At 67.8% G+C, this 115,343-nt stretch carries 93 protein-coding genes and 4 pseudogenes (1 of these 97 running past the window's edge); 45 read left to right on the top strand and 52 right to left on the bottom strand.

What is annotated here, in order from left to right; genetic code table 11:
• Positions 1-98: 98 nt before the first annotated feature.
• The 5 genes from ACIBTM_RS35140 to ACIBTM_RS35120 form a co-directional block, all read right to left on the bottom strand.
• Positions 99-671 (bottom strand): hypothetical protein, encoded by a 573-nt coding sequence (locus tag ACIBTM_RS35140; protein ID WP_395881450.1) that lies wholly within the window; start codon positions 669-671, stop codon positions 99-101.
• A 721-nt stretch (positions 672-1,392) separates the two neighbouring features.
• Positions 1,393-2,163, bottom strand: coding sequence for a hypothetical protein (locus ACIBTM_RS35135; protein ID WP_395881449.1), 771 nt, complete (start codon positions 2,161-2,163; stop codon positions 1,393-1,395).
• A 255-nt stretch (positions 2,164-2,418) separates the two neighbouring features.
• Positions 2,419-3,585, bottom strand: coding sequence for a tyrosine-type recombinase/integrase (locus ACIBTM_RS35130; protein ID WP_395881448.1), 1,167 nt, complete (start codon positions 3,583-3,585; stop codon positions 2,419-2,421).
• Positions 3,586-3,999: 414 nt separating this feature from the next.
• Positions 4,000-5,367, bottom strand: coding sequence for a sensor histidine kinase (locus tag ACIBTM_RS35125; protein WP_395881447.1), 1,368 nt, complete (start codon positions 5,365-5,367; stop codon positions 4,000-4,002).
• Positions 5,364-6,035: a response regulator transcription factor gene (locus tag ACIBTM_RS35120; RefSeq protein WP_395881446.1), complete on the bottom strand. Its 672-nt coding sequence runs from the start codon at positions 6,033-6,035 to the stop codon at positions 5,364-5,366. The genes ACIBTM_RS35125 and ACIBTM_RS35120 overlap by 4 nt, the downstream gene beginning before the upstream one ends.
• A 101-nt stretch (positions 6,036-6,136) precedes the next feature.
• Between ACIBTM_RS35120 and ACIBTM_RS35115 the strand changes: the two genes are divergently transcribed.
• The 4 genes from ACIBTM_RS35115 (at position 6,137) to ACIBTM_RS35100 (ending at position 10,547) form a co-directional block, all read left to right on the top strand.
• Positions 6,137-6,865: an ABC transporter ATP-binding protein gene (locus ACIBTM_RS35115; RefSeq protein ID WP_395881605.1), complete on the top strand. Its 729-nt coding sequence runs from the start codon at positions 6,137-6,139 to the stop codon at positions 6,863-6,865.
• Complete coding sequence (locus ACIBTM_RS35110) at positions 6,865-9,321, top strand: ABC transporter permease (RefSeq protein WP_395881445.1); 2,457 nt, start codon at positions 6,865-6,867, stop codon at positions 9,319-9,321. Before ACIBTM_RS35115 ends, ACIBTM_RS35110 begins: the two co-directional genes overlap by 1 nt.
• A gap of 125 nt (positions 9,322-9,446) precedes the next feature.
• The gene (locus tag ACIBTM_RS35105; protein WP_395881444.1) at positions 9,447-10,160 is read left to right on the top strand and encodes a hypothetical protein; all 714 of its coding nucleotides are present in this window, start codon (positions 9,447-9,449) and stop codon (positions 10,158-10,160) included.
• A gap of 3 nt (positions 10,161-10,163) precedes the next feature.
• A complete protein-coding gene (locus ACIBTM_RS35100) occupies positions 10,164-10,547 on the top strand; it encodes a GntR family transcriptional regulator (RefSeq protein WP_395881443.1) in 384 nt (127 codons plus the stop codon).
• A gap of 137 nt (positions 10,548-10,684) precedes the next feature.
• Here ACIBTM_RS35100 and ACIBTM_RS35095 read toward each other — a convergent pair whose 3' ends face one another.
• Together ACIBTM_RS35095 and ACIBTM_RS35090 are read right to left on the bottom strand one after the other, a co-directional pair.
• Complete coding sequence (locus tag ACIBTM_RS35095; protein WP_395881442.1) at positions 10,685-11,002, bottom strand: hypothetical protein; 318 nt, start codon at positions 11,000-11,002, stop codon at positions 10,685-10,687.
• A 1,796-nt stretch (positions 11,003-12,798) separates the two neighbouring features.
• Positions 12,799-13,413, bottom strand: a complete 615-nt coding sequence (locus ACIBTM_RS35090) for a TetR/AcrR family transcriptional regulator (RefSeq protein WP_395881441.1) — start codon at positions 13,411-13,413, stop codon at positions 12,799-12,801.
• 123 nt (positions 13,414-13,536) lie between these two features.
• Here ACIBTM_RS35090 and ACIBTM_RS35085 point away from each other — a divergent pair, with 123 nt between their 5' ends.
• Positions 13,537-14,583, top strand: a complete 1,047-nt coding sequence (locus ACIBTM_RS35085; protein ID WP_395881440.1) for an alpha/beta hydrolase — start codon at positions 13,537-13,539, stop codon at positions 14,581-14,583.
• Positions 14,580-14,723 (top strand): annotated as a pseudogene (locus ACIBTM_RS35080) (NADP-dependent oxidoreductase); the annotation flags it as partial. The gene ACIBTM_RS35085 and the pseudogene ACIBTM_RS35080, both read left to right, overlap by 4 nt.
• Positions 14,724-14,855: 132 nt before the next feature.
• Here ACIBTM_RS35080 and ACIBTM_RS35075 read toward each other — a convergent pair.
• Complete coding sequence (locus tag ACIBTM_RS35075) at positions 14,856-15,482, bottom strand: TetR/AcrR family transcriptional regulator (protein WP_395881439.1); 627 nt, start codon at positions 15,480-15,482, stop codon at positions 14,856-14,858.
• Between the two features lie 117 nt (positions 15,483-15,599).
• Between ACIBTM_RS35075 and ACIBTM_RS35070 the strand changes: the two genes are divergently transcribed.
• The 4 genes from ACIBTM_RS35070 to ACIBTM_RS35055 are packed head-to-tail and all read left to right on the top strand — an operon-like array spanning position 15,600 to position 21,062.
• On the top strand, positions 15,600-16,733 hold the full coding sequence (locus ACIBTM_RS35070) for a VOC family protein (RefSeq protein ID WP_395881438.1): 1,134 nt from the start codon (positions 15,600-15,602) through the stop codon (positions 16,731-16,733).
• A complete protein-coding gene (locus ACIBTM_RS35065) occupies positions 16,730-17,665 on the top strand; it encodes a fumarylacetoacetate hydrolase family protein (protein WP_395881437.1) in 936 nt (311 codons plus the stop codon). Before ACIBTM_RS35070 ends, ACIBTM_RS35065 begins: the two co-directional genes overlap by 4 nt.
• Entirely contained in the window at positions 17,662-19,551 is a 1,890-nt protein-coding gene (locus tag ACIBTM_RS35060) for an acyl-CoA synthetase (RefSeq protein ID WP_395881436.1), read from the top strand. The genes ACIBTM_RS35065 and ACIBTM_RS35060 overlap by 4 nt, the downstream gene beginning before the upstream one ends.
• Entirely contained in the window at positions 19,548-21,062 is a 1,515-nt protein-coding gene (locus tag ACIBTM_RS35055; protein WP_395881435.1) for a bifunctional 3-(3-hydroxy-phenyl)propionate/3-hydroxycinnamic acid hydroxylase, read from the top strand. The genes ACIBTM_RS35060 and ACIBTM_RS35055 overlap by 4 nt, the downstream gene beginning before the upstream one ends.
• Here ACIBTM_RS35055 and ACIBTM_RS35050 read toward each other — a convergent pair.
• Both ACIBTM_RS35050 and ACIBTM_RS35045 read right to left on the bottom strand, forming a co-directional pair.
• On the bottom strand, positions 21,038-21,379 hold the full coding sequence (locus ACIBTM_RS35050; RefSeq protein ID WP_395881434.1) for a DUF2188 domain-containing protein: 342 nt from the start codon (positions 21,377-21,379) through the stop codon (positions 21,038-21,040). The two genes, ACIBTM_RS35055 and ACIBTM_RS35050, sit on opposite strands and share 25 nt — an antisense overlap.
• A 66-nt stretch (positions 21,380-21,445) precedes the next feature.
• Positions 21,446-21,547 (bottom strand): annotated as a pseudogene (locus ACIBTM_RS35045) (ATP-dependent DNA ligase); the annotation flags it as partial.
• Positions 21,548-22,506: 959 nt separating this feature from the next.
• Here ACIBTM_RS35045 and ACIBTM_RS35040 point away from each other — a divergent pair.
• Positions 22,507-22,860, top strand: coding sequence for a pentapeptide repeat-containing protein (locus ACIBTM_RS35040; RefSeq protein WP_395881604.1), 354 nt, complete (start codon positions 22,507-22,509; stop codon positions 22,858-22,860).
• A 627-nt stretch (positions 22,861-23,487) separates the two neighbouring features.
• Here ACIBTM_RS35040 and ACIBTM_RS35035 read toward each other — a convergent pair.
• The 5 genes from ACIBTM_RS35035 to ACIBTM_RS35015 form a co-directional block, all read right to left on the bottom strand.
• Positions 23,488-24,786, bottom strand: coding sequence for a hypothetical protein (locus ACIBTM_RS35035; RefSeq protein WP_395881433.1), 1,299 nt, complete (start codon positions 24,784-24,786; stop codon positions 23,488-23,490).
• 39 nt (positions 24,787-24,825) lie between these two features.
• Complete coding sequence (locus ACIBTM_RS35030) at positions 24,826-25,128, bottom strand: hypothetical protein (RefSeq protein ID WP_395881432.1); 303 nt, start codon at positions 25,126-25,128, stop codon at positions 24,826-24,828.
• A 68-nt stretch (positions 25,129-25,196) separates the two neighbouring features.
• A complete protein-coding gene (locus tag ACIBTM_RS35025) occupies positions 25,197-25,778 on the bottom strand; it encodes a helix-turn-helix domain-containing protein (protein ID WP_395881431.1) in 582 nt (193 codons plus the stop codon).
• A gap of 571 nt (positions 25,779-26,349) precedes the next feature.
• The gene (locus ACIBTM_RS35020) at positions 26,350-26,667 is read right to left on the bottom strand and encodes a contact-dependent growth inhibition system immunity protein (RefSeq protein WP_395881430.1); all 318 of its coding nucleotides are present in this window, start codon (positions 26,665-26,667) and stop codon (positions 26,350-26,352) included.
• Positions 26,654-26,977, bottom strand: a complete 324-nt coding sequence (locus ACIBTM_RS35015; protein ID WP_395881602.1) for an RNase A-like domain-containing protein — start codon at positions 26,975-26,977, stop codon at positions 26,654-26,656. Before ACIBTM_RS35015 ends, ACIBTM_RS35020 begins: the two co-directional genes overlap by 14 nt.
• A gap of 335 nt (positions 26,978-27,312) precedes the next feature.
• Here ACIBTM_RS35015 and ACIBTM_RS35010 point away from each other — a divergent pair, with 335 nt between their 5' ends.
• The 7 genes and pseudogenes from ACIBTM_RS35010 to ACIBTM_RS34980 all read left to right on the top strand — a co-directional run bounded on the left by ACIBTM_RS35010 (position 27,313) and on the right by ACIBTM_RS34980 (position 32,615).
• Complete coding sequence (locus ACIBTM_RS35010; RefSeq protein WP_395881429.1) at positions 27,313-28,053, top strand: hypothetical protein; 741 nt, start codon at positions 27,313-27,315, stop codon at positions 28,051-28,053.
• Positions 28,054-28,302: 249 nt separating this feature from the next.
• Positions 28,303-28,743, top strand: coding sequence for a hypothetical protein (locus tag ACIBTM_RS35005; RefSeq protein WP_395881428.1), 441 nt, complete (start codon positions 28,303-28,305; stop codon positions 28,741-28,743).
• A pseudogene (locus ACIBTM_RS35000) lies at positions 28,740-29,363 on the top strand (LLM class flavin-dependent oxidoreductase); the annotation flags it as partial. The gene ACIBTM_RS35005 and the pseudogene ACIBTM_RS35000, both read left to right, overlap by 4 nt.
• 76 nt (positions 29,364-29,439) lie before the next feature.
• Positions 29,440-29,781, top strand: a complete 342-nt coding sequence (locus ACIBTM_RS34995; RefSeq protein ID WP_395881613.1) for a hypothetical protein — start codon at positions 29,440-29,442, stop codon at positions 29,779-29,781.
• Entirely contained in the window at positions 29,778-30,947 is a 1,170-nt protein-coding gene (locus ACIBTM_RS34990; protein ID WP_395881601.1) for an LLM class flavin-dependent oxidoreductase, read from the top strand. The genes ACIBTM_RS34995 and ACIBTM_RS34990 overlap by 4 nt, the downstream gene beginning before the upstream one ends.
• Positions 30,948-30,959: 12 nt before the next feature.
• Positions 30,960-31,667 (top strand): class II aldolase/adducin family protein, encoded by a 708-nt coding sequence (locus ACIBTM_RS34985; RefSeq protein ID WP_395881427.1) that lies wholly within the window; start codon positions 30,960-30,962, stop codon positions 31,665-31,667.
• A 12-nt stretch (positions 31,668-31,679) separates the two neighbouring features.
• Complete coding sequence (locus ACIBTM_RS34980; protein WP_395881426.1) at positions 31,680-32,615, top strand: ABC transporter substrate-binding protein; 936 nt, start codon at positions 31,680-31,682, stop codon at positions 32,613-32,615.
• 1,024 nt (positions 32,616-33,639) lie between these two features.
• Here ACIBTM_RS34980 and ACIBTM_RS34975 read toward each other — a convergent pair.
• On the bottom strand, positions 33,640-34,485 hold the full coding sequence (locus tag ACIBTM_RS34975; protein WP_395881425.1) for a methyltransferase domain-containing protein: 846 nt from the start codon (positions 34,483-34,485) through the stop codon (positions 33,640-33,642).
• A gap of 342 nt (positions 34,486-34,827) precedes the next feature.
• Between ACIBTM_RS34975 and ACIBTM_RS34970 the strand changes: the two genes are divergently transcribed.
• The 10 genes from ACIBTM_RS34970 to ACIBTM_RS34925 all read left to right on the top strand — a co-directional run bounded on the left by ACIBTM_RS34970 (position 34,828) and on the right by ACIBTM_RS34925 (position 44,669).
• Positions 34,828-35,967 (top strand): hypothetical protein, encoded by a 1,140-nt coding sequence (locus ACIBTM_RS34970; protein WP_395881424.1) that lies wholly within the window; start codon positions 34,828-34,830, stop codon positions 35,965-35,967.
• A 45-nt stretch (positions 35,968-36,012) separates the two neighbouring features.
• Complete coding sequence (locus tag ACIBTM_RS34965) at positions 36,013-36,903, top strand: dimethylarginine dimethylaminohydrolase family protein (protein ID WP_395881423.1); 891 nt, start codon at positions 36,013-36,015, stop codon at positions 36,901-36,903.
• The gene (locus tag ACIBTM_RS34960; RefSeq protein WP_395881422.1) at positions 36,900-38,054 is read left to right on the top strand and encodes a type III PLP-dependent enzyme; all 1,155 of its coding nucleotides are present in this window, start codon (positions 36,900-36,902) and stop codon (positions 38,052-38,054) included. The genes ACIBTM_RS34965 and ACIBTM_RS34960 overlap by 4 nt, the downstream gene beginning before the upstream one ends.
• A complete protein-coding gene (locus ACIBTM_RS34955; RefSeq protein ID WP_395881421.1) occupies positions 38,051-39,517 on the top strand; it encodes a saccharopine dehydrogenase C-terminal domain-containing protein in 1,467 nt (488 codons plus the stop codon). Before ACIBTM_RS34960 ends, ACIBTM_RS34955 begins: the two co-directional genes overlap by 4 nt.
• A 107-nt stretch (positions 39,518-39,624) precedes the next feature.
• Positions 39,625-40,131, top strand: a complete 507-nt coding sequence (locus ACIBTM_RS34950) for a MarR family winged helix-turn-helix transcriptional regulator (protein WP_395881420.1) — start codon at positions 39,625-39,627, stop codon at positions 40,129-40,131.
• A gap of 30 nt (positions 40,132-40,161) precedes the next feature.
• Positions 40,162-40,746 carry a GNAT family N-acetyltransferase gene (locus tag ACIBTM_RS34945; protein WP_395881419.1) on the top strand — a complete coding sequence of 195 codons (585 nt, stop codon included), beginning with the start codon at positions 40,162-40,164 and terminating at the stop codon, positions 40,744-40,746.
• A gap of 42 nt (positions 40,747-40,788) precedes the next feature.
• Positions 40,789-41,751 (top strand): arginase family protein, encoded by a 963-nt coding sequence (locus ACIBTM_RS34940; protein WP_395881418.1) that lies wholly within the window; start codon positions 40,789-40,791, stop codon positions 41,749-41,751.
• Entirely contained in the window at positions 41,748-42,296 is a 549-nt protein-coding gene (locus ACIBTM_RS34935) for a MarR family winged helix-turn-helix transcriptional regulator (RefSeq protein WP_395881417.1), read from the top strand. Before ACIBTM_RS34940 ends, ACIBTM_RS34935 begins: the two co-directional genes overlap by 4 nt.
• Positions 42,259-43,857 carry an MFS transporter gene (locus tag ACIBTM_RS34930; protein WP_395881416.1) on the top strand — a complete coding sequence of 533 codons (1,599 nt, stop codon included), beginning with the start codon at positions 42,259-42,261 and terminating at the stop codon, positions 43,855-43,857. The genes ACIBTM_RS34935 and ACIBTM_RS34930 overlap by 38 nt, the downstream gene beginning before the upstream one ends.
• Positions 43,858-44,150: 293 nt before the next feature.
• Complete coding sequence (locus ACIBTM_RS34925; RefSeq protein ID WP_395881415.1) at positions 44,151-44,669, top strand: hypothetical protein; 519 nt, start codon at positions 44,151-44,153, stop codon at positions 44,667-44,669.
• 47 nt (positions 44,670-44,716) lie between these two features.
• Here the strand turns inward: ACIBTM_RS34925 and ACIBTM_RS34920 are convergent, their stop codons facing one another.
• From ACIBTM_RS34920 to ACIBTM_RS34900, 5 genes are all read right to left on the bottom strand, one after another.
• Complete coding sequence (locus tag ACIBTM_RS34920) at positions 44,717-45,853, bottom strand: PucR family transcriptional regulator (protein WP_395881414.1); 1,137 nt, start codon at positions 45,851-45,853, stop codon at positions 44,717-44,719.
• The gene (locus tag ACIBTM_RS34915) at positions 45,850-46,875 is read right to left on the bottom strand and encodes a helix-turn-helix domain-containing protein (RefSeq protein WP_395881413.1); all 1,026 of its coding nucleotides are present in this window, start codon (positions 46,873-46,875) and stop codon (positions 45,850-45,852) included. Before ACIBTM_RS34915 ends, ACIBTM_RS34920 begins: the two co-directional genes overlap by 4 nt.
• A 529-nt stretch (positions 46,876-47,404) precedes the next feature.
• A complete protein-coding gene (locus tag ACIBTM_RS34910) occupies positions 47,405-48,232 on the bottom strand; it encodes an APH(3'') family aminoglycoside O-phosphotransferase (protein ID WP_395881600.1) in 828 nt (275 codons plus the stop codon).
• Between the two features lie 342 nt (positions 48,233-48,574).
• Complete coding sequence (locus ACIBTM_RS34905) at positions 48,575-48,817, bottom strand: DMT family transporter (protein ID WP_395881412.1); 243 nt, start codon at positions 48,815-48,817, stop codon at positions 48,575-48,577.
• A 97-nt stretch (positions 48,818-48,914) separates the two neighbouring features.
• Positions 48,915-49,061: a hypothetical protein gene (locus ACIBTM_RS34900; protein WP_395881411.1), complete on the bottom strand. Its 147-nt coding sequence runs from the start codon at positions 49,059-49,061 to the stop codon at positions 48,915-48,917.
• Positions 49,062-49,231: 170 nt separating this feature from the next.
• Here ACIBTM_RS34900 and ACIBTM_RS34895 point away from each other — a divergent pair, with 170 nt between their 5' ends.
• Positions 49,232-49,564 (top strand): hypothetical protein, encoded by a 333-nt coding sequence (locus ACIBTM_RS34895; protein WP_395881410.1) that lies wholly within the window; start codon positions 49,232-49,234, stop codon positions 49,562-49,564.
• Positions 49,565-49,688: 124 nt separating this feature from the next.
• On the opposite strand, the gene ACIBTM_RS34890 is transcribed toward ACIBTM_RS34895, so the two are convergent.
• Positions 49,689-49,859, bottom strand: coding sequence for a hypothetical protein (locus ACIBTM_RS34890; RefSeq protein WP_395881409.1), 171 nt, complete (start codon positions 49,857-49,859; stop codon positions 49,689-49,691).
• 903 nt (positions 49,860-50,762) lie between these two features.
• Here ACIBTM_RS34890 and ACIBTM_RS34885 point away from each other — a divergent pair.
• Positions 50,763-51,521, top strand: a complete 759-nt coding sequence (locus ACIBTM_RS34885; protein ID WP_395881408.1) for a hypothetical protein — start codon at positions 50,763-50,765, stop codon at positions 51,519-51,521.
• A gap of 1,003 nt (positions 51,522-52,524) precedes the next feature.
• A complete protein-coding gene (locus ACIBTM_RS34880) occupies positions 52,525-53,007 on the top strand; it encodes a hypothetical protein (RefSeq protein ID WP_395881407.1) in 483 nt (160 codons plus the stop codon).
• A gap of 875 nt (positions 53,008-53,882) precedes the next feature.
• Here ACIBTM_RS34880 and ACIBTM_RS34875 read toward each other — a convergent pair.
• The 4 genes from ACIBTM_RS34875 to sigJ form a co-directional block, all read right to left on the bottom strand.
• Positions 53,883-54,539, bottom strand: a complete 657-nt coding sequence (locus ACIBTM_RS34875) for a twin-arginine translocation signal domain-containing protein (RefSeq protein ID WP_395881406.1) — start codon at positions 54,537-54,539, stop codon at positions 53,883-53,885.
• 483 nt (positions 54,540-55,022) lie between these two features.
• Positions 55,023-55,481, bottom strand: coding sequence for a cupin domain-containing protein (locus ACIBTM_RS34870; protein ID WP_395881405.1), 459 nt, complete (start codon positions 55,479-55,481; stop codon positions 55,023-55,025).
• 13 nt (positions 55,482-55,494) lie between these two features.
• Positions 55,495-56,415 (bottom strand): NADP-dependent oxidoreductase, encoded by a 921-nt coding sequence (locus tag ACIBTM_RS34865; protein WP_395881404.1) that lies wholly within the window; start codon positions 56,413-56,415, stop codon positions 55,495-55,497.
• 30 nt (positions 56,416-56,445) lie between these two features.
• On the bottom strand, positions 56,446-57,357 hold the full coding sequence (gene sigJ / locus ACIBTM_RS34860; protein WP_395881403.1) for an RNA polymerase sigma factor SigJ: 912 nt from the start codon (positions 57,355-57,357) through the stop codon (positions 56,446-56,448).
• 1,080 nt (positions 57,358-58,437) lie between these two features.
• Here sigJ and ACIBTM_RS34855 point away from each other — a divergent pair.
• Entirely contained in the window at positions 58,438-58,827 is a 390-nt protein-coding gene (locus tag ACIBTM_RS34855) for a hypothetical protein (protein ID WP_395881402.1), read from the top strand.
• Between the two features lie 407 nt (positions 58,828-59,234).
• Here the strand turns inward: ACIBTM_RS34855 and ACIBTM_RS34850 are convergent, their stop codons facing one another.
• The 3 genes from ACIBTM_RS34850 to ACIBTM_RS34840 form a co-directional block, all read right to left on the bottom strand.
• Positions 59,235-60,503 carry a vanadium-dependent haloperoxidase gene (locus ACIBTM_RS34850; protein WP_395881401.1) on the bottom strand — a complete coding sequence of 423 codons (1,269 nt, stop codon included), beginning with the start codon at positions 60,501-60,503 and terminating at the stop codon, positions 59,235-59,237.
• Between the two features lie 666 nt (positions 60,504-61,169).
• Positions 61,170-61,364 carry a HEAT repeat domain-containing protein gene (locus tag ACIBTM_RS34845; protein ID WP_395881400.1) on the bottom strand — a complete coding sequence of 65 codons (195 nt, stop codon included), beginning with the start codon at positions 61,362-61,364 and terminating at the stop codon, positions 61,170-61,172.
• Positions 61,365-61,691: 327 nt separating this feature from the next.
• The gene (locus ACIBTM_RS34840; protein WP_395881399.1) at positions 61,692-62,864 is read right to left on the bottom strand and encodes a hypothetical protein; all 1,173 of its coding nucleotides are present in this window, start codon (positions 62,862-62,864) and stop codon (positions 61,692-61,694) included.
• A gap of 632 nt (positions 62,865-63,496) precedes the next feature.
• On the opposite strand from ACIBTM_RS34840, the gene ACIBTM_RS34835 reads away from it, so the two are divergent.
• From ACIBTM_RS34835 to ACIBTM_RS34820, 4 genes are read left to right on the top strand one after another with little or no spacing between them, the layout of a single operon-like run.
• A complete protein-coding gene (locus ACIBTM_RS34835; RefSeq protein WP_395881398.1) occupies positions 63,497-72,676 on the top strand; it encodes a neuraminidase-like domain-containing protein in 9,180 nt (3,059 codons plus the stop codon).
• Between the two features lies 1 nt (position 72,677).
• Positions 72,678-73,907, top strand: coding sequence for a Kelch repeat-containing protein (locus ACIBTM_RS34830; protein WP_395881397.1), 1,230 nt, complete (start codon positions 72,678-72,680; stop codon positions 73,905-73,907).
• A complete protein-coding gene (locus ACIBTM_RS34825; RefSeq protein ID WP_395881396.1) occupies positions 73,904-75,028 on the top strand; it encodes a Kelch repeat-containing protein in 1,125 nt (374 codons plus the stop codon). The genes ACIBTM_RS34830 and ACIBTM_RS34825 overlap by 4 nt, the downstream gene beginning before the upstream one ends.
• Entirely contained in the window at positions 75,025-76,146 is a 1,122-nt protein-coding gene (locus tag ACIBTM_RS34820; protein WP_395881395.1) for a Kelch repeat-containing protein, read from the top strand. The genes ACIBTM_RS34825 and ACIBTM_RS34820 overlap by 4 nt, the downstream gene beginning before the upstream one ends.
• A 147-nt stretch (positions 76,147-76,293) precedes the next feature.
• Here the strand turns inward: ACIBTM_RS34820 and ACIBTM_RS34815 are convergent, their stop codons facing one another.
• Positions 76,294-83,136 carry a SpvB/TcaC N-terminal domain-containing protein gene (locus ACIBTM_RS34815; protein WP_395881394.1) on the bottom strand — a complete coding sequence of 2,281 codons (6,843 nt, stop codon included), beginning with the start codon at positions 83,134-83,136 and terminating at the stop codon, positions 76,294-76,296.
• Positions 83,137-83,759: 623 nt separating this feature from the next.
• Here ACIBTM_RS34815 and ACIBTM_RS34810 point away from each other — a divergent pair.
• A complete protein-coding gene (locus ACIBTM_RS34810) occupies positions 83,760-84,980 on the top strand; it encodes an MFS transporter (RefSeq protein ID WP_395881393.1) in 1,221 nt (406 codons plus the stop codon).
• Here ACIBTM_RS34810 and ACIBTM_RS34805 read toward each other — a convergent pair.
• Together ACIBTM_RS34805 and ACIBTM_RS34800 are read right to left on the bottom strand one after the other, a co-directional pair.
• Positions 84,959-85,258, bottom strand: coding sequence for a hypothetical protein (locus ACIBTM_RS34805; protein ID WP_395881392.1), 300 nt, complete (start codon positions 85,256-85,258; stop codon positions 84,959-84,961). The two genes, ACIBTM_RS34810 and ACIBTM_RS34805, sit on opposite strands and share 22 nt — an antisense overlap.
• A 312-nt stretch (positions 85,259-85,570) precedes the next feature.
• Positions 85,571-86,170: a TetR/AcrR family transcriptional regulator gene (locus ACIBTM_RS34800; RefSeq protein WP_395881391.1), complete on the bottom strand. Its 600-nt coding sequence runs from the start codon at positions 86,168-86,170 to the stop codon at positions 85,571-85,573.
• Between the two features lie 97 nt (positions 86,171-86,267).
• On the opposite strand from ACIBTM_RS34800, the gene ACIBTM_RS34795 reads away from it, so the two are divergent.
• Positions 86,268-87,758 carry a carboxylesterase/lipase family protein gene (locus ACIBTM_RS34795; protein ID WP_395881390.1) on the top strand — a complete coding sequence of 497 codons (1,491 nt, stop codon included), beginning with the start codon at positions 86,268-86,270 and terminating at the stop codon, positions 87,756-87,758.
• A gap of 176 nt (positions 87,759-87,934) precedes the next feature.
• Here the strand turns inward: ACIBTM_RS34795 and ACIBTM_RS34790 are convergent, their stop codons facing one another.
• From ACIBTM_RS34790 to ACIBTM_RS34780, 3 genes are all read right to left on the bottom strand, one after another.
• Positions 87,935-88,774: an alpha/beta fold hydrolase gene (locus ACIBTM_RS34790; protein WP_395881389.1), complete on the bottom strand. Its 840-nt coding sequence runs from the start codon at positions 88,772-88,774 to the stop codon at positions 87,935-87,937.
• 105 nt (positions 88,775-88,879) lie between these two features.
• Complete coding sequence (locus ACIBTM_RS34785) at positions 88,880-90,277, bottom strand: acyl-CoA synthetase (RefSeq protein ID WP_395881388.1); 1,398 nt, start codon at positions 90,275-90,277, stop codon at positions 88,880-88,882.
• A gap of 28 nt (positions 90,278-90,305) precedes the next feature.
• A complete protein-coding gene (locus tag ACIBTM_RS34780; RefSeq protein WP_395881387.1) occupies positions 90,306-91,571 on the bottom strand; it encodes an SLC13 family permease in 1,266 nt (421 codons plus the stop codon).
• Positions 91,572-91,686: 115 nt separating this feature from the next.
• Between ACIBTM_RS34780 and ACIBTM_RS34775 the strand changes: the two genes are divergently transcribed.
• Positions 91,687-92,436: an IclR family transcriptional regulator gene (locus tag ACIBTM_RS34775; protein ID WP_395881385.1), complete on the top strand. Its 750-nt coding sequence runs from the start codon at positions 91,687-91,689 to the stop codon at positions 92,434-92,436.
• 86 nt (positions 92,437-92,522) lie between these two features.
• Here ACIBTM_RS34775 and ACIBTM_RS34770 read toward each other — a convergent pair whose 3' ends face one another.
• The 3 genes from ACIBTM_RS34770 to ACIBTM_RS34760 form a co-directional block, all read right to left on the bottom strand.
• Positions 92,523-94,583, bottom strand: a complete 2,061-nt coding sequence (locus ACIBTM_RS34770; RefSeq protein WP_395881384.1) for a hypothetical protein — start codon at positions 94,581-94,583, stop codon at positions 92,523-92,525.
• A 159-nt stretch (positions 94,584-94,742) separates the two neighbouring features.
• Positions 94,743-95,471: a hypothetical protein gene (locus ACIBTM_RS34765; RefSeq protein ID WP_395881383.1), complete on the bottom strand. Its 729-nt coding sequence runs from the start codon at positions 95,469-95,471 to the stop codon at positions 94,743-94,745.
• 131 nt (positions 95,472-95,602) lie between these two features.
• On the bottom strand, positions 95,603-97,231 hold the full coding sequence (locus ACIBTM_RS34760) for a hypothetical protein (RefSeq protein WP_395881382.1): 1,629 nt from the start codon (positions 97,229-97,231) through the stop codon (positions 95,603-95,605).
• Positions 97,232-97,477: 246 nt separating this feature from the next.
• Here ACIBTM_RS34760 and ACIBTM_RS34755 point away from each other — a divergent pair, with 246 nt between their 5' ends.
• Complete coding sequence (locus ACIBTM_RS34755) at positions 97,478-97,822, top strand: hypothetical protein (protein ID WP_199755118.1); 345 nt, start codon at positions 97,478-97,480, stop codon at positions 97,820-97,822.
• 148 nt (positions 97,823-97,970) lie between these two features.
• Here the strand turns inward: ACIBTM_RS34755 and ACIBTM_RS34750 are convergent, their stop codons facing one another.
• Positions 97,971-98,795, bottom strand: a complete 825-nt coding sequence (locus ACIBTM_RS34750) for an SAM-dependent methyltransferase (RefSeq protein ID WP_395881599.1) — start codon at positions 98,793-98,795, stop codon at positions 97,971-97,973.
• A gap of 111 nt (positions 98,796-98,906) precedes the next feature.
• Positions 98,907-99,797, bottom strand: coding sequence for a LysR family transcriptional regulator (locus tag ACIBTM_RS34745; RefSeq protein WP_395881381.1), 891 nt, complete (start codon positions 99,795-99,797; stop codon positions 98,907-98,909).
• A 93-nt stretch (positions 99,798-99,890) separates the two neighbouring features.
• Here ACIBTM_RS34745 and mdlC point away from each other — a divergent pair, with 93 nt between their 5' ends.
• Genes mdlC through ACIBTM_RS34730 form a run of 3 tightly spaced genes read left to right on the top strand, consistent with a single transcriptional unit; the run spans position 99,891 to position 104,115 of the window.
• On the top strand, positions 99,891-101,459 hold the full coding sequence (gene mdlC, locus ACIBTM_RS34740; RefSeq protein ID WP_395881380.1) for a benzoylformate decarboxylase: 1,569 nt from the start codon (positions 99,891-99,893) through the stop codon (positions 101,457-101,459).
• Between the two features lie 2 nt (positions 101,460-101,461).
• Positions 101,462-102,889, top strand: coding sequence for a benzaldehyde dehydrogenase (locus ACIBTM_RS34735; protein ID WP_395881379.1), 1,428 nt, complete (start codon positions 101,462-101,464; stop codon positions 102,887-102,889).
• An 11-nt stretch (positions 102,890-102,900) separates the two neighbouring features.
• Positions 102,901-104,115 carry an MFS transporter gene (locus tag ACIBTM_RS34730; protein ID WP_395881378.1) on the top strand — a complete coding sequence of 405 codons (1,215 nt, stop codon included), beginning with the start codon at positions 102,901-102,903 and terminating at the stop codon, positions 104,113-104,115.
• Positions 104,116-104,153: 38 nt separating this feature from the next.
• On the opposite strand, the gene ACIBTM_RS34725 is transcribed toward ACIBTM_RS34730, so the two are convergent.
• From ACIBTM_RS34725 to ACIBTM_RS34715, 3 genes are all read right to left on the bottom strand, one after another.
• A complete protein-coding gene (locus ACIBTM_RS34725) occupies positions 104,154-104,375 on the bottom strand; it encodes a hypothetical protein (RefSeq protein WP_395881377.1) in 222 nt (73 codons plus the stop codon).
• Between the two features lie 257 nt (positions 104,376-104,632).
• Positions 104,633-105,307, bottom strand: coding sequence for a S1 family peptidase (locus tag ACIBTM_RS34720; protein ID WP_395881376.1), 675 nt, complete (start codon positions 105,305-105,307; stop codon positions 104,633-104,635).
• 77 nt (positions 105,308-105,384) lie between these two features.
• A complete protein-coding gene (locus ACIBTM_RS34715) occupies positions 105,385-105,897 on the bottom strand; it encodes an NUDIX hydrolase (RefSeq protein ID WP_395881375.1) in 513 nt (170 codons plus the stop codon).
• Between the two features lie 177 nt (positions 105,898-106,074).
• Between ACIBTM_RS34715 and ACIBTM_RS34710 the strand changes: the two are divergent.
• Positions 106,075-106,494, top strand: a pseudogene (locus ACIBTM_RS34710) (disulfide bond formation protein DsbA); the annotation flags it as partial.
• On the opposite strand, the gene ACIBTM_RS34705 reads toward ACIBTM_RS34710, so the two are convergent.
• The 9 genes from ACIBTM_RS34705 to ACIBTM_RS34665 form a co-directional block, all read right to left on the bottom strand.
• The gene (locus ACIBTM_RS34705; RefSeq protein ID WP_395881598.1) at positions 106,400-106,723 is read right to left on the bottom strand and encodes a 2Fe-2S iron-sulfur cluster-binding protein; all 324 of its coding nucleotides are present in this window, start codon (positions 106,721-106,723) and stop codon (positions 106,400-106,402) included. The pseudogene ACIBTM_RS34710 and the gene ACIBTM_RS34705 sit on opposite strands and share 95 nt — an antisense overlap.
• Positions 106,724-107,231: 508 nt before the next feature.
• A complete protein-coding gene (locus ACIBTM_RS34700) occupies positions 107,232-108,002 on the bottom strand; it encodes an SDR family oxidoreductase (RefSeq protein WP_395881374.1) in 771 nt (256 codons plus the stop codon).
• The gene (locus ACIBTM_RS34695; RefSeq protein ID WP_395881373.1) at positions 107,999-108,694 is read right to left on the bottom strand and encodes a VC0807 family protein; all 696 of its coding nucleotides are present in this window, start codon (positions 108,692-108,694) and stop codon (positions 107,999-108,001) included. Before ACIBTM_RS34695 ends, ACIBTM_RS34700 begins: the two co-directional genes overlap by 4 nt.
• A 73-nt stretch (positions 108,695-108,767) precedes the next feature.
• Entirely contained in the window at positions 108,768-109,322 is a 555-nt protein-coding gene (locus ACIBTM_RS34690) for a TetR/AcrR family transcriptional regulator (RefSeq protein WP_395881372.1), read from the bottom strand.
• A gap of 240 nt (positions 109,323-109,562) precedes the next feature.
• On the bottom strand, positions 109,563-111,665 hold the full coding sequence (locus ACIBTM_RS34685) for a xanthine dehydrogenase family protein molybdopterin-binding subunit (protein WP_395881370.1): 2,103 nt from the start codon (positions 111,663-111,665) through the stop codon (positions 109,563-109,565).
• Entirely contained in the window at positions 111,662-112,657 is a 996-nt protein-coding gene (locus tag ACIBTM_RS34680; protein WP_395881369.1) for an FAD binding domain-containing protein, read from the bottom strand. The genes ACIBTM_RS34685 and ACIBTM_RS34680 overlap by 4 nt, the downstream gene beginning before the upstream one ends.
• Positions 112,654-113,181, bottom strand: coding sequence for a (2Fe-2S)-binding protein (locus ACIBTM_RS34675; RefSeq protein ID WP_395881368.1), 528 nt, complete (start codon positions 113,179-113,181; stop codon positions 112,654-112,656). The genes ACIBTM_RS34680 and ACIBTM_RS34675 overlap by 4 nt, the downstream gene beginning before the upstream one ends.
• A gap of 108 nt (positions 113,182-113,289) precedes the next feature.
• A complete protein-coding gene (locus ACIBTM_RS34670; protein ID WP_395881367.1) occupies positions 113,290-114,183 on the bottom strand; it encodes an AraC family transcriptional regulator N-terminal domain-containing protein in 894 nt (297 codons plus the stop codon).
• A 236-nt stretch (positions 114,184-114,419) separates the two neighbouring features.
• On the bottom strand, positions 114,420-115,148 hold the full coding sequence (locus ACIBTM_RS34665) for an SDR family NAD(P)-dependent oxidoreductase (RefSeq protein ID WP_395881366.1): 729 nt from the start codon (positions 115,146-115,148) through the stop codon (positions 114,420-114,422).
• A 140-nt stretch (positions 115,149-115,288) separates the two neighbouring features.
• Here ACIBTM_RS34665 and ACIBTM_RS34660 point away from each other — a divergent pair, with 140 nt between their 5' ends.
• Positions 115,289-115,343, top strand: the beginning of a protein-coding gene (locus tag ACIBTM_RS34660; protein ID WP_395881365.1) for a winged helix-turn-helix transcriptional regulator. 335 nt of this gene lie beyond the right edge of the window; 55 of the gene's 390 nt are visible here — the first part of the coding sequence; it begins with the start codon at positions 115,289-115,291; its stop codon lies off the right edge, out of view.

Here is a 115,343-nt window from a genome sequence, read left to right as displayed (position 1 = left end):
CGGAACCTTCTCCTGAGGTTTAGGAAGCAGATTCCTCTGCGACTTGCGACGGCTCGCACCATTCCGATCGGACGACACGCGTCAGGATTCGGGAACGCTCAGCTCCAACACCCAAGGCTTTGCGAAGCGCCTCGGCCGAGATCGGCCGCTGGCGCAGCTCCCGATGCCGAGCATCCATCTCCTTCGCCGCGCTCAACCAAGTCGTCGTCAAGTCCTGCCAGCTTCCCGCCCGATGCCTCCGGCGAGACCTCCCGCACCGCGGTCATCGGTGCAACAACAGCAGGAAGCTGCGCGCCCTCCCGAAGGTCAGCGAGCGCCTGGAGCAAACCCGGCCCGACCTCAGACCAACCGATCAGCAACAGCCGCCCCACCGCATCGAACAACGCCTTGCCGATCTCCCCAGCGAACAAAGGCTCGGCCACGTTCAACGCCAAGGTCACCGCACTCGCGAGAACAAGGAGCCGCCGCGCCGAACGAAGAACCTCAGGAGCCGCTCCCTGGGTCGACAAACGACGGATCGCCACGAGCAACGCCACAACCGTCAGGTCCACCGCAGGCGCAACCAAGGGCGCCACCCACACCGGCACGCCGAGCCGGAGAACGAGCGCGAACACATTGCCGAACCCGAAAAGAAAGGTCAGCCCAACCACGGTACCGACCATCACGCTCACAGCCGACACAAGCGAATCACGCTGACCCGCCCCCCTTCACCACACCCACCGCCCCGCCACGCGGCCCGCTAAAGCATCCGTACCCACCGCCGGAACCCAAGACGAACCCACGAGGCTTGAGTCAAGCCAACGCCAGGCGACACGCCCTGACACCGCGGATACACCGCGGCCCTGCGGCAAAGTCATGTCCGACCTCACTCGGCACCGTCCGACACGCCAAGGTGCCGGCTCTGAACCAGCGAGGTGGTGGCGGCGACGTCATCAACCGAGAAGCTGCGCTCAATCACCAACATCCCCGTCGAAGAGCGCTGGTCAGACGCGGGACCGTCTGCATGTAGCCCTGCCGAGGGCACAGCATGCGCCGCCGGCATACAGGTCGGGAACGAGAACACCGTCGACAGGGGTGATCCGCCCCGCTGATTTTCGCCCGGCGAGAATCCACACCACTTGCGCCGCGCTCGCCGCCTCTTCACTCGGTAGAAAGCCCCTGCCAACCCGTGATCAGCGGCGAAGCCTGCTGCGGAGATGGCATGAGCACCGTCCGGGTCATCTCCGAGCCGATCTGGCCTGGCGGTGACACCAGTTCCGCTGGGCTTCTGGCATTGAAACCCACCGCGGGCGCCACCAACGGCCTCAAACCCCCTGTCGCTTCAACTGGTCCGCTGCCCAGTACCCACCCCTCTACGGCCTCGAACAACGTTCGAGGCCGTAGAGGCCAGGACTAAGCGAACTCGTCTCGACCGCAGAAGGCATCGTTGCCGACCTGCGTGCTGGTCCAGCGCGCACGGACGGTACGCATCAACAACCGCGAGCGCTCGGCACCCAGACCGAAGGTGCGCATCAGGCCCTCCGCTGAGATCGGACGCTGGTGCTCCTCACGATGACGGCGGTCCACCTCGATAGCTTGCTCAACGAGGTCGTCGCCGAGCTTCGACAGGCTTGACCGCTTCGTAGGCGGCGGAGACGAGTCGATCAACTGAGGCCGCGTATCCACGGGGACGTCAGGAGCCGCTGGTACGCGTGGACGCGACGACGCCGACGGAGCGACAGTGGCCTCTTCAGGCGGGGTCGCAGAGGCGAGCTCGCGAAGTAGCGAGGGGCCCACGTCCGCCCATCCGATCAACAGCAGAGGACCGACCGCGTCAAACAACGCCCGGCCGATCTCACCCGCGATGAGCGGATCGGCCACGTTCAAGGCAAGCGTGACGAAGCTCGAGACCAACAGCAGACGCCGCGCCGACCGGATCACCTCGGCAGAAGCGCCACGCAGCGACAGCTGCCGGATCGCGATCAGCAGCGCCAGGACCGACAGGTCTACGGCGGGCGCGACCAGCGGGGCCACCCAGCCGGATACTCCGAGCCGGAGCCCAAAGGCCAGGACGTTGCCGAACCCGAACAGGAACGTCAGCCCCACGATCACCCCGACAATGACGGTGACCAACTGCAGGACAGCGTCCCGCTCAACCGGAAAACCAACAGCTTTGGCAGACACGAAGCAACTCCTCGTAACCAGCATTCCAAGATCAACTGGCGATATTCAGGCGACAGGAACGCGCCGCAACGCGTTCGAAGCCGCCCCAACGAGGAGGAACGAGAGACCGCAGGCCTGCGAAAACAGAGGAAACGCCTGGTCAAGAGCTGGTTCGATCTTCCCTGACACGGAAGAGGTCACTGGTTCAATCCCAGTATCGCGCACCATCTGTTTTCGCAGGTCAGAAGCCCTGCTCCTCCTCGGAGGGGCGGGGCTTCAGTCGTTCAATGGCGATGAAATGGCGATGGCCCTCGGGGCCGTCTCCAACTGCCCATCACGGAACGTGGCGTGCAGGTGCGGGAACCACTCCCCCAGCTTGGTCCGCTCCCTCGGGGTGAGGGCGACCAGCGAGCCGATCCAGCGGGTTTCGAGCGCTTGCAGGATCTGGCGGCGCATCAGCGGAGTCACGTGGTCGTAGACCCTCGCGATGCCTTTCATCTTCTGCCCCAACCGTGCCCGACGGGCGACTTCGGGGATGCCGTCCTCGGCTAGCCAGGTGCTGTGGCTATGCCGTCCCTCGTGGAAGGTGAAGGTCGGGAGGATCGGCTGCACCACTTCCGCCGACCGCGTGTGTTCAGCGTCACTGCCATCCCAGACCGGGCGCCAGTAGCGGTTGCGGAAGTTCGACCGCCGCAACGGTGCACCCTCCGCGCTGCACAGCACGAACGGGAAGCTGTGGCTGTCGATCAGCTCTTCGTAGAAGACTGCGATGCTTGGCGGCAGCTCCACGCTTCGCGTGCCGGCCGGGGTCTTGGTCCGGCCTTTCTTTGCCCGGCCGCCCTGTCGTCTCGGCGTCACCGGACGAGTCGGCCGCGGCCCAAGATCGGCCATCCGCGAAGTATCTACCCGGCGACCGCCTTTGAACAGGCGTCCGCCGATCTCCTTCAGCGGTTCACGGATCTGGATTGCCCGCGCTTCGCTGTCGTACTCGTGCCGCTGCTGACCGACCAACTCGCCCCACCGGGAACCTGTGTAGAAGTCGAGCAGGCCGAGAACGAACCCGGCGAGCCCAAGCCCGCTCTCGTACAGACGCATCGACGCACGCAGCGCCTGCACCGGCGTCGCGACAAGGTTCTCGACCTCGAACTCGCCCGAGGTCACCCGGATCCCGGCGCACGGGTTCGCCGGGATCTTCCGAGCCTTGACCGCGGCACCGAGGATTGTGGAGAACAGCGAGAAGATCGACGCCACCGACGAGTCGGCGTAGTCCTCGTGCAACTCCGAGAGCCACTTCTCGATCTCGACGTAGCTGTTGAAGATCCCAGCCAGCGGCCACGACGACCACTGCGGCAGTAGATGGTTGTCCAGAAAGGACCGGTACTTAGCCGATGTCGTCGGCTCCAGCCGCGGACCGACCGCGTCCATGAACTCTTCGGCGAACACACCGAACAACATCTCCGCCTCACGCGGGTCCAGCCACAGGTTGCGCCGGACCCGCCGCTTTCGGCGTCGTCGGACTCGTCGACTCTTGCACCGCACAATGGCTCGAGAACCCCCGCGGCGTACCGAGAACCGAACTCACTGCCCTGCTCACCCGCTGGACATGGCGCTTGCTCGACGGCACCCTCCGCGCGGGCGGTGTCGAACGCGACCCCCCACATCACGCTGCCACCCGCCCCACCGCAGCCCACGATCTGATCGGTCGGACCGTTCCGCCCGTCGTGCGAATTTGACGCTACCGAATACGGCGTGACGTCCAAAGCGGTACCGCCGGTGAAACCCGCCGACGACGCGGCCTTCGAGGCCGACCTCGCGATTGAGGGCCATGTAACGACGGCTTACCGCGAGTTCGAAGGGTCAGGCTGACGGGAGCCGGGCGATCAGTCGTGCACCGTTTTCGGTGCCCTCGGCTCGCAGTGACCCGCCGTGGCGGACGGCGATGTCCCGGGCGATGGTGAGGCCGAGTCCGGTGCCGCCCGCGTCGCGGGTGCGGGAGTCGTCGAGCCGGGTGAAGCGGTCAAAGACGCGTTCGCGGTCGGCGTCGGGAATGCCGGGGCCGTCGTCGATCACTTCGAGGACCGCCTCTCCTGCCTCGTGCCGAAGCCGCACTATGACGGACGAACGCGCGTGACGCACGGCGTTGTCGAGCAGGTTACGCAGCAGACGTTCGAGCTGGACGGGTTCGCCGCACACCGGCACCGGACCATCCACATCGGACACGACCGCGGGCCCGCCGTCGTCGAGTCCGCGTTCGGCGACCTGCTCCCCCACGACGTCTACGAGGTCGACGACGCCTTCCGGAAGGTCGGCAGGGTCGACCGCCAGCTGGAGGAGGTCCGCAGTGATGCGTTGCAGCCGCTGGACGTCGAGCAGGGACCGCCGGGCTACGACCGGCCAGTCGGCCCGCTCGGCGTGGGTGAGCGCGACCTCGAGCCCGGCGCGAAGGTTCGCCAGCGGGCTGCGCAGTTCGTGGCTGGCGTCCGCGACGAACCGTTCCTGCCGGTCATAGGCCTGCTGCAACCGGTCGAGGGTCTCGTTCGTGGTGGTCGCCAGCCGGGCGACCTCGTCACGGGACGGAGGCACCGGAACCCGGCGGTCGAGCCTGCTCCCGCTGACCTCGGCCAGCTCCCGGCGGATCGCCTCCACCGGCCGCAGTGCCCGGCCCGCCGCGAGCCACGCGGCCAGTGCGGTGATCAGCACCGCGAGCGGAACGAAGAAGACCAGAATGTCGTCGAAGGTCGCCAATGTCCGGAGCGTCTCCCATGGAGACACGAACAGGTAGATCGTCAACCGGTGGCCACCGCTGTCGATCACCTTGCCCACCAGGGTGTATTCACGATACTCGCGCCACTGTGGATGGTCGCCAGGTTTCAGCGTGGCCTTCGTGGTGACCGTCCAGTCCGCCGGTGCTCCGGCGGGTGCGGGCGGCAACGGCGCCCACGCGGGATCCCAGCGGTGCAGATTCTCACTGCTCGCGACCTCCCTCCCGGACTGATCGACCACCTGGAACAGGGCATCACCGGGCAACGGCGCCGGTTGCCCGGCACGGTATGTGTCGGCCAGCCGGTCCAGCTGGACACGTGTCGCGGCCACGGCGTTCCGGGCCAGCTGGCCGCTCAGCAGTTCGCGGGTACCCAACCAGCCGAGGGTGAACACGACCGCGCAGAGCAACGCGGCCGAGAGCGCGGTGCTCCGGCGCACCGAGGAGGGCCACCACCCGCTCATCCGTCCTCCAGCCGGTAGCCCGCGCCGCGGACGGTCGCGATGGTGCGCCGCCCGAAAGGCGCGTCCAGTTTTCGCCGCAGCGCGCTCACGTAGACCTCGACGATGTTGGGGTCGCCCCGGTACGCCAGATCCCAGACCTGGTCGAGGATCTCCCGTTTCGTCACCAGACGGCCACCATTGCGCAGCAGGCATTCGATGACCGCGAATTCCTTGGAGGTCAACGAAACCGGTGTCCCCGCACGGCGGCATACCCGCTTCGCCGGGTCGAGCACGAGGTCCCCGAACTCCAGCACGCCCGCCGACCCGGCCCCGCCCCGGCGGAGAAGCGCCCGCAGCCGGGCGGTGAGCACGACGTAGGAGAACGGCTTGCTCAGATAATCGTCGGCACCGGTGTCGAGCGCCTCGGCTTCGTCGTACTCGCCGTTCTTCGCCGTCAGCATGAGGATCGGCGTGCTCACCCCGCGCTCCCGCAGCGCCGCGCAGACGCGGTAACCGTTGAGCTTCGGCAGCATGATGTCCAGGATGATCACCTGGTACGGGTACAGCTGCGCGAGTTCGAGTCCTTCCAGGCCGTCGTGGGCGAGGTCGACCGCGTAACCGTCTGCCTCGAGTCCCCATTGGAGGGTCTCGGCCAGCCGCCGTTCGTCTTCCACCACGAGCACGCGCATGACACGATCTTCCCAGATCACCACCCGTCTTCCTGAAGCGTTCTTCAGGTTGCTTCAGGAACCGTTCAGGTGCTCCCGGCCATGATCGCGGTATGCACACAATGGACGGTCCTGCCGCGGGCGCGACGGATGTGGTGAAGGTCTACGGCCGGGGCGACACGGCCGTACGGGCCTTGGACCGCGTGTCACTGGACTTCCCGCGCGGCCGGTTCACCGCGATCATGGGCCCCTCGGGATCGGGCAAGTCGACTCTCATGCACTGCCTCGCCGGACTGGACACTGTGGACACCGGACGGATCCGCATCGGCCAGACCGAGCTCACCGGCCTGTCCGACGCCCGGCTGACCCGGTTGCGCCGAGACCGGGTCGGGTTCGTGTTCCAGTCGTTCAACCTGCTGCCGACCATGACCGCCGAGGACAACATCCTGCTCGGGCTCCGGCTCGCGGGACGCCGCCCGGATCCGGCCTGGTTCGACACCGTCATCGGCACGCTGGGACTCCGGCAGCGGCTGCGGCACAAACCCGGTGAACTGTCCGGTGGCCAGCAGCAGCGGGTGGCCTGCGCCCGCGCCCTCGTCGGCAGGCCGGACGTCGTCTTCGCCGACGAACCGACCGGCAGCCTCGACTCGCGGTCCGGTGCCGAGGTGCTCGACTTCCTGCGCACGTCGGTCCGCGACCTCGGCCAGACCGTGGTGATGGTGACCCACGACCCGGTCGCGGCCTCCTACACCGACCACGGGGTGCTGCTGGCAGACGGCCGGATCGCGACGCAGATCCCGCGTCCGAGCGCCGACGCGGTCCTCGGCGCGCTCACCGGACTGGGGGCGTGATGCTGCGAACCGTCGTCGCCGGGTTCAAGGCTCGGCCGCTGCGGCAGCTGCTGTCGGCCACGGCCATCACACTCGGCGTCGCCTTCGTCGCCGGATCATTCGTGCTCACCGACGCGGTCGGCGCGGGACTGCGTGACGCCGTCGCCTTCGAGACACGCGGAGTGGACGCATCGATCACCGCACAACGAGGCGCCGGCCTCGACGACACGATCTTGGGGAGGGTCCGGCAGGTACCAGGTGTCGCCGCCGCGGAAGGCCGGGCCACCGTCAGCGCGCCCACGCTCGGTCCCGACGGGCGCGCCCGGGACGCCGCCGCGACCGCGTTGGGCACGGACGAGAAGCTGCGGCCCTACGACCTCGTCGAGGGCCGCTTCCCCAGCACCGCCGGGGAAATCGCGATCGCACGGACCAGTCTCGCGGACGTCGCACTCGGTGGGGCGGTGACAGTACTGGACGACACCGGGGAACGCCACGCACTGACGCTGGTCGGCGTGTTCGACCGCCCGGTCGACGCAGGCCTGGGCGGGGCGAACCTGGTGGTGTCACAGGAGACGCTGCGTCGCTTGGATCCGGTGGCGACGGTCGGAGAGATCGTGGTGCGGGCCGCACCGGGCGTGAGCCAGACGAAGCTGGTCGCCGATCTGAAACAGGCCGTGGGCGGCACCGGGATCTCCGTGGCTACCGGGCGGGAGGCCGCCGCCCGGCTGCTTCACGAAACCGCGCCGAACGCTCCCGGGTCGGTGAAGTTCTTCACCGCCTTCGCCGTCCTGGCGATGGTCGTGGCCGCGATGGTGATCTCCAATTCCTTCACCATCCTCGTGGCCCAGCGATCGCGGGGACTGGCGCTGCTGCGCTGTGTCGGCGCCGGTAAACGGCAGGTCTTCGCCGGCGTCCTCGCCGAAGCCGCTGTCGTGGGCACGGCGGCCTCCGCAGCCGGTCTGTTCGGCGGCTTGGGCGTCGCCGCCGCGCTCCAGGCCATCGCGGGCCAGGAGAACATCTATCTCCCGCTGACCGCGCGGACGGTGATCGCCGCGCCGGCGGTCGGGATCCTCGTGACAGCGTTCGCGGCGGCCCTCCCGGCCTGGTCGGCGACCCGGGTCACGCCGATGGAGGCACTCCGTACACCGGGCGACGGCCCCACCGCCCGCGCGGGACGGCCACGCGTGGTCGCGAGCGCCGTCTTGCTCGTCGGCGGCGTCGGTACCGGGGTGCTCGCCCTCCAGTCCGAAGTGGACGATGCCGCCCCACTCGTCGTGGCGGCGATGGTCGCACTGCTCGGCGCGACACTGGCCGCCGGGCCGCTGATCGCGGGACCCGTGGTCCGGGTACTGGCCAGGCTGACACCCGGCCAACCCGCGAAACTCGCCGCGCTCAACGCCTGCCGCAACCCCAAGAGGACAGCGGCCAGCGCGGCCGCCCTCACCATCGGACTCGCCGTCGTCACCCTCGCGACCACCGTGGCGGCCGGCGTCGAAGCAGGGCGGAGCCGCGGACTCGACGAACAACTCGCCGCCGACTTCATGGTCACCTCCGCGGTCATCACCCGGCCACTGCCCGACGCACTCGCCGACACCCTCGCGAAAGTGCCCGGCGTGGACGCCACCACGACCCGCCGGTCCTTCTCCGGCGACCTGGGCAAATACGGCTCGTACGAGGTGAGCGCCGTCCGAGGCGACCTGATCCGGCCCAAGGTGCTCTCCGGCCGCTTCGACCTCGGCCCGGGCCAGATCGCCATCCACAAGGACCTCGCGCAGAGCACGGGCCTCGCGGTAGGCGACGCCCTCCAGACCGAACGGGCGTCCCTCCGCGTCGTCGCGATCTACGACGGCGTCACCATGGCCGGAATCGACCTCGGATTCGCCGTGGTCGACCTCGCCCAGCAGCCGACGATCGCCCCCAACGAGAAGAGTTACGACGAGAGCGTGCTGGTCAAGCTCGCCTCCGGCGCCGACCACGCCCAGGTCGAAGCCTCTCTGCGACGGGACCTGTCGAGCGCGCCGCTCGCGATGCTGAAGAGCATCACCGAGATCAAGGACGACGCGTCCGCGCCGATCCGCGAAAGCCTCAACCTCATGTGGGCACTGACCGCGCTGGCCGTACTGATCGCGTTCGCCGGAATCGCGAACACACTCTCGCTATCCGTACTGGAACGAACACGAGAGTCGGCACTCCTTCGCGCCCTCGGCCTCACCAGAACCGGACTCGGCGCCACACTGACCGTCGAGTCGGTCTTCGTCGCCCTGCTCGGCGCCGCATGCGGACTGCTGGTCGGCCTCGGCTCCGCATGGCTGATCACCGAAGTCGTGGCGAGCGGCGGCGACACCATCGCTTTCGCCCCACCGTGGGAACGGCTCGGGGTCCTGTTGAGCGCGGCGATCCTGGCCGCCCCACTGGCCGCGCTGCTGCCGGCACGGCGGGCCGGCCGCGGCTCTCTCGCCGCGGCACTACAGGAGTGAAATGCCTGTGCTCGATCACAAGCAAAACATTTCCCTTGCCGACCGACCAAGCGGAGAGCCACCTCTTGCCCCATGCCCTTGACACAAGTTGTACCGTGCATGTGACACAAGAGGGAGGCTGTCCGATGGCATGGGACAACGTGCTGGGCCTGGCGATCGTGATGGGGATCTTCGGGCTGGGGATTCTCGTCGTCCTGTGGCCTGGGGAGAAGCACGGCCGGCGGTTGCTGACCCGATGGGGGATCGATCGTCCGTCCGATGAGGACGTCGCGGAGGCTGTGCGTTACCTGAAGCGCCGCCGGATCGCTTACCCGTGCCTGTTCGTGCTGCTGCCCGTGCTCGGGGATGTGATCGGGCTGGCCGAGGACACCCCGTGGACGATCGCGTGGACGCTGTTGCTCGGCGGGCTCTTCGGCGAGCTGTTCGCGTTTCGGCCGCCGAAAACCACGCTACGGCGCGCGATGCTGGCACAGCGCGGGGTGCGCGACATCATCCCCGCGTGGGCGCTCGTGCTGCTCGGGCTCACGACGGGCGCCGGACTGACGCACTACGCCACCGCGGGACGGTGGCAGGCCGTCGCCGTCGTCGCCGGGTGCGGGCTCGTCGCCGCCGGAATCGTCGCACTCGCGGTCCGGCGGCCTGCCGCAGGCGATCCTGTCGTCGATCTCGTGCTACGTGCCCGCAGCGCCCGCGTGGCGACGGGACTGGCGATCGCGGTTCCCGGGGCACTGTTCCACGCTGAGATGAGCGCAGCCGCCGCAGGCGTGTTCGTGCTCGGGCTCATCGCACTGCGTGTGGTGGCGGGGCCGCATCGCAGCGTCGCCGCGGCCGCGAGCTGACCGATGACGGCCCTGCGCGTCACCATCGACACCACCAGCGGACTCGCGCCGTGGCGGCAGATCTACGACCAGATCGAGCGCATGATCGCGGGCGGGACACTGGCCGCGGGCACCCGGCTGCCGCCGATCCGCCAGCTCGCACGGGACCTCGGACTCGCCTCCGGCACGGTCGCGCGGGTCTACCGCGAGCTGGAGACCACGGACCTCGTGACGACGGCGCGCGCGAGGGGCACCGTCGTCACCGAGCCCGCCGAGCGCACACGGCCCGAGGCGCTACTGACAGCGGGCGCGACCCGCTTCGCCGCATTCGCCCACGATCTCGGCGTCAGCATGGACGCCGCGGTCGACGCCGTCCGTTCGGCCTACGCTCGAGTTGCCGACGAGTAGCCCGCGCAGGTACCGCACATCCGGGTTGACTCACCACCCAGGCCCGGGGGGTGACCGCTTCGAAGCAACCGTCCCCGTACGGCAACCAGCCACCATACGCGGACCGTTTGCCCGGCCTGTTTCGACATCGACAGCGATTACGGCCACACGGTGTACTTCACCTGAACCGGCGCGTTTTCGTGCGGGTCCGCCTTGACGATCGAGACCGTTGCCACGTGGCCTTCGGCGGTTCGCAGACAGCAGGATCTTCCGTTGCCCACAGTGACACTGGAATATGTTTTGCCTTCGAGTTCCTTCTGACAGCTTTCGGCGGTGGCACCCGAATACATGTAGGTGATCACCCCGCTCGATGGGATCAGCTTCTGGGGAAACGTACCTGAGAAGGCCAAATCGTTGCCGGGAACGTCTTTCCCGACTCGTTTCTCTTCGAGGTCGAGCTGGCCCCCATCGGTCAACGTGACGTCGCCTCGCTTTTCGGGTGCCACGGTGGATGGCGGCCGAGCGGCCGCTTCCGTGGTGTCACTGGGCGGAGCGGTGGGTGACGTACTGGGCGCAAGCTGGCGCAGCGTATTGCGGAACGAACCCAGGGCTGGGTGTTCGTCGAGTTCCAGGCTCCACCTTCAGCGAGCCTGCTCGGCCAGTTGGAAACTGCGGGCCGTTGCATCCGCGTCAACGACTACGTCTACCTTGACTCATCGGCGATGGCAGCGTGGAACGCCCACCCCGACTTCCACGTCCTTAAATAGACACCGGTCTCATCTCCGCCTCATAAATGAAGTGGAGATGAAGTGACCGATGAGAATATGAAATGAGTTTTGAGACCCTACAATGAAGAGTAGGGTCTCACCGGTCCTGAGTCGATCTTGTTCGACCTGGGTGTTCTTCGCTGTCTCACGGTGGCGTCACCATGATCAGTCTCAAACCCGTGGCATTCCTCGCTCGACAAAGCCCAGCCGCGCAGCGGTCCACCGAGGCTGTCCAGTCCAGCTCGATCTTGCGGATGACGAGGCCGCTGACCTGCGACACGAAAAGTAGGTCCGAACACCGGTGGACGGGGTTGGCTCGAGCAGACCTTACGGATTCGACGCGCGGCGCCGCGTGGGTCGGCACGTGCTTGGGCTGCCGGTGGGCGGCAAGATGTCCTGATGAGCAACTCGCCAGTCCGGTTGTTCGGGCTGCTCCATTGCGATGGAGTGGTGCTGTTCGTTGCCCGATCTTGTGTCCCGGATGGTTTCCTGACCGGGTGACCGAGAGTTCCCAACCGAGTCCGGACCACGACAAGTGGGCACACCGCCGCGCTCAGCGGCGGGGTAACCAACCTGCGGGTCCTTATCCGCGAATCCGTCTGAAGCACCTGCACAGCCGACGTGACTTCCCGGGGATGTATCGCGAGACCTTTTCGGTCACTCCGATCCACGTGCCGCGGCCCGATCGCGGGGTCAGTACCGCTGCAGTGCGGTGCGATGACTGTGGCGAGGAAGTGCGGGTGCGGGTCCTCAGTCTCCGGGAGACGGTGCGAGTCCGGCTACGCTGGCTGCTGCCTGCTGTAGTGGCCGCGATAGCGGTACCAGTGCTTGTCTATTACATGTTCAGAGCACTTGATGCCGGAGGCGATCCTGACCCAGTGCTCCTTGTCTGCGCACCGGCCGCATTCGCCTTCGCTATCGGAGGATTCGTAGGTTTCTACAACGAGGATGGAGTGCGTTTGCCCCGGAACAGCGGTCACTCGCTGGTCAGGTAGCGGTCCGTGGTTGCCGCAACAGTTATGTCAACAGCCTCGGTGTCGCAGGCCGAAAGCTGTCGCAGTGCTGCATTGCGTTACTGGGTAGGAGGGTTGTCGCCAAAGAATGGTTGTCATCAAGTCCACGCGGGCTCGGCTCGTTAGCCAGTGATCGCACTCCGTCGTTCGATAAGCCCGACGTCCCGCCATGCTCTGTGATGATGTCCGATGCGCTCGCGTCAACCGACAACGCGGTAGCACCCAATCGGCGTTCTCAACAGTCATGACGCTGATTCCGACCGGCCTCCCGTTGCACTGCAGGAAGGTCAGCTTGACCGTGGTCAGCGCGCCGCCGAAGCCCGGCAATTACGGCTGAGCCTGCCGGTCGAGTTGGTGCCACCGGATGCCTACGCTCCCTCGGCCCGACCTTCGCGACCGACCAGTCCTCGTCCAGCCCTGACCGGCGGCCGGGAAGATCGGGCACACACGCTGCCGATGCCCGTACCGGCAGCGCAAGGCGCGTGCGCGCCGTTACGATGCGGGGCCGAGTCCGTCGCGCAGAGCCGTGAACAGCCGCTCGAGGCGCACGCGGTGGTCCTTCACCACAGTGCTCGTCGGCTCGCCTGCGATACGGCGGCGCGCGGTCTCCACCAGTACCGCGCTGTAGCCGGCGATGAAGAACGCGGCGAACAAAGTCGCGTCGCCCTCGAAGGCCGGGTCGCGATCGAGTTCGTCGGTCAGCGTCGTCTGTAGTTCGGACGCGATGGCTCTCGCGCGCGCGACGAGCGTGGGTGACTCCGCGACCGTCCGGAAGAAGGGCACGGAACGGTCGGAGACACCGGAGAGCGGGTGCCGGGTGTCGAGGAGGCGGAAGCTCGTATCCCGCAAGGACGTCAGCGCGTCGATGCCCGGTGCGCGGTCGCGGCTGGCCGAGCGCAGCAGGTCGACCGCGTCGGCCGCGCGGTCCATGAAGAGGTCCTCCTTGCGCGGGAAGTGGTTGAAGACTGTCACGCTCGAGACTCCAGCCTCGCGCGCGATCTCGGCGACGGTGACGGCTTCGTACCCACGCTCGTGGAACATCCGGTTCGCGACCTCCAGGATCCGTGCGCGTGTCTGTGGGCCGCCGCGCTTGCTGGTTCTGGGCATACGCCTCACTCTCTTGTGTGACTAAACTTAGTCGGTTAACTTAGTGCTTGATCCGCTACCGGGCAACGAACATGATTGCCGACGCCGCCCAACCAATCGCGTCGGTCGAGGGGAGAAGTTCCCATGCGGCGACAGACGGTCGTGCCGCCGGGCACGAGCGACGAGGTGGCATCGACCAGAGCCGGGGTCATGCACGAGCGCACGTTCCCCGCTCCATCCACGGTCAGCGAGCAGGCGCGGGCATGGCTCGCCGTCGACGGCGGCGAGCTGTCCTATCCGGCCACCGGGGACACCGAGGCGTGGCTCGCGATGGCCGAGCAGGCGAATCGATCCACGGCCCAGCGGTTCCCGATCTCTGACCTGCCGGTCACCGTCGAGGACCTCGACGTGGACGGCGCCACCGTGTACGCCGCGAGGCCCCACGGGGTCGAGAGGAAGGCGGACGAGCCGGTCTTCCTCTGGATGCACCCTGGGGGTCTCCTGGTCGGCGGCGGGGACGCGTGCCGCGCGACGACAGCCAGGACCGCGTCGTCCACGGGCATGCTTGTGTGGGGCGTGGACTACCGGCTGCCGCCGCTGCACCCGTACCCCGCCGCGCTTGACGACGCGATCGCCGTGTACCGCCGCGTGGTGGAGGACCGCGATCCGTCACGGGTGTTCGTCGGAGGCGACTCCGCGGGAGGAAACATCGCCGCGGCCCTCCTGCTGCGCGCCAAAGACGCCGGGCTGCCGATGCCCGCGGCCCTCGTGCTCAACACCCCGCAGGTCGACCTCACCGAGGCGGGCGACACCTTCCAGACCCTGGCCGGGGTGGACAACGTTCTCCGCAGCTTGCGAGCGACGAACGCCCTCTACGCGGCAGGGGCTGACCTGCGGGATCCGCATCTCTCCCCGCTCCTGGGTGAGCTGTCCGGCTTCCCGCCCACGTTCCTCCGAAGCGGGACCCGCGATCTGTTCTTGTCCAACACCGTCCGGATGCACCGCAAGCTGCGCGGCGCCAGTGTGGAGGCCGAACTACACGTGTTCGAGGCGATGCCGCATGGCGGGTTCGGAGGCGACAGCCCGGAGGACCGGGAGGCCGCTGCCGAACAGCGTCTCTTCCTCGGCAAGCACGGCGCTTGGCGGCACCGCGCTCGGGCAGCGACCGTTCGCGAGAAGAGGGACTCATGAGGGCGGCCGAGTTCAGCCGGTTCGGGGGCCCGGAGGTCCTCGAGATCGTGGACCGTCCGGATCCGCTCCCGGGCACCGGTGAGGTCCGGATCGCTGTGCGCGCCGCCGGGGTCAACGCGAGCGACACCACGACACACCAGAGGAGCCGTGGGGAAGACAGCACCAACATCGAACGTCTGCGCGATCGTCCGTTCTACCTGCAACTTTGCCAAATCCACAATGGGCCGAGTTGCAGCTATCACAACATGTAACCCGTGCAGCGTTTGCGCAGATCACAAGCTGGGCAACGGGTGCCGGCAGAGTTCGCGCGCTTCGCCGGCGGAGAGGCCGAGCATGCGCAGGAGATCCTCGGCGACCTGGTCGGTCGCGATCTCGGCATCACGGCCGGGCTGGTCGTGCAGGAGCTGACCGAGGCACAGCATCGCGCCGGCCACGGTGACCATGGCGAGCTCAGGGTCGCGCACGGTGAACCGGCCGGCTTCGACCGCGGCCTCGATGTCCCGGCGCGCCCGGGGGGCCAGCCCGTGCTCGGACGTGGCCAGGGTGAGCCCGTTGTTCAGCAGCACCCGGCTCAGCTCGGGCTGCAGCCGGTGCAGACGACCGCTCAGCCGGAAACTCTGCGCGAACGCTAGTGCCGGGTCGCCCAGATCCGCGGTCAGCTCGTCGAGCACGGCGCCATAGCGGTCCAGCGCGTCCTCCACCGCGGCCTGGTAGAGCTGTTCCTTGCTCTCGAAGTGGTTGTAGAACGACCCCATCCCGACGTCGGCGGCCTGCGTGATCTCCAGGATCGGGACGTTCGTGTTCCCGGCCGCGATGAAGGCCTGAGCGGCCCGGAGTAGCGCGGCACGAGTCCGCGCCTTGCGCCGCGCCAGCCGGTCACCGGTCACCTGCTCGGTCATGTCCACACCTCCGGGGAGCACCTTAGCGGACCCCCTCAGAAATGAGGAAATCGTCAGAACTACTTGACTGACGGTACGCTCGGAAGTGACGATATCGTCAATAAGATGGGAGGGGTCATGATCGACCACGACGATCCCCACGCCGACCTGCACAGCGAGCAGGGTGCGTTACCCGGGGAGCACCCGGGACGGGCGCCCAATCCGGTCGTCAAGGTGCACGACCTGGCGTGGCTGGAGTTCGAAAAACCGGACCTGGCCAAGGCCGAACTGTTCGCGCACGCCTTCGGTTTCACCACCTCGCTGCGCACCGCGGACGAACTGCAGCTGCGCGGCACCGAACCCGGCGCACCCTGCGTCCTCATCCGCCGCGGCCCGCGCTCACGGTTCACCGGGCCGGCGTTCCGGGCCGCCGACCCGGCGGACGTGCTCCGCCTGGCGGACGCGACCGGGCACCAGGTCACCCGCCTGCCGGAGAGCCTCGGCGGGGCCACCGTGGACCTGCTCGACCCGAGCGGCGCCCGGGTGCGAGTCGTGTCCGGCACACACGAACTCCCGGCGTTGCCGGGCCAGGAGCCGCTACCCCTCAATTTCGGGCGCGACATCACGCGGGTGAACGCCACCCAGCGGCCACGGCGCGAGCCGGTCAAGGTGCAGCGGCTCGGCCACGTCGTACTGCAGACCAGGAAGTACCGCGAAACGCTCGACTGGTATCTGGCCCACTTGGGCCTCATCGTGAGCGACTTCCTCTACTACCCCGGGCAGCGCGGCCGGGGTCCGGTGATGAGCTTCATCCGCTGCGACCGCGGTGACACCCCGACCGACCACCACACCCTCGCGATGGTGCTCGGACCGGCGAACCGGTACGTGCACTCGGCCTACCAGGTGCCCGACCTCGATTCGCTCGCCGCCGGCGGCGAGTACCTGCTCGACCGCGGCTATCAGCGGTCGTGGGGTATCGGCAGGCACATCCAGGGCAGCCAGCTGTTCGACTACTGGCGCGACCCCGACGGATTCCTCGTCGAGCACTTCAGCGACGGCGACCTGTTCGACTGCTCGCTCGAGCCCGGCTGGGCGCCGATGACCGCCTCGGGACTGGCCCAGTGGGGCCCGCCCGCCACCAAGGACTTCCTCGGCGTCAAGCCCGGCCGGGAGGCGTTCGGTGAACTGCGCGCCATCATCGGCGCGCTGCGCGAGGAAAACGAATTCGACTTCGACCGCCTTCGCGGCCTGCTGAAAGTAGCTGTGTCATGAGTATTTCTGTCCTCCGCACCGCCGATGCCTGGTGGGTCGCCACCCCGTCCGGGGCGGCCAAGGTCACCACCCGCGCCACGACCACCGCCCAACTGCTCGCCGACCGGAAAGCCCTCGACACGGCGGCGGCCAGTGGCCGCACGGTCGGCGTGGAGACTCTCGAGCTCGTCTCGCCGGTCACCGCCCCGTGCCGGGTGGTCGCGCAGATGACCAACTTCGCCTCGCATGTCGAGGACACCGGCGGGAACCCGGCCACCGTGCCGCTGACGTTCTTCCGCAAGTCGTCCGGCTCGATCAGCGGGCCGCACGACGACGTGGTGCGGCCCGCCCATGTGCGGCTCCTGGACTACGAAGTCGAGATCGGCCTCGTCATCGGCACGGAGATCCCGGTCGGCACGGAGATCGGCGACGACGTCTCCGGGTACGTCGCGGGCCTCGTGGTGACCAACGACGTCTCCGCGCGCGACATCCAGCTGCCCCAGACCCAGTTCTACGAAGCCAAGTCCTACCCGACCTTCACCCCCACCGGGCCCGCGCTGGTCCTGCTCGACGCCGACGAGCTCAAGCGGTTCACCGACCTGCGGCTGAAACTGACCGTCAACGGCGAAACCCGCCAGGACCGGACGGTCGCCGACATGATCTACCAGCCTGCCGAGGCCCTTCGGGCTCTCACCCGCTTCCAACGGCTCGACCCGGGTGATCTCGTCCTGACCGGAACCCCGGTCGGCACGGCGTTGTCCGCACCGCCGAAACCGGTGGAGATCATCGGCTCGCTCCTGCCACCGGCACTGAAATGGAAGCTGTTCTTCCGGGGCCAGGCAAGGAATCCCCGCTATCTCCAGGATGGCGACGTCATCGAGGCCGGCGTGGCCACCGACGACGGTGCGCTCGACCTGGGCACCCAGCGCACGGTGGTGAGGCACGCCCGATGACCGGAAACCTGTTGTGGCCGGAGTACTCCGCCCCCACCGACGTCGCCGCGATCGAGGCCGTGCCGCTGGCGGCCCGCGGCCTGCCGTCGTCGACCTACGCCCTGCTGGTCCGCGCCGCCACCACCTGGCCGGACCGCACCGCGCTCACCGTGCTGCCGGAAGCCGCGCGCTGGCGCGAATCCGAGCAACACACTTTCGCCGGACTGCTCGGCGACGTCCACCGATACGCGAATCTGCTGCACGAACTCGGCGTCCGCCGTCGGGACGCGGTCGCGCTGATGTCGCCCAACTCCGCCGAGCTGGTGCCCGCCACCCTGGCCGCGCAGCTCGCCGGGATCGCGGCGCCCCTCAACGGTGGCCTTTCGCGCCAGCACCTCGCCCAGCTCCTGCGCCGGTCCGGCGCACGGGTCCTCGTCACCGCCGGTCCCGAGCTGTCCCCGGCCGTCTGGGAGACCGCGCACGCCCTCGCCCAGGACGGGCACGTCGACTCCCTGCTGGTCCTCCGGCCCACCGGCGCCGCCGAGCCGACCCTGGATTTGCCGAGCCTGCCCGGCGTCCGCGTCGGCTATCTCGGCGAACTGGCGGCCGGGCAGGATTCGTCGGTGTTCCTCGGCGAACCGCCCGGTTCGGACGACCTGGCCGCGTTCTTCCCGACCGGCGGCACCACCGGCGCGCCGAAACTGGCCGCGCACACCCACGCCAGCGAGATCGCCGACGCCTGGATGCTGGCCGCCAACACCTTGCTCGACGACCACGCCACCCTCTTCGCCGCGCTGCCGCTGTTCCACGTCAACGCGCTGGTCGTCACCCTGCTCGCGCCGCTGTTCAAGGGGCAGGCCACGGTCTGGGCCGGGCCGCTGGGCTACCGTGACATCCAGCTCTACGGCGAGTTCTGGAAGATCGTCGAGCACCACCGGATCGCCACGATGAGCGCGGTCCCCACCGTGTACGCCGTGCTCGCGCAGTGCCCGGTCAACGCGGACATCAGCAGCTTGCGCTTCGCCATGGTCGGGGCCTCTCCCCTGCCGGCCGCCGTCCGCGAAAGCTTCCAGTCCCACACCGGCATCACGCTCGTCGAAGGCTACGGCCTGACCGAAGCGACCTGCGCCAGCGCACGCAGCTTCCCCGACGCGCCCCGGCCCGGCTCGGTCGGTCAGCGACTGCCCTACCAACGGATGAAAACCGTGCGCGTCCACGAGGACGGCACCTGGGAAGACCTCCCGCCCGGCCACACCGGCGTGCTCGCGATCAGCGGCCCCACGGTGTTCTCCGGCTACGTCACCGGGCGGGACGAGCACGGCCACGTCCTCGACGGCCTCGGCAAGCTCGTCGACGGCTGGCTGGACACCGGCGACCTCGCCCGCCTCGACCCCGACGGGTTCGTCCACCTCGCCGGCCGCGCCAAGGACCTCATCATCCGCGGTGGCCACAACATCGACCCCGCGCTCATCGAGGACGCCCTGCTCGCCCACCCCGCGGTCACCGCCGCCGGCGCGGTAGGCCGGCCCGACGCCCACTCCGGCGAGGTCCCCGCCGCCTACGTCACGCTCGCGCCCGGCTCCGACGTCACCGAGCAGGAACTGACCGACTGGGCGCGCGACCAGGTCCCCGAGTCCGCGGCCGCACCGAAGACCGTCACGGTGCTCGACGCCCTGCCGCTCACCGACCTCGGCAAGCCGTACAAGCCCGCCCTACGCGCCGACGCCACCCGCCGCGAACTCACCGAAGCCCTGGCCGGCCTGCCCGGGGTACTCGACGTCGACGCCGAGGTCGACGACGGTTCGGTCATCACGGTGGTACGGACCTCCAGCGATGCCGACGAGCCGGCGATCAAGGCGGCCCTCGGCCGCTACGCGATCGCCTGGCGCCTGGCAGGTGCCTCATGACCGAGGTACCCGTGGTGATCATCGGTGCGGGCCCGACCGGCCTCACCGCCGCCACCCTGCTGGCCCAGTACGGCATCGAGTCCGTCGTCCTCGACCGGTGGGAAACGATCTATCCCCAGCCACGCGCCGTCCACCTCGACGACGAGATCTGCCGCATCCTCGACCGGCTCGGCCTCTTCGAGGAGTTCGCGGCGATCTCCTGGCGCTGCAACGGGTTACGGCTCGTCGACCGGGACATGCACGTGCTCGCGGAGTTCCGGCGCGACGCGGCGCACGGCAGACACGGCTACCCCGAGGCCAGCATGTTCGACCAACCCGAACTGGAAGCGCTCCTGCGCTCAGGACTGAAGCGGCACAACGTGGTCACCATGCGCGGCGGTGCAGAGGTCACCTCACTCGCCCCGGAGATCGGCGGTGTGCGAGTCTCGTTCACCGATCCGGCCGGCCGGCCGGACTCGGTGCTCGCGCGGTACGTCCTCGGCTGCGACGGAGCGAACAGCCTGACCCGGACCTCGATCGGCGCCGTCCTGCGCGACCTCAAGTTCACCCAGCGCTGGCTCGTGGTCGACATCCGCACCGACGCCGAACTCGGCGCCTGGGAAGGGGTGCACCAAGTCTCCGACCCCGCCCGCGCCGCCACCTACATGCGCGTCGGGGAGCACCGCTACCGCTGGGAATTCCAGCTGACCGACGGCGAAACGGCCGACGACTACCGTGAACCGGCCACGCTGCTCCCCCTCATCAAGCCGTGGACCGGGGACGTACCGGCCGAACAGCTCCAGATCGTCCGCGTCGCCGAATACACCTTCCGCGCCCAGATCGCCGACCGCTGGCGCGACCGGCGGGTCTTCCTCCTCGGTGACGCCGCCCACCTCACCCCGCCGTTCATCGGCCAGGGCATGGGCGCCGGGATGCGCGACGCGATGAACCTCGCCTGGAAACTCGCCGGCGTGCTCGACGGGACACTCCCCGAAACCGTCCTCGCCAGCTACGAAACCGAACGCAAACCCCACGCCACCACCATGATCCGGCTCGCCAAACTGATGGGCACCGCCATGACCGAAGGCGGCGAACTCGGCAACCTCCTCCGCCGCGTCGCCGCACCCCACCTGCGCCACGTTCCCGGCCTGCGCAAACGCGTGCTCGCAACCGAAACCCCCGCCCTCCAACGCTCCGCACTGGTTGCGCGCCCGCCCCTTCGACATTCCCTGGCCGGCCGCCAATGCCCCAACGCGCCACTCGGCGGCGGCCGTCGCCTCGACGACGTGACAGCCGGCCGGTTCGCCGTCATCAGCGCCGCCGAACCGTCGCCCACACAGCGCGCGGACATCGAACAACGCGGGGCCGTGCTCGTCGTGGCCCGGCCAGGAAGCGTTCTGCGCCACTGGCTGCGCCGCGGCTTCGCCCGCGCCGCGGTCGTCCGTCCCGACGCGACGGTGCACAGCGCCGGGCGCGACCTGGCAACCCTCTGCGCGGCGATACCTCCTTACCGCGCAAGGAAAACCCCGTAAGACGGGGACCACACACGTGGCCGCGACAGCGCGGCCGCACCGGTCGACGGCGCCCGGAAACCGACGATCGACAGGAAGGACCCGTTGTGGGAACAACTCACGCGACCCGGATCACCGACGTGACCGTAGGTGTTGCGCTCGCCGATTCGGCCGTCCTGGTTCCGGATGAAGTGCTCGACCTTGCGTTCCCGCGCCATGTCGCGTCCTTTGCCGACGGCGTCGGCCTTGGTGTCATGGGCGCTGGTCGCGCGAGTGCTGCCCTCGACCTTGTTCTTCCACCGGCCGTCCTCGAAGTAGGTCTCGATGTCGCCCTGCACCGTGGTACTCCTCCCGCATCGTCGCCGACAGCGAGTACTCAGGAGCGCGGGCCCGGTCTTCGCCAACGGGGTCAACCCGTGCTCGGTCAGGGCGTCATGCAATCGTTCGGCGACACGGCAGCAGTGCACGATCGAGGTTCCCGGCCCGGGGTCGAGGTCGGACGCCAGCCGATCCGGCGTGGCGAGCTAGTCCTCGCGCCGCGAGGACACCTACCGCGTAGCGCAAGCTGGGTCTGTGACACGTCGACCAGTCTCGGCAAGATCGCGATTCAGCTCGGGCGACCACGGGTTCCGCTAGCGCGTCGCTCTGCAACGTCCTCACCTGATTGCGCGACGATGAAGGTCATGAGCGACGATGTACGGCAGGGACCCGCCAGTACTCCTACGCCGCTGAGTTCGACGCCTTCGTCGGTGAAGCGGCTGCCCGAACTGACCCGGGCAGCGATGTGGTGGACCGCGATCGTGATCGCGGTCCTGACCGCGGGTGCGGTGACCGTGCTGTGGTGGCCGGCCACCGCCGGACTCACCGGCCCGGACCTGGTGAACGCGCGGCTGAACGCGCTGAAGATCGGGCTCAGCATCGGCGTCGGCAGCGGCGGCGTGGTCGCGCTCTACCTGGCTTGGCGTCGCCAGCACTCCGCCGAAGCCGACCTAGACACCCGTGAACGCGCCCTCTCCCAGCAAGACGAAGTCCTCGCCCACCAGCAAGCTGACGCCGCAGCCAACCGAGCACATCAGGAACGGGTTGCCGACGACGCTCGATCCGACGCGACCGCGCGTCGGATCACCGACCTCTACCTCAAGGCCGCCGAACTGCTCGGCTCCGATAAAGCCCCGGTGCGTCTCAGCGGCCTCTACGCCCTGGAACGCCTTGCTCAGGACAACGAGACACAGCGCCAGACCATCGTCAATGTCCTCTGTGCCTACCTGCGCATGCCCTACGATCCGCCGGTCGAGACGGAGCACGACGACCGTGGCGGCACCGATGAAGTCGACAACTACCGCGAGCGCGCGCAGGAACGCGAAGTCCGGCTCACCGCCCACGCCTCCTCGCCGACCACCTCAACGTCCACCGCGGCCCTAGCTATTGGGGCGAGCTCAGCCTCGACCTCACTGGCGCATATCTCATCGACTTCTCCCTGGCCAAGACCCGAGTCGGAATCAGCACGTTCCGCAGGGCGACCTTCATCGGCGACGCCCGGTTCGACGGGGCCACTTTCACCGGCGACGCCTGGTTCGGCAGGGCGACCTTCACCGACACCCCTCAGTTCAACGCGGTTGCCTTCAACGGTGAAAGCTCGTTCGACGAAGCAACGCTGCATGGCAAGAATTTTCACCCCACTGCCCATCGACTCAATAGCGATGGCCCCACCAACCAGGGCTACGCCGGCAGTTTTCTCGGCCGATGCGCCCTCTCGGGTCTGTCCCACGAACCCACGCTAGGCGGCATGAGCGGCGACGGCGGCCGTGGACTGTTTTGATTAGCCATGGTCGCCGTCGCCGAGGTCCGCTGCCGATCCGACGCTCCTGGCAGCGCAGCTAGTTGGTGGACTGCTAGATCATCGCATGTTCCGGTGAGGCCAGGACCCGGTAACGGTACCGGTTACCCTCTTCGTGGTCGATCATTGTGGAGAACCCAGCTTCGCTGAGCACATCGCACATCGCTTTGGTGACTATTCTGCGGGAGTGTGTTGCATAGCTGAAGAGTCGATCTCGCGTGTCACCTTTTCGCACACTGCTTCGGTATTCATCTGAGTCTTGCAGCGGCGCCCGCCAATCGAGGATCACGCCGAAAGGAAATTCCCAGTGGACAGATACTTGGGCTCCGGGAATCCTTGGTGAGCCCAGGTCCTGATCTGATGTTATTGAAGCCGGAAAACCCATCCGCGACAGCTCATCTCTAACGTTTTCCGCCAGGTTGCTCCAGGATGTGACGGCATCCTCAGGTGCACGAAAGGGTGCATCTTCGGCTAGTTGTGCTTCTCTGTAGAATTCAAACGGGCTAACCATTCTGAACCTTGTCTGGTAGGTGAAAATTGAGGCAGATCGCAGCAGGGCTTTGCCGACGGCTTGATGGGCGGGTTTCCGTCCCGATTACCGGCCTCCTTTTACGCGAAGGTCGAGAAGCTCGTACAGGATCTCGGCTTCGAGATCGGAGTTTCCAAGATACATGACGGAGTAGTGCACGTTTGCTCCAGGTGCCGACTCAAGGATGAGTTCTGTGTATTTTTGCAAGGTGATCTTTCAGTGAAGATATCCGTGATATCGCCCGGCTGGAGCGTTCGCCCATCCGGGAGCTTAAAGTTGGCATCCTTGACTATTCGGAAGATCCGATCCTCGGAATGAATACTGTTGCCCCACGGCGTGCCTTTGCCACTATAAGCTCTGACGTACTCATCCTTGAACACCGGATCGGCCCAGCCAGGAAGCTTCGCTACGGCGACATTAACGATCGGGCGCATACTAGCTACGACCTCCCGAAACCTGTAAGCTTTGTCTGCCAGTTCGTTTCCCCATCTATCGTACTGAACTGGAATTAGGCAAAGCTCAGTGTTGGCGGCCGCGGTTGTTGCTCGGAGGGCTGTCCGGGCACAGTTCTTGAACTCGTTTCGAATAAAGCTCAGGTCTAGTTGCGCCAGGCCTGTCCGTACTGCGACACCGCTGAGGAGGGCAGCGTCGCTGAGTGCGGCGACCCGGGAGGCGAGTAGTGCTTCGGCTGCAAATCCGGTGGCGAGGTCGGCGCCGATGGTGATGAGGAGCCCTGCGCCAGCGGCTTCGGCGAGGAAACCTGCTTCCAGGCCGGCTAGCCCGGCGATCATTGGTGCGGTGCAGACCTCGGCGCAGTACAACCCGACGGCGACGAGCGCGACGGTGGCGACGATGACGCCGGCGGTGATCCAGAATTGCTCGGTGTCCGCCTCGTCTTGTGCATCGGCGATCGCCTTGTTGATCACATATGTGAGAGCGGGGTTATAGGCGCCTTTCAGGCAGTTGTTGAATGCTTCTTCGCTATGTCCTTTGAATTGGTTGCAGATCGCGACGTTGCGTTCGGATTCGCCCTTGGGGTCGGCGACCATCCGCTTTGCCCGGTTGATGCAGTCGTCGTGGTCCGGGCCGGCTGGTACAGCTTCACATGCCTTCTTGGCTTCGGCCTCGAACTTTGCCCGGGCGTCGGCGATCTCCGTGTTTGCCCGGTCGATCGCCTTCTTGCGGGCATCGTTAGCGGCAGTGACAGCCGCGTTGGCGTCGGCGCCCGCGCCCTTTGCCGCCTGGTATGCGGCACGCGCGGCACTCTCGGCGCTTCGTGCGTGGCGGAACGCGATGTTGGCTGAGCCCCTGGCGGAGATCGCTGATCGGGTCGCGCTTACCGAGGATTGTGAGGCGCGGGTCGCGGCTTGTTGTGCCACGGCTGCCGATTGAGCGGCCTGGCGAGCGGATTCCTCTGCTTACTTGGCGGATTCTCTGGCACGTTGCGCATGGCCGAGTGCGTCGTCGGCGAAGCCTTTGGCGCGGTTCGCGTGGTCGGTGGCTTCGGCCGCGGCGTTTCGTGCTGTGGCCGCGACAGCTTGGGCGGTCTCGGCGTTTTGCGATGCGGTTGCCGCGACCGAGGTGATCTCCGCCACCATCCCGGCGACCGCGGCTTGGTGTGCGGCTGCCTCTCGGTCGTGGCGGGCGGCGACATACTGACCGCTTTCACGATAGACACGGATGAGATCGGGTGAGCCGTCCAGCGCGGCTTGGGACAGCATCCGCACTTCTGGGCCGGTCGCCGGTCACTGGTTCAATCCCAGTATCGCGCACCATCTGTTTTCGCAGGTCAGAAGCCCTGCTCCTCCTCGGAGGGGCGGGGCTTCAGTCGTTCAAGGCGGCATCCGATGGCCTTCGGGGCCGTCTCGAGCCACATGTCACCGAACGTGGCCTGCTGTGGGGTTCCATAAGTCTGCTGTCGGCTCTGACCAGTCAGGATCCGCCGGATCGTCGAGGCACCGACCCGGTGTCCGAGCTTGAGCAGCTCACCCTGAATCCTCTCGTAGCCCCAGCTGTGGTTCTCCGTGGCCATGCGTTCGATCAGCCTGGCGATCGAGTCGTCGACTGGTGGTCGGCCGACCCGGCGCGGATAAGTCCACTTCACGGCTACCAAGCGCCGATGCCAGCGCAGGATCGTGCCCGGAGTGACCAACCGGTGCAGCCGCAGCGCCTTAGGCAGCAGGCGAACCAACGCGGCGAACACAGCCCGGCCAGCCCAGTCGAGACGAGGTTTCGGGCTGCCTCTGCGCAGCACGGCGACCTCATGGCGCAGTACCAGCAACTCGACGTTCTTCGACGCCGACGAACGACCGAGCAACACCACCAAACCCGCCAGCCGAAAGAAGATCAGATAAAGCAGACGCAACGACATGGCCGACGATCACGCCCTACCCGCCGAAGCGCGCGTCACAGCAGGTCGGACGCATAAAACCGACTTCTGAAACCCCGCACGACGAGCAGGAAGTGCCAGTAGGGGATGGCCTCCTATAACGTCTCAACCGAACAAGCCTCACGGTGTACGGCTGCCTGCACAGCGTGCGGCTCACCGATCCGCTGCCCACCCTGGAGTTCTTGGCTGAGGACGCGGGCATCCTGCAGGTCCCGACTTCAGTCGAGGTAAACGTGACCAGCTCAGGGGCCGATGGCGCGGACCTGTCCGTGCGGCTCCGCGAGATCGTGGACTGGGTCGCCATCGACGAGGCGTGCCAAGCACACGGGAGATTGAGTGGATGGAAACAGGGAAGCACACCTATTGGCGGACGATCGCGTGTCAGGCGGCACCTCCAGGCTGGCGGCTGCTCAGCATCTTCAACGGACGCCGCGAGGTAATACCCATCGCGACACGGCTTGTTGACCAGTTCCGAACCCGCCGCGTCACCGACCACGACCTGTCGTCTTCGTCCAGACATAGCCCAGCGCTCCACGGAGGCGCATGGCGCACCCTAGGATTCCCGATCGAGCCGTTGCTTAACCACGTTTCTCATCTGCTCGAACCATTGCAGGTAACTAATTCCGCCCTTGCGGTCCGGCTCGTACATTGCGCCACACTGTTCAAGCCATAGCCTGCGAGCCCCCTCCTCCGTCAAGCCCTTGTGTTTTAGGCTCTCCAATTCCGACAGCAACTCTCGGGAGAAGCCCGAAGGCTCCTCGTCGGCAAACTTCTTCACTACATCGATCGGACTCTCCCCCTCACGATCGTAGTCTTCATGAAAATAGCAACGCACTAGATACTCGAGCACAGATACCTCACGGGTTTGCATAGTTTGTGATAATCGAAAAACCTCCAGGCATGCTCGGATCGCGCTTCAGTACGGTAACCACTCCCCTTGCCGAAACAAAGGTTCCTTGACTTCTTGAGTACACCCGGCCCGACGTTCCAGCCGGAAGATTTGATCCGATCTCAATCCTCATGCTCGTTGTATTATTGAGCCACCATTGTATCGCACCCCAGTTCTCGTTCAGGTTATGCGTCGCGGCACGCTTTGCGGTGTCAAGATCTGGAAAGGTAGATGCATTGGGAATGTTGCGATCGATCAAGTATTGGTCGCTTTTGCCGACGTGTCTCTCGATGGCGTGGCCGCCGTTGAGTTCGTCGATGTCGAGGTTGCAGTTGGTCCAGGTTTGCGCAGATCTGGTCCCGTCGCTGCGCGCTTGGCCGCCGTCATCAACGCGGTGTCAGTGCCGGTGCCGTCGTGGTAGCCGCCCTCTCTCAACTGGGTCGCCACACTGACCGTCCCCGGTCGGCCAGACCGAGGTCAGAACCGGGCTGCCTGGCTGGTCAAACATTCGCGACCTCCGTCCGGTCGGCCGCGTCCGCGAGTCGTCCGAAGAGCACGAGGTCGTGGTGTCGTGCCAGTGATCGCGATGGTCGCCGAGCGCAATGGCTCTCTGCAAGGATGATGGCCATGGCGAGCTTCCACGCGCGGTACGTGTCCGGTGATCCCGACGACGTATGGCGCGACCTACGCAATCTTGGCCTACGGGTCTTCGACGCCCCGTACCGCGAGGACGCCGAGGCGGTGGCGCGCGAGTTCGCCGACCGTGCCCGCAGGAACGTCGAGACGCTCGTTGAGCGGCTGCAGGCGCAGGGCTTCCGTGCGGAGGAGAACGACGACGAGGCCACGCCGTGTCGGGCCCACGTTCCCCCGTCGCCGGGCGCGCCCGCGCTGGCCGACTGGCTGGAGGCGACGTTCGCGCCGTTCCCGATGACGATCAGCGCGTGGATCCGGCAGGTGGGCGATGTGTGGCTCGTCGGGGAATTGCCGGGTTGGCCGGCCAGCGTGCTCGCGGACCCGTTGGTGGTGCGGCTCGAGTGGGCCGAGCGGGGCGGCTCGCGCTCCTACTACGAGGCCGGGCACGCCGCGTACCTCAGGGACACCGCGCGCCGGGACGCCGGCATCCCGTTCCAGCTCGACTACGCGCCCGACGAGCTCCACAAAGCGAACATCAGCGGCGACGCGCCCTACGGCATCGACCTGCCCGGCCCCGGAATCGACGGGAAGGTGGGGCCCGCGATCTGGTTTGTCGACGATCTCAACACCGCGTTCGAGGCCGGCGGCTTTCCCGGTGCACTGTGGGACGAGGGCTACCAGGAGCCGCCCGCCGGATTGCGAGAGTCGCTCGCCGCGGGGCTGCTGCGACTCTGAGACCGCCAGACGGCCAGACCCACCTGACTCTCTCGGTGCGCCCACAAGGGAGCACCGGGTCGCGGCTGGGGTGGACACGACCGGACACGCAGCGCTCGACCTCGTCCCGCGCCGCCGCGGGATCACCGCGGTTCGTCCGGCATGATCACACCGATAGGCGTCATCGGTGGCCGCTTCTGAGTTCGTCGAAGAGCCGGAGGGCACGCTCGAGGCCGTCCGCGTCGACCGCGTGGCGCCCGGGCGGCCGAGGTGGCGCGGGAAAAGGGGCTGCGGGTCGCGGTCGACCTCGACACTGCCACCACCCGCCGGGGCCGGGTCAACAACGGCACGCCCCGCCCGATCACCGTGCACGCCGATCTGCTGGAACACCGCCCCGAACTGGTAGTGGGCTTCCTCGCGGCGAGCCTGCGCGCCGCGGATTGGGCCGCCACTCACCTCGATGAGGTCCGCACCGTACTCGCCCGCGAAACGTTCTCCGGACCGGAGGGTGTCGTCGCGGCCTACGGCGACGGGTTCCATCGCACCCTGCACCCGGATCTGTCCGCCGAGCGGATCGAACTGCTCGGAGCGCAGAAGCAATTCCTTTACACACACGGATTCCTCGCCGCCGACTTCGACCTCGGCGCCTGGGTGGCGCACGAACCCCTGGAGCAGGCGAAGGCGTTGATCGCAACCGAGCAGGCGGCATGACCCGGTTCCTGTGGGAGCTGCCCACCCGCGGCGACGGTCGCCGCGCGGACCCGAATCAGTGGCAGCGCGCCGGCTTCGAGCATCTGCACCAAGTGATCGACGCGGCCGAACTGTCCGGATTGGACGGTGTGGTCGCCGCATACGACCCGCACGGCGAGGAATCCTGGATCGTGGCGGGCGGCGCGCTGCGCCACACCCGCCGGGCGCGGGTGGCCGTGGAGTTCACGCCGTCCTTCGCCACCCCGGTATACGCGGCGAAGATGTCGCTGACCTTGCAGCGCCTCGGCGCCGACCGGCTCGACTGGCTGGTGCGCGTCGACACCGATCCCGAAGACGACCGGCAGCGTGGCGACCGCCTCGGCACCGCTGAACGCTACGAACGCGCGGCCGAGTTCCTCACCGTCGCCCGCGGCGTGTGGTCCGGGCGCGGAGCCTCACCTGGCGGATTCGACGGTGGGGAGTTCGACCACGACGGCGCGTACTTCCACGTGCGGTCGGGTGGCTTCGACGAAGCGGCGGACGGACACCCGTTCCCGGTGGTCCACCTTTCCGGGGCGTCACCGGAGGCGATCGCCTTGTCGGCCGCACACGGAGACGTGCACTTGTTCTCCGCGTCCACATCGGACCTGACCTCGGCCGTCCGCGCACTCCACACCGCCGCCGCGGGACACGGCCGGACGGTACGGGCCCGGGCTGGTGCTGCCGATCATCGCCAGGGAGGACGAGCACGAGGCGTGGGCCCGGGTCCTGCGCCTGTGGCGCGAGATCCACCCGGCCGCCACCGAACAGGACGTCCGCTCCCGCGCACCGGACGGGACGACGTTCGACGGCTTCGACCACATCGGATACCGCACCCCGGCTGGGCTGGTCGGCAGCTACCGGCAGGTGGCGGATCGACTCGCCGGGTACGAGCGCGCCGGAATCACCACGTTCGTCCTCAGTGGACACCCCGGTATCGAAGAAATCCACCGGGCAGGCGAACACCTCCTTCATCTCGCCGACCCGGCGAGCCGGACACCGACAGGAGCGAAGGCATGACCGTGGATGTCTACTGGCGCATCGGCATGGGCGGCGACCACGCCTCGCTGCGCACCCCGAAGATCCGCAACCGCGGCGACTGGGGCGGTATCGGCCCCGGCAACATCGCACCGGCCCTGCGCGACGGCGAGCCCGACGGGTACGCCTACATCGACCACGCCGCCGCCGTGGCCAAAGCGTCGGAGGCGGCCGGATTCCTCGGCGGGCTGCTGCCCTCCTTCCCCGGTACCGAAGACCCGTGGGCGTTGTCGGCCGCGCTCGCCAAGGAGACCAGCACCTACCGTTTCATGGTCGCGTTCCAGCCGGGGTTCCTGCACCCGCTGCAGGCGGCACGCATGTCGGCGAGCCTGCAACGCGCCACCGGCGGCCGCCTCGTCTACAACATCATCTCCGGCGGCGGCGGACCCGCGCAGCTGTGGTGGGGCGACAAGGTGGACCACGACGACCGCTATGCCCGCACTTCGGAGTTCCTGCATGTCCTCAAAGGAGTGTGGCGGGGCGAGCCGTATGACTTCGACGGCCGGTTCTTCTCCACCCGCGGTACCGCGCTGCCGGAGCACCTCGTCGGCGAACCTTTCCCGGAGATCTACTTCTCCGGATCGTCGGCGGCGGCCGTGAACGCGGCGGGGCTGCACTCCGACTACTACCTGTCGTGGCTGGAGCCGATCGCCGATCTCAGGCGGAAGTTCGACGGCGTCCGGGAACACGCCGCGAAACTCGGCCGCACCCCGAAGTTCGCGGTACGCATCGACATCCTCGCCCGGCACACCGAGGAAGCCGCGTGGGCCGAGATCGAGAAGGGCTGGCGGTATGTCGACCCGGCGATCGCCAACCGGCAGGCACAAGGCGACTCCGTCGGCGCGGGCCGGATCAAGGGCTGGGTGCCGTCCACCATCACCGGCTACCGCGACGTCGAGGTCCAGCCGAACGTCTGGGCCGGGTTCTCCCTCCTGCGCGGCGGACCCGCGTTCGGGCTCGTCGGCAGCTACGAGCAGGTCGCCGAGCGCCTCGACCAACTACTCGACCTCGGTGTCGACGCGTTCATCCTCGCCGGAAACCCGCATCTCGAGGAGGCCTACCGCGTCGGTGAAGAGGTCCTCCCCCTGCTCGGCCGTTCCCGCTTCACCCGCCCCACCGCCCCGCGCGAACCCGCGTTCGTCGCCTGACCAGGAGAAATGATGACCAGCACACTCGATTCGGCCATCTCCGAGTTCGTGGAGAAAGCCCGCAAGGACGCCGAAAAGGCGTTCCGGGTCTTCCGGGAGACCGGCACCACCTCGGCGAACGGCACCGTGAACTTCGTGGAGCGGGTGCCCGGCGAAGAGATCGCCGTGGCCCTCAACGAGCCCGGCCCCTGGGCAGACGACCGTGAAGTGGAACCCGTGGTCGCCACGTTCGACGGCACCGTGCTGTCCGGCAGCGGCCGCGCCGGCTTCATCGGCGGCTACAGCAAGGTCTTCCGCGAGCACCCGGAGATCACGACGGTGGTGCACGTCCACACGCCATGGCTCGGCGGATGGGCCCAGACCCACCGCACCCTGCCCATCCGCTACGCCGCGTCCCAGCGGCTCACGCTGTCGCGGGAGATCCCGCCGCATATCGACCGCAGCCGTCCCGCGAGCGAGTTCATTTTGGACCGGCTGCGGGAGGACCCGCATCTGGTCGCGATCTTCGAGGCCAACGGCGGTGTCAACGTCCTCGGCCGCGACGGCCTGCTGGAAACCGCGAAGTTCATCGTGCTGCTCGAAGAAGGCGCGCAGTTCCAGGCGATCGCCGAAGGACTGGGCGGATCGGTCGAATTCGACCCGACCAACCTGGTCGCGCAGTGGAGCCGCAGCGGACTCGTCGACGAGGCACGCCGCCTCGGCCTGATCCCCGAACACTGAGGAGCACACACCATGACCGTTCGAGTCGGGTTCTTCCCGCACAACAATTCACTGTTCGTCCTCCGTCACCGCGGCATCCTGGAACGGCGGCTGCCCGGCGTCGAATGGGTCGATCTGCGCACGCTCCCCGCGAAACCGCCGGCCGACCCGAAGACCGCATTGCCGACCCTGCACTCGGATTGGCTGTTCGAACCGGGCGGGTACGACTTCATCGGCACCGGGTTCACCCCACCGGTGACCGGGCTCGCCCACGGACGCGACCTCGTCTACGTCGGCATTTCCGGGCCACGGGTGGAAAACGGCAGGCTGGTGGTCAAACCGGAGTCATCCATCCGGTCTGTCGCCGACCTCCGTGGCCGCCGCGTCGGCATCGCGCACGGGTCCTGGCAGACCACACTCCTGCTGTTCGCCCTCGAACGAGCCGGGCTGACCTGGTCCGATATCGAACCGGTGGACACGTCGGTGCACGACGGGCCGTCCGCGTTCCGGTCCGGTGACCTGGACGCCTGGGTCGGGGCGTACCCGGCGTTGGCCGCGGTCGAGCAGGAGAACCCTGTCCGGACGCTGATCGACACCGAAGGCCTCTTCAGCCATCCCTCACTGTGGTTCACCCGCCGCGACTTCGCCGAGAACCACCGCGACGAACTCACCGAAATCGTCCGCTCTCTGCAGGAGTCCGACGCCTGGATCGCGGCCAACCCCAGGGAAGCCGCCCGCTATTTCGCCGAAGACGCCGGGACAACCTCCGCGGCCGATCTGGACCGCTGGGAACACGCCCTGCGCGGCCGCCCGTTCGGGCTCAACCCGGTGACCGAAGAATTCCTCGCCGAACAGCACCACGCGGCGGAACTACTGGCGGCCAACGGGCTCCTGCCCCGATCGGTCGATCCACGATCCGCGGTCCTGCCCTGGCTCAACGATCTGCTGGCTCCGCAAGCGGCCCGGTAACCCTGCCGCAGACGACGTGGGCAAGGTACCGGCAGTTCGTGAACACCGTCGACGGCAAGGAAACCGGATCGACGTCGGCAGGGCGCCGCCTGGACATCCACCTCAAGGGCGTGGATAAGGCGTCCTGCCACCGCGACCGCAGGGCCTTCGGCCGGGCGCCTGCTCCGCGGTGGGCACCTGTTCGGTCTGGCCGGAGCCGGTGGAGGCGCTGCCGTCCAGGAACGCGAACGAGGCGAACGAGACCGTCGTCCACCACGGTGCGCCCGCCAATCTGCTCGAATGGCTCTGCAGCCGTGGCCATGAGCCTCGGGGACACGGTATGCACCGGATCAACTAGATCAGCGACGCGTGGGGTGTTCATCGTGACGACCACGCCTCTGGCAAGACGATCTGGTGCCGCGTCACCGCCCAGACCATCCATCGACTGAGCGCTGCTCTCCCGTCCGGAGGCCGACGAATGCTGCCGGTGAACTGACCGACTGGAACCGCCGGGTCGGTCCGCGGTTCGTTGCGCCGACGATACTTTGCGCACTGTGGTGCCAGTGCGTTCGGCCAGTCCGACGTGACCGGCACACTCGACCTCATTCGGCCACTTCCGCTGGATCGCCCAATTTCCGGCACATGTTCGCGCCGACCGCGTCGCATCCTGTGCCGTTAGATCGCGCACCATAGCGTCGACTCGGTGTCGCCGGACAACCTCGGCCGTAGCCATCCCTGAGCCGAGTGTCCGGCCGTCTGTTTCGACGATCGGGTTCCTTGGACTGCCAAGGCGAGCGGCGCCAGGTGTTCTGCTTGGACTGGCTCCCGCAGGTCCACATCGAACAGCCGAGCGCGGTCGGCGACCACGTTGATCACCCCTCTCGCATGTCGCGGTGTCGGCCCTCCGCTCAGGTTGGCTGCCATGGCTTCCCGCCGACCGGCACCGGCTTCGAGGTCGCAGCAGTTCACGAACCGGTCGACCGCACCGGGAGCCACCGACTCCTGCTCCGTCACGCCGACAGGCGCGGTTCATGCACGATCATGGTCAGTCCCGCAGCGGGCGCGGGCTGAGCGGCTTGCGGGCGGTGAAGATCAGATATTCCGGTCCGCCATGGGTGATGACGTCGTCGAAAAGGCCGATGAAGTCGTCCAGCTCTTGCGTGCCGTACTGGTTCGTCAGGTTCTCAAGGTCTGCTTCGGTTCGCTCCCACCACATCTTGACGGACTTCTCGACATGGCTGCTGGCGTCGAGAAGTTCGACGGGCTCCAGGCCCGCGCGGCGCAGCATCGGCGCGAACTCGTCGAACCGGTGGAACGAGCCGAGTGAATCGAGATCGCGGTACCGGTCGAGCACCTGCTGGCGCGCGGGAGTGACAGTGGCGTTGAGGCAGAAGTCCGCGGCGGTGAAGACGCCGCCGGGGCGGAGAACGCGGGCGATTTCGCTCAACGCCGGAGCTCGATCCATGTGGATCAGCGACTCGATGGCGATGGCCGCGTCGAACGATTCGTCGGGGAACGGCAACTCCAGCGCGTCGGCCTGCTCGAACCTGACCTGTTCGGCCAGGTTCTCGGCGCTCGCCCTGGCGGTGGCCCGCTCGATCTGCGTGGCGACGTTCGAGACGCCGACCACGTGCGCGCCGGTCGTGCGGGCGAGCCGGATCGCCGGTCCGCCGATACCGCAGCCGAGATCGAGTACCCGGTCCCCTTGTCCCGCCCCGACCCGGTTGATGATCTGGTCGGTCAGGTTGTCCAGCGCCTGCTCGTAAGTCGTGCCGTCGTCGGGAACCGGCCAGTAACCGTGGTGGAAGTTCGGCCCGTACAGGCTGACGTACATGGCCTCGGCCTGCTCGTAATACGTCTGAGCTTTCTGCGAGGCGGTTTCCGTGATCATGGTGAGTTCCTCCGCATCTTGCTTGGTATTCGACCAGGGACGATGCCTCCACCATGCCCGACCATGTCAAGGTCCGCGCGCTGAAGAGTGGGTGCTCGCTCTTCGTAATCCTGGTTTTTCCTTGTCATGGCGCGATTTCGCTTCGGATTAAGCAGGTCTGGACCACATGTTTTCACCGTGGGTACTCCACTCTACTGGCGGTATCACCAAGAAAATGCCTGTCGTATTCACGTCAGCGAGTGACGTATTCACCCAGTACGGTGGCCATCGGGTGATGTATTCCCTGATGCGAACCCCCGGCCAACCGATGGAAAACCGAGGCGACGAGAGGATGAATTCACCATGACCAGCCTGATGACGACATTGGCCGACACGCGGGAAACACCGGCAACAGAACGATCATTGCGCGAAGTGATCGATCAGCTCCCACAGCTGAGCCCGGACGTCGATCTGGGCGACGACATCTCACTGGCGCACGAGACACTGCTCGCACCCGGCGTGTCCGAAAAGGACAAACGAGCTGCGCTGTCCAAGTGGATCGGCCAGAAGCAACCGTGCCTGTTCGGACGCCTGGCGATGCAGGGATCCGATGGCCCCAAAGGACTCGGCGCAAATCTGTGCTGGATCGGCGAAGAAGACCTGGACGCGGGCCGCGATCACGTCGCGGCGAAGATCCAGCGAGAACGCCGCGCATGGAAGGATCGCGCCGAACGCGGTGAGAGCAGCGGATTCCTGATCATGGTCAACAGCAGGCGACTGGCCTACGCCCGGCCCGGCAAGGAACTCGTCGACGTCTGCGTCGAGCTGTCGAACCTCTACCTGGTCGAACACGCGCCCATCGAAAGGGACGTGATCTACACCGAAGCCGTCCCGTTCCGCCGTTCCGACGGCGTGCTGACCGTGTTCAAGGCCGGCTGCAACATCTTCTACTCCGGCGCCCACCGCACGGTCAACCATGATCGGCGCCTGCCCGGTGGCCTGATGTTCTCGATGAACTCGCCAGGTCACTACGCGAACTCGCTGGCCAGGCGGGGGCTGCAGGATTCGTTCGAGGCCGCGACCGACTTCGTCCGCGAGACCGCGTTCCGGTCGATCGGCAACGGCGGCATCGGGTGCCCCCATATGCCCAGCGCGAGCTGGCACAACGGTAACACCGACGGCCACCGCGAGGCGCCCGAACGCAAGCGACCGCACTACATCCCGGACAACTTCGATCCGACCCGCTACTCCGCCGTCTATCACACCGACGTCCTCGTGCCCACCGACGTCACCAGTGACGCGCGGACGGTGCACGAATCCTTCGACGAGGTCGACGCGGAGGTCTGGCCGTATCTGATCCTCGACTACATCTCCACGGAGGATTTTCCGCCCGACCACGTCAACTACGGGCTGTTCCACGGACATCCCATCGAGGAATGCGCCCGGTACCACAACCCGTGGCCCCCGCGCGTGGCGCACAACAAAGAGCTCTTCGAGTACTGAGCTGACGACGCCGAAATACGCCGAATCGACAGGAAAGGATGGCGCATGACACCGACGTCCAAAGCGCCTGAGGAGGCAAGAGAAGACGGTCTCGGATGGGGCCGCAGTGTGCTGATGTGCCCGCCCGAGCACTTCGATGTCACCTACTCGATCAACGTCTGGATGGACCCGGACGCCCGCGTGGACTTCGATCGGGCGTGGCGGCAGTGGGAACATCTGGTGTCCACTTTGGAGGAAGCGGGCACCGAGGTACGGACCGTTCCGGCCGTGCCGGGATTGCCGGACATGGTCTTCACGGCCAACGCCGGCATCGTCGACGGCACCACGTTCACCCCGGCACGGATGAGCAAACCCCAACGCGCCCCGGAGATCGATCACGTCCGCGACCGGTTCGAGGAACTGGGCTGGACGGTCGAACCGCCGCCCGCCGCGCCGCAGGAAGGTGCCGGTGACGCATTGGCGTTCGACGGCGGGCTCGTCGTCGGCCACGGCACCCGGTCCTCCGCGGCGGCCTATGCCGCCCTGCGGACACGCAACGGCTGGTCCGTGACCGAGCTCGAGCTCACCGATCCCCGCTACTACCACGTCGATCTGGGGTTCTGCCCGCTCGGCGATCGGACGGCGATGGTGCTGCCGGAGGCCTTCACCGCCGCCGGTCGCGGCGCGCTGTCCGAACGCTTCGAAGACCCGGTGGTCCTGACGCCGGAAGAAGGCGCGGCGTTCTGCGCGAACGCCGTGGTGGCCGGGCGCACGGTGGTGATGCCGCACTGCACACCGCGGCTGGGCCGCGAACTCGAGCGCCGCGGCTTCGAACCGGCCGTCTGCGATGTCTCCGAGTTCGGCAAGGCGGGCGGCGGTTGCCGCTGCCTGACCCTGGCCCTCGACGTGGAACTGGACCGGGCGGCGGCCCCCTTCACCGCGGAGGTGGTCGGATGACGGTGGCCGCGTTCAGCCCTCGCATCGCGCGGTGGCTCCACGACCACGATCCGCCTACTCCCTGCCTGGTGCTCGACCTCGACGTGGTGGCCCGGCGCTTCCGCGAACAACAGGCCGCGCTGCCGTACGCGACGCCGTACTACGCGGTCAAGGCGAGCCCGGAACCCGCTGTGATCAGCCTGCTCGTGGAACTGGGAGCCTGCTTCGACGTCGCGAGCCGGGCCGAGATCGACCTGTGCCTTGGCAACGGAGCCGATGCCGGCTCACTGTCCTATGGCAACACGATCAAGAAGAGCGCGGACATCGCCTACGCCCATCGGCGAGGGGTGTCGATGTTCGTGTTCGACAATGTGCGCGAGCTCGACAAGATCGCCGAAGCGGCCCCTGGGGCGGCTGTCTACTGCCGCTTGCTCAGCGAGAGCGCCGGAGCACGCTGGCGTCTCGGCGACAACTTCGGTTGTTCGCTCGAGTACGCCGTGGAGTTGATGACCCTCGCGGCGGAGCGGGGCTTGCGCCCCTACGGATTGTCCTTTCACGTCGGCTCCCAGCAGCTCGAGCCGGCGCGATGGGAACCCAACATCGCCGCCGCGGCCGAGGCATTCGAAAAGCTGCGAGCCAACGACGTGGAGCTCGAGATGCTCAACCTCGGTGGTGGCTTTCCGGCCCGCTACGCCGAACCGGTCCTCCCGATCGACCATTTCGGGCAGGCGATCGAGCAGGCACTCGGCCGCTGGTTCCCGGGTGCGCGGCGGCCGCGGATCGTGACCGAGCCCGGACGTTCGATCAGTGCCGAGGCCGGGGTGCTGCGCACCCAGGTGGTCTCGGTGCGCGAGCCGTTCGCGGGCGCCGACCGCTGGGTCTATCTGGACGCGGGCCGCTTCGGCGGGCTCGCCGAGACCGAGGGTGAGGCGATCCAGTACCGGGTCGAGACCGAGCGCGGCGGGCCGACGCAGCCGGTGATCATGGCCGGGCCCACCTGCGACAGCATCGACGTGATCTACCGCGACGCCGCTTACGCGTTGCCCCAGGAGCTCGAAATCGGTGACAGGGTCGACTTCCTCAGTGCCGGTGCCTACACCGCGAGCTATTCCTCGATCGGCTTCAACGGTTTCCCGCCGTTGCCGACCCATTGCATCGGAGGCGGATCATGACCGAACACGCACGCCTTTCCGTTCCCGGACGGGTGCTGGTCCTCGGCTGTGGTTCGGTGTCCCAGTGCCTGCAGCCCTTGCTGCTCGCCCATCTGGACATGCCCCACGACCGGCTGACCGTGCTCGACATGAACGACCGGCGCTCGGAGATCCCGGACACGCTCGCGGCGGGCTGCCGGTTCGTCCAGCGGAAACTGACCCCCGAGAACCTCGCCGGGACGCTCGCCGAACAAGTCGGTGCCGGTGACGTGCTGGTGAACCTGACCTGGAACATCGGGACCGAAGAGATCATCGGCTGGTGTCACGACAACGACGTGCTCTACGTCGACACCTCGGTCGAGCAATGGGATCCCTACGCCGACATGAACGCCCGGCATCCGACCGACAAGACCCTCTACGCCCGCCACCACGCGCTGCGGCGCCTGAGCCGGGACTGGGGTGACCACGGTCCGACCGCGATCATCGAGCACGGCGCCAACCCGGGACTGGTGAGCCACTGGGCCAAGGTCGGGCTCGAAGACGTCGCCACGGCCATGCTCAAGGACGGCGTCGAGGACCCGCGGCGACGGCTCAGGATCGAGCAGGCGCTGGGCGAGGCCGACCACGCGCGGATCGCGATGGAGACCGGCACCCGTGCCATCCACATCTCCGAGCGCGACACCCAGATCGGATCGCTGCCCAAGGAGCCCGAGGAGTTCGTCAACACCTGGTCGGTCGAGGGCTTCTACGAGGAAGGGGTCGCTCCCGCCGAACTCGGGTGGGGCACCCATGAACGTGAGCTGCCGCCGGGGGCGGTGGTCCCGGAATACGGCACCGGCAACCAGATCTGCCTCGCACGGCCGGGTATGGCCACCTGGGTGCGCTCGTGGGTGCCCTTGTCCGGGCCGATAGAGGGGATGCTGATCCGGCACGGCGAGGCCGTGACGATCAGCGACCATCTCACGGTCGCCGACGACGACGGGACGGTCGTCTACCGGCCGACGGTGCACTACGCCTACCTGCCCACCGACGCGGCACTGGCCTCGGTGCACGAGTGCAAGATGCGGGGTTTCCGGCTCCAAGAGCGCCAGCGGATCATGACCGACGAGATCGTCTCCGGCGCCGACGAACTCGGCGTGCTGCTGCTCGGTCACGACCTCGGGGCTTGGTGGACCGGCTCGCAGCTGACCATCGAGGAGACCCGGAAGCTGGTGCCCGGACAGAACGCCACCACCTTGCAGGTCGCGGCCTCGGTGCTGGCGGCGGTGTTCTCCGCCGTGCGCCACCCACGGCGGGGTCTGTGCAGGCCCGACGACCTCGATCACCATGAGATCCTCGGTATCGCCGCGCCCTATCTCGGACCCACCCCCTCGGTACGCGGCGACTGGACCCCGCAGGCGACCGGGCCGGGCCCGTTCGACGACTACCTCGGCGTGTCCCCACCGGAGGACCCCTGGCAGTTCTCCACCATTCTCGTTTCGTGAATTCGGGCGCGGACAGCAGGTCAGACCTGCTGTCCGCGCTCGATTTCGTCCCGAGACCACTCCGTTCAAATTGTGTGACTGCGTCAGTCATATATATGATGGGACCCATGGACGACCGGACCGCGAACCTCTTCGCCGCGCTCGTCGTGGCGCTGTCCGACGAGCTCGAGGCGGGCAGCACACGCGTCGCCGGCCAGTCGGCGGTCGGCGCGGCCGCGCTCGCGACGCTGCTGTCGGCGCCGGGAGCCCGGGTCGACGCCCTCGGCCGGGTCATCGGGCTCACCGGCTCCGGCACGGTGCGCCTCGTCGACCGGCTCGTCGCGGCGAACCTGGTCGAACGCCGCCGTGACACCACCGACCAGCGTGCCGTCTCGCTCTGGTTGACCGCTCAAGGTCGCGCCGCGGCCACGGACGTCGTGACACGGCGCCGCGAAGTGGTGGCCAGGGTCCTCGCCCCGCTGAGCGACGCCCAGCGCGCCGTCGTGGCCGAGGCCGTGGAGCCGGTGCTCGCTCATCTGGTCAAGGACCGGTCCCGCGCGGATCGGGTGTGCCGGTTCTGTGACTACTCCGTATGTCCCCCCGCCGACTGTCCCGTCGAAAGCTCGGTGTCCTGAACGGTTTCCGCCGATCGAGAGGAGCAGCCGATGAGCGCCAAGGACGACGTGACCATCCATCCGGTCGAGCGCGACCGGTGGGACGACCTCGTGGAGGCGTTCGGCGACAACGGGGGCTGCGAGGGGTGCTGGTGCATGTACTGGCGGGCGCCCTCGGGACCCGAGTACGACCGGATGCGAGGCGCGACCGCACGAGCCGAGCTCTCCCGTCTGGTGCGAGAAGGCGAGGTGCCCGGACTACTGGCCTACCGCGGCGGAAGCCCGGTGGGGTGGTGCGCGGTGGCGCCGCGGCCCGCCTATGTGCGGTTGCGCGGCTCGCGAACCCTGCGCCCGGACGAGCCCGACGACGACGGCGTGTGGGCGGTGCCGTGCTTCTACATCAAGAACGGGCATCGCCGCCAAGGCCTCGCCGACCGGCTGCTCGCCGCCGCGGTCGACCACGCCGGACGACACGGCGCGCACACCCTCGAGGCCTACCCCACCGATTCCGGGCACCGCAGCTATTCCTCCGGGGAGTTGCACATGGGCACCGTGGACCTGTTCACGCGGCACGGGTTCACCGAGACCGAACGTCCCTCGCCAGGACGGGTCATCGTGCGACGCGACCTGGCCTGACCACCGGGGTCCGCGAACCATCACGTGAGGAGGCAGACGGAAATGCGAGTGATCGGTGCTCCGTTCAGCTCCGCCGGTCGGCTGGACCACGAAGCTTCGGCGCCGGAGGTGCTGCGCGAGGCCGGACTCATCGAACGGCTGCGTGCCGCCTTCGGGCCCGACGAGCCGGTCACCGACGGCGGCGACGTCGCCATCGGCGCCTCGGCGGCCCGCGACGGCGTTTCGGGGCTGCGGTCCCTGCCAGGGCTTGAGGCCGTGACCGCCTCCACACGCGCGGCGGTGGCCGAGACCCTGCGCGACGGTGACCGGCCCTTGGTACTCGGCGGGGACTGCGCGATCCTGCTTGGCTGCCTGCGCGGGGCCCAGGACGCGCTCGGCGACGACCGGGTCGGGCTGTTGTTCATCGACGGCCACGAAGACGCCTGGCCACCCCACGAGTCCGACACCGGCGAGGCCGCCGACAGCGAACTCGGGTTCCTCCTCGGGCAGCATCGCGAACAGCTCCCGGCGTCGCTCGAATCCCAGTTCCCCGTGCTCGACGAAAGCGCCGTGGTCGCGTTGGGCCCCCGAGACGGCGACGAGATCGCCTCCGCCGCCGACGTCCCCTCAGTGGCCGAACGGATCCCGCTGATCACCGCGCGGCAGCTCACCGCCGGAGAGCTCAGCGCCGCCGAGCACGCCCGGAAGGCACTGGCCCGCATCCGCGCCCACGCGGCGCGCTGGTGGCTGCACATCGACCTCGACGTGTTGTCGAGCGAAGCCCTGGACGCGGTGAGCTATCCCCAGCCGGGCGGGCTGGGCTGGAACCAGCTCGGCGAGCTCGCCGCCGCCGCGCTCGGTGAGCCGGGGTGCGTCGGCATCACCGTCTGCGTCTACGACCCGGATCGTGACCCCGACGGAGCAGGCGCGCGGCGCATCGTCGACTGGTTCGGCTCCCTGGCCCGTACTACCCACGCCAGATGGGCGAACATGACGTCATGTTTACCGACACGGACCGCACCATGAATCTGCTAGGCGCAGTCGCGACCGGAGTGCACGACCAACTCGCGGCCGCCGTCGAAACCGCGGCCGGCCGTAGTGGCGCGCTCGCGGCCACGCTGGCCATGACCGCTCAGTACGAAGGTCTCACCATGAGCACCTTGCAGCGATTCCTCGGCGTCAGCCGCCCGGCCACGATCCGCGTGGTCAATCTTCTCGAGAGCGACGGACTCGCCGTCCGGCGCAATCTCGACGAAGACCGCCGGACGACCTCGGTGGTGCTGACCGATGCGGGTCACCGTGAAGCACGCCGCGTCCTCGCCGCCCGTCGCTCGGTACTGGAGCATCTGCTTCCCGAAACGAGCAAGCAGGAGCGCGCGGTGCTCGACCGCCTCCTCGAACGCATGCTGACCGCGATGATCACCCACCCGTCCCGCGGGTACGAGGTGTGCCGGCTCTGCGACATCAGCACCTGCCCGCCGTCGCGCTGCCCGGTGGAGACAGCGGTCGTCGCCATGGAACCCGACGCCCCCGATGGGCTGCCGGTGTCGGAGAACGAACGTTCGACCTGATCGGAAGGAGTCCGTCGTGTCGGAGAACGCACGGGCAACAGGGACCATCCACTCGAGCAGGGCCGGGCCGAAGGAATGGACGGGTCTCGGGGTCCTCGCCCTGCCGACGATCTTGCTCGGGCTCGACGTGACCCTGCTCTACCTCGCCCTTCCGGCCCTCTCAGCCGACCTGCGGCCCACCGGCACCCAAGCACTGTGGATCCTCGACTCCTACGGACTGGTGATCGCCGGGCTACTCGTCACCATGGGCGCGATCGGAGACCGTCTCGGCCGCCGCCGTCTTCTCATGATCGGCACCGCGGCGTTCGCCGTCGTCTCGATCGTCGCCGCCTTCGCCCCCAGCGCCGAGATCCTCATCGCGGCCCGAGCCCTGCTGGGGGTGGCGGGCGCGACACTCATGCCCTCCTGCCTCGCCCTGATCACCAACATGTTCACCGACACCCGCCAACGAGCACTGGCGATCGGCGTGTGGGCGACCACCTTCGCCCTCGGCATGGCCGCCGGCCCGCTCGTCGGCGGCGTACTGCTGGAGTCCTTCTGGTGGGGCTCGGCGTTCCTGCTCGCGCTTCCCATCGCCGCACTCGTCCTGCTGACCGCGCCGGTGCTGCTCCCGGAGTACCGCGCCGCCGGCTCCGGGAGCGTCGACCTGCTCAGCGTCGCACTCTCGCTGGGCGCGATCCTTCCCCTGGTCTACGCGATCAAGCACGCGGCCACCCACGGCTTCGACACCCAGACCACGGCCACCCTGGCGGCCAGCGCGGTCTTCACCGTCGCCTTCGTCCGCCGCCAGCGCCGCCTGAGCGACCCGATGCTCGACGTCGCGCTGTTCACCAATCGCTCCTCTGGAACCGCCCTGGGCGTACTGCTCGTAGGCCTCGTCGGCGTCGGCGGAGCGCTGTATCTGGTCACTCAGCACCTGCAGCTCGTCGAAGAGCTCTCCCCGCTCGCCGCGGGCGCGTGGATGGGCCCACCTGCCCTGGCGATGGTCGTGGCCGCCATCGGCGCTCCCCTGCTCGCGCGTCGCGTGCGACCCGGCTACGTCGTCTCGGGCACCCTCGTCCTTTCCGTCCTCGGCTACGTGCTGCTCACCCAGGTGCGCGGCCCCGGGAGCATCGGCCTGATCGTGAGCGGATTCGCCTTGGTATACCTCGGGTTCGGCTCGGTGGGCGCACTTGGCTCCGATCTGGTGGTCGGCACCACACCAGCCCACCGGGCCGGATCCGCCGCCGCGATGTCCGAAACCGTCCAGGAACTCGGCGTCGCCATGGGGGTCGCCATGCTGGGCAGCCTGACCACGCTGGTGTACCGCAACCAGATGCGTGTCACCGATGTGCCCGGAGTCGGCGAGAGCCTGGCCGGGGCTATGTCCACGCCTCAGGTCCCTCCGCCGCTGCTGGCGCAGGCCAAAGAAGCGTTCACCGCCGGGCTCAACATCTCCGCCGTCGTCACCGGCGTCGCCATCCTCGCTCTGGCGGTCATGGCCGCCATCGTCCTGCGACACATCCCACCCAGCGACAACCAGGAATCCCTCGAACAGAACGGCCCCGTTTCGTCGGCCTGACACATCGACCCACCGACGGACCGGTCGTTTACCCCGTTACCGCCACCCGGAGTGGAACGGCTTGTTCGTTGAGGTGACGACGCATGAGCAGCTGCAGCCGACGGCGAGACTGAACGAAAGATCTGGCTTGACCGAGACGAGCGGGTGCGTGGCGCCCGGTTCGAGTGTTTCGGGATGTGATGATCCGATCTTGATTTCGAAGGCCCGGTTTGTGGTGGATTCACGTAGTTGGGTACAGCGACGTCCTGCCAGGCTTTCCGCACCAGAACGGAAATCTCGCAGAAGGAATTCTCATGCCCCAGAAAACACTCAGATCAGCGCGTTTCGCCCGGTCCGGTGTGGCGGCGCTGGTGACACTGCTCGCCATGCTCGGGTTGGTGGTCGGCGCGGGTCCGGCGCAAGCGGGACCGGTCGCATCACCCGTCCCCGTGGGGACGACCAAATCCGTCACCGTGCCGATGAACCTACAGGGTAAGGGCGAGGTGACCACCAATGCGACCGTGACAGGCACCTGCGGCTCGATCTTCCTCAATCTCAAGCTCGCGAGCGCCAGGGAGACGCAGATCACCTACGGCTACAAGAGCACTCAGGGACCGGTGAGCTCACACAGGCTGAACGGTGTGTACTTGAACGCTCCCACCCGCATCAGCGGCGTCTTCGGCGACTCGGGTTCCCCGAACACCGCGGAGTTCCAGACCTCGACCACGGTGTTCACCGGGATCCCGTCGGTACCAGCGGCATTCGTCACCGTGGCGGTCACCACCCCGAACGGACCGTGCCTCGGCGTCGTCGCCGAAGCGCTTTTGTTCTGACCACCTGATTCGGCGGGCGACCTGGAGACATCCGGGTCGCCCACCACTCATATGCCGGGGACGGCGCGCGACACGACGGTGCCGAGCACTCGGATGCCGTGCGTTGTGCCGGGGTCGATCCCGGTCAGTTCCCGGGTCCGGCGTAACCGGTAGTCGAGGGTTCTGGGGTGGATGTTCAGCGACGCGGCGGTGCGGCGCCGGTTCAGGTCATTGCGGTAGTAGGTGTTCAGCGTGCTCACCAGGTCGGGGCCGCCGTCCAGCAGCCGCGCGAGGTCGTGCAACCAGCGGTCGATCTCCGGCAGTTCCGCCGCACCCAACTCCAGGAGCGTGTCGGTGACGGTGTACAAGTGACTCGGCGACCGTTCGGCCGGTGTCACCCTGCTGATCCGCTCGGCCAGCGCGAACGTTGCATCGAGTGTCCTGAGTGGACCGGTGGCCGAGCCGACGGAACACGGCTGCCCGGCCATCTCGGCGACCTCCCGGATCAGGGCACCCGCCACCTGTTGCCCGTCGGCCGGGACCAGCGCGACGAACTCGCCCGGTTCTCGCCAGGTGGCCGGGATACCGTGGCGATCCCACGCCGCGTGCACGAGGTCGGCCGGCGCAGGGGGTTCGACCGCCGGCCGAGCCACGGTCACAAGGTAGCGGTCATGCAGACGGACACCACAGGAATCCGCGCACGCAGGCGCGTCCGGATCGCCCTCCAGTGCCAGCTCCGTGAACCGCCGCACGCACGCCACGACCGGAAGATGTCTCCGAACACCTGTCGTGTAGCCGAGGGTGTAGGCCCGTTGGGCCACCTCCAGTTGCGGGCCCAGCCAGCCGAGCAACCGCATCCCGGCGTCGAGGTCGCGGGGACCCGACGCCTCCCCGATCTCTCGGAGGGTCACGGTGGTGTGCAAGGTGAGTAGCCGACGCACGATCTCGAACGACATTCCGTCCTCGCCCCGGTAACGGCCCATGGACTCGACCACAGCAAGGTCATCGGGACCCAGCGGGCTGTCCTCGGCACCCAGATCCACCGTCCGAGTCCGGGTGAACACCGCGAAGTCGAGCATCTCCCGGTACTTATGGGAGTCCCGGGCGGCCGCGGCGTACTCGGGCAGCTCCGCCACGCACAGGTCGACGAACCGCCGGGCATTGGCCGGCGCCCGGCTCCTCAGCTGCCGCAACAGTTCGCTCACGGCAGCCCGGCCAGTGCCCGGTTCACCACGGTGCTCAGGACCCGGACACCGCGTACGGACACCGGATCGAGGCCGGTGAGATCCCGTACCCGCCGCAGCCGGTACTCCAGGGCTCTCGGGTGGATGTTCAGCGCCCCCGCGGTCCGCAACCGGCTCATGTCGTTGCGGTAGAGGGCATCCAGGGTGCCGACCAACCGCGGGCCGATGGCGAGTCGGGCGGCCACCTCACGCAACCAGCCATCCACCGGAGGCAGGCGGATCGCCCCGACCTCGGCGAAGAGATCGGTCAGGTAGTGCACGGTCCCCGGCGCGGTGCGGACCGGCGCTACCCGGCTGAGCTCCCGGGCGGCGGTGAACGCCGCCGCCACCCCGCCACGTGTCGCATGGCTCGCACCCACCGCGGCCGGAAGTCCTGCGCTCTCGCCGAAGTCCTCGACCACCCGCGCGGCGGCCGCCGCGTCGGCGACCACCGCCACGAACTCTCCCGGCTCCGCCCAGCGCAGTGGTATCCGCTGCCGGGACAACAGCTGCCGCGACACTTCCGTGCGGGACGGACCGTCGTCCGGTAACCGCGTCTCACCGGGCACCCGGCATACGACGACCAGGGGCCGGTCTGGCACGGGTACGGCCAGGATCCCGGCCAGCTCGGCGGCAGCGGGATCGTCGGCGACCACCAGGCTTGTCAGCTGCCACACCCGGTCGACCTCGGACAGGATCGTTCCTTGCCCGAGGAGGTAGCCGCGGGTGTAGGCGGCCGGTGCGGCCAGCCCCTGCGCCGGCCACCAGGCGAGTGTGCGCATCACGTCGTCGAGATCGTGCCGGCCGGCGGCCTCATCCACCTCCCGCAGCGTCAGCGAGTGATGCAGCCGCAGCACGTCACGTTGCGCGGCGAACGAGATCCCGCTGGCAGCACGCTCCCGCCCCACCGCGGTGATGAACGACAGATCGGCATCGGTGAACGGCAGATCCTCGGCGACCAGCGCGATCGTGCGCCGCCGGAGGAACACGGCGAAGTCCAGCATCGCGGCACGTGCTTTCGCGTCTAGCGCGATCCTGCGGAAATCCGTTAGCTCCCGGACAAAGAGGTCAACGGCACGCTCACTGTTCGCATCGATACGGTCACGCCAACTGGCGAAAAGGTCACCCACGCCTTCCCCTCTCTCCGCTGTCGAATGTGGCACGGATATCGCCTACCGGTCCACCATTTCAAATCCGGCTTCTTGTCGTGGAACGGATTCTCACCGGAATATGTTGCGGAAATGTTGTGGCGTCCGAATGCCGGCATGGTCACGTATGGCCTGGCTCCTCACCGGCCCGACCGGCATGATGGATCGCCGGCGGCTCGCGACCCAGTCGGCGCTGACCGGGGCCTCGGTTCGCCGGACTCGAAGTGCAGTTACTCGACCCCAGCACGCGGAGCTGAAGTGGCACATGAACCGCGGGCGCCCATCCTGTCCGTCGGATGGCCCCTGCCAGCCAGCGAACGACGAAGACGCAGACCGTACGTCAACGCAGCATCAGGCGACGAAATCGGTGCTCCGGCACCGCAATTCATCCCCAAGTGAGAGGGTCCAAGTGGAGGTAGAACTGTTGCCGGTCGGTGTCAAGTGTGATGCCGTAACTGCGGGCGAAAGCCTCGTCGGCGGCGATCGCTTGGTTCTCGTCATCCCACGTTTCCCGGGCGTTGGCGAGCAGCAGGGCGATGTCGGCATATCGGTCCGCCCGGCCGAGGCGTCCGAGGTCTATGAATCCCGCGAAGTTGAGCGTGCCTGGGTCCAGGATGATGTTGGGCAGGCAGAGGTCGCCGTGACAGACGACCGTGTCGGCGGCTTCCTGCCGAAGGCGCCGACCGATTTGCTCGGCAAGTCGATCGAGCAACTCGGCCGACGGCGTCTGCTGCTGCTCGACCGGCAAGAAATCCGGGTTGACTGCACGGCGCGCGACGACGTCCTGGGCGGTGGCGAACATCTCCTCCAGGTCTCGGGTGAACGGACACTCCTTCGCCGGCAGCGCGTGCAACCCACGCACGGCCTCAGTGATGGAAGGCCACGCCTGCCGAAGCGCCTCTGCCGACACACTGTCGGCAGAGGTCCCGCGGACGGCGCTGGTTACCAAACACCCGTCACCAGCGTCAGCGATCCAGTCGAGCACCCTGGGCCCTGAGATGCCACTGGCGCTGAGCCAATCGATCCGATCTCGTTCCTGTACCAAGAGATCCTGTTGCCCCGCCGGTACGCACTTGGCGAACCGCGAGCCGTCGGCACTGCGAAAGACATAAGCGCCAGACTCTCCACTCGTGACAGGCTCCCACCCGCCGGGATGGTGCTGGGCAAGCAAGAACTCCCACTCATGAACCGGTGACCCACTCACAAAGATCATCGTACCCAGCGGCCTGCTCAGCTTCCGCCGGTTTACCTGGTTCCTCATTCGAGGTGATGCAGATGCAGATCACGGCGCATCGAACGCCACCGGGCTGTAGCTTTCACGGCAAGATCCGCATTTCCGGGTGGAGTTGAGCACCGGACGAGCATTTGCTCAAGCTCGACGGAATTCGTCCCCGCACCGCCGACTGGGCAGTTGGCATCGGCACTGGGAACGCCCCAGTGCCGGCGTCCGCCCTCGATCGATAGAGCGGCGTTCGCGTGGGTCATCGCGTCGTAGTCTCAGTCTGCTCCCCTGCTGAGTCTGAGCCATGGCAAGTGGTCTGCTGCACCGTGGTTGTCAAGACTGGGCAGCAGCTCGGCCTGCGTTCGCTCGGGGCTGTCGGAGAGCTTGAGCCAGAGGGCCTTGACCGGGGTGGGGGTCTCGCCGAAGAAGATGGGGCCGAGCAGTGCGGCCTCCGACGGCGCCGATGCCGGCCCAGACGGCGTAACCGATGCCTACGTCGATGGTGCACAGGGCAAGGCTGAGGACGAAGAGCGTCAGAAGGAAGAAGACGACCGCGACGAGCGACCAGGACAGCACGGTGAAGCCTTGGCTGCCTCCGACGGAGAGAGCGTGAGTTCCTTCCGCGCGATTGATTCGGCGAGGTGGCGTGATCCGGGGTTGGTGTCCTGAGTCATCACGCCGCTCCGCTGAGTCGGAGGCCGACGCCCCCGGCGATACCGAGGAGCTTGCGCCAGTCGAGACGTTGCCCGAAGACGACGGCGCCGTCGGAGATCTGGTTGCGCACGGCCTCCAGCTGCGACTCGTCGCGGCCATCGCCCAATCCCCACTCCGGCACAGGTTCAGAACGAGGGTAACCGGGCCGTGACCACACGCGAGACCGAGCGCCGGAATCCATCCAATTTCAGCCGATTTGTGGTGCGAACGACCGATGTGGTGATCAACAGCACGGTGTTGGCTGCACGTGATCCATTCGCACCCGAAGGAGAACACGTGCGTCAGCGCTTGCCCGTCCTGCTCGCTTCCCTGGCCTTGACCCTCGGCGGCCTCGCCGCCACGGCCGGCCCGGCGTCCGCCGCGACCTACGGCTACATCAACTGGACCAACAACTGCTCCGGCCCCAAGCTCTACTCGATCATCTACGACAGCGGATCGAGGGCGGGCCAGCTCGTCGTGCAGCAGAGCAACGTCCCGGCAGGCGCGAAGCGCAGCCAGCGGGTGCCGTCCGGCTACAAGTACAAGGTCACCGCGAACGGCGGCTGGGACACCGTGACCATCTACAACCTCTCCGGCCGGGTGCACAGCGTGGCCGTGAAGGCCTGCTGAGCGGCCAATGCCAGCAGCAAAGCCGGTTCCTGCGACCAGCAGGCCATTGCACCGCTGGTCTGAGCGATCTACAGGCTCAGCAAAGTGCTCCAGAACTGCGAAATGAAGCTCTTGGACACTGCGACTACATGGGGCATGCTTCGCTGCCCTCGAGGTCGAGTGCCGCGTTGAGATCAACGCTCAGCCCCGCGCCGATGAGCGGGAACTCACCCTGGACCGCGGCGTCGACACGTGCCGAGGTGGCGCCGGCGGCGGGTAACGGACCGGCGAGGACGACACCCGCCGCGGCCAGCACGACAGCGCATTCCTTGCCCGATCCCGTGAAAGGCCTCCGGTTTCGCCGTCGTGGTGACGGTCAGCTTTCTCCTCTGAAGCAGGTGGATCCTCTCCCTGCGCTGGCCGTCCTGGAGCACGCGAACGGCCGCATCCACGGCTTTACGCCGACAGCGACGACCAAGCGGGCCTGGCCGACGCATTCGCGGGCGCACGCGGCCATCCTCATGCCGCTCACCACCGCCGGCCACAACCCATTACTCGTGGCCGTGCGACCGGACGGCGACCGGAACCTCCCAACATCGGCAATAGCGAATGTTCGGCGAACGCCCGCTATTCGGCATGAGGGCGCACTTAGCGGGGCGCGTGCCATACGGAACGATGATCCGGTGCTGGTTCAGGCGGAGCGGTTGTCCCGGAATCGCGGCGATGCCGCGCTGGTCACCGTGAAGTACTCGGTCGGGACCGTGCCGGCGTCTTGGGGCGGAAACCTGGGGCGACAGCGGGCGAGCACCACATCGAGTGCAACTGGGCGAGGAGTTCCGGTGGGGGTTCAACTGCTCGCCGGCCACAGTCGAGGAACCCTGCCTTCTCCAGGACGAACGCGGAGTCTTCTGCCGAGAACGGCTCGGCCTCACTGGGTTTGAGGCGGAGCAGCCGTTCGCGCACCTGGAGCTGGCCGCCGCAGTGATCGACCTCGGCCATATCGACGGCCTGCCTCATGGGATGGCCGGCACATGGGTCGAGATCCACCTAAGTCCTGAGCAGATCAAAATCTATCCCTACAGGATTCGACCTGCCGGGCACTGCCACCACAGCATGTCGACGAACATTTGCCATGGCACCCCGTGCGCCCGCGATGATCGCCTCCCACGGTTCAGAGGTCCGGTAGGCTCCCTGCCGACAACGTTGAGGGGGAACTTCGATGTCGAGATCTGTCAGACCCGTGCTGTGGACGGTGGGGACGCTCGCGGTGGGCGGGCTCGTGTTCTGGCTGGTGTTGGCACTGAACATCCCATACCGAAGCACCGCTACGCCGGAGACCACCTCGGCCACCACGTCAGCGACCACGCCGGACCCGCCGCTCATATCGGCTCCTCCAGCGGACATGTCCGCGTGGATCACCGACATTCGGCCGGGCCCGGACGGCCACAGTGCGGTACTGCGCGTCGACCTGCCTGCCTGTGCCGTCGAACCGCACACCCAGATCACCGAAGCTGCCGACAGGATCCACGCCAGTGTCTTGTTCCAGCCCGGGAACGGCCCGGACTGCAAGCAGGTCCCGACCGACTTCCCGATGAAGACAGCGGCACCGATCGGGAAGCGGCCGGTGCTCGTCAACGCCGGGGACACCTGGGGGCTGTCCTCCACCGGCTGGAAGAAATGCGACAAGATCCTCGGTTGCGAACCACCTGCCGACCACTGCGCCGAAGCATGGGTGGCGCAGGTCGAGTTCAGCGCGGAGGCCGAGCATCCGGGCACAACACGGGCGTGCGACCAGAACTGGCTGATCCACGACCTGCAGCGGCACAGCGGCCAGGCCCCGACCCGGGTCGCCTACCGCTGGGCCGGCAACGGCTGGAAGAGCTTTGCCTCCACGAAGGGCGGCGGCTGCAGCGAAATCCTCGCCGCCGAACCGACATTTCCCACCCACCTCTGCCAGAATCTCACCCCACCGTCGTGACGACCAGACTCCCATTTGCGGCCGGCCGTGACCCAAGCCCAGTCCGCGCAACGGCCGAGTTTCCCCTGACGACAACGTGGCGCGGCCGCACATCGACATCAACGGAAGCAGCTGATTCGGTTGATGCCACAGCATCTTCGATTGACGCGGCGCGTCACGGGCACCCACTGGAACAGCTCAGCGGGCGTGAAAGAATGGTCAATCTCAGTTTCATGGCACTAGTGCCATTTCAGTGCCAAGATCTTTGGGAAAGTGTCATCGATTCTGGGACCCTACACCAGTGTAGGGTCTCGCCGTGCGTGACATGTCGATCTTCTGTGACCTGCGGGTTTCGAGCTGTCTCACCCGATGTCACTCAAGATCGGTCTCAGTTACGTGGCATTTCTTCAGCGGCGGTGGGTCAACCGGCGGCGAGGGCCGTTCCAACGCCTCCGCAAGCGCACGCCTCGCGGCATGACCGGACTTTCCCTGTCATGGTTACCTACTTGTGTTGGTCAGCCGGAGAGTTGGGTACAGCTCGGATCGGCTGGTGGTAGCAGCTCCCGCAGACGCAAGACTTGGGACTGGTTCGGCCGAGTAGTCGGGATGGGTATTGGCGCCAGGGGCGTCGTCGGGGTGATATGCCGCATGTTCGAAGGAATGCACGATCCGTTGGGTGGATGTGGCTGAGGTGATTGAATCCGAAATGCAGGGATAGGTCGAGTTTGAGCTGGGTTCGCAGTAGGGACAGTTGGCGAATAGCCACGCAGCCATGTCGGCGCTCGGCTTCCACTGCAGGCATGTCGGTGAGCTCGTCGGCCAGCGTTTTGGGTTGGATGGAGCCGACCCGGCATACCAGGTTGGACTGGACCGCGACGAAGAGATTGCGGGTCGCACGGGGCATAAAAACACCATTACCTTCGTTGAAGTACCAACGATCCATCGCGTCGCACAGACTGCGTCGCTCGGGCTCGTCCAGCGGTGCAGTTCGGGTAGGTGACGCTGCTGCGGTGATCGCCCAGAGTTGGACATATGCGTCAACCTGTCGCTCAGCGAGCTTGATCCGCATCTGCCGACGAATGTTGTGCGCGAGCCACAGCCCAACCAACCCGAGGAACACCGTCCCGATCGCCTGACTCCACACGACAGCGGCCATAACCTAATCATGGCTTCAAACCCAACATTCGCCCAGCATCTGTTCGGTACCGACCTGCGGTGGGTCGAGGGCTCGGTAGTCCAGTTCGACGTCTTTGAGCGCCTGAACTCGGACGCCGATGACGACGAGGTCAACATGCTGGTGCCCTTCCAGATCGCCTACGCCGTGTCGATTCACAAGGCACAGGGAGTCGGTCAGAAGCAGGAAGTCCGGAACGTGGCGCCGTGTGCGCTGGTCAAGCTCCGTCTCGCGTGTCGAACTCAGCGAACAACAGCCGCGCCAGTTCCAACCTCGACTCGTACAGAACGAGGCCGGCCGTTCTCGGTGGCCGACCAGAATCTCCCCGCGTAGTGCCGTTGCCCTTTTGTAGGAGCGAAAAGTGCGCCACGGCGCGGCTGTGCGCATCAGCATCAAGCCAGCTGGCTACCAGCTCCGACACGCGGTCAGGAAGCCGAACATGGACCGACACCGGAAGGGTCTTCGACCTGACCATCATGGTGCTCCCGCCGCAGGTGAGCCGCCGGACGCCTTCCATGCCTACACCGCACCACCGCGTCCAAGTCCGACGAGGTTCGGCGAGTCGCTGAGACCCACTCGAATGGACCTGCGGTGATCAATCTCAATTCCATGGCATATTTGCCAACCAGTTGCCAAGATCATTGAGATTTTGCCACGGGAATTGAGACCCTACAACCGTTGTAGGGTCTCACCGCTCATGACATGTCGATCTTGTTCGACCTGGGTGTTCTTTCGTTGTCTCACGATGAAGTCACCATGATCAGTCTCAAACCCGCGGCATTTCCTCTGCCGAGGTGGCGAGCCCGGCGGCTGTGGCGCCCGGGCAACGTGGGCTGACCCCACCTGCCTGCCTGAAGGTCCTCATCGCGGCATTACAGGACATTCGGATCGGAGCCCGCGCAGAGGATCTGCGGCGGGTTACCTCGTCGGTGTGTCGGTTTCTGGAGATTGGAGTGTGCTGGCCGTGCCGGTGCGGGTGTCTGGTTGTCGTGCCGGGCGAGTGCGGCGTGTGGCATCCGGAGCGTGTTGAACGGCCCAGGGGTTCTAGGCCGTGTCCTGTAAGTCTTGTTCGCGGTCTTCGCGCCCAGGCGGTCCCTGACGGCACGGGTGGATGCGGCCGAGTACGACCCGGTACGAGGCCGATCCGCCCGCACCGTCAGGAACCACCTGGATCACGAAGCCCATCGAACAGACTTACAGGACACGGCCTAGACTCCCCGGAGCTTCACCGGGAATCGCCTGATCCTCGCGATCGTGGTGTCCGGGTCATCCGGGACGACCAGGTCGACCGGGTCCTGCAGCTTGTAGAGGGCGCCACTCGGCGGGAAGTTCGTGGGGTTGCCGATCAGTTTCATCGGATTCTTCGGGGCCAGTACCTGCGGTGCCTCATCCGGGTGCTCGATAGTCACGGTGAATGGAGGCGGCACGAGGATGTTCTTGAACTTCAGCGGGTCCCGCTGAACCAGCCGCAGCACACTCTTGGGCTTCACGTCTTCGTCGCGCTGTTCGATGGTGACGGTGCTCTCGCTACCGTCGTCACCGGGCAGTTCGGCGGTGAAATTGAGCTGAGTGAACTCCAATAGTACCGAGGTGTCTGGATCTTCAGGGTTCCGAACGACCCGGAACTCCATTCCAACCCGGAAGTCCACGCTCGCCAGCACGCCCCGGAACCGGAACTGGGCGTCGACCGCCCGGCCGCCCAACCGGACGTCGTTGTCGATCGGGGGCAGCCCCGCCTGCTGGGCCGATGCCGTCGAGGTGCCGAGCAGGCCCAGTGCTGCCATGCCGCCGGTGGCGGCCGCGGTGGTGAGGAACCTTCGGCGTCCGATGCCGCTCCCGGACGAACTGTCACTGAATGTGGACATTTCTTGTCCTCTCCCGGTTGCGGGTGTGCGGAGCCCCCTGAACCTAGCTGCCGGAACCACCGAGGGGCGGCGAACGCGAGCAGGTCAAGCCAGACGTGTCCCCGGGCATGGCAGGAAGCCACCAAAGTCGACCGGTTCGAAGGACAGGCGAGCATCAGCGGGCACTCACACGGGCACTCCCGCACAATCGTCATCTACACCCCGTGCCCAGGCCGCAGAAGCATCGTGGCCCGTTCGAGCCGGACGCCGCAGGGCCATACCCAGACAAATCAGTTCGCAGGACGTTCCCAAATCGACGACCGCTCTCTCAGGCAGTGAAGCTGCCACCCATAACCCACAGCGTCAGTCAAACGTCCGCTCATCGGCAGAGTCGGACGTTCACACAGTTCGGCCCATCCGGCTCGATACATCTCGAACAGGCGGGGGTACGCCTTGACGCCGGGTATGCGCTGTCTGGATTGGTGAGGTTCAGGAAGCTGATCGTTACGGGTGCGAGTCGTCGACCTTGAGCGGTTCTCCGGTGGTGGACACGAACACTACGAGCAGCTTCGCGGGTTCGGTCGCGCTGTCGTTCTCGGTGAGTACGTGGTGGGCGCCCGGGTGTTCGATCCAGTTCTGTCCCTGGCGGAAGGTTTCCGCCTGTTTGTCGTCGACCTGGCTGCGGATGCTGCCTTCGAGCACGTAGGCGTAGACGAAAGCCTGCCCGTGGCGGTGCGGGGCGGCACGCGCGTTGGGCGGGAAGGTGACGATGGATGAGGTGAAGGTCTTGCCTGCGACGTTCGGGAGCGCCTGTTGCAGGAGCGCGGTCAGGGTTTCCGCTGGATGCTGCACCGGCGCCGAGGAGGGCGGCGGGACAGGGTCAGCGGTGGTACTGGTGCAGGCGGCGGCTCCGGCGACGAGGACGACGGCCAGGGCCGCGCGGGCGATCCGGGTGGCTCGCACGACGGTCTCCTGATCAGTCTTCGATGACGCGGATGATGGTCTTGCCCGGGATGCGTTTGCCCGGCAAAAACGCGGCCGGCGCCTCTTCGAGCGGCAGGACGGCACCCACAGCCACGGTGAGTCGCCCGGCTCGCACGCGGGCTGCGAGGTCGGCCAGTCGGGCGCGGTCGGCTTCGACGACGAAGAACACCGCGCGCCCGTCGCGGGGACGGACTTTCGGCGGCATGGCGATGGTGACCAGGGTGCCCCCGGCCCGCACGAGCGCCGCTGAGCGGTCGAGGATCTCCCCGCCGATCACGTCGAACACGACGTCGGCTTCGCCGGCGTCTTCCAGCTTCTCCGAGTCCAGGTCAAGGAACACGTCGACGCCGAGGGCGAGCGCGCGTTTGCGGTCGGCGGCTCGGCCGGTGCCGACGACTCGTGCGCCGGCCTCCCGCGCCAGCTGGACCGCGATCGAGCCGACGCCGCCCGCCGCTCCGTGGATCAGCACGGTCTGGCCGGTTTCCAGGCGGCCGTGCTCGAAGAGGGCCTGCCACGCGGTAAGCCCGGAGATCGGCAGCGCAGCGGCGGTGGTGTGGTCGATGCCGGTCGGCAACGGGGCGAGGTTGCGTGCTTCCACGGCGGTGTATTCGGCGAGCGTGCCGTTGCGGGTCCAGTCGGCGAGGCCGAACACCCGCTGCCCGACGGTCAGGCCGGCGGTGCCGTAGCCCAGTTCGACGACGATGCCGGACAGTTCGTGCCCGGGGACGCTGGGGGCACGGTCACGGCCGGCACGGTCGGCCCATGTGCCGGGCCAGTCGAGTTCGCCGGGCGTGAACCCGGCTGCGTGCACCTGGACGATGACGTCGTTCTCCGCGGCGTGCGGGTAGGGCAGCCGGGCAGGCACGAGTCCGGCTGCGCCGGCGTCGCGGTTCGTGGCGGTGATGGCTCGCATGGAGATGTCCTTCCTCAGAGGGCGGGTCCGTCAGGGAGACGAGGCAGCCTGTCCGGGTGTGACCGCTGGGAGGTGAGCGAGTTTGTCGGGGTTGATCACCCGGCGATATGCGACGATGAGGCCGTCGGAGTACTGGACCGTGTCGACGGAGTACACCTGCCCGCCGCGGTGGAACATCAGCGCTGGTTCGCCGCCGACCTCCACCAGGTCGATACGGTCCGGATGCCATTGGCGGCCTACCCGCACCATCACCTCGGCGACCCGCTCGCCGCCGTGGATCGCCTTGCGCGCGGCATAGGCCTTGCCGCCGCCGTCGGTGACGTAGCGGACGTCCGGGTGCAGCAGCTTGACCAGCCCGGCGAGGTCGCCGGCCTCGTAGGCGGCGCGGAAGACGGCCAGCAGCCGCGCGCGTTCGGCGTTTGACGCGCTGCGTTCCGAGAGGTCGGCTTTCGCCACCCGGCGGCGAGCGCGGGACGCGAGCTGCCGGGCGGCCGGCGCCGCGACCTCCAGTACCTCGGCGATCCGGCCGAAGGGGATTTCGAACACGTCGTGCAGCACGAATGCCACCCGTTCGGGTGGACTCAGCTCCTCCATGACGAGCAGCATCGCCGAGCTGACCGAATCGTCGACGAGGACCGGGACCGCCGAGTCCGGGCCGGTCAGCAGCGGTTCCGGCAACCAGGGCCCGACGTAGGACTCCCGGCGCACGCGAGCGCTCTTGAGGATGTCGTACGAGCGCCGGGCGGAGACCGTGACGAGCCAGGCCCGCCGATCGTCCACAGCGGACAGATCCGCTGTGGACGCACGCAGCCACACGTCCTGGGTGACGTCCTCGGCGTCGGCCACACTGCCCAGCAGCCGGTACGCGACCCCGAAGACCGCGGGCCGATGCGTCTCCCAATCGGTGTCCGGAGTGTGCCCAGGACCGCCGGCGTCACTCATCCGACCACCTCCACATTCGGTCTCGTGGAGCAAGACTAGAGAGTGATCAGCTTCGGAGCACAAGTCCGGACCGGATCAGCCGGACCGTCCGAGTGACCGGTCGAGCTGCTCACGCACGACCACGGGTGCTCCGCCGGAACGGCGGCGCCGGCCAAGACGGTCATGTGCGTGCGTTCGGTTGTGCGCGTTTCCCTCGGCTGGAGAGCGCGTTGCGCGCAAGGAGTCGTGTGGCTGCCGGATGACGGAGGGCTGAGCTGTGAGGGGACAGGGAGGTACGGGGCGGTGCCGGGCTTACGGTCGTTCGCCAGGTGGCTGTTGGTGGGGTCGGGCGGGTTGGTCTTGTCTTGTGGCGAGGCGGTCGTGGAGTTTCGCGTGCCGGAACTGGTAGAGCGGGCCGGTTTGGCGGAGTAGGCCCGATCTGTGCGCATCGTTGAGGAAAGCCAGGAGACGTGGCGGGATCTGGTTGCGGGTGCGGAATGCGATCCTCCTGCCGTTCACCACCGCCGGCCACAACCCATTACTCGTGGCCGTGCGACCGGACGACGACGGAATCGTCCGCGCCCGGCTCTCGTCGCGACCTCCGCGGTCAACAGCACCCGAACGTCCCGACATCGGCATGAGCGGACGCTGCTGGTTCGTTTGTGCCACCGCATCTTCGACCGGCGGCGATGCAGCGCCCGACGAGCTCTACGACGTTGGTGCTCTGCACCAACACGTGAGGGCGCGACGACGATCGGCGAGCCATCAAGGCCCGCTCGGATCGCCCAGCGATGATCAATCTCAATCCAATGACTCATTTACCAACGGTGGCCAAGATCAATGAGATCTGGTCACGGGAATTGAGACCCCTGCTGCAGGGGCTCATCACGCGTGACATGTTGACCTTGTTGGAACTGCGGATTCCGCGTTGTCTCACGAGATCAATCTCAGTATTGTGTTCTTTCTTCAGCAGATGCGCGCCAGACGTCTTTATGCCCGAGTTCACCGCTGCTCCGCGATGATCACGGAGGCGGTGTCGCGCGGGCAGGAACCCGGAAAGACGCCTCCCTTCAGCGAGAGGATCGGCGTATGGTCGGGTGCGTGGACTATTGGCTGACCATCGAGGTGTTCGACGGTGACGGCTCGCCGGCGAGTGCCTGGCGGCGTGCGCACGGCGACGACCTCACCGAGGCGGCCGTGACCAACGGAGCACGCCAGTGGGGGTGGCACGAGCACCACTGGGGTGTGGTGATCGAGGTTGAGTTCACCGACGATGAGCAGCGCGACCGCTTCCGCGGGCTGGCCGCCGTGCGCGCGGCGTTGGACGCGGTGCCGGATCTGGCTCACGGGTTGCTGGTCTACCCAGGTCGTGGCGGCGGATCGGGTTCGCGTGTACCGCGTCGGCCGCGGCCGATCCCGTCGGCCGGTGCCGGCGAGCTGCCCACCCCGCACGAAGAGCAGCACCTGCGGTTGACAACCCTGCTTGCCTGACACCGGTCCGGCCCATCTGATCGAGGATCTGCCTACCAGAGCAGCGGCGACAGGCAGCGTTCCGCGAGGGCGGCGCGACAAGACGAGGCGGCCGTGTCGACGACAGCACTCGAACGGTCTAACTCCGGGGCTGGTCAATCTTGTGCGGGAACGATCCTCACCGTATACGACATCCGTATGACATCGGTCGTGAGATTACGACGTCAGCGGCGAGACCCTACAACCAGCTGTAGGATCTCACCGCCAGTGACCTATCGATCTTGAATGGCCTGGGTTTTCTGCTTTGTCTCAAGGCGATGTCACCATGATCAGTCTCATGCTCGTGACATTTCCTCGAGAGTGCGCGGTAGAGCAGCCCTGCCGATGTGGCGTTGCCATCCGTTCAACGGCACATCGTCACGACAGACCTATTCACCCGATCTCTTTGGTTCAGTTGCCGCGGGGCCGAAGGCGTGGTCGAGGACGTCGCGGGCAACGGTGGTGCCGAGCCGATGCCCGTCCTTGCCGGCGAAGCGGTAGTGCACCCCGGCCCAGACCCTGGCCTGGTTCAGTTCTGCCATGGCCTGGGAGAGGCTGTGGTAGTGGCGGGTGGTGCCGGAGTCGGTGCTGTAGGCACTGAAAGACAGGTCGTCGCGGCCGAAGAACTTGCGCAGGGCTGTCGTGGTGGCGGCGGTGTAGCAGGTGTGCCCTGACGGGTATTCCGGTGACGGCGCGGTGATCCGCAATGGGGTCCAGGCTGGATCGGCGTCGGTGGCCGGGTTGCCGTCGGTGTCGGCGAGCGGGATCGCTGTTACCGGACGCCAGAAGCTCCAGTGCTTCTTTTCCTGATAGCAGGCGATAAGTGCGTCGGCGGTGGCCAAGTCCACCATCGCGAACATGCGGGCTGTCTGCAGGGTGGCGAGCCGGTGGGTCGTGGCGAGCTGACGTTTGATCGACCACTCCACCAATCGCGGGTCGTCCCACCAGGTCGCCGCTTCGGTCTGGTCGGGTGTACGCGTCGTGCTGGCAGCCGAGCCGAGTGCCTTGACCTCGTTCAGGTCGCGGGCATAGGCGGCACTGCTCAGGGCCGGCGGTCCGGGGGTGCGGTAGTGGCCGGGGTCGATGACGAACGGCTTCAGGGTGGCGAACCAGGCGCCGACCTGGAGGAAGCCTGGCGGGGTTGGCCGCCACTGGCCCGGGGCGGTGCCGACGGGCCAGGTCGCGTTGGAGAACGCGCCGTCGTTGCGGCGGGCATTGATCATGGCCGTGGCCGTGGCCTGGCCGACAGCGATGCCGCCGCGCTCGGAGGGACCGTCGGGGATTGCGGCGAGCGACTCCTCGTACTGCGTGCGCAGGTAGTCGGCTTGAGCGGGGAAAAGCCATACGAGTGCACGGTAGGCCGCAGTGGCGACGGCTGCCGGGGTCGAGTCGCCGGGCTGGCTGCGGGGTGCGATCAGGTACGGCTTGTACGGGGTGCCGGCGATCGCGTTGACGGCGTCGTACACCGCGCCCTGCACTATCGCGAAGCTGCGAGCGGCCGCGCTCGGCGACTGCCGGGCGACCTCGTAGACGGCGGTCTGAGCGTAGAGATTCCAGGTGATGACGGCGTTGGGTGGGGGTTTGGTTGCGGCGGCCGCCCCAGCTTGTGCCGCGGTGGCTGTGAACACCACCGGCACGGTCACAGAAAGCACGATCATGAGAGCTGCCCCGCACAATCCGCGGAACTTTCCAGGCTCACGAACACGATGTGTCATGGGGGTCCCCATCGGCTGATCGGCGCCAGTTCCCTCGAAAGTTCCAGTATCCAACGGCAGTGAAGCATGGACAACGATCCTTGCCGAGTACGCACTTGTGAAGTCGAGTGCTGATGCTCCGCGATGGCAGGCCGGGCCGTGAGCATCTGCTTGGTTCTTTCTCCGGCACGTCCGAAGTAGACGGCAAACGTGTTGCACTGACGTTCGGCGGTCTCACGCGTGACGAGAAGTACGCCATCCTGATGGCGGTGACAGCAACGCGACGGCCTAACGTGTCTTCGGAGGTCGCCGGCTGAAGTGCACGGCGGAACCGCCGGGAACGAATCTCACCACGATGACGCATACGACATCCGTACGACATCGTCCGTGAGATTACGACATCAGCTGTGAGACCCTACAACTCAATCGCAGGGTCCCGCGAGCGATGACATCTTGATCTTCTGCCACCTGGGCGTTCTCGGCTGTATCACGGCCTTGTCACCATGATCAGTCTCAAAACCGTGGCATTTCCTCGCGAGGGCAAGATCAGGCGGCGTGCCCGAGTTGGCCGAGTACGCCACGCTGATTCTTACAAACCGGCGAGCTGAACTAGGCGTCCTTAGAGGACAGTCAGCGAGTGGCTGCCCGCAGTGCCGCGGCGGCGGCGGACCGGACGGCCGGGTGGGGATCGACCAGCGCGTCGGCGAGGAGCGAGCGCAGGCCGGCGGGAGCGGCCCTGCCCAGAGCGGTCGCGGCGTTGGCCCGCACGCGTGCCTTGGGGTCGCGTAGAGCCTCGGTCAGCAGCGGAAGGCGAGCAGGCCCCACTGCCAGATGCCGTGCTGTTTGAGCCGGTCGTTCTGCCGGAGCAGGGGCATGACACCCCCGCGCGCGTTCGGCGTTGACCGCGTGCGGCGGCACGGGTTGGTGTCGTTGACGCCTGCCGCCGTTGTGAGGCCACCATGTCGCCAGTCGTGGGACCACCGACTGCAATGCAGAAGTGGAACGGGCTATCGCGTTGGCGACTAGCGAACGCCGCGTTCCCGAACGACCGGTAAGCGGCATGAGAGTGTGTCGCAGAATGGTCGCCTCACATGGAATTCCCTTGGCTCCACTGTGTTGCGTGTTCGAGGGAGTCGGCGCTCGTAGCTTGCCTCAGCGTCCGAGGTCGTCGGTCCTCGGCTCGCCTTGGTGAGACGCCGCCAGCCGCTGGAACTCCTCCTCGGAGATCGGGAAAGTGGTGTACTCGAGCAGCAGGTTGCTGGTCGGCCGCCAGCCGTCCGGTGTCCACAGCTCGTATTCGAGTTCATACGGGTTCGGCATGCGCTTGGCCAAAAAGAGGACGTTACCGAGATCGTGGACGTCGTCTCCTTTGCGGAAGACTGCTTGGTAGTCGTGAGGCCGGCCGCGGAACGCGTGCGATCTCCCCGTGATCGCAGCGACGTCGCGTGCGATGCGGAAGTGCCGCTCGCTGAGCTCCACCACCCACCAGCCGGGCTCCAGCCGCCCGAGAACGTCGGTGTGCCGCCAGCCGGGGCCGTCGGGAGTCTCGTCTGCCGATCCGGTGCGGCGAACGAGCTCATGGAGGAGGTACCCGCCCCTTGGTGGTGAGCCGTGCCATACGTCGAAGTACCTGACCTCGGCGGTCTCCCGTCCGCGGATGGTCCGTTCCAGATCGTCGCCGCCGACCGGCAGCACAACCCTGTCCCGAGGTTCTTTCCCCAGCACCCACGCACCCTCTCGCAGGTAGGTCTCCCATTGGCCGTCGTCGCTTGAGCGGTAGCGAATCAGCCCGTGCGCGCGGCCGAGGTCCGCGACGTCGTCCAGCTTCTCGAACTCCGCGAAGTAGTAGTGGCCCTCCACCGGTTCAGCTCGCCGCCGTGCCGCCAGCAGAGCGATGATGCCCGTAAGGCTGTCCCGCTCGAAGGGCGCCAGCGGCAACGCATAACGGTGTTCCGGCAGCAACTCGTCGACCACGGCGTACGCGGAGCGCAGGTCGACCATGTCGGCCTCGTGCCGGAACACCGCGAAGCCGCCGCCTTCGAACCCGTCCCGCCGCTCGTGCTTCGCAGGCCCGCAGCCGTCAGCTAGTCGCCTGAGCCTCTCCAGCTCCGCGGCGTTCACCTCGCGGTAGTCGTCGTAGGAGTTCCGGTCGCCGGTTCTCGACAGGCCCGTGCTTTGTGTCCACACTCCATGGCCGGCATACTTCTGCTCGTCGCGAGAACCGATGCTGCGGTAGAGGCCCTTGGCGTTACCGACATCGGACATGCCACGTCCGTCTATGAACAACGCGAAGTAGCGGTAGTCGACCAGATAACGCTCCAACACACGATCACCCCCCTCAGTGATCACCTGATCTTAGCGAGCAGACCGGCGTCCGGAACGCGGCCACTGCTGGCCGCGGCGACGTAAGGCAAGCAGGGTCACGCACGAGCACTGCTGCGGAAAGGTGCGCACGACAACCCTTCGAAGACGAGCGCTCACAGTTCCGGCTGCCGGTGACAGCTACTGCGTGGCACGCAGCTCTCTGCGCCGTGCGAACTCGGCACCGCCGGCCGGCCATACTCCGTGGCTCCCGGCGTTCATGCGTCACGCCACAGCCGGGATGCCGGATTCGCCTTCGCGATCCACAATGGACTCCTCTGATCCCAGTGCCTCGCGATGATCGCGAGCCTGGCCGGTTCGTGGGCCCACCGCCCACGGGGACACCGTGCTGCTCACCGGTGGCTCCGGCGGCCTCCCAGGACCACCCTGATCAACTGAGCGACGCGCATCGCTCGACACCGCTTCCCGATCGGGCAGCACGGACTGTCCGTAAGACCGCTCATCAGGGCCTCCGGCCATGCGTTCGGATCAATAAGACTCCCTGTGATCCAGATGGGGAGAGCTGTGCCCGTACCTACCGCCAGCCGACCTCCGAGACCGGGCAGTCCCACGACCAGCGGCCCCAAAGGAGCAGCATGTCCAGCACTTTCGCTGGTACCGACCAGGCAGAAGCGGCCATTCAGGTCCTCAGTGGACGGGTGACCCGCCACGACGGCTCACCGGCGGTGGGTGCCGCGGTCGCCCTCTCCGCCCAGCGACTGCGCTCGGCCGTCGCGCTCGGCGAGACGACCACCGGGACCGGTGGCGAGTACCGCATCGAATACTCGTATTCTGAGCCCGGAGTGGACCTGCTGGTGCAGGTCACCTCGGCCGACGGCCAGGCCACAGCGGCATTCCGGGCAGGGACGAACGGACGGGCCGACCTCACCCTGCCCGACGATCGGACCGAGTACGCCGCGTTGCTCGACGACATCTCGCCGCTGCTCGATGGTGCCGCTGTCGCAGACCTTGTCGAGACCGGCGACCAGCGCGACCACACCTATCTCGCTCGCGCGACGGGACAGGATCCCACGCGCATCGGGTTCCTGGCGACCGCCGATCAACTCGCGGCCGCGAGCGGCCTGCCCGCCGAACTGTTCTACGGTCTGCTGCGTAAAGGCCTACCGCCCGAATTATCCACCTTGGCCGAAATGCCCGCCGAGAAGGTCAGGACCGCGCTCACTGCCGCAGTCGATGCCGGGATAATCGCTTCGGCCGATGGCTCCACCGAGTTCGCGGCCAAGGTGCGCGAACTCGGTGTCAAAGCGGCGGTCAATCCGCCGGACGGTGCCGGGTTCTCCCCGATCGGCGAGATCTTCGCCGCCGCCATCGCGGACGCCGGTGTCCGCGAGCGGGCTTATACGGCGTATCTCGACCACGTAGGCGACCTCGAGGCGTTGTGGCGGAAGCTTTCCGACGACCCGGGCGCCACCGGACAGGTCGACCGGCTCAAGCTGGCACTCGAGTTCGGCACGCTGACCGATAACGACGCCGCACTCGTGCGCAAGCTGCTCGCGAAGTTCGACGCGAAGGAACTCACTCACCCGCGTGAGCTGGTAAAGCTGGGCGACGGGTGGCACGAACTCATCGAGGAGGTGCCGCACGCGGTCCGCGCGAGCCTCGCCGAGACCGATGAGTCCGCAGGAGACGGAACCGCTGTTCGTCACTACGCCCACGCCTTGAGCACTCGGGTTGCCGAGGCCTATCCGACGGCGAATGTCGCGCACTTGCTGTCGCTGAGCGCCGACCACAGCGAGGCGCCATCGACCCGGTTCCTCGCGGACAATCCCGAGTTCGACCTCCTGAGCACGCCTGTCAACGCGGACACCGTCCCGGACACGGCGACCAGGCATGAACTCGGCGACATCCAACGTACCTTCAAGCTCACTGGCGATTTCGATGCCATGCAGGCGTTGCGGGACAACGGTTTCACCTCCGCGCACTCGATCGCAAGCATCGGTAAGGACGCATTCACGAGCCGGCTGGCCGGCACGATCGACGAGTCCGAAGCACACGCCATCCACGCTCGCGCCGGCCACGTGCACGCCGCCGCCGCCAACCTGGTCACCGACTACCGCACCGCCGGCCAGTTCGACGTGCCGTGGCTGCCCGGTATGGCGGCGGCCGACGCGACCGCCCCATTGCCGATTCCCGACTGGGAGGAACTCTTCGGCTCGGCCGACTACGGCACGTTCGCCGCCTCGCGCTCGATGTACGGCCAGCCCGCCTACCTGGTCGATCTCCTGTACTTCCTGCGGCGGCTCGGAGCGGGAACCGGCGAGAACGAGGGCGTCGTCGCGAACGCGCTGTACGCGCGCCGCGACGACCTTCGGGACATCCAGCTCAGCGACGACAACACCGACCTGAGCCTGCCGTACGTCGACCTTGTCAACGAACTGCTGGAGTCGGCGGTCGCCCCCGCCACCGCCGTCCACCCGAAGGACCGGCAGAGTAGTGGTGATCCGGCGACGCTGCGGATCCAGCCGCAGCACGTCAACCCCGGCGCGTACGAGAAGCTGCGCGCCGCGGTCTACCCCTGGGATCTGCCGTTCGACCTGTGGCGTGAGCAGACCGGCTCATACCTCGGCAACCTCGGCGTTTCGCGCGTTTCGCTGCTGGAAACCTTCGGCGTCGCGGCCGACTCACCGGATCTACTGGACGACGAGCGCCTTGGACTGAACTCCGTCGCCGCGCGGATCATCGCGGGCGAGCCGCTCACCCCACCCCGGTCGCTGTCCGACTACTACGGAATGCAAGCCTCCACCGATTTGGTAGGCGACCTCCGCAACGTACGCACGCTGCTCGACGCCGGTTCGCTGCGCTACACCGAGTTGACCAGGCTGCTGGACACGCGGTTCGTCAACCCCGGCGGCACGCTGTCCATCACCACGAACCCGGACGTCCCGCACGACACGACGAAAATGACCTTGTCGGGCCTGGACGTCGCCGCGCTCGACCGGCTGCACCGGTTCGCCCGCCTGCAGCGCGCGCTCGGCTGGTCGGCGACCGAACTGGACCGGGCCATCACCGGCAGCGGTGGCAGACTGGACCGCGCCGCACTGCGGTCCATCACCGCCATCCGCGCGCTGGCGAGCAGGCTCGATCTGACGATCGACCGGGTGCTCGCGTTCTACCACCCGGTGGAGACCCACCTCTACCGCACCGACGAGCAACCGCCGTTGTACGACCGGCTGTTCCTCGATCCCGCAGTGGTCGCCGCCCCCAATCCCTTCGCCCTGCGACCGGACCGCGGCGAACTGGCGGTCACCGGCAGCCTGAACACCCCGGCGGTCACCGCGGCACTGTCCGCCGTACTGCAGGTCAGTGACCAGGACCTGGCGGAGCTGACCACCGGTCCGCGATCGGTGACCCCGGACCTCGTGCTCAACCTCGCCAACCTGTCGACGCTGGTGCGCACCGTGACACTGGCAGGTGCGCTGTCACTGTCCATTCAGGACCTGCTGCGGTTGATCGAGCTTTCCGGCCGTGGCGGCCCATTTCCTTCACTGGCACCCGCATTCGCTTCAGAGACGACGGAGACCGAACTCGCCGGTGGGGCCCCCATGCGGCCGGAGGTCGGTGCACCCCTGCCCTCCTTCGCCGCCGGGACCGACCACGAACTGTCCGCCGGTGCACTCATCCGGCCGCCCGTCCAGTCCGCCGCCGCCCCTCTCGCGTTGTCCGTCGAAGCCCAGGTCTCGATCACCGAAGCCTTTGTGGATGCGGTGGACGCGATCCAGAGCGCGGGCTTCGCGGTCGAGGAGACCGACTCGGTGCTCACCGACGTGCAGTCCACTGACGGTGCCGTCGTGCCGGACGACAGCGCGCTCGCCACCACCCTCACCGTGCTGCGCACCGCGCTGCGGAGCGTCTACCAGCAGACCGCACCGACGGTCGACGAGAAAGGCGAGCTGACCCGCAAGAACCTCACCTTGTTCGGCTGGGACACCCAGCTGGCCCAGGACGTGGTCACCACCCTGCTGGGTACCGCGACCTACACCGCCGAACTGGCCACCCTGCCGGAAACCGTCGTGTTCCCCACCAGCGTCCCGGTCCGCTACAACGCGGGCGAAGGACAGCTGATCTTCACCGGCGCCATGACCGCCGCCCAGCTCACGCTGCTGCGGGGTTTACTCGACGAACCCGCGTACCAGGCCGCGGTGCGGCAGCTGCACGACGCACCACGCCTTTTCGTCAAGACCCGGATGAAGGCTCTCCACCTCCCGGTGTACTCCGCGCCGCTGAGCCAGCTTCCGCCGGACTTCCCGATACCGAAATCGGTGCAGGGCAAGGTCTACTTCGACGCCGGAGACCGGATGCTCAAGTCGCGCGGCTACCTGTCCAAGGCCGACGCCGACGCGATCAAGGCGGCCGCGGGCAAGGACTCCCCGGTGTCCGCCGCGGTCGACAAGCTCATGACCAACCAGGAAGAGCCGATCACGGGCGACAACCTCTTCCTGACCTCGGCCGACGCGGACGCCTTCTTCGATTCGGGCACTGTTACCCCGGCCGACCGGTTCGGGCGGGTGCTGGCGACGGTCAACCCGTTGCTGCGCAACGCACTCAGCGCGACCACGATCAAGCAGCAGGTCGGCCAGGCGACCGGACTCGACCCGGCCACTGCCGAGGAGGTACTCGGCAGGTGGGTACACGCCGCCTCGACCTCCCCGGTGCTGCAGGACTTCCTCGCCGCCGGCTTCGTCGGCAGTGACCCGGCGGTTCCGGTCAACCGTGGCACCTTCGGGCAGCTGTTCACCTCATTGGCGTTCATCCACCGGATCGCGCACGTCCTGCGCAAACTGCGCGTGACCGCGGCCGAGATCCCGTTCCTGTTCGGCCGCGCCAAGGATGGCGGCTGGCTCGACCTCGACACACTCCCCCACACACCGGTCACCGGAGCATCCGCGCTGTTCACCCCCTTCGTGCGGCTGCTCGAGCTCGTGCGGCTGCGCGACACCATCCCCGGCGGCGCGACCACGCTCGACACCACATTCGGCGCGGCTTTGGCACCCGGGGCGACCATCACGCGGACCGTCGCCACGCTCGCGGTGGGCACCGGCTGGCAGGTAAGCGACCTCACCAAGCTCGCCGCCCTGCGGGGACTCGCCCAGCCTGCCCAGTTCGCCGACGTAGCCGCCCTACGTGCCTTGGCCACGGCTGTGAAGACGGCCGGCAAGCTCGGGGTGACCGCCGACCGGGTCGTGCCGTGGCTGACGGCCAGGCTCACCGCCGACGCTGCCCAAGCCGCTTGGCAAACGGTCAAAGCCAAGCACACGCCCGAGGACTGGTCCGTCGCCGCCGCGCCCATGCAGGACGCGATCCGCCAGCGTCAGCGTGGCGCGCTGGTCTCCTATCTGCTCGCCAACCCGCTGCGTGCCGACGATACTGCCCGCACACCTCACTGGCACGACACGAACGGGCTGCACGACTACTTCCTGCTCGACGTCGAAATGGGTGCCACCCAGCAGACCACCCGTCTCGCCCAAGCCATCTACAGCGTCCAGCTCTTCATCCAGCGCTGCCTGCTCAACCTTGAGCCGCCGGTCATCACCGCGGGCAACGCGATGTGGAAGGAGTGGGAATGGATGCAGCAATACCAGCTGTGGATGGCCAACCAGAAAGTGTTCCTCTACCCGGAGAACTACTTCGAGCCCGACCTGCGTCCGGACAAGAGCCCGCTCTTCGCCGACTTCGAAACCGAGGTCATGCAGAAGGAGATCACCGACGACAGTGTGCTGGCCGCCTCCCATCACTACGTGGAGAAGCTGAACACGATCGCCAGGCTGCACCCGTGCGGCACCTTCTTCCACAAGAGCGCCAACACGATCTACATCTTCGCCCGGACCGAGTCCACCCCGCGCACCTACTACATGCGCCAGTGGGTCGCCAAGACGTACTGGACGCCGTGGAAGAAGATCGATCTCGACATCGGCAGCGAGACACTGGTGCCCGTGGTCTGGAAGGACCAGCTCTTCCTGTTCTGGCCCACCTTCACTCCGGCCGCCGGCACGCCGGGTGACATCCAGCATCTCCCAGACGGCTCTCCCGACCACAAGCTGCCCGCACCGGCACCGTACTGGAACATCCATCTCAACTGGAGCAAGCTCACCGCTGAAGGCTGGGAAGCCAAGAAGATCACCGAGGGCTCCATCTCCACCAGGAAGTTCCACGACAAGCTGAACTACTTCGACCAGCACTCGACGGGCAACTACTTCTTTCACGTAAGCCCCGATGCCGGGGACGAGCTCGTGGTCAAGGTCGTCTACAACGACAGCAGGACCGACCTGGACGGAGCCGACTGCGCCGTCAACGGAAAGTTCACCTTCAGCCCGACCGGCAGGATCGTTGTCAGTCAGCTCACGGCCAGGGCCGATATAGGCCAGTACGAGGAATTCGTGTACGGACCACTGTGGTCCGAGTCGGTCAACAACGAATTCTCCTTGTGGGACAACAAGCTGGCCTTGCTCGAACACTGGTCGCCCAATCCCCGGACCATCGAGATCTTCAGCAACATACCCAGCCGACCCGGCCGGGTACTGTACCCATTCGACCCCAGTACCGATATTCTCAATTTCTTCATGCTCTATTCGGACGGAATCCGAAGCTACGCCATCGAAATCATTCCGCGCCACCCTTCGACGATCGCCGACACCGTGCGGGTGCACAACACCTACCACGCACACACGGAATATCTGCTCAGCACCCTTCGTACAGCACTCACCGTCGACGCCCTGTACTCGCGTGACGTCCAGGGAATCTCCAATCGGGCGTCCGGGAAGTACCTCATCGAACAACCCGCCCAGTACAACATCACCCAGCCCGCCCGGTTCAAGGTGCTGCCGGACGAGGACATCGACTTCAGCGCGGCCGGAGGGTACTCCCAATACAACTGGGAGCTGTTCTTCCACGCACCCTTGATGCTGGCCGAACGGCTCACGACGAACCAGAAGTTCGCCGACGCCCAGAAGTGGTTCCACCGGATCTTCGACCCCACCGACCGTTCGGGTCTGCCCGCCCCGCAACGGTTCTGGCGCACCAAGCCGTTCCAGCTGACACCGGCCGACCCGGCCCGGCCCGGCAGCTACTACCAGCAGCGGATCGAGGAGATCCTCAAGCGGCTGGCCGCCGGCGACCGCGACGAGGCCGCCAAGGTCCAGGCCTGGCTGAACAACCCGTTCCAGCCGGACGCCGTCGCCAGGCTGCGCACCACCGCCTACCAGAAGGCAGTGGTGATGAAGTACCTCGACAATCTCATCGCCTGGGGCGACCAGCTGTTCCGGACGGGCACCGGCGAATCCGTCAACAAGGCGGCACAGCTCTACATCCTGGCCGCGGAGTTGCTCGGCCGCCGCCCCGAGGAGATCTTCGATCCCACGTCGACGACGCCGCAGAGCTTCCGCGGCCTGACCGGCACATCGGTCACGGCCGCCGTCGTCGCCGCCGAACACCTCGTTCCTGCAGGCGAGCCGCTGCCGCACGGCGACGTGTCGGCGTCGATCACGGTCGGCGCCGGAATGGCGTGGCTGAACTACTTCCGGGTTCCCCGTAACGAGAAACTACTGTCCTACTGGGACATCGTGGACGACCGGCTCGGCAAGATCCGCGCCGGGCTGACCGTCGACGGCGTGGCGGCGCAGCTGAGCGCGTTCGGTGCCGAAATCGACCCGAGTGTGCTGGTCAGCGCCGGCGCGTCCGGGCTGGATCTGGCCACGGTGCTCGACGACATCAGCGCGCCGGTGCCGCACTACCGGTTCGCACCGATGCTGACCAAGGCGAAAGAACTGGCGAACGAGGTCAAGGAGTTCGGCGCGGCACTGCTCACCGCACTGGAGAAGCGGGACGCCGAAGCGTTGGCGCGCTTGCGGTCCAGCCATGAGATCACGACGCTGGCCGCGGCGAGGTCGGTGCGACGGCTGCAGGTCGCCGAGGCACAGGAAGCGATCGACGCCGCCAACAGCACGCTGGCGCTCTCGGAGCACAAGCTGGGCTACTACAGCAGTCGCCGGTTCATGAACGCCTGGGAGATCGCCCATACCGTGCTCTCCGGTGGTGCGCTTGTCCTGCAGGGCGTCGCCGCCGGTATCCGCCTGGCGGGCAGCGTCACCTCGAACATCCCCGAGGTGAAGATCGGTTTCCCGACCACGGTCGGCGCCAGCTACGGCGGCAGCAATCTGTCGAACTCGCTGCAGAACCTGGCCGGTTCGCTCGGTGAGATCGCCACGATCGCCAACGGCGCGGGCTCGCTGGCGGCCACCATCGGTGGTTACCGGCGCCGCCAGGACGAGTGGGACTTCCAGCGTGACCAGTCCCGGATCGAGATCCGGCAGGCCAGACGGCAGATCGCCGCGGCCGGTGTGCGCAAGCAGATCGCCGAGGCCGAGCTGGCCAACCACGACCTGACGATCACCACCGCGAAGGAAGCCGACCGATTCCTCTATCGCAAGTACACCAACCAGGAGCTCTACGACTGGATGGCGGGCAGGCTGGCCACCAGCTTCTTCCACGCCTACCAGCTCGCCTATGACGTGGCCAAGCGCGCCGAACGGGCCTACCGGCACGAGCTCGGCATCGAGGAATCCCGGTTCATCACCTTCGGCTATTGGGACACCCTCCACAAAGGACTGCTATCCGGCGAGCGGCTGGCCGCCGATCTCAACCGGATGGACGCCGCCTTCCTCGACGCGAACGCCCGCGAATTCGAACTCGCCAAGCGGATTTCGCTGGCCCAGCTGGACCCGAGGGCGCTGGCCACATTGAAGGAGACCGGCTCGTGCTACGTGTCCTTGCCGGAGGCGTTGTTCGACCTGGACACTCCGGGCCACTACTTCCGGCGGATCAAGAGCGTGAGCATCACCGTGCCGTGCGTGGCAGGCCCGTACACCGGGGTGAACATGACCGCGACGTTGAGCGGCAGCAGCGTTCGGGTGGATCCCCGGTTGTCCGACGGCAAGTACGCGCGAGTACCGCACGACACCAGGTTCCGCGACTACACCGGGCCGATCGAGTCGATCGTCACGAGTACCGGCCAGGACGACACCGGACTGTTCGACCCGAACCTGCGCGACGAACGGTTCCTGCCGTTCGAGGGCGCGGGCGCGGTCAGCCAGTGGCGGCTGTCGCTGCCCACCGGGTTCCGGCAGTTCGACTACGAGTCCATCAGCGACGTGGTGCTGACCATGCGGTACACCGCCCGCGAAGGTGGCAAGCCGCTGGCGGACGCGGCCGTCGGCGAACTGCGGGACGCGCTCAACACGTGGGTGCACGGTGGTGGCGGCAAGGGGCAGTCGCGGGTGTTCAGCGCGCGGCGGGAATTCGCCGACCAGTGGAACCGGTTCATCGGCACGCCCAAGGGTGGTGTCGCGACCGCGACCTTCACGTTGTCGAAGGCCCGTTTCCCGCACTTGTTCCGCGACCACCGGTTCGACGTGTCCAAGCCCGAGGTGGTGCTGGTCCTGTCGCACGACCTCCAGCCCGGCAGCTGGGAGAGCTACGTCGAGGCCTACCCGGATGGCGTACTGCACACCACGCTGACGACACCGCAGGGGGCGCCCACCGCCGACCTCAAGGCGGATCCGACGCTGGCCGGGATGCCGCACGCCAGGTACTCCACCGACCCCGTGGAGATCACCGACACGGGCAAGAACTGGGTCCTCAGCGCGCCGATAACGGACCTCGCCCCCGCGCTGCTCACGCCTGACGGGCGGCTCAACCCGGACGCCGTCCTCGACGTACTGCTGATCTGCCCATTCACCCTGACTCCGAAGGAACGACACTGAGATGAGACACCCTTTGGGGACACCCGGGGCGCCGCGTCGAGCCGTGGCGACCAGCGCGTCGATTTCCGCGCCTGCCGCCGCGCCGGGAACGTGGGTCCCCACCACCGGGAACCTGCCGGCGGCCGCGTATTGGGGCCAGCCGGATGCCGCCGCCGTGCTGCTGGATGTGCTCGACGGCAAGCAGCATGTGCTGTTCGCCGGCGGCGAGGACGGCAGGCGGACCGCGCTCGGCGACTGCGCGCGCTACGAAATCGGCTCCGGCACCTGGACCGCCACGGGTCCATTGTGGACGTCGAGGCGCCTGCACTCCGTGACCAAGCTCAAGAGCGGCAAGGTACTCGTCACCGGCGGCATCACCGGCCCCGTCTCCTCACCCGCCACGGGAATCGGGTCGGCGGAGATCTACGACCCCGGTCCTGGCAAGTGGTCGCCGGTCGCCTCGATGCACGAGCCGCGGTACTCCCACTCGGCCACCTTGCTGCCGGATGGCAAAGTGCTGGTGGCGGGTGGCTGCGCCGTCCGGTCGCCGCGGTCGCACCGGGCGCTGCGCTCGGCCGAGATCTACGATCCCGCGACCGACCAGTGGACCGTGATCGACCCGATGACCGACACCAGGTTCGGCCATCCCGCGCTGCGGATCAAGGGTGACAAGGTGCTCATGGTCGGTGGCATCGTCACCGCCGGGCAGAGCCAGTACGCGCCGCTCGCCTATTGCGAGCTGTTCGACCCGGTCACCCGCAAGTGGACGCCGACCGGCAGCCTGGCCTCTCCGCGCAAGGGGCATCAGGCGACCGAGCTGTCCGATGGCACCGTGCTGGTCACCGGTGGCGACATCCCGGACGTGATGAACGAATGGCAGGTCTACCCGTACAGTCAATGGTCCTGTGAGCGCTACAACCCGGACACCGGCACGTGGGCGGCGGACACGGACCTTGGCTGGGGAATCAGCCACCACCGCGCGGTCCGCCTGTCCACGGGAAAGGTACTCGTCATCGGCGGCACCGACGACGGCACCTTCGACATCGGCTACACCAGCGTCGCGCTCTACGACCCGGGCCCCAAGACCTGGGTCGAGGCCGACGGGCTGACCGTCGGCCGGTGGGCGGGCGCGGCGGTGGCGCTACCCGGTGACAAGGCCTTGGTGGCGGGCGGGATCGTGCGCTCCGGCGCGGCCGCGCCGACGATCGGCGAGGACCTGCTCACCGCGACGGCGGAAGTCTTCACTCTGTGAGCGCCGGCAGCTGGACGACGGCGGGCCCGCTCCCGGTGCCCGCGCAATGGCAGGGCGCGTTCGATGGCGGTGTGCTGCTGGCCGACGGGCGGGTGCTCGTCACCGGCGGCGCGGATTCGAACTGGGCTTCGGTACAGGCCTGCCAGATCTTCGATCCCGAAACCGGGAACTGGACGGCGACCGCGCAGCCGCCGACCAGTCGTTCCATCCACAGCACCACCGTGCTCGGCGACGGCACGGTGCTGGTCGCGGGTGGTTCGACCGGCCCGCCGCGATTCCCGGCGCCCGGGCTGGCCACGGCAGAACGGTTCGACCCGGACACCGGGAACTGGAGCACGACCGGTTCGCTGAAGTTCGCCAGGTGGAATCACTCGGCGACGTTGCTCGAGGACGGGCAGGTGCTCGTCGCGGGTGGGCAGACCGAACGCTCGCCGCGCAACGGCACGGCGACGGCGTCGGCCGAGCTGTACCACCCCGGCGACGGATCGTGGACCTCGATCGAGCCGATGACCGATCCGCGTGCCGGACATCAGGCCGTGGCGCTGCACGACGGAAGAGTGCTCGTCATCGGTGGCACGGCCGAAATCGGCAGCGGTGTCTACACCGGACTGGGTTTCTGCGAGCTTTACGATCCGTCGACCGGCAAGTGGACCCCGACCGGCAGCCTGGCCGGGCCACGCTGGAACCACACCGCGACCGTGCTCGCCGACGGGACCGTCCTGGTCACCGGCGGCGGCTGGTCCGGCATGGTCGGCGACTGGGTGTTCAAAAAGAGCGGCGACTGGACCGCGCAGCGCTACGACCCCGCGATCGGGGAGTGGTCGATGGAGGAGAACTTGTCCTGCGCCAGGGTCTGGCATCAGGCGGTGGCGCTGAAATCGGGGAAGGTGCTCGTGATCGGTGGCGGGGCCGCGCCGAGCCTCGGCGCGGGCTTTCCCAGCACCGCGCTCTACGACCCGTACGAGCGCACCTGGGCGCCAGGACCGAGTCTCGCCGACGGCCGATGGGCGCATCTGGCGGTCGGGCTCGGCGACAGCCGGGTGCTTGTCGCCGGCGGCATCGACACCGATCAGCGCGACTTGGTCGCCACCAGTGAGATCTACACCGAGGGCGACCGATGACGACGAGTACGGGCGGCTGGACGAGAGCCGGCGAACTCCCTCCGGAAAACGCCGCCTTCGACCTCGAAAACGCCATGGTGCGGCTGGACGATGGCCGAGTGCTGCTCGCGGGCGGCACCGACGCGGTCACCTTCGAAGCGATCGCGGCCGCCGCGTTGTTCGATCCCGCTTCGCCGGTCTGGAAGCCCACCGGTTCACTCGCCACCACACGCCGCTTGCATACGATGACCGTGCTGCCGAACAAGAACGTGCTCGCCACCGGCGGCATCGAGGGGCCATTCCGATTCCCACCACCGGCCGTCGGTTCCGTGGAGATCTACGACGTCGACAGTGGGAAGTGGGGGCCGGCGAGGTCGATGTCGGAACCCCGGTTCGGTCATACGGCGACCTTGTTGCCGAACGGCAAGGTGCTGGTCGCCGGTGGCCTGAACGCGCGTGACGCGAAGTCGAACCACACGCTGGCCTCGGCCGAGCTGTACGACCCCGAGACGGACACCTGGTCGGTGACGGGCTCGATGCACGACGCGCGGGCCGAAAGCCAGGCGGTACTCCTGCCCGACGGACGGGTGCTGGTCGCCGGCGGCTGGCACAGCACCGGGCCATGGCAAGGCACGTCGCTCTCCTACTGCGAGATCTACACGCCCGCCACGGGAAGCTGGGAACCGACCGGATCCATGGCGACCCCGCGAGGCCAGCATCAGGCGACCGGGCTGGCCGACGGGAGTGTGCTGGTCACCGGTGGCTTCAGCCGTGGGTTCGGCCCCGGCCCGGTCTTGGATTGGCACAGCCTGGCGAGCACAGAACTGTACGACGCCGCAACCGGCATCTGGCGCCCGGCGGAGCCGATGCCGTGGGGCCTCGACCGGCATCGCGCCGTCCTGTTGCGGGACGGCGGGGTCCTCATCGTCGGCGGTACCGACGAGGGCAGCCTCTCCGGGGGCTACGCCGGCACGATCGTCTACGACCCGGCGGCACGCACCTGGGCCGGCGTCGGCGGACTGTCGGAGGGTCGGTACGGACATGCCGCGCTCTTGCTCGACGACGGCAGGGTACTCGTCGCGGGCGGACTGACCGCCGCTCAACTGGCCGCTTCACCGACCGAGGTCTTCACCCCCTGATCCGCACACGACCGATGCCAGGAAAGGCCCGTTCCTTGCGAGTTTCCGGATCAAGGCTGGGCGCGAAGCGCCTCCGTTGAGGGCGGCGGCGGGGGCATGGATGGAGAACGGGCCTTTCCTAGCGTGCCACGCCGCTCGGACACCGCTTCAGCTGACGCCCGGCGGGGCGGCGGTCAGCGGCGTCTGGACGTGGAAGTGGTAGACGCCGTCCGGCATCAGGAACTGCAGGATCTTCGTCTTGTCCAGCTTCTTCAGTTCGAGGAAGCGATCCTTCGACTCCGGGCGGAGGCGGGAGATGTCCACGCCGCGGTTCGGCAGCTCGTCGCGATGGAAGAACATGTCCTCGACGTTGTACTTGTCCTTCAGCACCGGTTTCATGTCGCGGACCTCGGTCACCACGTGCGTGCCCTTGCCGTCCTCGTTCTTCACGATGGACTGGTGCTTTTCCGGAATGATCGGCTCCCAGCCGTACATCAGCCGCGTCTGCTTCGCCGTCGCATCGCTGAACGCGCCCTCACCGGTCTGTCGCGGATTGCGCGGCAGACCCAGCGCGAAGGGCGAGCCGACCGGCTTCTCCCCGCGTTTCTCGTCCCCGATCATGTCCGCGTAGAACTGGATCACCGCGTCGACCTGCTCCGCGGGCTTGGTCAGCTCGAGGTTCTTGCCCGCATACTTGCCGATGTCGAGTGCCCTTGCCTGTTTGTGCGGCGAAGCGCCCTTGTCGGTGGGCCTGCTCAGGCTGACGATGCTGAAGTCGACGCCGGTGGCTCCGTCCGCGCGGCGCTGGCGTGCCTTGTCGACCATGCGCTGGACGATCCTGGCGATCCCGAGCGACATGACCTCGGGCAGCGGTCCGTCCTTCGGTGCGTTGACGACCGAGTTCAGCTGCTGCGCGATGGCGCCGTCCTTGGCGGGTTTGGTCTTGCTCGCCGGTGTGTCGTCGGTGAAGGTGACGAGTTGATCCCGCCGGGCGTCCAGGAGTGCCTGCGCCGCGGCGACGATCTCCTGTCTGTCCTCCGCCGCACCCAGGCCGGTCGGGTCGGTGTACGTGACCGGGTTCCCGCGGGCATAGGCGTAGATGTCGGGGCCGTCGACGAAGCCGGCCGGGTCGGGACTCACCCATCTCCCGAGCCATGGTGCGTAGTACCGAGCGCCGTGGTAGTACAACCCGGTCTCGGCATCGCGTTCCTTGCCGGTGAACCGATACCGTTTCAGGCTCACCTGTGCGTAACCCGTCGCCGACCGATACGAACTCGTGCCGTAGGGGTGGAACTCCTCATAGGACAGTACGTCCGAGGTGTCACTCAGCTCGACGATCGCGCTGCCCAGCCGGTCCGAAAGCTGGTACCGCCGCACCGGAACCGGCGACGGCACGGTGCGTCCATCGTCCACAGTGGTCGTTTCGACCAGCGCGACCCGCTGGTCGCCGTCGAGCACGTGCAGCGTCTCGCGCTTCAGCCGGACCGAACCGGCGACCTCCCGCACCGCGAGTTCGAGCTGGCCGAGGTAAACCCGGATATCGGTGGTGCCACCGGCGCGTACTGTGGCGCGAACTCGCCGTCCGGTCGAGTCGTACTGGTAATACGCATCGCCGCCACCACCGAGATTCGCGTGCACGAGGCGGTTTTCCGCGTCCCAGTCCATCGACGCCAGCTGCGGCATGGACGTCATGTTCCCGTTGGCGTCATGGGTATAGCGCGCCGAGAAGTCACCCGGCCCATCACCGGGGATGCTGCTCGCCGAAAGCCGGTTGCCCGCATGGTACACGTCATGCCGCCGCGTCCAGCCACCACCGGGCGCGGCGTGCGCGACCTCGATGATGTTCCCGGCGGCGTCATAGGTGTACTTCTCGGTGTAGCGTCGCATGGCTGTGCTGTCGTTGGCATGCGGGATCTGGGCGAAACCGGGCTCGGCGGGTGTGGGCTGAACCTGCCCGATATGTTCACGCCCGCCCGCCTCGACCAGCCGGTACACCGGATCGTAGGTGTAGGTCCGCTCGGGGCCGACCATGGAGTTCGCGAAGAACACCGTGTCTTGTACGGGATCGTCGGCCACGATCAGGTTGCCGACCGGGTCGTAGGTATGCACCACCGACCGCAGCGGCGAACCGTCCGCCGCCTGGCTGTCCGTTTTGGACAGCCGGAAGGTGTCCTCCTCGTAGCTGTGGCTGGTGCGGGCGCCACAGCCGTACTCGATCAAAGTGCGCTGACCGCGCGCGTTGTGGTCGACGTTCTCGATGAACGGCGTCCACGTCCCGGCACCCCTGATCCGGGCGTCCATCTTGTCCAGCAGACCCGCCTCGTTGTAGGCGGGTCTGGTCTGGCTGCCGTCCGGGCTCGTCACCAGCGTGGGTCTGTTCAGCGCGTCATACTCCGTGGTCGTCCGATACAGCGCCGGTTCCAGAAGCCCGGCGGCCGCGGAGATGGCGGCTTCCGGGTCTTCGACGTCCGCCAGCAACGTCCAGTCCGGTTCGGACAGTGCGTCGGCGGCCAGCCGCCGCTCGCTCACCATCGGATTTCCCTTGAAATCGGACTCGGGGGTGCGAACCAGCCCCGCACCGTCGAACACCGCGTAGGGCTTGGTCCGGAGGTTGTGCTGCGTACCTCCGTCGACGGCCTCGCCGTAGTAGTAACGAGTGCGCAGCCGCTCCGGCCCACCGTTGGACGTGGCGTAGGCGTGAGTCGGCCGATGGAGGGCGTCGTAGCGCCATCTCACTGCGGTGTTCCTGGCATCCCAGCCGTGACACGGCTTTCCCACCGCGTCGACGAACGAAAACCGCTCGCCCGTGTCAACGCTGAGCACGTGCGCGGCCTGACCGAGCATGGTGAACCGCTGCTCCCGTACCCGGATCCCCCGCGCGTCGACCACGGCGAGCTCGTTGCCCTGCACGTCGCGTTCGAAAGTCGTCTTGAGCTTCACGGCCCCGTTGTCCGCGATCGCCACGCAGACGCGGCCGAGCGTGTCCAGCAGGCTCCGGCCCGGGGTGCCCGCGTGTGCCGACGCGGCTTCGGCCGAGCGCAGTTCCGCGCTGCCCGGCGGCATCATGCTCCGCTTGGCGTACCACTCGCTTTCGCGAACGGTGTCGTTGCGATCCCAGTGTTCCTGCTCCCATGGCCCGAACACGACCTTGGCCAGTGTGCCGTCAGGGAAGTCGGTACGCACCAGCCTGCCGAGCGGGTCGTAGCCCATGATCGGGGTCACCCCGCGATGCACCAGCTCCGGATCGGTGTCGAAACCGCTGTCGGTGCTGAAGTACGGCTCGTACTGCTTCACCGGGTTGCCCTTGTTGTCATAGATGGTCCGGCCCGTTCCGGCCCAGCGCGGCGTGGTCTCCCCGGCCGCTGGTTCGGCCTGCACCTTGGTCAGCACCACCCGGCCCGTGCCGTCGACGTAGGTCACCGAGACCTGGCGGCGGGCGTCCGCGACAGCGTGCCGTTCACGCACCGACTGGTGGAACCGGACCGGCAGCTCGGTGAGGTCGTACTCCAGCTTCGTGGTGGGGTCGTCCTCCGCCGGCGAATACTCCACAGTGGACATGTCCAGCCGGTCACCTTCGCCCTTGCCCATGAGCGCGGTCGCGATCACCAGGCCGAGCGCGTCGAACCGGGCGCCGGTGCGGTTGCCGTTCGCGTCGGTCAGCAGCCATGGACGGACCAGCCGGTAGTTCAGCGAGGCCTGCGAGACGTTGCCGGCCGGGTCGCCGATCCGGTTCTGGCGCAGGAAGTGCCGGTCGTACCCGATCTGCCAGCGCGCGCCCATCGGATCGAGGTACGCCGTCGGCACGCAGAATTGGGCGGGGTCGAACACCTGCCGTCCCGAGGGGCGCCACCACAGCCCGTCGCGCTGGAGATAACCCGCGCCGGCGAGCATCGTGCCCGTGACCCGTTCGCCGAACAGTTCTCCGATCTGGCCTGGTGCGAACGCCTGGTCGTAGGTCGCGTACGGCAACGCCTTGCTTCCCACCTCGCCGTGCGGCAGCTCAGCGCTCGCGTCGTCCGCGTAGTAGGTCCGCCGCTGCCTCGCGATCAGCCTCCGTTGCCTGCTGGTTCCGGAAAGCGCTTTGTGGTACGGAATTTCCTCGAAGTCACCGGCGAAGTCCGCCACGCTGAAGCGCTCGCGGATGAGCCCGCCGACCTCGTACTCCCGGGTCTGGACCGGTGTCCCGATCCGCCAAGCGGCGCCCGTGTCATTGCGGACCTCGTACTCGGTGACCGTGACGTGCGACAGAGCTTGCGCCGGGTCGGCGGGCCGTCGTCGCGGATAGGCGATCCGCGCGATGGAAAGAACGTTCCCCCACTCGTCGGTGTCCAGTGTCAGCGTCTGCGTGACCCGCGCGTCCACGGGCTGCCGTTCTGTGTGGATGGTCAGTGTCTCACCAGGCACGACGAGCACCACGGCGTTCGCGTTGCCGCCCCGCGCCTGCAGCAGACGAAGCCCGTAGCCGGTTTCGGTCACCAGGTACGGATCTCCAGGCTTCCCCGGCACTTCTTCGGCGTAGATCTCCTCGCGCAGGACACGCCCGCGCAGCGCGCGCACCGCTTCCCGTTCTTCGTCGGTCGTCAGTCCCGGCGGCATCGAGGTGTCAGGAACGGTCAGCGCTGCCGCGCCCGGCCAATACTCGGTGGCGAACTGCCGTGAGAACACCTCCGTATACCACCCGGTGTGCTGCCACCGCTTGGTCAGCACCGGCGGCTGCCGCAGGTCGCCGTCCGGTCCGGTGAAAGTCAGCGCGTCCCGTTGCTCGACGTAACCGAACCCCCGGAACTCACGTTCCACGCCGTCGTAGAAACCATGGCGGTACCGATAGGACGTGACGAGCTTGGTGTCCGCGACAGTGTCGTGAACCTCTACTTCGGACACCAGATACACCGGGAACGGCAGCCGCGTCAGCCACGGTTCGCCCGCGGCCTCGTCAGCCAGCGAGAACCGGGTCGACGACGTGTAACGCGTAGTGGTCCGCAGGCCCATACCATTGTCGGCCGAGACCAGCAGGTTCGGCTTGCCCGCTGCCATGAGGTCGAGACAGCGGACACCCGCCTCGCCGTCGGGGCGGGGCTCGGCGACGAGCAGGCATGCCGTCCCCTTGCCGAGCACATCCGACACCACGGTCGTCGCGGCGACGTCCAGCCCGAACCCGACGCCTGCCGTTTCCGGCGCGCTGAAGGAGTTCCCCGCCTGGTTGAACCACATCCGAACCTCGGCAGGCCCGAGGTAGATCAGGTCCGCGGGCCCGCTTCCGTCCACATCGGACAGCCGGACCCGGCGCTGATCGAAGCGGTCCGGATGATCGAACACGGGCGCGCCGCCCATCGAGATCCTGGTACCGAACCGGCCGTGGCCGAGGTTCGGCCAGTACGCCACCGAACCGTTGCGGACCCGCACCAGGTCGGTGAGCCCGTCACCGGTCATATCGGCGAGGTAGACACTCTGCTCCGCGTCGGCGAACACAAGCCTTGGCCCGCGCTCCTCGGTCGCCGCGCGCGGCACCTCCACACTGTCGCCGAACCCGGTGAGTCCCTCGGAGGGATGCCAGGTGAACCCGTCCGATCCGGTCAGCAGCACGTCGGAAAGCCCGTCACCGGTCAGATCGACGAAGCGGAGGTTGCGGTCGTCCCACGAAAGCACCGGCAGATGCTCGAACGTCGTGAGCTCGGTCCAGCCGCGGTTGTCCGTGCGCCGATGGAACCCCGGTGCCGGGCCGTCGAAGCCGGTCAGCGATTGACGGCCGTCCCCGGCCAGGTCCAGCAACTGTCTACGGGCGAGGCTCGCCCCCGCGGGCAACGGGTCGACCACACGCGGCTCGGCCAGCACGCCGTCACCCCGATTCGCGCGGTAGTACCAGGCTCCGCCCTCTTCGGTGAGCACACCAGGGATACCGTCGCCGTCGAGATCGGCCCACCGGTGGCCACCGGCGAGCCGGACCGGATCGCCGCCCGGGCCCGAAAGAATGGGCCGGATCTCCCCCGCGACGGCCCGGGGGCTGTAGCCGAAGTCGAGCGGCGGGAGGTGCTTGCTCTGGTAGCCGTCCCCCACCTTGATGTAGCCGAACTGCGTCACCGAGGACAACTTGGTGGTGGCGGGGTCGGGTTCGTAACCGAAGTCGGTCGATGCGACGAGCACGGGTCCGGCACCGAGCTCGGGGATACGGTGGAACATCAGGACGCGGCGGCAGAGCCGTTCGGTGCGGACTTCGAAACCGGGACGCCGAGTCGAGAACGGGTCCGGTCTGGTCGTCCATTCGACGGTGTCGTCGGAGGTCGGCACCTCGTCGTGGTCGTGGTAGTCGAACACGACCTCGAAACAGAATTCCCCGCCCGCCACTCGGTTGCCGTACCGGATCCGCTTCAGATACCGGTTCGCGCCATCGGCCTTGTATTCGTAGGCGATGACGTTGCCACGGTCGTCGACCGTTTCATCCACCAGCCACCGGAACACCCGGGAAGGATCGTCCGGATCACTGACGCGGGAAGACTCCTCACGGCCGAAGACGCTCTTGACGTTGTCCTTCGAAACAACACACCAACGGATTTCACCGGTCACGTCGTCCCGCAGCCGCTCGATCCGAGCGAACAACCCCTCGGTCCGCGGCCGGTAGGCGACGACGTCGAACCGGCCGTCACGGTGCGGCGCGGGAAATATCGCGGGTACCAGATCCTCGGCACCGCTGAGCTGGAAGACGTCATCGTCCAGATAGCGCGGCACGCCCTTGTCGGTCCGCCTCGAGATCGACGGCGCTTCCAGCGACCACCCAAGCCCGAATGGCCCGTTGCCTGCGCCCGAATCGTAGGAAAGCGTCAGCCTCGGCGTACCGCCCTCCCGTGCCTCGGTAAGGGAAATCGGCACCGACAGCGAGGCCGTTCCCGTGACCGGGTTCGTGGTGAACTTCTCCCCCATCCCGCGAATCGCACCACCCGCTTTCGGCAAGGACAGCGACGGCTGGTCCCGAACCGAGCTCTCCTGCTCGACGCCGGACGATCGAGCCTCGTTCATAGACAGCCTTCCCCTGGACTCGCCGTGATCATCGCCGGTCAGGTCCGCACGGACGAGGGCTTCCCGACGCGGCGATCGGGCACTCTCGCACGCCCGATCGGGCAGCTCTCAAGGTCGCCGGCAGACCGCCCCGAGCAGCACACGGCGTTGGCCATAGGTCAGGGAGGTAGCTCGTCAGGTTGGTGGAATCGCGGCCAGCGGGCCGCCGTTGGAGGGTGATGAACTGGGGGGCGGAACTTTCGTGTATGCGGTGTCCTGGTCCAGGTAGCGCACCTTGCCGGCAAGGCTGACGACTTCGCACCGACGATTCTCGACCTGTTCGATCCCAGCCCGCGCGAGTACATGAAAGGAAGCTCTCGCCGTGCTCGACGACGTGTACCGGGATATCGCGGAATGGCAGCCCATAACGGTGCGAACCGGCGAATGGGCGCTGCTGTTCGCGTCCTGGGACAGCCCGATCGAATTGTACGACCTGACCACCGACCCGGCGCAGAAGTGCGACGTCGCCGCCGATCATCCGGAAGTGGTGGCCACCTTGCACGAAGTCCTCCTTCGCACCCTAATCTGGGGCGGCGCGGGATGCTTCGGCAATACAGCCACGAAACGATCGGTGATGTCCGGCGATGATGCCCCACAGCCTCAAGTCCAAGGTGGTGCTCGGCGTCATCGGTGCCGAAACCATTTCCCAGACCAGTACCCGCATGACCTGGGTGGCGTTGCCATGGCTGGTCCTGACCACCACCGGCTCGCCGGCGAAAATGGGGGCGGTACTGGCGGCGAACCTGTCGTCCATGGCGTTGCTGGGCATTCCCGGCGGTGCGCTGGCCGGCCGGCTAGGGCCGTGGCGCACGATGCTGCTGTGCGATCTGGCACGCGCGGTACTCGTTTCGGCGATCCCTTTGCTGCACTTACTGGGGCAGTTGCCTTTTCCGCTGCTGCTCGTGCTGGTTTTCCTCATCGGTGCCTTCTACATTCCGCACCACTCGTCCCAGCAGGTCGTGCTGCCCACCGCCGTCGGCGACTCCGAAGTCGCGATCGCCAAGGCGAATTCGGTACTCCAGGGCACGCTGCGACTGGCCAGCCTGCTCGGACCACCGATCGGAGGGGTACTCGTGGGCGTGCTGGGCGCGCCGGGCGTGCTGTGGTTCGACGCCGGGACCTACCTCATTTCCGCACTGATCGTATGGCGGGTGGTTCCGCGGGTCGCGCCACGCCCAGAAGTCCAGGGCTGGGCGGTCCTGACCGCCGGGATGCGCACCCTGTGGCGAGACTGGCTCCTGCGACGGTGGACGCTCGCGATCTCGGCGTTCGAGGTCTCGTGGCAGATGATCATCGCGGCGCTGCCCGTTCTGGTGCTGTTCCGGTACCAGGGCTCCGCGTTTCTGCTCGGCATGCTGACCTGTTCCCTCGGTATCGGCTCGGTGCTCGGCAACATCGTGGTGCTCCGGGTGATGGACCGGGTGGAACCGCTGTGGTGGAGCGTGCTGACGAAGGTGCCGCAGACAGCGGTCTTCTGGCTGTTCGTCCCGGAACTTCCGGCGATCACGGTGTGCGCGGTGCTGGCGGTCGCCGGCTTCCTCAACGGGCTGCTCGAAGGCCCGGTGCGCGGTGTGCAGATGAGCCGGACACCCAAGCCCATGTGGGCACCGGCGATGGGCGCCTTCTTCGCCATCACCGTGCTGTGCGGAGCACTCGGCCTCGCCGCGACCGGCCCGCTCGTCGAAGCGAGCACGCTCACCACGGTCTTTCTCGTGGCGGCCGTCTTCCAGACGATGGGAACGATACCGTTCGTGACCGCAGCTCTCCAAGCCAGACAGGGAATTCAGGCCCAACCGGAAGGCTGACCGTGCCTGCTCGACAGGGCGACCAACTCGCTGGGCAACCAGCCGGCCAGGCACAGAGACAGCGTTTTCGGCACCCGGCGCACTCGATCGTCGGCCGCTTCGAGGTCAGCGAGGTGGCACAGCGCGGCGATTCGGGCACGCAGGCAGTTCCGTATTGCACGCTCGCTGCGCCGGGGCAGGTCGGCGTATCGCGAACGTCTCCTCATACCGACCCGGATTATGGAGTAGTGCGTGAGAGCCAGGGAAAGCAGTTGCGCGAAGGCGTCGAGTTCGGGCATTCCTGGGATCTTCGCTGCCGCTCTGATCGCGTGCCCGATCTGAGGCCAAGAAAGGTCGAAGTTGACCCAGCTCAATGCGACACCCGAGCCACCGCTGAAGATCTTGAGTCGCTCGAACAGCGGAAGCCTGACGAACGAGAATCCGAATCTCGTGACAGCGTCGACGTGCTCTGCGGCAGTGATAGCGGCCGGGCCTTGGCAGGGATCGACCTGGTCGATCTTCCATACACGTCGCGATCGGCGTCATCGACCAGGCCAGGGGCCGGCCTGGAGCTGAATCCAGTCCCCGCCTGCCCCGCGTCCGGGGACAGGTCACGTACTCCTGAACAGTCGGTCCAGATGCACGTCGATCGCGGCGAGCGCGTCTTGGGGCCCGAGCACGTCGAGTTCGATCAGGGGGGTGAAGCCGGTGAGGGCGAGGAGCAGGTTGGTCTCGGTCGCCGGGTCGCGGCCGGAGTCGATGTGCCCGTCGGCGATCGCCTGGCGGACCAACTGCTCGACGAGGGCCCGCCCTTGGACGAGGCCGCGGCGCGCCTGCTCGTGCACGGCCTCGTCGTGCAGCGCCTCCAGGAGGTAGGCGGCGCTCATCCGGCTGGTCGCCCGGGCGTCGGGATGCAGGGGGAGCATTTCCGCGAGCATCAGCCGCAGCGCGTCACGGGGGTGCGGGCGGTCGCCGAGTTTTTCGAGTCCCTGGTGTACGCGCCCCGAGGTCTGCTCGGACGCGAAATCCATGGCGAAGGAGAGCATGGCGGTCCGGGAGGGGAAGTAGTGCTGCAGCTGCCCGAGTGACATGCCCGCCTCCTGCGCCACCACGCGCATCGTCAGCTGTGTGACACCGCGCTGCTCCGCCACCCGCCACAGTGCGCGGGCGATTGCTTCGCGGCGTCCGCGGTGATCCACCTGTTTCGGCATCGCCGGCCCTTCCCTCGTGCCCGGAACTGTTCCAATACAGTTGACATAATACATCTGACCCATAATCCTGGGGTCCGCGCGAGGGGAAGGAATCGGCATGTCCGAACAGCCAAAGGTACGGACCACGGAAGGCGTGGTGCAGGGGTGCCGTCGGCAGGGACACGCGGTGTTCCGCGGCATCCCCTACGCCCAGCCCCCGGTCGGAGCGCTCCGCTTCGCCGCACCCGCGCCGCCGCACCGCTGGGAGGGGACGAGGCAGGCTGTCGAGTTCGGCCCCGTGGCGCCGCTGTCCCTGCCGATCGACGTGCCCCCGCAGGGCACCGACTGGCTGACGCTCAACGTCGGCACTCCGGATCTCGGCGCGGCGGGGCTGCCGGTGCTGGTGTGGATCCCCGTGGGCGGCTACCTCTCGGCGGCGTCGAGCGACCCGATGTACGACCCGGCGGCGCTGGCCGAGGCGGGAGTCGTCGTGGTGACCATCAACTGCCGCGTGGGCGCGGAGGGATTCGCGTTCCTCGACGACGTGCCGCCCAACCGCGGATTCCTCGACCAGATCGCGGCGCTGGAATGGGTGCAGCGCAACATCGCCGCCTTCGGAGGCGATCCCGGCCGGGTCACCGTGGGCGGGGTGTCCGCCGGGGCGGGCTCGGTCGCCGCCCTGCTGACGATGAAGTCCGCGCGCGGCCTGTTCCGGCGGGCCATCGCCCATTCGGTGCCGGGGCTGCACAGCACCCCCGCGCTGGCACGGCAGGTCACCGCCACGTTCGCGGACCGCCTCGGCGCGGCGGCCCCCACCGCCGAGGCCCTGCGCGACATCGACCCATGGCACCTGGCCGCCGAGCTCACCTCCTTCAACGCCGGCCTCCACGCGCACCGGGAGAGCTGGGGACGCCTAACCGAGACCGGCACCGCACTGTGCCCCGTCGTCGACGGCGAGGTCCTCCCGGAAACGCCTTGGCCCGCGCTGACCGGCGCGCGAGCGAGCGGGACCGAACTGCTCGTCGGCCACACCCGGGACGAATTCCGGTACTTCAGCGTCGTCAGCGGACGGTATGGCACCTTCACCGAGGAGGACGCCCACGCGGTCCTGGAACTGCACGCCCCGCGGCCGGACGGCGCGCGGGCCTACCGTGCCGCGTTCCCGCAGGCAGGCCCGGAGGAGCTGGTGGAGACGGTGTACTCCGACGCCCTCTTCCGCATGCCGTCGCAGAAGCTGGCCGAGGCGAACGCGGCAGCCGGCGGCACCTCGTACCTGTTCGAACTGTGCTGGGCCGCCCCGGTGCGCGGCGGCATCCTGGGCGCCTGCCACAGCCTCGACGTGCCCCTGGCGTTCGGCACGCTGGACAGCCCCGTCGGCACCCAGCTCATCGGCGAGGAGCCCACTCCCGAGGCCGTCGCGCTCTCCCGCGAACTCCAGGAGGCATGGGTCCGCTTCGTCACCACCGGCGACGCGGGCTGGTCCGCTCACCGGCCCGGCGGACACCTCACCCGCGTACTGGACACCGAGTCGAAGACCCTGCCCTACCCCGAAGAGGCATCCCGCCAGATCTGGGAAGACCACTCCCCCGTCCCCTTCGGTCTCTCGTAATTGTCCGGGGCGGCTCCTGGATCCATCTTCGAGAAGTATCCGCAGCCTGCTCGACGCGCCCACCGTGGTGCGGACCGCCAGGATCCGCACCACCGCTTCCCGCATGATTACTCCGGTAACTGGCAATACCAGGCGTTACGACGGCACAGGCCGGTGGCCCGGAGCCACCAGCCGGGCTACGCGGTGAAGAAATCGGTCAGCGCGCGGGCGATCCGGCGCGGGGCGTTCTCGGTGGGGATGTGTTTCGCCTCCGGGATGCGGATGAGCGTCGTTCGCGGGATCTCGAGTGAGAACTTCTCGGCGTACTCCACCTTTTCGAATTCGTCGTCCTCTCCCCAGATCAGCAGCTTGGGCGTCGTGGACCGCCGCAGTGCCGGAACGAGGTCGAGGGTGTAGCGGCTCGCGGCCGCGCCCGCCATCGCCAGCCAGGAGCGGCGGACCCGCGGATCGATCCACGGATCCAGATACTCGGCGACCCTCTCCTCCGTGGCGGCGCCTGCCAGGTCCGTTGTCACCGCTTGCCTTCGGGCGGCGAGAAACTCGTCCGCGGTGATCGCCCTGGCCACCGCGGGGTCCAGAAGCCGGGCCACGTGCGGTGCGGGCCAGGAGTCGTAGGTGACCGAGTTGACCAGCGCCAGCCGGGACACCGCCCCCGGATCGTGAGCGAGGAGATGCTGGGCGACGGCGCCGCCGATGTCATGACCTGCCACAGCGACCGGACCGGAGAGCTTCACCGCGGACGCGAACCGCGTCACCCACTCCGCGAGGACCGGGACCGTGGCCGTTTCCAGGGTGAGCTCGCCTCCCGAGCGCCCCAGTCCGGGGAAATCGACCGCGACGGGCCGCAACCCCGCCTCCGCGAGGTCACTCAGCACCGGAAGCCACACCCGGCTCCAATACGTTCCGTGCAGCAGCAAGACGACCGGACCGTCCTGCCCCGCGGTCAAGTAGCTGATCGAATCGCCGTCGACCTGGACCGCCGTCCTCCGCACGCCCGTTTCAGTGCATACACCCATAGGGCCACTGTGACTCGATGCCCACCTCACTGCCGAGGCCCGGAAAAGACATTGATCGGCGAATTCCTGCCAGGGACCGCACACTGCTCAGCCCGTGCGGGGCGTTCAACGTTGCCCGCCGGTCCTGAGGAGTTGTTTGACCACCTTCCCCATCTGGTTGCGCGGTAACTCGTCGAGGAACACGACCTCGCGTGGCCGTTTGTGCCGGGACAGGCGTTGGGCGACGTGATCGATGAGGGCTTGGCCGTCGCGATCGGGGCTGATCACGAAGGCGACGATCTTCTGGCCCAGGTCCGGGTCCGGGACTCCGACCACCGCGACGTCGACGACCGACGGATGGTCCATCAGCGCCGCCTCGATCTCACCGGCCCCGATCCGGTACCCACCGGACTTGATCAGGTCGGTCGACGCGCGGCCGACGATCCGGTGGAAGCCACCGGAATCGCATACGGCCAGGTCGCCGGTACGGAACCAGCCGTCATCGGTCCAGGCTTCCGCGTTGGCGTCCGGACGGTCGAGATAACCGCTGAACAGCATCGGGCCGCGGACCTGGAGCGCGCCGACGGTCCGGCCGTCGTGCGGGATCGGGCCCGCGTCGTCCGCCGACGGCGGCATCAACCGGGTTTCCGCACCGGGAACCGGGAGCCCGACCCAGCCGGCGCGCCGTTCTCCGGACGCCCGCGCGCTCACCGTGATCATGGTTTCGGTCATGCCGTATCGCTCGACCGGCGACTGCCCGGTCAACTCCGCGATGGCTTCGAACAAGGGCGACGGCAAGGGCGCGCTCCCGGAGACCAGCAGGCGCGCTTTGCGCAGGGCATGTGCCGACCGAGGATCCTGTGCGATCCGGTTCCACACGGTCGGGACGCCAAAGTACATGGTGCCGTCGACCGCTGCGTACCGCTCGGGCCGCGGCGCCACCGTGTGCACGACACGGGACCCCCGGCGCAGCGAGCCGAGCACACCCAGAACCAGGCCGTGGACATGGAACAGCGGCAGACCGTGGACGACAGTGTCGTCGGGAGTCCAGTCCCACGCGGTGAACAGCCCGTCCAGTCCGGCGGCGATCGCGGCGCCGGACAGTTGGACACCTTTCGGCGCACCTGTCGTCCCGGAGGTGTAGACGAGCATCGCCGTTCGCTCCGGATCGACGGCCCGCGGCGTGAGCGGGGACGAGCCGGGAGTGATCGTCGGCAGGTCGACGCACTGCGGAAGGTCGCCTGACCAGGCCGTCGCACCCGAATCGCGGATCATGTGGGTCAGTTCGGCCGGGCCGGAGTCCGGAGGGACCGGCAACACCGGCACACCGGCGAGCAGGCAGCCGGTCACGGCGACGACGGTGTCCATCGTCGGCGTCGCCAGGACCGCGATCGGTCCGGTGTCGGGGATCGCGGCCGCGAACCGGCAGGCCCGATCGACCAGTTCGGATCTCGACAGCACTTCGTCACCGACGACGACGGCGCGCTCGAGGTCTTGTCCTGAACCAAGAGAAGTAAGCAACAACGGGATCTCCGGCTTCTTTGTGGGGTGATCAGAGCACCATCGCGGGCAGCACGAGTACACCGACCAGGACGAGTGGCCCGAGCACGACCATGGTCAGGCCGTACCGGGTCAGCGACGCGGTCACGCGGGGCCGCGCTTCGGGATCGACGGTGGTCGCGACCAGCGTCGCGCCCACCGTCGAGAAGGGGGATATGTCCACAATGGAGGAACAAAGGGCCAGCGCGCAGATCAGCGCCCAGCCTGGCAGACCCCCGTGCTGGACCAACGGGATGGCGAGCGGGACCAAGGCGGCGAGAATGCCGGTCGTGGAGGCGAACGCCGATACCAGACCGCAGACCGCGCAGATCACGAGTGCGGCGAAGATCGGCGCGCTCGGACCGGAGGCGAGGTGCCCGAGGAGGTCGACGGCGCCGATCTTCTGCAGGACACCGACGTAGGTGATGATCCCGCCCACCAGCAGCACGGTCGACCAGTCGATCTCCTTGAGCGCCGTCCTTCCGCTTTCCGGGTCGATCAGCGCGAGGACCGCGCCGAATCCGAAGGCGAGCACGCCGACATCGGGCTGATCACTCCGCACCGCGAGCACGACGACCACGGTGAGGAGGCCCAGTACGGCGAACGCGGTGATGACGTGGATCGTCCGGAGCGGCGCGACCCCGGCAGGCTCGACGGTCTCGTCGCCGTCCGAGAACGGGATTCGCCGTTTGCCGGGGCCTCCGAACTTCAGGTAGGACGCCCCGAGCAGGAGCAGGTTCATGCCGATCGCGACGGCGAACAGGACGAGCGGATCGAGTTCGATCCCCGCCGAGTCGGCCGTTCCCCAGGTGACGATGCCGAACAGGGAGGTCGGAGCGAAGCCACCGGCCGACAAACCCGTGCCGATCGCGAGCGCCATCAGCATCGGGTCGATCCCCCGACGATGTGCCACCGACATGCCGATCGGGGCCATCACCAAACCGCCGAGCGGGGAACCCATCGCCGAGACCAGACCGGTGAGGACGAAGAAGGCCACGGGCAGCGCCCCGGTCCGGCCTTGGACGAAAACCAGTGCCCGGTCGACGAGTCGTTCGATCGTGCCGTTGGACTTGGCGATGCCGAAGAAGAACGTCACCCCGACCAGCAGGATCAGGATGTCGATGGGATAGCCGCCGACGATGTCGTCGAGCGGCATGCCCGCGAGCAGCCCCATCGCGGCGGCGGCGGCGAACATCGCGATGCCGATATGCGTGCGGCGGATCTCGGCGATCACGAACACGGCCGCGAATACCGCCAGCGCCACGATCTGCACGGTCATGCGCACACCTCCATTGGTGTCCCACTACCCGATCGGTCCACTGTGTGGCACACTGGTGCACTAGATGGACCGCTGGCGGCTACCGTAGGCCGGACACGCGAGGAGGGTCAAGCAGATGACGACGAACAGCGTGATCTCGGCGATCAAGGTGCTGGAGGCGGTGGGCGAGTCGCAGCCCGTCGGTTTGTCCGAACTGGCTCGCCTCGTCGGCTTCCCGAAGAGCACGGTGCAAAGGACCCTGCGAACGCTGGAGGAGGTCGGCTGGTGCCGCACCGACGACACGGCCCGCTGGCGGCTGACCTATCGGGCGTTCGCGGTCGGGAACCAGGCGCGTGACGCCGGCGGGCTTCGGGAACGGGCGTTGCCGATTCTGCACGAGCTTCAGCTCGAGACCGGCGAGACGATCCACCTGGCCGCTTCCGACGGCCGGGAACTGGTGCTCCTCGAACGGCTCGACACCGCGCATTCCCTGCGCGCGTTCCTGCCGTTGGGCTACCGCATCCCCCTCAACGCCTCCGCCACCGGGCAGGCCTACCTGGCGGCGTGCACCGACCTCGCGGTCGACGCCTATCTCGACGGTGGCGTTCTCGAACAGCGCACCCGGCGCACCATCGTCGATCCGGACGCGCTGCGTGCGCGGCTGACGGAGATCCGGGCCCGCGGCTGGTCGCTCAACCAGGAAGGCCTCAGTGACGGCATCGTCGCGATCGGGGCGGCGATCCTGGACACGGACGGCCGGCCGCTCGGGGCCGTGTCCGTGTCCGGTCCGACCGTGCGCATGACAGAAGCAGTGTTCGACGCGCACGGCAGCGCCGTCGCGGAGGCGGCGCGGCGGATCTCCCGTGGGCTCGGCACGGGTCTGTGATCTGTTCGCCACCGGCGTCGTCCTGCTCGACCGCGGGGATCCAGCCACCCTCCCCCGTTCTCCGGGTGACTTGCTCGCCGGCTGGGTTATCGGGTGATGTCAAGAAACTGGACCGTCCATGTCCGCTCGGTCTTCCGGACGAGTTGGATCGCGGCGTACTCGTTGACCAGGTCTGGCGCCCCACCGGGCGACGTCTCCTTGTCGCGCCCGGTCCTGGCGTCCAGCACGATCGGTCCGCGGTCGTGAAGCGTGCCGTAAAGAGCGCCGTTCCACGTGGAGTTCAACCGCGGAACCAGGCGGCCGGACTTGTCAGAAGAGCCGCCGAGCGTCCAGAGCAGGGCCGCGCTGGTCGCGTCGTAACCCATGAGCATGCCCCGGAACTGGCACACCGTCGTGCTCCGACCGTCGTACGAGCACGCTTCGATCTCGACATCGCGCGTGGTGTCGAACCCCGGGACCTGCTCCGAGATGCCGGTCGCGGTGGCGAGGATTGTGTAATGCGAATCGTCCGAACCCGGGCCGTCATCGCTGGCCAGCAGCCGGCTCGGACCGAAGGTGGCGAGTCGGAGCCTCTCGCGACCGCCGAGGGCGGTCCACAACTGCGCACCGGAGTTCGCATTGGCGGCCTTGACCTCGAATGGCGCGTACTGGTCCCAGTAGCCCTCGGTCGCTGACCGGCCGGCCACCACCTCGCCGTCGACCAATACCGCCTCGAAGTTGTCGAGCTTCCACGTTTGTTCGCGTGAGGCAAGGTCGACACCATACGAGGTGTGGTTCGTTGTCTCAGCGCCGGCCACGACGACCGCGGTGGTCGCGGTGGCCCCGGCGACGAAGACGCGGGGAAACGACGGGCTGATGCCCGGGACGGCCAGGTTGGTGGTCCACAGCCGTTTCCCGGTACGTATGTCCATCGCGACGAGTTCAGCTCTCACACTGTCGGGTGTCGTGCCGCTGCCCGCGACCAGGACCGGGAACGCCGCCAGCGCTGCCTTCCTGCCGTCCACCTCCACGACGGCGGGTGGTCTCGGCTGGCCATCGGGGTCATGGTCCTCCACCGCAGGGCCGACCGGTCCGACCGAGCCGACCGGTGACCCGGTGCCGGGATCGACCGCGTTGACACCGTTGGAAGTGATGTACAACAGGCGGTCCTCGGCAAGAGTCACCGTGCCGCGGGCCACTCCGTTGATCGACGGCACTCCTGTTGGTTCGAACCGGGTGGGTGCGTCGGTGCGAGGCGTGACCTTGGGACCGGTGGTGGGCGACGCGGCGGGGGCCGATCCGATCGGCACTGTGGGCGAGGCGGGGAACGGAGTGCCGACGATGCGATCATCGCCGATCCGGTACGCGGTGATCCCGCCGCTGACCAGCACCAGCGCGAGCACCAGGCCGCCAACGCCGATACGGGTGCGGCGAGACTGGTCGACGTTGCCGCCTGCGATGGCACTGCCCCGCATCGTCGTCGTGCCGCTGACGGTGACGGTCGCACCGCCGACCGGGGAACCGGTGGGCGGAAGGGCGGCGGACGAGTCAGTTCCGCTGTCGGCCAGGTGGCGCGGGTCCGCGGGGTAGGGATGATCGGGTAGACCGATCCAGGCGCGGCACGTCGTTTCCTTCTCCGCGACCTCGACCGGGCGAAACGTCGCCGGGTCCACCACCCTGCTGTGGCGCACCACCTCGTCGAAGAACCACGGCGACACGATCAGGGCGAGCGATCCTGGCGACTGCGCCAGCGCGGACTTCACCGGCGCGGCTTCGACCAAGCGGAAGGTGGAGATCACCGAGGCCGCCGTGACACCGTGCTCGTCGTAGGCCACCTCGCCGGCATGCACAGCCATGCGCAGGCGGATCTGCTCCTCCGGGCGACTAGCGGTGTTGTGCTCCCGCAGGGCGGTGGCGAGCGCTGTCGGGACGACTTCCACGAAAGGCGCCTTCGGCACCAATGCGGGCGCCAGCACGAACACGGCGTCACCGCGGTCCTCGCGGTCACATTCGTCCCACGACACGCCCGCCTGGGTGAACGCCTGCTCGACCACCCGGTACAACGCGTCACGGGCCACGACTTGGTCGCCGTTGGTGCGGCGAGGATCGCCGAAGCTCTCGATGTCTACAACGACGATTGTCTTGTGCACCACCGACGTTTGCTCCACGCACGTTATTCTCACACTTGAGGGTCAGCGGGCGCCCACAGTTCGAGCAGAACGTGGTGGCCAATTCTGAAGCGGCCGATGATTCTGCTCCGGGCTTCTCGCTCGAGCGGGAGAATTCGTTGACATCGAAGAAATCACCATCTGGCGTGCCGGTTCGCGCTACCCTCGGCGGCTTCGTATCGCTTCGATCTCGGAGTCGCTCACCAACGCTTCGACCAGCACCTCCGAGCCGGCGACCTTGGTGGCCCACAGGTCGTAGTCGGTATACAGGCACCAGGAGCGATCCTCAGCCCAGAGGTTGGACGGGCTGAAGTCGGTCTCAGGATCGTCGTACAAGATCGCGGCGTCGCCGAGCTTCCCCACGCGCACATGGAGATTCTCGAAGTCGACGGCCCCGAGCGTCAGCGGGCTGTAATAGGCCAGGCAGCGGGTGACCGGACCCGCGGGACTATGTTCGGTGAGGATCTCGAGCAGCCGCGTCCAGGTCTCGCGGTCCAGGCTTCCCTCGGTGGGCGGAACGATACCGAGCGGCCAACTGCCTTCCTTTTTGACTGAGGGAAAGCATCGGTACGAGGGAAGCAATCCGTCGGGAACCACAGGGTCGCCGGTACGCCGGGCAAGCTCCGCCCAGCGCAAGCGCCGCCACCCGGAACCGGGGTGCTCGGCACGGCCGAGCCCGCCTCCCGTGGTCACGCTGACCGCGTCGAGGTCGACGCCGCCGATGATGTGGGGCTGGACGCTTCCATCCGCGAGGCGCGCCTGGTGGTACTCGTGATGAGTCGTCTCCATCGGCCCTCGTTCGTGCTCGTACATGGCGTTGAGCACCCACGCCGCGTCAGGCATCGCCGGTGGCATGAACCCGGTCAGGCCGTCCCCGCATACCGTCACCAACCAATCCGTGACACCAGACGGGGCCGGCGGCCACAGCTTCGACAACGCGGACATGCCTGCATGATTCCAGTCAGCACGCGCAGAGCTTGCCGCCCGGTCGTGGCTTCGGCAACACGCGTGGCACGCGGTCACCAGCAAAGCGCCAACGCCTGTCTCCGTTCCCGGATGGCCAGCGCGACCGAGGCCGCGGCCAGACCGCTCATGACCACCGTCGCGGCCGCCAGCCGTCGGAGCCGCCACGCGGATCGGTTCGCCCGGGCCGTCTCTTCGTCGCGGGCCCGGATGCTCGCGTCGAGGAACTGGTGTTCCCGGACGGACAATCTCGTCCATCCGGCCAACGCGATCGCTTCGTCGAGCTGACTGCCCCGGTAGAGCGGCGCCGGGTCGCGGTTCGCACGTTCCCACACCCCGGCGGCCTCGGTCAGCCTCCGGTGCAGGTACAGGGCGCCGCGGCCGGTGGACAGCCAGCTCCGCAGCCGCGGCCACTCCCGGATGAGCGCGTCGTGCGCGAACTCCAGCCCGTCGGCGCCGGCGGTCACGAGCCGGGCGTCGACCAGCCGGGCGACCACCGGCGCGGCGGCCGGGTCGAGTTCGTGCGCGGGGACGCGCCGCCGGGTGTCGTGGCCGTCGGTGCCCAGCGTGGTCAGCCGGAGGAACACGTCACGCGCCTGCTGTCGCCCGAGCTCGTCGAGCTCGCCGAAGACCTCCTCGGCCGTGTCGGCCAGGGCACGCGTTATCCCGCCGGACGCCTGGTACGCGGCGAGGGTGAGCGTGGCGCCGTGAGGGCGTTGCCAGGTCCGGCGCAGCGCCTGGGAGACGAGCGGGAGAACGCCGTGCCCTCCCGCCGTCTCGGCCATGATCGTGGCGACCAGCGCGCCTTCCAGCTGGTGTCCGGCGGCGATCGCCGGGCGCATGATCGCCGAGCGCAGCTGCTCCGCGGTCATCGGCCCGGTGTCGACCCGGTTCTCGGGGCGCAGCGCCGCGGCGAGCGCCGGGTACCTGTCGCAGCGTCCGATGAAGTCCGAACGCACACCCACCACGAGCCGGGTCCGGCTGTCCGGTTCCTGGACGGCGTGCAGGAGCACCGCGACGAAGGCGTCACGCTCTTCCACGGTCCGGCAGCGGGTGAAGACCTCTTCGAACTGATCGACGACGAGCAGCAGTTCCGCGTCCCCGTGCCGCCTCGCCAGGAGCTGACGGACACGCAGATGCAATCCCGCCGGATCCGCCGTCAGCTCCCCGTGCAACCGGACCGCCGATCCGCCACTCACCGCGGCCAGCTGGATCGCGCTTTCCCGGAGCGGATGCGGTCCGGGAGTGAGCCGCAGGATCACCCGATCCCGGCCGGATCTCCGGAGAGCCGCGATCAGCCCGGCCTCCAGCAAGGAGGACTTGCCGGCTCCCGATGCGCCGGAAACCGCGAGGAGTCGCCGTTCGGTGACTTGGCGCGACAATTCTTCGACAAGGTGCTCGCGGCCGAAAAAATAGCCGGCCTGATGCGCCCTGAATGCGTCGAGACCCGGATAGGGGATCTCTTCGTCTATTTCCTCGGGCTCCGGGGCACGGTTCATCGCGGCGGTCCCGTACCAGCGCTCCTCCCACTCGGCGAGGTCGCCTTCACAGGCCCGGACATAGGCCAAGGTCACCGCCAGAGTCGGCAGTTTTCGGCCACCCGCCGCGTCGGACAAGGTGCTCGCCGCGTAGTGGGCCCGCTTGCTCAATTCGCGGTACGGCGGGCTTCCGGCGTTCTCACGCAATCGTCGTAGCTCCCCCGCGAACTGTGACAACGAATCTTCGTCCGTAACGAACGGACGCTCATGCCGTGGCATCAGCCACCCCCCAGGTGTCTGCTTTTCTCCATTGTCCGGAAGTTTGTCGTTCGCTGTCCACTCCCCGGCACAGAACGCTCCCGGCGCACTAGACAGATGACAGCGGGTGCCGTGCTTTACGCGGCGCTCGTTCTCGAAAATCGGAAATGGATCGCCGGAGGGGAAATGGATAACGTGACGATCCGCAGAATCGCGGTGGCGGCGGGGGCCGTGGCGCTGACCGGGGGTGTCCTGCTGGCAGGCGCCGGCTCGGCGTCCGCCGACACCAAGGGGAAGCATCACTCGGCGATCGGCGGGGAGGTCGGCACCAGTCACGTGGCCAGGTGGACGACCACCTACTACGACGGCGTCGCGTGGAACGCCACCGTGTTCGTGGACTACGGCCGCAGCGGCGCCTGGACCAAGTGCTCGGACGGCCACGAAACCCACGGACCGTTGGTGGGACCGGGCACCTGGCTGTGGGGCGGCGACTGCTACAACCACGGCCGCATCGTCAACTACGGCTGGTACGACGGCTGACAGTGAGCTGAACGGCGGCCCATTCCCTTATCGGGGGCGGGCCGCCGTCACCCGTCCGCCACAACGACGCCGTCGTGCAGCACCGCACGAGCGACATGCTCACCACGTAACAGCAAACAGCCCGGTTCGCCGGCCATCCACCAGACGGCTAGCGCTTGATCGCGACGCCTCCGGTCATGAAGCGCACCCCGATGGTGGTCGCGTCGGTGACAACCTCGTCGGGCCGCCAGAGCGCCAGCGGCACAATGCCGGGCAGCAGGATCTCCAGCCCGTCGAAGAAGGTCGCCAACTCTGCCGGCGTCCGGACCCGGCCAGTGCCGAGCTGGGACAGCAGCACGCGCTCCAGCTCCTCACTCTCCGAAGAATCGCTCAATCGCGTGAAGTTCGTGATGAAGAAGTACGAACCGGACGGAACGGCGTCGCGAAGCTTCGCGACGATACCGTTCGGGTCCTCCTCGTCGAGCATGTGATGCAGGATGCCGCACAGCATCACGCACACCGGCTTGCCGAAGTCGATCATCTCCTGCACGTCGGGGTGCGCGATGACCTCTTCCGGATTGCGAATGTCGGCGGTGACGACCCTCGTGTTCGCGTTGTCCTGCAGCAACGCCCTGCCGTGCGCGAGCACGATCGGGTCGATGTCGACGTAGACGACCTTCGCGTCCGGATTCACCTCCTGCACCACCTCGTGCGTGTTGCGCACGGTCGGCAGGCCGGAGCCCAGGTCCAGGAACTGCGTGATGCCCTCGTCCGCGGCCAGCTGCCGCACCACACGATGCAGCATTGCTCTGTTGTGCAGCGCGATCTCTTTGAGCTCCGGCATCACCTCGAGGCTCGCCTCGGCGACCTGCCGGTCAATCGCGTAGTTGTCCTTGCCATTCAGCATCACGTCATAGACGCGCGCCGCGGTGGGGACTCCGTCGTCGAGAATGACGACGTCGGACCCGGGCTGTGCCGCACTGTCGGAGGACATCGAGAGTGGCTCTCCTTGCCGATCGTCAGGAACACCCGGCATGGTAGCGGTTCCGACACCACGCGTCACCGGGCCACCGGCCGTCTCACGGCATCGCTGACCAAGCCCGGCCTAACCGAGCACCTCGCGCATGAAGGCCACCAGCCAGTGCTGGGCCGGGCTTCGCGCGTGCGGGTGCCGCGCGTACACCGACACCTGGGCCGGCTCGACCTCGAACGGCAGCTCGAACAGCCGGACCCGGTGCTCGGCCGCGAACATCTCCGCCACCAGCCTCGGCACCATCGCCACCAGCTCGCCGTCCTGCACCATGTACGGCAGCGTCGCGAAGCGGGTCACCTCGAGCACCACGCGGTCGAGCAGGCCGTACGCCTCCAGCGCGCGGCGCGGGCCGTCGTGGCCGGTCGGGCCGAACACCGTCACGTGGCGCTCAGCCGCCAGTTGACCCAACGACACAGCGGAGCCCAGCCGCGGGTGGTCCCGCGCCACCATCCCGAGATATCCCTCGGAAAACAGCGGCATGCGGGCGACTCGCTGGGAGCTGATCAGCGAGGACGCGATGAACGCGTCGACCTCGCCGCGGCCGAGCTGGTCGGCCGCACGGTCGACGTCCAGTGGCCGGACGGTCAGCGTCACCCCCGGCGCCCGCGAAAGCAGCGCCACCATCAGGCGCGGCAACAGCGACATCTCCCCTAGGTCCGACAGGCACAGGGTGAGCTCCGCCCGGGCCGTCGACGGCGAGAACGACTTCGCGCCGCTCACCGCCGTCTCGATCTCCGACAGCGCGCTGTGCAGAGGCTGGTAGAGCGCACGAGCGGTCGTCGTCGGCACCAGGCCGCCGCCGGTACGGCGGAACAGCTCGTCGGAGAACCGGCGCCGCAGCTTCTGCAGGCTGTAGCTGATCGTCGGCTGCGTGACGTGCAGGGACTCCGCCGTGGCGGTCACGCTGCGGGTCTCGTAGAGCAGCACGAACGTGCGCACGAGGTTCAGGTCGAAGTCCGGCATATCGATCCCATCGATGAAGCAGCGAGCCAACATTTATTGGAACACAGCCGCGCGGCTTCATAGAGTCGGTCCGACTTCGAGGAGGCCCCACCCATGCCCACCGCTCTCCGGCTCGCCCACGAGTTCCTGGACCGCCGTGGCCTGACCACCGTCTTCGGCAACCCCGGCTCCAACGAGCTGCCGTTCCTCGCCGGGATGCCGGAGCATTTCCGGTACGTCCTCGGCCTGCACGAAGGTGCCGTCGTCGGGATAGCCGACGGCTACGCGCAGGCGACCGGCCGCCCGGTGCTGGTCAACCTGCACGCCGCCGCGGGCTCCGGCAACGCGATGGGCGCGCTCACCAACGCCGTCTACTCGCGTTCTCCCCTGGTGCTCACCGCCGGCCAGCAGGTCCGGACGGCGATCGGGCCGGAGGCGATGCTCGCCAACGTCGACGCGACGCAGCTGATGCGGCCGCTGGTCGCCTGGTCCGGTGAGCCGAGCTGCGCCGAAGACGTCCCGAGGTCGCTCGCGCAGGCGGTCTTCGAGGCCGAGCTGCACCGGCGCCCGACCTACCTTTCGGTGCCCTACGACGACTGGGCCGCCGAGCTGGCGGAGAGCGCGACTCTCGACCGGCACGTCCAAAAGGGACTGGCCCCGAGCGAAGCCCAGCTCGACGCGCTCGTCGCGAGCGTCGCCGCGGCGAAGAACCCGGCGCTGGTCCTCGGCGGCGACATCGACGCCACCGGGCTCTTCGACCGCGCCGTCGCCCTGGCCGAGCACCTCGGGCTGCCGACGTGGGTGGCGCCGTCGCCGCACCGGCTGCCCTTCCCCAACCGGCACCGGCTCTTCCGCGGCGTGCTGACCGCCGGCATCGCGCCGGTGTCGGCCGCACTGACCGGGCACGACCTCGTACTGGTGCTCGGCGCGCCGGTCTTCCGCTACCACCAGCACGTGCCCGGCGCGTATCTGCCCGAAGGCACCCGGCTGATCCAGGTCACCGACGACTTCGGCGCCGCCGCCCGCGCGCCGATGGGCGAGGCGCTGGTGGCCGACCCGGCGCCGGTGATCGAGGCGCTGCTGGCCAAGGTGCCCGCACGCGGAACTCCCGGCGAATACGTCGAAAACCCGGAACCCAGGACCGGCGAAAAAGCGCTGCATCCGGAGCAGGTGTTCGCCGCCCTGCGCGACACCCAAGCCGCCGACACCCGCTACGTCGTCGAGTCGACGTCGACGAACTCGTCCTGGTGGCGGCAGATGGACCTGCGCCGCGAAGGCTCGTACTTCTTCCCTGCCGCCGGCGGGCTCGGCTTCGGTCTGCCCGCCGCGGTCGGCGTGGCGATGGGCAGCCCGGATCGCCCGGTGGTCGGCGTCATCGGCGACGGCTCGGCCAACTACGGCATCACGGCGTTGTGGACCGCCGCGTACTACCGCGTCCCGGTCACCTTCGTGATCCTGCGCAACGGCGTCTACGGCGCCCTGCGGTGGTTCGGCGAGCTGCTCGGAACGCCGGACGTGCCCGGCACGGAGATCCCCGGCATGGACTTCACCGCCATCGCGGCCGGCTACGGCGTCGAAGCCACCACCGCCCGCGACGAAGACGACTTGCGCGTCCAGCTCAAGGCGACCCCGGACGGCCCCCGGCTGATCCAGGTCGACACCGAACCGACCACACCGGAGTGATCATGACCTTGCTGGAGAACGAATTCCGAGGCGGCAGCGGTGGGACCCACCAGGTCGTCGAGCCGGCCACCGGGAACGTGCTGGGAAGCGTGGGCATCGCGACGCCGGGCGACGTCGCGGAAGCCGCCACGGCCGCCGCGAAGGCGCAGCGGGACTGGGCCCGGCGCAAGCCCGCCGAACGCGCCGCCGTGCTGCGCCGCGCCGGCGAGCTGTGGGAGACGCACGCCGCCGAGGTGCAGGACTGGATCGTCCGCGAAGCCGGTTCGACACGGCCCAAGGCCGGGATCGAGACCGAGATGGCGGCCGGGATCTGCTTCGAGGCCTCGGCCCTGCCCACCCACCCGCTCGGCGAGGTGCTCAGCACCGGCGAACCCCGCTGGTCGCTGGCCCGGCGGGGGCCGGCCGGCGTGGTTTCGGTGATCTCACCGTTCAACTTCCCGCTGATCCTGGCCATCCGCTCGGTCGCCCCCGCGCTCGCGCTCGGCAACGCGGTGCTGCTCAAGCCCGACCTGCGGACGGCCGTGTGCGGCGGGGTGAGCATCCTGCGCGTCTTCGAGGAGGCCGGGCTGCCCGAAGGCCTGCTGCACCTGCTGCCCGGTGACGCCGCCGTCGGCGCCGCGGTGGTCGATGCGCCCGAGGTGTCGGTGGTGTCGTTCACCGGCTCGACCGCGGCCGGTCGGAAGGTCGGCGAAGCCGCCGCGCGCTCGCTCAAGCGCGTGCACCTGGAGCTGGGCGGCAACAACGCGCTCGTCGTGCTGCCGGGCGCCGATGTCGCCAAGGCGGCCTCCGCCGGCGCGTTCGGCTCGTTCCTGCACCAGGGGCAGATCTGCATGACCACCGGCCGCCATCTGGTCCACGAGTCCCAAGTGGACGAATACGTCGAAGCGCTCGCCGAGAAGGCGCGGCGGCTGCCGGTCGGGAACCCGGCCGCGGGCGACGTCGCGCTCGGCCCGATCATCGACGACCGCCAGCTCGCGCACGTCACCGACGTCGTCGACCGGAGCGTCGCGGCGGGCGCGCGGGTGCTCGCGGGCGGCAAGCCGGACGCGCCGTACTACCCGCCGACCGTCCTTTTCGGACTCGACGACACGAGCCCGGCCTGGCGCGAGGAGATCTTCGGCCCGGTGGCGCCGGTGCGCGCCTACCGCGACCTCGACGAGGCCGCACGGCTGGTCAACGACTCCGAGTACGGCCTGTCGGTCGGCATCCTCGGCGACGTCGGCACCGCGATGAAGCTGGCCGACGAGGTCCGCTCGGGCAAGGTGCACATCAACGAGCAGACCGTCGGCGACGAGCCGACCGCGCCCTTCGGCGGCGTCGGCGACTCCGGCAACGGCTCCCGCTTCGGCGGGGCGAAGGCCAACATCGAGGCCTTCACCGAGACGCAGTGGCTCACCGTCCGCGCGGACATCGCGAATTACCCGTTCTGAGGAGGGCGACGATGACAACGACGTCTCGTGGCAAGTGGACGGCGGTCCTCTGCTGGCTGACCGTCCTTCTCGAGGGCTACGACCTGGTCGCGCTCGGCGCCACCATCCCGAGCCTGCTCAAGAGCGGCTACCTCGGCTTCACCGCGGCCGGCGCGACCGCGGTCGCCACGGTGTCGCTGATCGGCGTGGCCGTCGGCGCCGCCGGTCTCGGCCCGCTCACCGACCGGTTCGGCCGCCGCGTGCTGCTGATCGGCTCGGTCCTGCTGTTCTCGCTGTTCACCCTGCTGACGCCGCTCGCGCCGAATGTCGCGACATTCGGCGTCTTCCGGTTCGTCGCCGGGCTCGGCCTCGGCGCGTGCATGCCGGTGGCGCTCACCGTGATGTCGGAGAACCTGCCGTCCCGGCGGCGCGCCAGCGCGAGCACCTTCACCATGACCGGCTACCACGTCGGCGCGGTGCTGACGTCGATCCTGGCGCTGTACGCCAAGGAGGACTGGCACCTGTTGTTCTACGGCGGCGGGATCGTCGGCCTGCTGGCCGTGCCGCTGATGTGGTGGAAGCTGCCCGAGTCCGCGGCCTACCTCGCGGCCCGCGAAACGTCCGAGCGAGTGGGGCTCAGGGATCTGCTCGGTTCCCGGTTCCGGCGGATCAGCATCGCCGTCTGGACTGGTTCGTTCATGGGTCTGTTGCTGGTATACGGGCTCAACACCTGGCTGCCGCAGCTGATGCGCACGGCGGGCTACCCGATCTCGACGTCGATCACGTTGCTGCTGGTGCTCAACGTCGGCGCTGTGCTCGGGCTGGTGCTGGCCGGGACGATCGCCGACCGGTTCGGCATCCGCCCGATCGCCCGGCTCTGGTTCGGTGCCGGGGCGGTCCTGCTGGCGGCGCTGAGCCTGAAGATCGGCAACGCGGTCGTGCTCAACGCGGTCGTGCTGCTGACCGGCGTGTTCGTGTTCTCCGCACAGGTGCTCATCTACGGCTACGTCGCGCAGGCGTTCCCGGCGTCGGCCCGCGGTACCGCGCTCGGGCTGACGTCGGCGGTCGGCAGGCTGGGCTCGATCCTCGGCCCGTTCGTCACCGGGGCACTGGTGACGGCCGGGATCGCCTACCCGTGGGGTTTCTGGTTCTTCGCCGTCGTGGCCGCGCTGGGCCTGGGCGCGTTGCTACTGCTGCGCGGCGAGACGCCGGCCGAGGAGCGGTTGACGCCGGTGTCCGCCGGGTAGCCGCGAAGGGTCGGCCACCGGGACGCGGTCGCCCGAGTTCATGCACGCGTTCTGCGCGCAGCATGGGCTTGCGGCAGCCACTCAAGGAACGCCGGAAGACGACTGTCGACGCTGAACGGATCACAATCCACAGGAACGTCGTCGAGCAGACCTGGCCACATCGTCCTGGCCGCGTTGAAGTAGGCCTGCCCTTCGCGTTGCTCGGGGTGACGTCGCCGTACCTCGGCGACAACGTCAAGGTACTCGTCGAAATCGTCCATCAAGGCCTCCCCGCTCACGCGTCGATCCTAGCGTCCTGAGTCGTTGGTTCGTGTCTTGATTTTCCAAGGGGCTGCGAGTGCCAATGAGGGTTTGAGGGGTGTCCTGGTCGCGGGCGGGCCACCCCGGCCACTCACCTGCGCCGGCCACCTCGCCGCCGGCGCCCGTGTCGCGAAAGTGGCTTTCGCGACACGCTCGGCAAAGCCCGCCTCGCGGATTGTCTTCACCTCATGACCCGCGTTGTCCACACCCCGTCCCCTCAGGCGAGGGTGGCGTCGTAGGCGGTGAGCACGGAACGTAGTGGCTGGAAGAAGCTGACGTGACTGTTCCCGCCGGACAGCACTCCGTAGCCGACGCCGGCGTAGAACAGCGGGCCGCCGCTGTCGCCGCTCCCGATGGGGATGTCCGTGGCGATCGTCCCGACAACCTGCTTGCCGTCGCCGAAGTTCACGGTCTGGTTGACGCCGAGGACCTTCTCGCACGTCTTCTTCGTGGTCATGCCGCTCTTGCACACCGGTTGCCCCACCTGCGGGATGCCCGCGCGCAGGATCCGCTGGGTGCTGCCGTCGTAGAGGTCGACCCGGCTGGGCCCGGAGCCGGAAAGGTCCCGGACGCGGCCGTAGTCGGTCACCGGGAAATGGCTGTCCACATTGGGGCCGATACCCTGCCAGTCCAGCCCGTGTTCGGTGCAGTGCCCGGCCGTGAGGATGTACCGGACGCCCTTGACGAGGATCGCGAACCCCGCTGAGCAGTAATACGGTTCACGACCGGGTCCCGGCGAGACCGTGTACATCGCATCGCCGCCGTTCACCGCCGACTGCTGCGCCGCACCGGCCGCGGACGGCGCCGCGGAGACGACCGGGCAGGCCAGCAAGACGGCCACGGCCGCGGAAATCAGTACCCCGGCCCGCTTACGGCGTGAGCAGCCGAACATGATCATGTCCTTCCGTCCTGTGGAGCCTGGATACGTGCGACCAGTCCAGTGCCACAGGGTCCGCGACACAATCGGAGTCAGCCGGACGAGTGATCAGCCGGCGACCGGGGAAGCCGCCTTCGGACGACGCGCCTGGCGATCTCCGCATCCAGCGGGCTCATCTCCTCGCTCACCGGCTCCGATGGCGGCCACCACCGAAAGTCCAGCGCTTCACCGTTGACGGTCAGCCGAGGCGCGACCTGGAGCTGAGTCCGATATACGGCCAGGAGTTCCCGACGCTCCGGCTTCACGAGATCGAACTCGGCTGCGGCGGCGAACGACAGGTCCACGCCGTGGATGCCGGTCTCCTCACCCAGCTCCCGCACCGCGGCCTCACGCGGGCTCTCACCCGCCTCCCGCATCCCTCCCGGAAGCTCCCACTGCCTCCGCCGGCTGTCGAACATCATCAGGACCGCTTCCGCGTGGACGGCGACAACCAACGACGCGGGCACAGCCACGTGCTCGACCAGACCCTCCAGCTCCCCTTCCGCGACAAAACGGAAGTCGACCAAGGCGTTGCCGGCACGATCGCGGATCGGAAGTTCAGCCACGACGCCATTCCACCGCACTACCGACGGAAAGCACACCAGACGAACCAACCCCGCCGAATTCCGCACATCGGCATGACGTCACCCGGCGCGGTTGCTCCATCCGTGATCCGCCGATGAATCCGCTTCCCGCCCCCGGTCACTACTGATGACGAGTTTCCGGTGGGTTAAGGAGCGCTCATGACTGATCGTGTCCCGGTGGACTTCTGGTTCGACGCGATGTGCCCGTGGTCGTGGATCGCGTCGCGGTGGCTGATCGAGGCGAGCGAAGTCCGCCCGATCGAGGCCCGCTGGCACGTGATGAGCTGGTCGGTCCTGCAACACGGCCGCGACATCCCCGAGGAGCATATGGCGATCGTCCGCGAGGGCTGGGGACCGGCGAGGGTGGCGATCGCGGCGGAACAACGGCACGGCAACAAGGTGCTGGGCCCGCTCTACACCGCGTTCGGCACCAGGTACCAGTACCAGGGCCGGGTGCTCGATCGCGAGGCGATCATCGAATCGCTCAGGGAGGCAGGGCTGCCGATCGACCTGGCGGACGCCGCGGACACGGAGGATTACGACGCCGCTCTGTGGGCGTCGCATCACGACGGCATGAGCCGCGTCGGGTACGAGGTCGGGACGCCGGTGATCGCGATTCGCGGGGTGGCGTTCTGCGGCTGTCCACCTGCACCGTGCAGGCGCCGCAGGTGCCTTGGTTACAGCCGGTCTTGGTGCCCACCAAGGCCAAGCGGTCACGCAGTAGGCCGAGCAGGGTCGTGCGTGGGTCGACGGCCAGCTCCTGATCCTCGCCGTTCACCTTCAGCCGCACCGGCACCGTATCGGACATCAGTTCCTCCCAGCAGGTTCCGAAAACCGGTTGGCATATTGACCAGGTCGCCTTATTCCCCTATGGCCGTCTCAAATGCGTTCTCAGAGAGCGAGATCTGCGGCCACGCCTCCTCCCCATAACGAGTACCGCATCCAGGAGACAGGCCTCGCCATCGGCTAACTGACCCGAGAACACCCAATCAGAGTGCTGCATCCGGCATACGGCCGAGTTCGGAGGCGAGAGTGACGATCTTGACTCTTTGCGCACCGGTGCACGCCGGGCCACCGCCGCCCATGACCCACGGGCAGGCGAACATAACGCCGAACAACATTTTCCGGAGCGCCGATAGACACGCCTGCCAATTCTCCGAGGAAAAGCGGCCACGTCGCCGAGGACTATGCGACACGACGTTCATCAGCAGCGGACTGATCACTCCTCCTGGAAGGGTTCCCTCGTCCGTCCGAACGCGGCGGTCAAATCCGCAAGGGCCGCCCCGTCCGGCTCGGCGGCACCTTCCTGAAGCTCGTCACGCTCGCCATTGGCGGTCGCCGATCAAGGCCGCTTCGGCGCCGCCGTCGGCGAAGATCACCTGACCGGTGACGAACTGGTTCTCCGGGCTCGCCAGCCAGCCGATGAGATGGCCGACCCACTCCGGCCGGCCTGGGAAGCCACCGAGAGGTTGTGGTGCGGCCGCCTCGATGGCGGATCGCATTCGGTCGTCGGTGAGGATCCAAGCGGCGGCCGGGGTGTCCACGACTCCGGGAGCGACGGCGTTGAGCGGAATGCCGACGCCGGCCCATTCGGGCGTCGGGGCGGTCCTTCGTATCCATCTGTTCAACGCGCGTTTCGCGATGCCGTAGGCGGATTCGCGCAATGAGGGGTCGGCGTCCACCAAGGCGATCGCGGTGGCCTCGTCACCATCCGCGCAGGCCTGGAGGACCCGTTCGTCGGCGGGCGCCAGCGATGAGGTCGAGGACACGGCGACGGCCCGCGGCGCATCGCTGCGGGCGAGCAGGGGACGCAGCCCTTCGAGCGTTGCGACCGTGCCGAAGTAGTTCGTCTCGAGGAGCCCGGTCCGGCCGCCGCCGGCGACCGCCAGCACGGCATCGACGTAGCCCCATTTCGCCACCTGCTCGACCAACGACCGGCGCCCGGCGGGCGTCGACAGATCGGCAACGACGTCGGCGTCGCTCAGATCGCAGCCGATGACCCTCGCACCTTGGGCACGAAGGAGCGCCGCGGTGGCGGCTCCGATTCCGGAAGCCGAGCCGGTGACGACGTATCTGCGCCCGCTCATCGGCGCTCCCGGCCGGGGCTGTCGTCGGCGGCTTCGGCAGGCAGGAGCGGTACACCCTTGCGCCTGAAGGTCACCTGGCTGAACACCTCGGCGAGGATGATCAGCACGACGATCTTGAGCCCACCGATCAGCGGGACACTGTCGACCGGCATCGTGTAGGCCAATACCACCGTGCTCACGGCGTCCAGCAGCAAAGCGGAACCCCAGATCACCGTGCACACCCGCACCACTCGCCGGAAGGCGGCCGTGTCACGCCACGCGGCGTTGATCCGCTCACGCAAGGCGCCGCCGGTGAAAGTCTTCAACGCGTACAGGTAATACGGGATCCGCGGGAGCGTCAGAAGGATCCAGATGCCCGCCACAGCGGTGACCCAGCCGTCGCGCGCCAGCAGGGTCCTCGGACTTCCGGTCAGGAAGGACAACGCGACACTGAGGAGCAGAACGGTCATGACGAGACCGGCGAGCATGTCGATCCGCCGTTTCGTGATCACCGAATGAACGGTTTTGGCCGCCGGTGCGACCAGGCCCAGCATCAGGGCCGTCCACTGGTCGGCACCCGCCGCGCGCACACCGTAGAACACCACGATCGGCGCCACCGCGTTGATCAGCAGGCTCATGACCAGCTCACGTTGCGAGCCGGCCTCACCGGTCGCCGCCGGGTTCACCGTGGCCCGCCGGACCGCTCGAAACACACACTAATGACCATGCGGTCAATACTAGTGACCGCATGGTCATTAGTCCAGGGCCAAGAGATACCGCGCGGCGTCAGCCCCCGGCTCGCATGCCCCCGAGCAGGATCTCCGCGAGCTGGGACGCGTAGCCGCGGGGATCGACGTCGGGATGACTTTCGAGATAGGCGAGCATGATGTCGATCGAGCCCTGATAGGTGACCGCCATGACCCTGGTGTCGAAATCACGCAGGCTGCCCTCGGCCTGACCGCGGCGGAACAACTCCTCCTGCCCGAGGTAGGTCTCCTCGTAGAAGTCGGCGACCACCCGTTCAGCGCCGTCGGGCCGCCGAAGGTTGTGCACGATGCGATTCAGCGCGATCAGCTCGTCCCGATGAGTCAGGATCTGCGAGGCCGCCAGGGGCAGGGCGGCACGGATGATGTCCGGCACCGGCTGGTCCAGGTCGAGCCCGTCGACGATCTGCCGCCGCATGGTCTCCATCGTCACCTTCGCCGCGGACTCCATCAGATCGTCCTTGCCGGTGAAGTAACGCCAGACCAGCCCCTTGGCGACATCGGCGCGTGCGGCGATCCTGGTCAGCGACGCGCCCTCGTATCCGCTCTCGGCGACCTCCCGGATCGCCGCCGCCATGATCTGCTTCCGTCGCTGGTCCTCACTGAGGCGTTGGCGCGGGCCGCGTGACGGGCGCGAGGTGGACGTCACGACAGGGTCGACTCTGGCATAGGCTTCGCATCCACGACGGACACACTACTGCCCACCGCTTCGGGTCGCGCCGTATTCATCGTGACCCGAAGCGTCGTCCGATGTGGACAGATCGATCATCCCCCGCCTCGCGGAGACGATCACCGCCAGGAACGCCACCACCGGCGTTCACCTTGCCGCTGGGGCCGGTTCGAGCACGCGGTCGAGGCGGATCGGAAGTGTCCGCTGCCGGGTGCCGGTGGCGTGCCATACGGCATTGGCGATCGCGGCCGCGGTCCCGGCCGTGCCGATCTCGCCGAGTCCGTTGAACCCGGACGGGTCCTGGGGCTCGTAGTCCGGTACGAAGTCGGCCTCGATTTCGGGCACGTCGGCGTGCGAGGCGATGTGATACCCGGCGAAGTCTCCGTTGGCCTGTCTGCCGGTTCCTGGGTCGCGAACGCTTTCCTCGTGCAGGGCCATGGAAAGTCCCATGATCATCCCGCCGGTCACCTGGCTGCGGGCCAGCAACGGGTTGATCACCCGGCCGACGGCGAACATGCCGAGCAGGCGGCGAACGCGTACCTCGCCGGTCGCCGGATCGACGGCGACCTCGGCGAAGACGGCGCTGAAGGTCTGCCGCTCCCGGTCCGGCTGGAAATCGATCATCGTGCTGGTGTCCACCGTCGCGGACACCGGCCTGGCCGGGTCGTTCAAGCTCTCCCGCAGCCGTTCGGCGGCCGCGGTGATGGCGAAGGACCATGACGTCGTCCCGCGGGATCCACCCGCTCCCCATGCCATGCCGAGGTCACTGTCGCCGATCCGGATGCGGATCTTTTCCGTGCCGACGCCGAGCGAGTCCGCGGCGACCGCGGTCAGCGCGGTGCGGGCACCGGTACCGATGTCGCTCGCGCCGATCGACACCGTGAAAGTCCCGTCCGGTTCCGCGGTGATCGACGCGGTCGATGGGAAGACCCCGGCGCTGAACGACGTGGTGGCCAGGCCCGTGCCGATCAGCAGCGGGCCCTCGCGCCGGGAGCGGGGACGCCGGTCGCGCGCCGCCCAGCCGAACCGGCGGGCCCCTTCTCGCAGGCAGGAGACCAGACGACGGCTGCTGAAGGGCATTCCGGAGACAGGACTCACCGTGGGCTGGTTGCGCAGGCGTAATTCGAGCGGGTCGAGGTCCAGCCGCTCCGCCACCTCGTCGATCGCCGACTCCAGTGCGAACGAACCGGGTGTCGCGCCCGGCCCGCGCATCGAGGCCGGGGGCAGGACATCGAGCGGTACGGCGGTGAGCCGCGTGCGGATCGCCGGCGCCGCGTACAGGATCTTGGCCTGCTCGGTGCACCACTCGATGTACTCGGCGAGCGGTGAAAGGGCGTAGGCCGCTCGGTGGTGGATGGCGCGCAGGTGGCCGTCGGCGTCGGCACCGATGGTCAGCAGCTGGTCGGTCGGAGGCCGTGACGAGGTCGTCTCGAAGACCTGTGCCCTCGTCATGGTGACTCGCACGGGACGGCCGAAGTCGCGGGCCGCCAGCGATCCGAGGATCACCTGCGGGCCGCAGGCGCCCTTGCCGCCGAAGCCACCGCCGACGTGTTCGGACCGGACGTGCACGTGCTCGCGGTCGAGCGACCACAACGCGGCCAGCACCTGGGACACGCTGAACGCGCCCTGATTGGAGTCCACGGCGTACAGGTGTCCGTCGTCCCACCACACGGTCGCGGCGTGCGGTTCCATGGCGCAGTGGCTCTCTTCGGGAGTCCGGTACCGCTCCTCGACCACGACCGCGGATGCCGCCAGTTCCGCTTCCAGGTCACCGGTGTCGGCCTCCGGGCCGAAAGCGGTCGACGCCGGACGCGCGGCCGGATGCTCCAGTCCGAAATCCTGGTCGAACGGCTCGGCGTCACAGGTCACCCGCAGCGCGTCCGCCGCCGCGCGGGCCTGCTCGGGGGTCTCCGCCACCACCAGTGCGACCGGCCAGCCGGCGAACGGGACGACGTCGTCCTGCAGGAGCCGCAGGCTGCCGTCCGGCCCGAAGTAGTTTCCGGCGTCCGGATCGAGCCGGGGCGCGTTCCGGTGGTCGAGCACGCCGAGCACACCGGGCATGCCGAGTGCGGTGGACTCGTCGATGTCGCGGATCCGGCCTCGGGAGACCGTGGCGGTCACCATCCAGCCATGCGCCAGGCCCAGGAGCGGCACGTCCGCGGCGTACCGGGCGGTGCCGGTGACCTTGAGCCCGCCCTCGATCCGGGGGCTCGGTGCGCCGACAGCGGGAGAAACCGGGACCGGGTTCATCGTTCGTTCTCCGTTCCCACGAGTTCATCGAGTACGGCCGGGATGAGATTCCGCGCCAGGGGAACCTTGTATCCGTTGTCACGCAAGGGCTCCGCGGTGCTCAAGGCCGCGTCCGCGGCGAGCCGGAACCGATCGGGGGTCGGCCGTGCGCCGCGGAGTACCGCTTCGGCGGAGGTGGCCCGCCATGGCCGGGACGCCACCCCGCCGAGCGCGATCCGCGCGTCGTGCACCAGCCCGTCGCGGAGGTCGAGCGCGGCCGCGACGGACACGATCGCGAAGGCGTAGGACGCACGCTCCCGGACCTTCCGATAGCGCGACCGCGGACTCGCCGCCGAACCCGGCAGCGCGATGGCGGTGATCAGCGCGCCGGGCGGGAGCGCGTTCTCCAGGTCCGGCCGGTCGCCGACCGGCCGGTAGAACCGGGACAGCGGGATCTCGGCCGGTCCGTCGACCGTCTCGTAGCGCACGACCGCGTCGAACGCGGCCAGCGCCACCGCCATGTCCGACGGATGTGTGGCCACGCAGTGCTCCGAGTGGCCGAGTACCGCGTGGTTGTGGTGGACGCCCGTGATCGCGGCGCACCCGCTGCCGGCGGCCCGTTTGTTGCACGGCGAGGCGAGATCGGCGAAGTAGCCGCAGCGGGTCCGCTGCAGCAGGTTCCCGCCCACCGTCGCCATGTTCCGCAGCTGGCCGGACGCGCCCGCCAGCACGGCCTGCGAGAGCGCGGGGAACCGGCGGCGCACCTCGGGATGCGCGGCCAGGTCACTGTTCGTCGTGGTCGCGCCGATGACCAGCCCGCCGTCCGGAGCGTCGCGGACACCGTCGAGCGGCAAGCGCCGCACGTCCACCAGGCGGGTCGGCGCCTCGACCCCGCATTTCATCAGATCGACGAGATTCGTTCCCCCGCCCAGGTACCGAACACCCCTGTCGCCGGCGGCCGCGGTGAGCGCGTCGCGAACATCCGCCGCGCGCGAGTAGGCGAACTCCTTCACTTCGTCCCTCCTTGCCGGGCGGCGGTCTCGAGCACCGCGCGCACGATCGCCGGGTACGCCCCGCAGCGGCACAAGTTGCCGCTCATCCGCTCGCGCACCTCGGCCTCGTCCAGTTCCGACGCACCCTCCGGTGTGACGGCGCTGGGCCAGCCGTCCGCGTGTTCGGCGAGCATCCCGACCGCCGAGCAGATCTGCCCGGGAGTGCAGTACCCGCACTGAAGCCCGTCGAGGCGCGTGAACGCCTCCTGGATCGGCGTCAGCTCACCATCGCCTGCCAAGCCCTCGATCGTCGTGACCGCGGCCCCGTCGGCGGCGACCGCGAGGGTCAGGCACGAGACCACCCGCCGCCCGTCACACAGCACCGTGCAGGCGCCGCATTGCCCACGGTCGCACCCTTTCTTGGGCCCCGTGAGGCCGAGGTCCTCTCGCACCGCGTCGAGCAGTGTCCGGCGGTTGTCCACCGACAACCGGTGGGTCGCCCCGTTGACTCGCAACGAGATCTCGGTGCGCGTTCGATCGGCCATCCTGGTCCTCCCTTGAGCCTCCGGCCAGGGACGTTAAGGGAGGAAGGGCGGCGCGGAAGCCGTCCGCGCCGCATGCGGGAGGATCGAGCAAGAGATCGCGAGTTCTGGTCAACCCCCGTTCGTGCCGAGCCGGACCGCGTCCCGGCGCGGCGGGTCGCCGAACTGCCTCCGGTAGTCGCGGCTGAACTGAGCGGGACTCTCGTAACCGACACTGCGGCCGATCCCGGCGATGTCGCCTGGATCCGCGGCGAGCAGCAGTCTGGCCCGCTGAAGGCGGATCTGTTTCTGGTACTGGATGGGGCTCATCGAGGTGACCAGCTGGAAGTTGCGATGGAACGCGGAGACGCTCAAGCCCGCCGTCCGCGCCAGGTCCTCGACCCGGAAGGAAACCGCGTGGTTGTCGCGAATCCATTGGACGGCACGGGCGATGCGGTTGAGGTTGCTGTCCGGCAAACCGAACTGGCGGAGAAGGGCCCCCTGCGCGCCGGTGAGCAACCGCCAGATGATCTCTCGTTTGACCAGCGGCGCGAGCACGGGAATGTCCCGAGGCTGGTCGAGGAGGCGCAGAAGGCGGATGACCGCGTCGAGCAGCTCGGCGGAGGCCGTGCTGACCGCCAGACCGGCCGGAGCGCCGGTAGCCAGTGACGGCAGGTCCGCGGACTCCGCTCGCAGCAGTACCTCGGTGACGTCGGCCTGTCGCAGGGTCAGGCCGAACCCGAGCGCGGGTTCTTCCGGGCTGGCCCGGCTGAAGTACGCGGTCACCGGCAGGTCGACCGAGGCGATCACGTACTCCCCCGCGCGGTACTCGTACAGGCGGTCGCCCAAAGCGAACCGCTTGGCGCCCTGGGCGACCAGGGCCAGCACCTTGCCATACGTGGTCGGCGTCGGTGGATTGGGCTGATCGGCACGGAAAATGCGGACCTCACTGATCCGGGTGCTCAGATCAGGGCGAGCATGCCGATCCAACAGGGCACGCAACTCGTCGAGCGACATGGTCGCCATTCAAGCACCGAGACCGTCACCGCGGCCACGTCGGCAATCCACAGTGGACATAACTCGGGCCCGGAACCGCGCCTAGGCCGGGTCCTGTAAGTCTGTTCGATGGGCTTCGTGATCCAGGTGGTTCCTGACGGTGCGGGCGGATCGGCCTCGTACCGGGTCGTACTCGGCCGCATCCACCCGTGCCGTCAGGGACCGCCTGGGCGCGAAGACCGCGAACAAGACTTGCAGGACACGGCCTAGGCCGTTGCTGTGCCCGGTCGGCCATCGTGCCCGGCCGCGTGCTCGGCGACGAGCGCACGGAACGCGTCCAGGTCTCCGATGACTTCCTCGACGCGATCGGGCTGCCGGTACAGGCGGTAATAGCGGGCACCGATGGCATCGGGATCGGCCTCTCCCCCGCCGGGCACGACACCCGAGGCGATCGTCACCGTGGCCACATGGATGCCTTCGGGCCGGAGTTCGGCATGCAGCGCGTGCGCCCAGTTGCGCAGACCGGCCATCGCGGCCCCCACGTTGGCCAGAAACGGTGCGGGGATCGTCGAGGACACCCCCGTGGTCAACAGCAGCGTGCCCGCGCCTCGAGCACGCATGTCCGGCAACACCTTTCCCACCGCGGTCACCGCGCCGGCGACGTTCAACTCGAACTGCGCCGTGACCGACTCGACCGTGGATCGCACGGCGGTGGTGATCGGACCGGACGGGCTTGGACTGTATTCCAGGACATCGACCGGTCCCAAGGCGTCCCTGGCCGCATCCATCGCCGCGGCCAGCGCAGCACGATCACGGATGTCCGCGGCGAACCCCGCAGCGCTGACGCCCAGCCCCGCCAGTTCCGCGACCAGGGCATCCAGCCTGCTCTGGGTACGGGCGATCAGCCCGACCCGAAACCCGCGACGCCCGAACGCCCTGGCCACCCCCATCCCCAGCCCCGGCCCGGCACCGACGACGACAAGCGTCTTGTTCACACCACATCTCTCCTGCCATTGCTCGCCGCTGGTTACTGTTTGTTCGTAGCAGAATGACTTGTCGCCACGGCGATGATCAAGACAGCACATTCATGTCCGCTACGCACACCGAGGTAACCCAGCCGGGAGCATCACACGCCATGTCAGTGCCGCCTATCACCAACGCAGACGAGCCGGCCGAGGAGGTCTGCCGGC

It is taken from the genome of Amycolatopsis sp. NPDC049868, assembly GCF_044461365.1.
Taxonomy (GTDB): domain Bacteria; phylum Actinomycetota; class Actinomycetes; order Mycobacteriales; family Pseudonocardiaceae; genus Amycolatopsis.
This window is presented reverse-complemented; position numbering and strand designations above follow the sequence as displayed.

Bases quoted from the DNA above. Each gene is read 5' to 3' on its own strand.
- ACIBTM_RS34945 (WP_395881419.1), top strand. From the start codon at position 40,162: ATGAGCGCCAAGGACGACGTGACCATCCATCCGGTCGAGCGCGACCGG.
- ACIBTM_RS34990 (WP_395881601.1), top strand. From the start codon at position 29,778: ATGACCGTGGATGTCTACTGGCGCATCGGCATGGGCGGCGACCACGCC.
- ACIBTM_RS34730 (WP_395881378.1), top strand. From the start codon at position 102,901: ATGACAACGACGTCTCGTGGCAAGTGGACGGCGGTCCTCTGCTGGCTG.
- ACIBTM_RS35010 (WP_395881429.1), top strand. From the start codon at position 27,313: ATGGCGAGCTTCCACGCGCGGTACGTGTCCGGTGATCCCGACGACGTA.
- ACIBTM_RS34790 (WP_395881389.1), bottom strand. From the start codon at position 88,774: ATGGGTGTATGCACTGAAACGGGCGTGCGGAGGACGGCGGTCCAGGTC.
- ACIBTM_RS34940 (WP_395881418.1), top strand. From the start codon at position 40,789: ATGCGAGTGATCGGTGCTCCGTTCAGCTCCGCCGGTCGGCTGGACCAC.
- ACIBTM_RS34810 (WP_395881393.1), top strand. From the start codon at position 83,760: ATGATGCCCCACAGCCTCAAGTCCAAGGTGGTGCTCGGCGTCATCGGT.
- ACIBTM_RS34735 (WP_395881379.1), top strand. From the start codon at position 101,462: ATGACCTTGCTGGAGAACGAATTCCGAGGCGGCAGCGGTGGGACCCAC.
- ACIBTM_RS35115 (WP_395881605.1), top strand. From the start codon at position 6,137: ATGGACGGTCCTGCCGCGGGCGCGACGGATGTGGTGAAGGTCTACGGC.
- ACIBTM_RS34865 (WP_395881404.1), bottom strand. From the start codon at position 56,415: ATGCGAGCCATCACCGCCACGAACCGCGACGCCGGCGCAGCCGGACTC.
- ACIBTM_RS34985 (WP_395881427.1), top strand. From the start codon at position 30,960: ATGACCAGCACACTCGATTCGGCCATCTCCGAGTTCGTGGAGAAAGCC.
- mdlC (WP_395881380.1), top strand. From the start codon at position 99,891: ATGCCCACCGCTCTCCGGCTCGCCCACGAGTTCCTGGACCGCCGTGGC.
- ACIBTM_RS34775 (WP_395881385.1), top strand. From the start codon at position 91,687: ATGACGACGAACAGCGTGATCTCGGCGATCAAGGTGCTGGAGGCGGTG.
- ACIBTM_RS34705 (WP_395881598.1), bottom strand. From the start codon at position 106,723: ATGTCCGATACGGTGCCGGTGCGGCTGAAGGTGAACGGCGAGGATCAG.
- ACIBTM_RS35030 (WP_395881432.1), bottom strand. From the start codon at position 25,128: ATGCTGTCCCAAGCCGCGCTGGACGGCTCACCCGATCTCATCCGTGTC.
- ACIBTM_RS35025 (WP_395881431.1), bottom strand. From the start codon at position 25,778: ATGTCGTTGCGTCTGCTTTATCTGATCTTCTTTCGGCTGGCGGGTTTG.
- ACIBTM_RS35075 (WP_395881439.1), bottom strand. From the start codon at position 15,482: ATGACCGAGCAGGTGACCGGTGACCGGCTGGCGCGGCGCAAGGCGCGG.
- ACIBTM_RS34875 (WP_395881406.1), bottom strand. From the start codon at position 54,539: ATGTCCACATTCAGTGACAGTTCGTCCGGGAGCGGCATCGGACGCCGA.
- ACIBTM_RS35100 (WP_395881443.1), top strand. From the start codon at position 10,164: ATGACGGCCCTGCGCGTCACCATCGACACCACCAGCGGACTCGCGCCG.
- ACIBTM_RS34910 (WP_395881600.1), bottom strand. From the start codon at position 48,232: ATGATCTTTGTGAGTGGGTCACCGGTTCATGAGTGGGAGTTCTTGCTT.
- ACIBTM_RS35105 (WP_395881444.1), top strand. From the start codon at position 9,447: ATGGCATGGGACAACGTGCTGGGCCTGGCGATCGTGATGGGGATCTTC.
- ACIBTM_RS34955 (WP_395881421.1), top strand. From the start codon at position 38,051: ATGACCGAACACGCACGCCTTTCCGTTCCCGGACGGGTGCTGGTCCTC.
- ACIBTM_RS34960 (WP_395881422.1), top strand. From the start codon at position 36,900: ATGACGGTGGCCGCGTTCAGCCCTCGCATCGCGCGGTGGCTCCACGAC.
- ACIBTM_RS34975 (WP_395881425.1), bottom strand. From the start codon at position 34,485: ATGATCACGGAAACCGCCTCGCAGAAAGCTCAGACGTATTACGAGCAG.
- ACIBTM_RS34700 (WP_395881374.1), bottom strand. From the start codon at position 108,002: ATGAGCGGGCGCAGATACGTCGTCACCGGCTCGGCTTCCGGAATCGGA.
- ACIBTM_RS35070 (WP_395881438.1), top strand. From the start codon at position 15,600: ATGATCGACCACGACGATCCCCACGCCGACCTGCACAGCGAGCAGGGT.
- ACIBTM_RS35055 (WP_395881435.1), top strand. From the start codon at position 19,548: ATGACCGAGGTACCCGTGGTGATCATCGGTGCGGGCCCGACCGGCCTC.
- ACIBTM_RS34925 (WP_395881415.1), top strand. From the start codon at position 44,151: ATGCCCCAGAAAACACTCAGATCAGCGCGTTTCGCCCGGTCCGGTGTG.
- ACIBTM_RS34690 (WP_395881372.1), bottom strand. From the start codon at position 109,322: ATGGCGGCGGCGATCCGGGAGGTCGCCGAGAGCGGATACGAGGGCGCG.
- ACIBTM_RS34915 (WP_395881413.1), bottom strand. From the start codon at position 46,875: ATGCTGGACTTCGCCGTGTTCCTCCGGCGGCGCACGATCGCGCTGGTC.
- ACIBTM_RS34835 (WP_395881398.1), top strand. From the start codon at position 63,497: ATGTCCAGCACTTTCGCTGGTACCGACCAGGCAGAAGCGGCCATTCAG.
- ACIBTM_RS35110 (WP_395881445.1), top strand. From the start codon at position 6,865: ATGCTGCGAACCGTCGTCGCCGGGTTCAAGGCTCGGCCGCTGCGGCAG.
- ACIBTM_RS34950 (WP_395881420.1), top strand. From the start codon at position 39,625: ATGGACGACCGGACCGCGAACCTCTTCGCCGCGCTCGTCGTGGCGCTG.
- ACIBTM_RS35020 (WP_395881430.1), bottom strand. From the start codon at position 26,667: ATGCAAACCCGTGAGGTATCTGTGCTCGAGTATCTAGTGCGTTGCTAT.
- ACIBTM_RS34745 (WP_395881381.1), bottom strand. From the start codon at position 99,797: ATGCCGGACTTCGACCTGAACCTCGTGCGCACGTTCGTGCTGCTCTAC.
- ACIBTM_RS34675 (WP_395881368.1), bottom strand. From the start codon at position 113,181: ATGGCCGATCGAACGCGCACCGAGATCTCGTTGCGAGTCAACGGGGCG.
- ACIBTM_RS34685 (WP_395881370.1), bottom strand. From the start codon at position 111,665: ATGAACCCGGTCCCGGTTTCTCCCGCTGTCGGCGCACCGAGCCCCCGG.
- ACIBTM_RS34970 (WP_395881424.1), top strand. From the start codon at position 34,828: ATGACCAGCCTGATGACGACATTGGCCGACACGCGGGAAACACCGGCA.
- ACIBTM_RS34720 (WP_395881376.1), bottom strand. From the start codon at position 105,307: ATGTTCGGCTGCTCACGCCGTAAGCGGGCCGGGGTACTGATTTCCGCG.
- ACIBTM_RS35065 (WP_395881437.1), top strand. From the start codon at position 16,730: ATGAGTATTTCTGTCCTCCGCACCGCCGATGCCTGGTGGGTCGCCACC.
- ACIBTM_RS34830 (WP_395881397.1), top strand. From the start codon at position 72,678: ATGAGACACCCTTTGGGGACACCCGGGGCGCCGCGTCGAGCCGTGGCG.
- ACIBTM_RS34815 (WP_395881394.1), bottom strand. From the start codon at position 83,136: ATGAACGAGGCTCGATCGTCCGGCGTCGAGCAGGAGAGCTCGGTTCGG.
- ACIBTM_RS34750 (WP_395881599.1), bottom strand. From the start codon at position 98,795: ATGTCCTCCGACAGTGCGGCACAGCCCGGGTCCGACGTCGTCATTCTC.
- ACIBTM_RS34965 (WP_395881423.1), top strand. From the start codon at position 36,013: ATGACACCGACGTCCAAAGCGCCTGAGGAGGCAAGAGAAGACGGTCTC.
- ACIBTM_RS34805 (WP_395881392.1), bottom strand. From the start codon at position 85,258: ATGCCCGAACTCGACGCCTTCGCGCAACTGCTTTCCCTGGCTCTCACG.
- ACIBTM_RS34885 (WP_395881408.1), top strand. From the start codon at position 50,763: ATGTCGAGATCTGTCAGACCCGTGCTGTGGACGGTGGGGACGCTCGCG.
- ACIBTM_RS35125 (WP_395881447.1), bottom strand. From the start codon at position 5,367: ATGAGCGGGTGGTGGCCCTCCTCGGTGCGCCGGAGCACCGCGCTCTCG.
- sigJ (WP_395881403.1), bottom strand. From the start codon at position 57,357: ATGAGTGACGCCGGCGGTCCTGGGCACACTCCGGACACCGATTGGGAG.
- ACIBTM_RS34850 (WP_395881401.1), bottom strand. From the start codon at position 60,503: ATGATCGTGCTTTCTGTGACCGTGCCGGTGGTGTTCACAGCCACCGCG.
- ACIBTM_RS34820 (WP_395881395.1), top strand. From the start codon at position 75,025: ATGACGACGAGTACGGGCGGCTGGACGAGAGCCGGCGAACTCCCTCCG.
- ACIBTM_RS34725 (WP_395881377.1), bottom strand. From the start codon at position 104,375: ATGGACGATTTCGACGAGTACCTTGACGTTGTCGCCGAGGTACGGCGA.
- ACIBTM_RS35120 (WP_395881446.1), bottom strand. From the start codon at position 6,035: ATGCGCGTGCTCGTGGTGGAAGACGAACGGCGGCTGGCCGAGACCCTC.
- ACIBTM_RS34935 (WP_395881417.1), top strand. From the start codon at position 41,748: ATGAATCTGCTAGGCGCAGTCGCGACCGGAGTGCACGACCAACTCGCG.
- ACIBTM_RS34800 (WP_395881391.1), bottom strand. From the start codon at position 86,170: ATGCCGAAACAGGTGGATCACCGCGGACGCCGCGAAGCAATCGCCCGC.
- ACIBTM_RS34670 (WP_395881367.1), bottom strand. From the start codon at position 114,183: ATGGCGACCATGTCGCTCGACGAGTTGCGTGCCCTGTTGGATCGGCAT.
- ACIBTM_RS34795 (WP_395881390.1), top strand. From the start codon at position 86,268: ATGTCCGAACAGCCAAAGGTACGGACCACGGAAGGCGTGGTGCAGGGG.
- ACIBTM_RS35090 (WP_395881441.1), bottom strand. From the start codon at position 13,413: ATGCCCAGAACCAGCAAGCGCGGCGGCCCACAGACACGCGCACGGATC.
- ACIBTM_RS34980 (WP_395881426.1), top strand. From the start codon at position 31,680: ATGACCGTTCGAGTCGGGTTCTTCCCGCACAACAATTCACTGTTCGTC.
- ACIBTM_RS34930 (WP_395881416.1), top strand. From the start codon at position 42,259: ATGGGCTGCCGGTGTCGGAGAACGAACGTTCGACCTGATCGGAAGGAG.
- ACIBTM_RS35060 (WP_395881436.1), top strand. From the start codon at position 17,662: ATGACCGGAAACCTGTTGTGGCCGGAGTACTCCGCCCCCACCGACGTC.
- ACIBTM_RS34780 (WP_395881387.1), bottom strand. From the start codon at position 91,571: ATGACCGTGCAGATCGTGGCGCTGGCGGTATTCGCGGCCGTGTTCGTG.
- ACIBTM_RS35085 (WP_395881440.1), top strand. From the start codon at position 13,537: ATGCGGCGACAGACGGTCGTGCCGCCGGGCACGAGCGACGAGGTGGCA.